This window comes from Parahaliea mediterranea (assembly GCF_003402235.1).
Taxonomy (GTDB): Bacteria; Pseudomonadota; Gammaproteobacteria; order Pseudomonadales; family Halieaceae; genus Parahaliea; species Parahaliea mediterranea.
This window is the reverse complement of sequence record NZ_QEWO01000003.1, coordinates 229084-340355: the sequence shown is the minus strand read 5'-3', so window position 1 is coordinate 340355 and position 111272 is coordinate 229084. Positions and strand designations below refer to the sequence as shown.

Annotated in this window: 117 protein-coding genes, 2 tRNA genes, 1 pseudogene and 1 riboswitch (2 of these 121 only partly in view); of the genes and pseudogenes, 87 read left to right on the top strand and 33 right to left on the bottom strand. The window is 62.3% G+C overall.

The window, feature by feature from the left end; translation table 11 throughout:
- The 5 genes from fusA to cobD form a co-directional block, all read left to right on the top strand.
- Positions 1 to 369, top strand: partial view of an elongation factor G gene (gene fusA, locus DDZ17_RS10995; protein ID WP_116366785.1) — the 3' end only. It extends 1737 nt beyond the left edge of the window; only the last 369 of its 2106 coding nucleotides appear in the window; the start codon falls outside the window, past its left edge; it ends in the stop codon at positions 367 to 369.
- Between the two features lie 39 nt (positions 370 to 408).
- Complete coding sequence (tuf, locus tag DDZ17_RS10990) at positions 409 to 1632, top strand: elongation factor Tu (protein WP_116366783.1); 1224 nt, start codon at positions 409 to 411, stop codon at positions 1630 to 1632.
- 128 nt (positions 1633 to 1760) lie between these two features.
- A riboswitch (cobalamin riboswitch) is annotated at positions 1761 to 1947 on the top strand.
- Between the two features lie 237 nt (positions 1948 to 2184).
- Positions 2185 to 4062 (top strand): TonB-dependent receptor domain-containing protein, encoded by a 1878-nt coding sequence (locus DDZ17_RS10985; protein WP_116366782.1) that lies wholly within the window; start codon positions 2185 to 2187, stop codon positions 4060 to 4062.
- Between the two features lie 20 nt (positions 4063 to 4082).
- Entirely contained in the window at positions 4083 to 5027 is a 945-nt protein-coding gene (gene cbiB, locus DDZ17_RS10980) for an adenosylcobinamide-phosphate synthase CbiB (RefSeq protein ID WP_116366781.1), read from the top strand.
- Positions 5017 to 6117 carry a threonine-phosphate decarboxylase CobD gene (gene cobD / locus DDZ17_RS10975; RefSeq protein ID WP_116366777.1) on the top strand — a complete coding sequence of 367 codons (1101 nt, stop codon included), beginning with the start codon at positions 5017 to 5019 and terminating at the stop codon, positions 6115 to 6117. The genes cbiB and cobD overlap by 11 nt, the downstream gene beginning before the upstream one ends.
- On the opposite strand, the gene DDZ17_RS10970 is transcribed toward cobD, so the two are convergent.
- Positions 6074 to 6472 carry an NINE protein gene (locus DDZ17_RS10970; protein ID WP_338322793.1) on the bottom strand — a complete coding sequence of 133 codons (399 nt, stop codon included), beginning with the start codon at positions 6470 to 6472 and terminating at the stop codon, positions 6074 to 6076. The two genes, cobD and DDZ17_RS10970, sit on opposite strands and share 44 nt — an antisense overlap.
- Before the next feature lie 323 nt (positions 6473 to 6795).
- On the opposite strand from DDZ17_RS10970, the gene rpsJ reads away from it, so the two are divergent.
- From rpsJ to rplQ, 28 genes are all read left to right on the top strand, one after another.
- A complete protein-coding gene (rpsJ, locus tag DDZ17_RS10965; RefSeq protein ID WP_116366776.1) occupies positions 6796 to 7107 on the top strand; it encodes a 30S ribosomal protein S10 in 312 nt (103 codons plus the stop codon).
- A 126-nt stretch (positions 7108 to 7233) separates the two neighbouring features.
- Positions 7234 to 7869, top strand: a complete 636-nt coding sequence (gene rplC / locus DDZ17_RS10960) for a 50S ribosomal protein L3 (protein WP_116366774.1) — start codon at positions 7234 to 7236, stop codon at positions 7867 to 7869.
- A gap of 17 nt (positions 7870 to 7886) precedes the next feature.
- The gene (gene rplD, locus DDZ17_RS10955; protein WP_116366772.1) at positions 7887 to 8504 is read left to right on the top strand and encodes a 50S ribosomal protein L4; all 618 of its coding nucleotides are present in this window, start codon (positions 7887 to 7889) and stop codon (positions 8502 to 8504) included.
- On the top strand, positions 8501 to 8797 hold the full coding sequence (rplW, locus tag DDZ17_RS10950; RefSeq protein ID WP_116366771.1) for a 50S ribosomal protein L23: 297 nt from the start codon (positions 8501 to 8503) through the stop codon (positions 8795 to 8797). The genes rplD and rplW overlap by 4 nt, the downstream gene beginning before the upstream one ends.
- A 23-nt stretch (positions 8798 to 8820) precedes the next feature.
- On the top strand, positions 8821 to 9648 hold the full coding sequence (rplB, locus tag DDZ17_RS10945; RefSeq protein WP_116366770.1) for a 50S ribosomal protein L2: 828 nt from the start codon (positions 8821 to 8823) through the stop codon (positions 9646 to 9648).
- Between the two features lie 37 nt (positions 9649 to 9685).
- Positions 9686 to 9961: a 30S ribosomal protein S19 gene (gene rpsS, locus DDZ17_RS10940; protein WP_116366768.1), complete on the top strand. Its 276-nt coding sequence runs from the start codon at positions 9686 to 9688 to the stop codon at positions 9959 to 9961.
- Positions 9962 to 9991: 30 nt separating this feature from the next.
- Positions 9992 to 10330: a 50S ribosomal protein L22 gene (gene rplV / locus DDZ17_RS10935; RefSeq protein WP_116366766.1), complete on the top strand. Its 339-nt coding sequence runs from the start codon at positions 9992 to 9994 to the stop codon at positions 10328 to 10330.
- Positions 10331 to 10345: 15 nt separating this feature from the next.
- Positions 10346 to 11017: a 30S ribosomal protein S3 gene (gene rpsC, locus DDZ17_RS10930; RefSeq protein ID WP_116366764.1), complete on the top strand. Its 672-nt coding sequence runs from the start codon at positions 10346 to 10348 to the stop codon at positions 11015 to 11017.
- Positions 11018 to 11028: 11 nt separating this feature from the next.
- Complete coding sequence (gene rplP, locus DDZ17_RS10925; RefSeq protein ID WP_116366762.1) at positions 11029 to 11442, top strand: 50S ribosomal protein L16; 414 nt, start codon at positions 11029 to 11031, stop codon at positions 11440 to 11442.
- On the top strand, positions 11442 to 11633 hold the full coding sequence (gene rpmC, locus DDZ17_RS10920; RefSeq protein ID WP_116366760.1) for a 50S ribosomal protein L29: 192 nt from the start codon (positions 11442 to 11444) through the stop codon (positions 11631 to 11633). Before rplP ends, rpmC begins: the two co-directional genes overlap by 1 nt.
- 2 nt (positions 11634 to 11635) lie before the next feature.
- Positions 11636 to 11905, top strand: a complete 270-nt coding sequence (gene rpsQ / locus DDZ17_RS10915; protein WP_116366758.1) for a 30S ribosomal protein S17 — start codon at positions 11636 to 11638, stop codon at positions 11903 to 11905.
- A gap of 42 nt (positions 11906 to 11947) precedes the next feature.
- The gene (rplN, locus tag DDZ17_RS10910; RefSeq protein ID WP_116366756.1) at positions 11948 to 12316 is read left to right on the top strand and encodes a 50S ribosomal protein L14; all 369 of its coding nucleotides are present in this window, start codon (positions 11948 to 11950) and stop codon (positions 12314 to 12316) included.
- Between the two features lie 23 nt (positions 12317 to 12339).
- Positions 12340 to 12651, top strand: a complete 312-nt coding sequence (rplX, locus tag DDZ17_RS10905) for a 50S ribosomal protein L24 (protein WP_116366754.1) — start codon at positions 12340 to 12342, stop codon at positions 12649 to 12651.
- 41 nt (positions 12652 to 12692) lie between these two features.
- Entirely contained in the window at positions 12693 to 13232 is a 540-nt protein-coding gene (rplE, locus tag DDZ17_RS10900; protein ID WP_116366752.1) for a 50S ribosomal protein L5, read from the top strand.
- Between the two features lie 12 nt (positions 13233 to 13244).
- Positions 13245 to 13550, top strand: a complete 306-nt coding sequence (rpsN, locus tag DDZ17_RS10895; RefSeq protein ID WP_116366750.1) for a 30S ribosomal protein S14 — start codon at positions 13245 to 13247, stop codon at positions 13548 to 13550.
- A 15-nt stretch (positions 13551 to 13565) separates the two neighbouring features.
- Positions 13566 to 13958, top strand: coding sequence for a 30S ribosomal protein S8 (gene rpsH, locus DDZ17_RS10890; RefSeq protein ID WP_116366748.1), 393 nt, complete (start codon positions 13566 to 13568; stop codon positions 13956 to 13958).
- A 27-nt stretch (positions 13959 to 13985) separates the two neighbouring features.
- Positions 13986 to 14513, top strand: a complete 528-nt coding sequence (gene rplF, locus DDZ17_RS10885; RefSeq protein WP_116366746.1) for a 50S ribosomal protein L6 — start codon at positions 13986 to 13988, stop codon at positions 14511 to 14513.
- A gap of 14 nt (positions 14514 to 14527) precedes the next feature.
- Positions 14528 to 14878 (top strand): 50S ribosomal protein L18, encoded by a 351-nt coding sequence (rplR, locus tag DDZ17_RS10880; protein ID WP_116366744.1) that lies wholly within the window; start codon positions 14528 to 14530, stop codon positions 14876 to 14878.
- Positions 14879 to 14887: 9 nt separating this feature from the next.
- Positions 14888 to 15403 (top strand): 30S ribosomal protein S5, encoded by a 516-nt coding sequence (gene rpsE / locus DDZ17_RS10875; protein WP_116366742.1) that lies wholly within the window; start codon positions 14888 to 14890, stop codon positions 15401 to 15403.
- Between the two features lie 18 nt (positions 15404 to 15421).
- Entirely contained in the window at positions 15422 to 15604 is a 183-nt protein-coding gene (gene rpmD / locus DDZ17_RS10870) for a 50S ribosomal protein L30 (protein ID WP_116366740.1), read from the top strand.
- Between the two features lie 15 nt (positions 15605 to 15619).
- Positions 15620 to 16054: a 50S ribosomal protein L15 gene (gene rplO / locus DDZ17_RS10865; RefSeq protein ID WP_116366738.1), complete on the top strand. Its 435-nt coding sequence runs from the start codon at positions 15620 to 15622 to the stop codon at positions 16052 to 16054.
- A complete protein-coding gene (secY, locus tag DDZ17_RS10860; protein ID WP_116366736.1) occupies positions 16055 to 17383 on the top strand; it encodes a preprotein translocase subunit SecY in 1329 nt (442 codons plus the stop codon).
- Between the two features lie 30 nt (positions 17384 to 17413).
- On the top strand, positions 17414 to 17530 hold the full coding sequence (rpmJ, locus tag DDZ17_RS10855) for a 50S ribosomal protein L36 (RefSeq protein WP_116366734.1): 117 nt from the start codon (positions 17414 to 17416) through the stop codon (positions 17528 to 17530).
- Positions 17531 to 17690: 160 nt separating this feature from the next.
- A complete protein-coding gene (gene rpsM / locus DDZ17_RS10850; RefSeq protein ID WP_116366732.1) occupies positions 17691 to 18047 on the top strand; it encodes a 30S ribosomal protein S13 in 357 nt (118 codons plus the stop codon).
- A gap of 76 nt (positions 18048 to 18123) precedes the next feature.
- Positions 18124 to 18516, top strand: coding sequence for a 30S ribosomal protein S11 (rpsK, locus tag DDZ17_RS10845; protein WP_116366730.1), 393 nt, complete (start codon positions 18124 to 18126; stop codon positions 18514 to 18516).
- 21 nt (positions 18517 to 18537) lie between these two features.
- Positions 18538 to 19158 (top strand): 30S ribosomal protein S4, encoded by a 621-nt coding sequence (rpsD, locus tag DDZ17_RS10840; RefSeq protein ID WP_116366728.1) that lies wholly within the window; start codon positions 18538 to 18540, stop codon positions 19156 to 19158.
- A gap of 37 nt (positions 19159 to 19195) precedes the next feature.
- Positions 19196 to 20200 carry a DNA-directed RNA polymerase subunit alpha gene (locus DDZ17_RS10835; RefSeq protein ID WP_116366726.1) on the top strand — a complete coding sequence of 335 codons (1005 nt, stop codon included), beginning with the start codon at positions 19196 to 19198 and terminating at the stop codon, positions 20198 to 20200.
- Positions 20201 to 20265: 65 nt separating this feature from the next.
- The gene (gene rplQ, locus DDZ17_RS10830) at positions 20266 to 20652 is read left to right on the top strand and encodes a 50S ribosomal protein L17 (RefSeq protein ID WP_116366724.1); all 387 of its coding nucleotides are present in this window, start codon (positions 20266 to 20268) and stop codon (positions 20650 to 20652) included.
- Between the two features lie 103 nt (positions 20653 to 20755).
- Here rplQ and DDZ17_RS10825 read toward each other — a convergent pair whose 3' ends face one another.
- The 3 genes from DDZ17_RS10825 to uvrA form a co-directional block, all read right to left on the bottom strand.
- Positions 20756 to 21829: an energy transducer TonB gene (locus tag DDZ17_RS10825; RefSeq protein ID WP_157976576.1), complete on the bottom strand. Its 1074-nt coding sequence runs from the start codon at positions 21827 to 21829 to the stop codon at positions 20756 to 20758.
- A 48-nt stretch (positions 21830 to 21877) separates the two neighbouring features.
- Positions 21878 to 24148, bottom strand: coding sequence for a serine/threonine-protein kinase (locus DDZ17_RS10820; protein WP_116366720.1), 2271 nt, complete (start codon positions 24146 to 24148; stop codon positions 21878 to 21880).
- A gap of 282 nt (positions 24149 to 24430) precedes the next feature.
- On the bottom strand, positions 24431 to 27289 hold the full coding sequence (gene uvrA / locus DDZ17_RS10815) for an excinuclease ABC subunit UvrA (protein ID WP_116366718.1): 2859 nt from the start codon (positions 27287 to 27289) through the stop codon (positions 24431 to 24433).
- Between the two features lie 237 nt (positions 27290 to 27526).
- Here uvrA and grxD point away from each other — a divergent pair, with 237 nt between their 5' ends.
- Positions 27527 to 27856, top strand: coding sequence for a Grx4 family monothiol glutaredoxin (gene grxD / locus DDZ17_RS10810; protein WP_116366716.1), 330 nt, complete (start codon positions 27527 to 27529; stop codon positions 27854 to 27856).
- A gap of 44 nt (positions 27857 to 27900) precedes the next feature.
- Here grxD and bfr read toward each other — a convergent pair whose 3' ends face one another.
- Together bfr and DDZ17_RS10800 are read right to left on the bottom strand one after the other, a co-directional pair.
- Entirely contained in the window at positions 27901 to 28383 is a 483-nt protein-coding gene (gene bfr / locus DDZ17_RS10805; RefSeq protein WP_116366714.1) for a bacterioferritin, read from the bottom strand.
- A 183-nt stretch (positions 28384 to 28566) separates the two neighbouring features.
- Entirely contained in the window at positions 28567 to 28773 is a 207-nt protein-coding gene (locus DDZ17_RS10800) for a bacterioferritin-associated ferredoxin (protein WP_116366712.1), read from the bottom strand.
- Between the two features lie 211 nt (positions 28774 to 28984).
- On the opposite strand from DDZ17_RS10800, the gene DDZ17_RS10795 reads away from it, so the two are divergent.
- The 12 genes from DDZ17_RS10795 to lipB all read left to right on the top strand — a co-directional run bounded on the left by DDZ17_RS10795 (position 28985) and on the right by lipB (position 40537).
- Positions 28985 to 29587 (top strand): peroxiredoxin, encoded by a 603-nt coding sequence (locus tag DDZ17_RS10795; protein WP_116366710.1) that lies wholly within the window; start codon positions 28985 to 28987, stop codon positions 29585 to 29587.
- 778 nt (positions 29588 to 30365) lie between these two features.
- On the top strand, positions 30366 to 31781 hold the full coding sequence (locus DDZ17_RS10790) for a glutamate-5-semialdehyde dehydrogenase (RefSeq protein ID WP_116366708.1): 1416 nt from the start codon (positions 30366 to 30368) through the stop codon (positions 31779 to 31781).
- A complete protein-coding gene (gene nadD, locus DDZ17_RS10785; protein WP_116366706.1) occupies positions 31778 to 32443 on the top strand; it encodes a nicotinate-nucleotide adenylyltransferase in 666 nt (221 codons plus the stop codon). The genes DDZ17_RS10790 and nadD overlap by 4 nt, the downstream gene beginning before the upstream one ends.
- A 28-nt stretch (positions 32444 to 32471) precedes the next feature.
- A complete protein-coding gene (gene rsfS, locus DDZ17_RS10780) occupies positions 32472 to 32891 on the top strand; it encodes a ribosome silencing factor (RefSeq protein WP_116366704.1) in 420 nt (139 codons plus the stop codon).
- Positions 32891 to 33361: a 23S rRNA (pseudouridine(1915)-N(3))-methyltransferase RlmH gene (gene rlmH / locus DDZ17_RS10775; RefSeq protein WP_116366702.1), complete on the top strand. Its 471-nt coding sequence runs from the start codon at positions 32891 to 32893 to the stop codon at positions 33359 to 33361. Before rsfS ends, rlmH begins: the two co-directional genes overlap by 1 nt.
- Positions 33362 to 33469: 108 nt before the next feature.
- Positions 33470 to 35353, top strand: coding sequence for a penicillin-binding protein 2 (mrdA, locus tag DDZ17_RS10770; protein WP_116366700.1), 1884 nt, complete (start codon positions 33470 to 33472; stop codon positions 35351 to 35353).
- The gene (gene rodA / locus DDZ17_RS10765) at positions 35353 to 36492 is read left to right on the top strand and encodes a rod shape-determining protein RodA (RefSeq protein ID WP_116366698.1); all 1140 of its coding nucleotides are present in this window, start codon (positions 35353 to 35355) and stop codon (positions 36490 to 36492) included. The genes mrdA and rodA overlap by 1 nt, the downstream gene beginning before the upstream one ends.
- A gap of 32 nt (positions 36493 to 36524) precedes the next feature.
- The gene (gene mltB / locus DDZ17_RS10760) at positions 36525 to 37511 is read left to right on the top strand and encodes a lytic murein transglycosylase B (protein WP_116366696.1); all 987 of its coding nucleotides are present in this window, start codon (positions 36525 to 36527) and stop codon (positions 37509 to 37511) included.
- Positions 37508 to 38326: a septal ring lytic transglycosylase RlpA family protein gene (locus DDZ17_RS10755; protein ID WP_116366693.1), complete on the top strand. Its 819-nt coding sequence runs from the start codon at positions 37508 to 37510 to the stop codon at positions 38324 to 38326. The genes mltB and DDZ17_RS10755 overlap by 4 nt, the downstream gene beginning before the upstream one ends.
- Before the next feature lie 52 nt (positions 38327 to 38378).
- Positions 38379 to 39542: a D-alanyl-D-alanine carboxypeptidase family protein gene (locus DDZ17_RS10750; protein WP_116366691.1), complete on the top strand. Its 1164-nt coding sequence runs from the start codon at positions 38379 to 38381 to the stop codon at positions 39540 to 39542.
- A gap of 101 nt (positions 39543 to 39643) precedes the next feature.
- The gene (locus DDZ17_RS22640) at positions 39644 to 39916 is read left to right on the top strand and encodes a YbeD family protein (RefSeq protein ID WP_170150203.1); all 273 of its coding nucleotides are present in this window, start codon (positions 39644 to 39646) and stop codon (positions 39914 to 39916) included.
- Positions 39917 to 39919: 3 nt separating this feature from the next.
- A complete protein-coding gene (lipB, locus tag DDZ17_RS10745) occupies positions 39920 to 40537 on the top strand; it encodes a lipoyl(octanoyl) transferase LipB (protein WP_170150202.1) in 618 nt (205 codons plus the stop codon).
- Positions 40538 to 40561: 24 nt separating this feature from the next.
- On the opposite strand, the gene DDZ17_RS10740 is transcribed toward lipB, so the two are convergent.
- The 4 genes from DDZ17_RS10740 to DDZ17_RS10725 all read right to left on the bottom strand — a co-directional run bounded on the left by DDZ17_RS10740 (position 40562) and on the right by DDZ17_RS10725 (position 45727).
- Positions 40562 to 41023, bottom strand: coding sequence for a DUF3237 domain-containing protein (locus DDZ17_RS10740; protein ID WP_116366689.1), 462 nt, complete (start codon positions 41021 to 41023; stop codon positions 40562 to 40564).
- 134 nt (positions 41024 to 41157) lie between these two features.
- Complete coding sequence (locus DDZ17_RS10735) at positions 41158 to 43500, bottom strand: TonB-dependent receptor (RefSeq protein ID WP_116366687.1); 2343 nt, start codon at positions 43498 to 43500, stop codon at positions 41158 to 41160.
- A 314-nt stretch (positions 43501 to 43814) separates the two neighbouring features.
- A complete protein-coding gene (locus DDZ17_RS10730) occupies positions 43815 to 44594 on the bottom strand; it encodes a glucose 1-dehydrogenase (protein ID WP_116366685.1) in 780 nt (259 codons plus the stop codon).
- A 107-nt stretch (positions 44595 to 44701) separates the two neighbouring features.
- Positions 44702 to 45727: an AraC family transcriptional regulator gene (locus tag DDZ17_RS10725; RefSeq protein ID WP_170150201.1), complete on the bottom strand. Its 1026-nt coding sequence runs from the start codon at positions 45725 to 45727 to the stop codon at positions 44702 to 44704.
- 228 nt (positions 45728 to 45955) lie between these two features.
- On the opposite strand from DDZ17_RS10725, the gene DDZ17_RS10720 reads away from it, so the two are divergent.
- The 5 genes from DDZ17_RS10720 (at position 45956) to DDZ17_RS10700 (ending at position 52231) form a co-directional block, all read left to right on the top strand.
- Entirely contained in the window at positions 45956 to 47269 is a 1314-nt protein-coding gene (locus DDZ17_RS10720) for an acyl-CoA dehydrogenase family protein (protein WP_206613521.1), read from the top strand.
- A gap of 16 nt (positions 47270 to 47285) precedes the next feature.
- Entirely contained in the window at positions 47286 to 48509 is a 1224-nt protein-coding gene (locus DDZ17_RS10715) for a thiolase family protein (RefSeq protein ID WP_241505857.1), read from the top strand.
- Positions 48510 to 48519: 10 nt separating this feature from the next.
- Entirely contained in the window at positions 48520 to 50148 is a 1629-nt protein-coding gene (locus DDZ17_RS10710) for a class I adenylate-forming enzyme family protein (RefSeq protein ID WP_116366677.1), read from the top strand.
- Between the two features lie 42 nt (positions 50149 to 50190).
- A complete protein-coding gene (locus tag DDZ17_RS10705; protein ID WP_116366675.1) occupies positions 50191 to 51312 on the top strand; it encodes a saccharopine dehydrogenase family protein in 1122 nt (373 codons plus the stop codon).
- Between the two features lie 100 nt (positions 51313 to 51412).
- The gene (locus tag DDZ17_RS10700; protein ID WP_116366674.1) at positions 51413 to 52231 is read left to right on the top strand and encodes an SDR family NAD(P)-dependent oxidoreductase; all 819 of its coding nucleotides are present in this window, start codon (positions 51413 to 51415) and stop codon (positions 52229 to 52231) included.
- Between the two features lie 100 nt (positions 52232 to 52331).
- Here the strand turns inward: DDZ17_RS10700 and DDZ17_RS10695 are convergent, their stop codons facing one another.
- Positions 52332 to 53276: an NmrA family NAD(P)-binding protein gene (locus DDZ17_RS10695; protein WP_116366672.1), complete on the bottom strand. Its 945-nt coding sequence runs from the start codon at positions 53274 to 53276 to the stop codon at positions 52332 to 52334.
- A 489-nt stretch (positions 53277 to 53765) separates the two neighbouring features.
- On the opposite strand from DDZ17_RS10695, the gene DDZ17_RS10690 reads away from it, so the two are divergent.
- Positions 53766 to 55967 (top strand): PQQ-dependent dehydrogenase, methanol/ethanol family, encoded by a 2202-nt coding sequence (locus tag DDZ17_RS10690; RefSeq protein ID WP_116366670.1) that lies wholly within the window; start codon positions 53766 to 53768, stop codon positions 55965 to 55967.
- 97 nt (positions 55968 to 56064) lie between these two features.
- On the opposite strand, the gene DDZ17_RS10685 is transcribed toward DDZ17_RS10690, so the two are convergent.
- A complete protein-coding gene (locus tag DDZ17_RS10685; protein ID WP_116366667.1) occupies positions 56065 to 56595 on the bottom strand; it encodes a response regulator transcription factor in 531 nt (176 codons plus the stop codon).
- Positions 56592 to 57905 carry an ATP-binding protein gene (locus DDZ17_RS10680; protein ID WP_116366665.1) on the bottom strand — a complete coding sequence of 438 codons (1314 nt, stop codon included), beginning with the start codon at positions 57903 to 57905 and terminating at the stop codon, positions 56592 to 56594. Before DDZ17_RS10680 ends, DDZ17_RS10685 begins: the two co-directional genes overlap by 4 nt.
- Before the next feature lie 147 nt (positions 57906 to 58052).
- On the opposite strand from DDZ17_RS10680, the gene DDZ17_RS10675 reads away from it, so the two are divergent.
- Positions 58053 to 59630 (top strand): peptide chain release factor 3, encoded by a 1578-nt coding sequence (locus tag DDZ17_RS10675; RefSeq protein ID WP_116367256.1) that lies wholly within the window; start codon positions 58053 to 58055, stop codon positions 59628 to 59630.
- A 27-nt stretch (positions 59631 to 59657) separates the two neighbouring features.
- Here DDZ17_RS10675 and DDZ17_RS10670 read toward each other — a convergent pair whose 3' ends face one another.
- Together DDZ17_RS10670 and DDZ17_RS10665 are read right to left on the bottom strand one after the other, a co-directional pair.
- The gene (locus DDZ17_RS10670; RefSeq protein WP_116366663.1) at positions 59658 to 60143 is read right to left on the bottom strand and encodes a glutathione peroxidase; all 486 of its coding nucleotides are present in this window, start codon (positions 60141 to 60143) and stop codon (positions 59658 to 59660) included.
- 22 nt (positions 60144 to 60165) lie between these two features.
- On the bottom strand, positions 60166 to 61338 hold the full coding sequence (locus tag DDZ17_RS10665) for a fatty acid desaturase (protein WP_116366661.1): 1173 nt from the start codon (positions 61336 to 61338) through the stop codon (positions 60166 to 60168).
- 215 nt (positions 61339 to 61553) lie between these two features.
- Between DDZ17_RS10665 and DDZ17_RS10660 the strand changes: the two genes are divergently transcribed.
- Positions 61554 to 62918 carry an MATE family efflux transporter gene (locus DDZ17_RS10660; RefSeq protein ID WP_241505856.1) on the top strand — a complete coding sequence of 455 codons (1365 nt, stop codon included), beginning with the start codon at positions 61554 to 61556 and terminating at the stop codon, positions 62916 to 62918.
- Between the two features lie 7 nt (positions 62919 to 62925).
- On the opposite strand, the gene DDZ17_RS10655 is transcribed toward DDZ17_RS10660, so the two are convergent.
- Positions 62926 to 63771, bottom strand: coding sequence for a response regulator transcription factor (locus tag DDZ17_RS10655; protein ID WP_116366659.1), 846 nt, complete (start codon positions 63769 to 63771; stop codon positions 62926 to 62928).
- A gap of 246 nt (positions 63772 to 64017) precedes the next feature.
- Here DDZ17_RS10655 and DDZ17_RS10650 point away from each other — a divergent pair, with 246 nt between their 5' ends.
- On the top strand, positions 64018 to 65058 hold the full coding sequence (locus tag DDZ17_RS10650; protein ID WP_116366657.1) for an AraC family transcriptional regulator: 1041 nt from the start codon (positions 64018 to 64020) through the stop codon (positions 65056 to 65058).
- 9 nt (positions 65059 to 65067) lie between these two features.
- Here DDZ17_RS10650 and DDZ17_RS10645 read toward each other — a convergent pair whose 3' ends face one another.
- Both DDZ17_RS10645 and DDZ17_RS10640 read right to left on the bottom strand, forming a co-directional pair.
- A complete protein-coding gene (locus DDZ17_RS10645) occupies positions 65068 to 65673 on the bottom strand; it encodes a lytic transglycosylase domain-containing protein (RefSeq protein WP_421910185.1) in 606 nt (201 codons plus the stop codon).
- A 3-nt stretch (positions 65674 to 65676) separates the two neighbouring features.
- Positions 65677 to 67389, bottom strand: a complete 1713-nt coding sequence (locus DDZ17_RS10640) for a proline--tRNA ligase (RefSeq protein WP_116366655.1) — start codon at positions 67387 to 67389, stop codon at positions 65677 to 65679.
- 298 nt (positions 67390 to 67687) lie between these two features.
- Here DDZ17_RS10640 and DDZ17_RS10635 point away from each other — a divergent pair, with 298 nt between their 5' ends.
- The 19 genes and pseudogenes from DDZ17_RS10635 to DDZ17_RS10545 all read left to right on the top strand — a co-directional run bounded on the left by DDZ17_RS10635 (position 67688) and on the right by DDZ17_RS10545 (position 81829).
- Positions 67688 to 68125 (top strand): HU family DNA-binding protein, encoded by a 438-nt coding sequence (locus DDZ17_RS10635; protein ID WP_116366653.1) that lies wholly within the window; start codon positions 67688 to 67690, stop codon positions 68123 to 68125.
- Positions 68126 to 68320: 195 nt separating this feature from the next.
- Positions 68321 to 68618, top strand: a pseudogene (locus DDZ17_RS10630) (FmdB family zinc ribbon protein).
- A 51-nt stretch (positions 68619 to 68669) separates the two neighbouring features.
- The gene (gene aspS / locus DDZ17_RS10625; protein ID WP_116366651.1) at positions 68670 to 70466 is read left to right on the top strand and encodes an aspartate--tRNA ligase; all 1797 of its coding nucleotides are present in this window, start codon (positions 68670 to 68672) and stop codon (positions 70464 to 70466) included.
- Positions 70467 to 70563: 97 nt separating this feature from the next.
- Complete coding sequence (locus DDZ17_RS10620) at positions 70564 to 71307, top strand: YebC/PmpR family DNA-binding transcriptional regulator (protein WP_116366649.1); 744 nt, start codon at positions 70564 to 70566, stop codon at positions 71305 to 71307.
- Positions 71308 to 71412: 105 nt separating this feature from the next.
- Complete coding sequence (gene ruvC / locus DDZ17_RS10615) at positions 71413 to 71931, top strand: crossover junction endodeoxyribonuclease RuvC (protein ID WP_116366647.1); 519 nt, start codon at positions 71413 to 71415, stop codon at positions 71929 to 71931.
- A 20-nt stretch (positions 71932 to 71951) separates the two neighbouring features.
- Positions 71952 to 72566, top strand: a complete 615-nt coding sequence (ruvA, locus tag DDZ17_RS10610) for a Holliday junction branch migration protein RuvA (RefSeq protein ID WP_116366645.1) — start codon at positions 71952 to 71954, stop codon at positions 72564 to 72566.
- Between the two features lie 13 nt (positions 72567 to 72579).
- Positions 72580 to 73659: a Holliday junction branch migration DNA helicase RuvB gene (ruvB, locus tag DDZ17_RS10605; protein WP_206613520.1), complete on the top strand. Its 1080-nt coding sequence runs from the start codon at positions 72580 to 72582 to the stop codon at positions 73657 to 73659.
- Entirely contained in the window at positions 73656 to 74087 is a 432-nt protein-coding gene (gene ybgC, locus DDZ17_RS10600; protein WP_116366643.1) for a tol-pal system-associated acyl-CoA thioesterase, read from the top strand. Before ruvB ends, ybgC begins: the two co-directional genes overlap by 4 nt.
- On the top strand, positions 74088 to 74798 hold the full coding sequence (gene tolQ, locus DDZ17_RS10595) for a protein TolQ (RefSeq protein WP_116366641.1): 711 nt from the start codon (positions 74088 to 74090) through the stop codon (positions 74796 to 74798). It begins immediately after the preceding gene.
- Between the two features lie 39 nt (positions 74799 to 74837).
- Positions 74838 to 75239, top strand: coding sequence for a protein TolR (tolR, locus tag DDZ17_RS10590; protein WP_116366639.1), 402 nt, complete (start codon positions 74838 to 74840; stop codon positions 75237 to 75239).
- Positions 75236 to 76018 (top strand): cell envelope integrity TolA family protein, encoded by a 783-nt coding sequence (locus DDZ17_RS10585; protein WP_116366637.1) that lies wholly within the window; start codon positions 75236 to 75238, stop codon positions 76016 to 76018. Before tolR ends, DDZ17_RS10585 begins: the two co-directional genes overlap by 4 nt.
- Positions 76018 to 77304 carry a Tol-Pal system beta propeller repeat protein TolB gene (gene tolB / locus DDZ17_RS10580; protein WP_116366635.1) on the top strand — a complete coding sequence of 429 codons (1287 nt, stop codon included), beginning with the start codon at positions 76018 to 76020 and terminating at the stop codon, positions 77302 to 77304. Before DDZ17_RS10585 ends, tolB begins: the two co-directional genes overlap by 1 nt.
- 42 nt (positions 77305 to 77346) lie before the next feature.
- Positions 77347 to 77871 (top strand): peptidoglycan-associated lipoprotein Pal, encoded by a 525-nt coding sequence (pal, locus tag DDZ17_RS10575; RefSeq protein WP_116366633.1) that lies wholly within the window; start codon positions 77347 to 77349, stop codon positions 77869 to 77871.
- Between the two features lie 30 nt (positions 77872 to 77901).
- Positions 77902 to 78858: a tol-pal system protein YbgF gene (gene ybgF / locus DDZ17_RS10570; RefSeq protein ID WP_116366631.1), complete on the top strand. Its 957-nt coding sequence runs from the start codon at positions 77902 to 77904 to the stop codon at positions 78856 to 78858.
- An 18-nt stretch (positions 78859 to 78876) separates the two neighbouring features.
- The gene (gene queE / locus DDZ17_RS10565) at positions 78877 to 79569 is read left to right on the top strand and encodes a 7-carboxy-7-deazaguanine synthase QueE (RefSeq protein ID WP_116366629.1); all 693 of its coding nucleotides are present in this window, start codon (positions 78877 to 78879) and stop codon (positions 79567 to 79569) included.
- 87 nt (positions 79570 to 79656) lie between these two features.
- On the top strand, positions 79657 to 80340 hold the full coding sequence (gene queC / locus DDZ17_RS10560; RefSeq protein WP_116366627.1) for a 7-cyano-7-deazaguanine synthase QueC: 684 nt from the start codon (positions 79657 to 79659) through the stop codon (positions 80338 to 80340).
- Between the two features lie 110 nt (positions 80341 to 80450).
- Positions 80451 to 80526 (top strand) — tRNA-Lys (locus DDZ17_RS10555).
- 263 nt (positions 80527 to 80789) lie between these two features.
- The gene (locus tag DDZ17_RS10550) at positions 80790 to 81362 is read left to right on the top strand and encodes an IPTL-CTERM sorting domain-containing protein (RefSeq protein WP_116366625.1); all 573 of its coding nucleotides are present in this window, start codon (positions 80790 to 80792) and stop codon (positions 81360 to 81362) included.
- A 77-nt stretch (positions 81363 to 81439) separates the two neighbouring features.
- On the top strand, positions 81440 to 81829 hold the full coding sequence (locus tag DDZ17_RS10545) for a DUF2784 domain-containing protein (RefSeq protein WP_116366623.1): 390 nt from the start codon (positions 81440 to 81442) through the stop codon (positions 81827 to 81829).
- Positions 81830 to 81924: 95 nt separating this feature from the next.
- Here the strand turns inward: DDZ17_RS10545 and DDZ17_RS10540 are convergent, their stop codons facing one another.
- The 7 genes from DDZ17_RS10540 to DDZ17_RS10510 form a co-directional block, all read right to left on the bottom strand.
- The gene (locus DDZ17_RS10540; RefSeq protein ID WP_116366620.1) at positions 81925 to 83211 is read right to left on the bottom strand and encodes a magnesium transporter; all 1287 of its coding nucleotides are present in this window, start codon (positions 83209 to 83211) and stop codon (positions 81925 to 81927) included.
- A complete protein-coding gene (locus DDZ17_RS10535; RefSeq protein ID WP_116366619.1) occupies positions 83208 to 84014 on the bottom strand; it encodes a magnesium transporter MgtE N-terminal domain-containing protein in 807 nt (268 codons plus the stop codon). The genes DDZ17_RS10540 and DDZ17_RS10535 overlap by 4 nt, the downstream gene beginning before the upstream one ends.
- Complete coding sequence (locus tag DDZ17_RS10530; RefSeq protein ID WP_116366617.1) at positions 84004 to 84792, bottom strand: mechanosensitive ion channel family protein; 789 nt, start codon at positions 84790 to 84792, stop codon at positions 84004 to 84006. The genes DDZ17_RS10535 and DDZ17_RS10530 overlap by 11 nt, the downstream gene beginning before the upstream one ends.
- 47 nt (positions 84793 to 84839) lie before the next feature.
- The gene (locus DDZ17_RS10525) at positions 84840 to 85427 is read right to left on the bottom strand and encodes a mechanosensitive ion channel family protein (RefSeq protein WP_116366615.1); all 588 of its coding nucleotides are present in this window, start codon (positions 85425 to 85427) and stop codon (positions 84840 to 84842) included.
- A gap of 63 nt (positions 85428 to 85490) precedes the next feature.
- A complete protein-coding gene (locus DDZ17_RS10520) occupies positions 85491 to 86372 on the bottom strand; it encodes a carbon-nitrogen hydrolase (RefSeq protein WP_116366614.1) in 882 nt (293 codons plus the stop codon).
- Positions 86369 to 87430: an agmatine deiminase family protein gene (locus DDZ17_RS10515; RefSeq protein ID WP_116366612.1), complete on the bottom strand. Its 1062-nt coding sequence runs from the start codon at positions 87428 to 87430 to the stop codon at positions 86369 to 86371. The genes DDZ17_RS10520 and DDZ17_RS10515 overlap by 4 nt, the downstream gene beginning before the upstream one ends.
- Positions 87431 to 87636: 206 nt before the next feature.
- Positions 87637 to 88296 carry a GDSL-type esterase/lipase family protein gene (locus DDZ17_RS10510; protein ID WP_206613519.1) on the bottom strand — a complete coding sequence of 220 codons (660 nt, stop codon included), beginning with the start codon at positions 88294 to 88296 and terminating at the stop codon, positions 87637 to 87639.
- A gap of 78 nt (positions 88297 to 88374) precedes the next feature.
- Here DDZ17_RS10510 and DDZ17_RS10505 point away from each other — a divergent pair, with 78 nt between their 5' ends.
- Complete coding sequence (locus tag DDZ17_RS10505; protein ID WP_157976575.1) at positions 88375 to 89046, top strand: hypothetical protein; 672 nt, start codon at positions 88375 to 88377, stop codon at positions 89044 to 89046.
- 15 nt (positions 89047 to 89061) lie between these two features.
- Here DDZ17_RS10505 and DDZ17_RS10500 read toward each other — a convergent pair whose 3' ends face one another.
- A complete protein-coding gene (locus tag DDZ17_RS10500; protein ID WP_116366606.1) occupies positions 89062 to 90519 on the bottom strand; it encodes a pectin acetylesterase-family hydrolase in 1458 nt (485 codons plus the stop codon).
- Between the two features lie 145 nt (positions 90520 to 90664).
- Complete coding sequence (locus DDZ17_RS10495) at positions 90665 to 91087, bottom strand: YqaA family protein (protein WP_116366604.1); 423 nt, start codon at positions 91085 to 91087, stop codon at positions 90665 to 90667.
- 160 nt (positions 91088 to 91247) lie between these two features.
- On the opposite strand from DDZ17_RS10495, the gene DDZ17_RS10490 reads away from it, so the two are divergent.
- A complete protein-coding gene (locus DDZ17_RS10490; RefSeq protein ID WP_116366602.1) occupies positions 91248 to 91697 on the top strand; it encodes a 2,4'-dihydroxyacetophenone dioxygenase family protein in 450 nt (149 codons plus the stop codon).
- A gap of 11 nt (positions 91698 to 91708) precedes the next feature.
- The gene (locus DDZ17_RS10485) at positions 91709 to 92911 is read left to right on the top strand and encodes a cytochrome P450 (RefSeq protein WP_116366600.1); all 1203 of its coding nucleotides are present in this window, start codon (positions 91709 to 91711) and stop codon (positions 92909 to 92911) included.
- 76 nt (positions 92912 to 92987) lie between these two features.
- Here DDZ17_RS10485 and cynS read toward each other — a convergent pair whose 3' ends face one another.
- The 4 genes from cynS to DDZ17_RS10465 form a co-directional block, all read right to left on the bottom strand.
- Positions 92988 to 93437 carry a cyanase gene (gene cynS, locus DDZ17_RS10480; protein WP_116366598.1) on the bottom strand — a complete coding sequence of 150 codons (450 nt, stop codon included), beginning with the start codon at positions 93435 to 93437 and terminating at the stop codon, positions 92988 to 92990.
- A gap of 22 nt (positions 93438 to 93459) precedes the next feature.
- The gene (locus tag DDZ17_RS10475; RefSeq protein ID WP_193940586.1) at positions 93460 to 95202 is read right to left on the bottom strand and encodes a bifunctional protein-serine/threonine kinase/phosphatase; all 1743 of its coding nucleotides are present in this window, start codon (positions 95200 to 95202) and stop codon (positions 93460 to 93462) included.
- 44 nt (positions 95203 to 95246) lie between these two features.
- Entirely contained in the window at positions 95247 to 96086 is an 840-nt protein-coding gene (locus tag DDZ17_RS10470) for a formate/nitrite transporter family protein (protein ID WP_116366596.1), read from the bottom strand.
- Between the two features lie 464 nt (positions 96087 to 96550).
- Positions 96551 to 97021, bottom strand: coding sequence for a type III secretion system chaperone family protein (locus DDZ17_RS10465; protein WP_116366594.1), 471 nt, complete (start codon positions 97019 to 97021; stop codon positions 96551 to 96553).
- A gap of 133 nt (positions 97022 to 97154) precedes the next feature.
- Here DDZ17_RS10465 and DDZ17_RS10460 point away from each other — a divergent pair, with 133 nt between their 5' ends.
- The 5 genes from DDZ17_RS10460 to DDZ17_RS10440 all read left to right on the top strand — a co-directional run bounded on the left by DDZ17_RS10460 (position 97155) and on the right by DDZ17_RS10440 (position 103347).
- On the top strand, positions 97155 to 98120 hold the full coding sequence (locus DDZ17_RS10460) for a MarR family winged helix-turn-helix transcriptional regulator (protein ID WP_157976574.1): 966 nt from the start codon (positions 97155 to 97157) through the stop codon (positions 98118 to 98120).
- 219 nt (positions 98121 to 98339) lie between these two features.
- Positions 98340 to 100721 (top strand): TonB-dependent receptor, encoded by a 2382-nt coding sequence (locus DDZ17_RS10455; protein ID WP_116366590.1) that lies wholly within the window; start codon positions 98340 to 98342, stop codon positions 100719 to 100721.
- A 21-nt stretch (positions 100722 to 100742) separates the two neighbouring features.
- The gene (locus DDZ17_RS10450; protein ID WP_116366588.1) at positions 100743 to 101996 is read left to right on the top strand and encodes a hypothetical protein; all 1254 of its coding nucleotides are present in this window, start codon (positions 100743 to 100745) and stop codon (positions 101994 to 101996) included.
- On the top strand, positions 101996 to 102853 hold the full coding sequence (locus tag DDZ17_RS10445) for an oxidoreductase (RefSeq protein WP_116366586.1): 858 nt from the start codon (positions 101996 to 101998) through the stop codon (positions 102851 to 102853). Before DDZ17_RS10450 ends, DDZ17_RS10445 begins: the two co-directional genes overlap by 1 nt.
- A 32-nt stretch (positions 102854 to 102885) precedes the next feature.
- Positions 102886 to 103347, top strand: a complete 462-nt coding sequence (locus DDZ17_RS10440; RefSeq protein ID WP_116366584.1) for a nuclear transport factor 2 family protein — start codon at positions 102886 to 102888, stop codon at positions 103345 to 103347.
- A gap of 20 nt (positions 103348 to 103367) precedes the next feature.
- On the opposite strand, the gene DDZ17_RS10435 is transcribed toward DDZ17_RS10440, so the two are convergent.
- The gene (locus DDZ17_RS10435) at positions 103368 to 103856 is read right to left on the bottom strand and encodes a thermonuclease family protein (protein ID WP_116366582.1); all 489 of its coding nucleotides are present in this window, start codon (positions 103854 to 103856) and stop codon (positions 103368 to 103370) included.
- 162 nt (positions 103857 to 104018) lie between these two features.
- Between DDZ17_RS10435 and DDZ17_RS10430 the strand changes: the two genes are divergently transcribed.
- From DDZ17_RS10430 to DDZ17_RS10420, 3 genes are all read left to right on the top strand, one after another.
- Positions 104019 to 104092 (top strand) — tRNA-Gly (locus tag DDZ17_RS10430).
- A gap of 216 nt (positions 104093 to 104308) precedes the next feature.
- Positions 104309 to 104944 carry a TetR/AcrR family transcriptional regulator gene (locus DDZ17_RS10425; RefSeq protein ID WP_116366580.1) on the top strand — a complete coding sequence of 212 codons (636 nt, stop codon included), beginning with the start codon at positions 104309 to 104311 and terminating at the stop codon, positions 104942 to 104944.
- Between the two features lie 89 nt (positions 104945 to 105033).
- A complete protein-coding gene (locus DDZ17_RS10420) occupies positions 105034 to 105855 on the top strand; it encodes a putative porin (RefSeq protein WP_116366578.1) in 822 nt (273 codons plus the stop codon).
- Between the two features lie 79 nt (positions 105856 to 105934).
- Here DDZ17_RS10420 and DDZ17_RS10415 read toward each other — a convergent pair whose 3' ends face one another.
- Complete coding sequence (locus DDZ17_RS10415) at positions 105935 to 106951, bottom strand: phospholipase A (RefSeq protein ID WP_157976573.1); 1017 nt, start codon at positions 106949 to 106951, stop codon at positions 105935 to 105937.
- Positions 106952 to 107347: 396 nt separating this feature from the next.
- On the opposite strand from DDZ17_RS10415, the gene DDZ17_RS10410 reads away from it, so the two are divergent.
- The gene (locus DDZ17_RS10410; RefSeq protein ID WP_116366573.1) at positions 107348 to 108523 is read left to right on the top strand and encodes an efflux RND transporter periplasmic adaptor subunit; all 1176 of its coding nucleotides are present in this window, start codon (positions 107348 to 107350) and stop codon (positions 108521 to 108523) included.
- Between the two features lie 29 nt (positions 108524 to 108552).
- A protein-coding gene (locus DDZ17_RS10405; RefSeq protein ID WP_116366571.1) for an efflux RND transporter permease subunit crosses the window boundary here: on the top strand, positions 108553 to 111272 show its 5' portion. It continues 436 nt past the right edge of the window; 2720 of the gene's 3156 nt are visible here — the first part of the coding sequence; its start codon is at positions 108553 to 108555; its stop codon lies beyond the right edge, outside the window.

Sequence of the window (111272 nt, the reverse complement as noted above, 5' to 3'; positions counted from 1 at the left end):
TCGTTCCACGATGTGGACTCCAACGAAATGGCGTTCAAGATTGCCGCCAGCATGGCCACCAAAAAGCTGTCCACCGAGGGCGGCGCGGTGCTGCTGGAGCCCATCATGAAGGTGGAGGTGGTCACACCCGAGGAGAACATGGGTGATGTGGTGGGCGATTTGAACCGCCGCCGCGGCATGATCTCCGGCATGGACGATGTGGTGTCCGGCAAGGTGGTCAACGCCGAGGTGCCGCTGGCCGAGATGTTCGGCTATGCGACCGACCTGCGCAGCGCCACCCAGGGCCGTGCGACCTACACCATGGAGTTCCTGAAGTACGCCGAAGCGCCGAACAACATCGCCCAGGAAATTATTTCCAAGAACGCGTAACCATTCATTTTTTTAGCAAACCCATAGAGGTGATTCAAAGTGGCAAAGGAAAAGTTTGAACGTAGTAAGCCCCACGTCAACGTGGGCACCATTGGTCACGTTGACCATGGTAAAACTACCCTGACCGCGGCCCTGACCCGCGTGTGCTCAGAGACCTGGGGCGGCTCAGCCGTTGCCTTTGACGGTATCGACAACGCACCGGAAGAGAAAGAGCGCGGCATCACCATCGCGACCTCCCACGTTGAGTACGACTCCCCGAGCCGTCACTACGCACACGTTGACTGCCCCGGGCACGCCGACTACGTGAAGAACATGATCACCGGTGCGGCGCAGATGGACGGCGCGATCCTGGTGTGTGGCGCCACCGACGGCCCCATGCCCCAGACCCGCGAGCACATCCTGCTGTCCCGTCAGGTGGGTGTTCCCTACATCGTGGTATTCCTGAACAAGGCCGACCTGCTGGCAGAAGACTGCGGCGGTGCGGACTCCGAGGAATACGAAGAGATGAAAGAACTGGTTGAAATGGAGCTGCGCGAGCTGCTGGACCAGTACGAATTTCCGGGCGACGACACCCCGATCATCTGCGGCTCTGCCCTGATGGCCCTGAACGGTGAAGACGAGAATGGCCTGGGCACCACCGCCGTGAAGACCCTGGTTGAGACCCTGGACAGCTACATTCCGGAGCCCGAGCGCGCCATCGACCAGGCCTTCCTGATGCCGGTAGAAGACGTGTTCTCCATCTCCGGCCGCGGCACCGTGGTCACCGGTCGTGTAGAGCGTGGCATCATCAAGGTGGGTGACGAGATCGAGATCGTCGGTATCAAAGACACCCAGAAGACCACCTGCACCGGTGTTGAGATGTTCCGCAAGCTGCTGGACGAAGGTCGTGCGGGCGAGAACGTGGGCATCCTGCTGCGTGGCACCAAGCGTGAAGAAGTGGAGCGCGGCCAGGTACTGGCGATTCCGGGTTCCGTGACGCCGCACACCAAGTTCGAGGCCGAGGTTTACGTACTGTCCAAGGACGAAGGTGGCCGCCACACCCCGTTCTTCAAGGGCTACCGTCCGCAGTTCTACTTCCGCACCACCGACGTGACCGGCTCCTGCGAGCTGCCCGAAGGTGTTGAGATGGTCATGCCGGGCGACAACATCCAGATGGTTGTTACCCTGATTGCCCCGATCGCCATGGAAGATGGCCTGCGCTTCGCGATCCGTGAAGGTGGCCGCACCGTTGGCGCCGGCGTTGTCGCCAAAGTCATCGAGTGATGACGGCGGTCGCGTAAGCGGCTAGCCAGCCCAAGAAGCCCGGCCCTGTGCCGGGCTTTTTCGTTTTTGCCTGTTTGCTTGATGGTGGCAGCGCATCCGCGTTTACTTCGCGTAGCTGGCGCCTGTATACTCCCGCGCCTGCAACAGGTGCCTGTTCGACCTTCCCCAGCCGGGAAGGTCTGGGACAGGGTAAACGGGAAGTAAGGTGCGTCGCGGCAATCTCATGGCCGCCGCCGACAATGCCTTCGCTGCCCCCGCAACGGTCCGGAGCGTTCTGCTCCCAAGCCCGAAACCGGCCTGGTACGGCCTGCCATTGGCAGCGCAGTGCGCGCAGCGGTATGACGACGAAGCGGCGGGCTTCTTGGAGCACTGCCACCAGCCGTTTTCCGGCCAGTTGGCTTGTATCCCGAACCTCCCTTTAGCGTCCTGCCTGACCCAACTGTCATGCAGTGAAGAAGCGGAGGGCTTCCGATGCAGGCGCGACCCGGCCAGGGTCATGTCTCGTGTTTTCCTCCCTCTTACGCACTGCCTTAAAGCGTATGAGGATTTATCATGAATACCTGTTCTATTCCCGCCCCGGCGGTATTGCGTCCGCTCGCAGGCGCCCTGTCACTGGCGCTGCTGCCAATGGCTCCCGTACTGGCTGACGATGCCCGCCAGGAAGAAATCATCGTAACCGCGACCCGCACGGCGCAGCCCCTATCAGAGGCGCTGTCGTCGGTGTCCCTGGTCAGCCGCAAGGATCTGGACGTGCTGCAGCCGCTGGATCTGGTGGATGTGTTCGACAAGGTGCCCGGCATTGATATCACCCAGAGCGGCGGCCCGGGCTCCACTGCCAGCCTGTTTATCCGCGGCAATGCCAGCGACCACACCCTGTTTTTGGTTGATGGCCAGCGGGTGGGCAGCGCGACCCTCGGCAGCACCAGTTTCCAGTACATCAACCCCGACCAGATCGAGCGCATCGAGGTGGTGCGCGGCGCCCATTCCAGCCTTTATGGCTCCGATGCCATTGGCGGTGTGGTGCAGATATTCACCCGCGATGGCAGCGGAACCCCCGGCAGCTACGTCAGCGGCTCGGGCGGCAGCCATAATGCCTACCAGTTTGCCGCCGGCACCAGTGGCAACAGTGGCGCCTGGCGCTATGGTGCCAACCTGTCCTATCTGGAAACCGACGGCATCGACAATCTGGTGGACGACAGCGGCTTTAACGCCGACGACGACGGCTACCGCAATCAGTCTATGAACGCCAGCCTGGGCTACACCTTCGACAGCGGCGCAGACCTTGCCCTGCGCTACCTGGCCATAGACACCCGCAACGAATACGACAACGCCTACGGCCCCGACGAGCAGCCCTACAGCGACGGCTGGACCCAGAACCTCAACCTGCGCGGCCGCCTGCCGGTCACCGACTTCTGGCTGAGTACCCTGTCGCTGGGCGTGTCCACCGACGACACCGATAACTACGACGATGTCACCGGGGCCAATACCGGCCATTTTCGCACCACCCGCGACCAGCTGTTCTGGCAGAACGACTTTACCGTGGCCAAGGACAGCATCCTGACGGTGGCGTACGAGTATTACGACGACGCGGTGGACGCCAGCTCGGCGTACGAGCGCGACGGCCAGGCGGTGTCCAGCCGCAGCAACGAGGCCTGGATTGGCGAAGTGCAGCTGGGCTTCTCCCTGCTGGATGTGGTGCTGGGTGCACGCGCGGACGACAACGAGGAGTTTGGCCGTGAAACGACCGGCAGCATCGCACTGGGGCTCGATGTCGGCCAGCAGCACCGGATCATTGCCAGCTGGGCCGAGGGCTTCAAGGCCCCCACCTTCAACGACCTGTACTGGCCGGCCAGTGCCTATACCGCTGGCAATCCAGACCTCGTGCCGGAGGCGTCGGACAACCGGGAGCTGGGTATTCGCGGCGACTACAGCCAGTGGCACTGGTCCCTGACCTGGTTCGATAACACGGTGGAGAACCTGATCAACTGGGCGCCCGGTGCCGATTTTGTTTATCGCCCCTACAACGTGGCGGATGCGAGCATCCAGGGGGCGGAGTTTATGTCTGGCGCCTCACTGGGCGAGTGGCAGCTGGAGGCGTCCTACACCTATGTCGAGGCGCGGGATGACAGCACCGATCACCTGCTGCCCAACCGGGCGCGCTCCAACTTTGTGCTCAATATCGATCGTCCCTTCGGGCCCTGGCAGTTCGGCCTGTCCCTGAAGGCCCAGGACAGGCGCTATACCAATGCGGATAACAGCGCCTCGCTGCCCGGCTATGCAACGCTGGGCGTGCGCGCGCAATACACGCTTTGGCAGGGGCTGGTGGCCCGTCTGCGGGTGGATAACCTGCTGGACAAAAACTACCAGCTCGATGAGGGCTACAACCAGGATGGGCTGAACGTGCAGCTTGGCCTGAGCTACACTCTGTAGGCGGCGAGGGGCTGTAGAGGATGTCGCTGATAGCGCCCACTCTGCTTGGCGGCGTGCTGTTGGATGCGCTGCTGGGCGAGCCGCGGCGCTGGCACCCGCTGGTTGGCTTTGGCCGCCTGGCCGGTCTGCTTGAGACCAGGCTGAACCGCCCCGGGGCCAGTGCGCGCCAGCGGCGCTGGCGCGGCGCCCTGGCCTGGTCTGTGCTGGTGCTGCCCCTGCCGTGCTGTTTGTGGTGGGGGTTGCAGCTGCTGGGTAACGGCGCGGCCGTGGCGCTGAACATGCTGTTGCTCTACCTCTGCCTGGGTGGGCGCAGCCTTGCCCGCCATGCGCGGGCCGTGTCAGGGCCATTGCTGGCCGGTGACATCGCCGCGGCCCGGGCCGCGGTGGCCATGATGGTGAGCCGCGATACCGCCGACATGGACGCGCCGGCGGCCACCCGGGCGGTGCTGGAATCGGTGCTGGAAAACGGCAGTGATGCGGTCATCGCCAGCCTGTTCTGGTTTGCCGTGGCCGGTGCGCCGGGGGCTGTGCTGCATCGCCTGGCCAATACCCTGGATGCCTGCTGGGGCTACCGAAACACGCGTTTTTTGCAATTTGGCGCCTGGGCGGCCCGGGCGGACGACGTGCTCAACTACCTGCCCGCCCGCTGCTGCGCGCTGGCCTATGCCCTGGCGGGTGCGGCGCGTTCCGCCCTCGGCTGCTGGCGCCGCCAGGCGCGGCGCCTGTCCAGCCCCAACGGCGGCCCGGTGATGACGGCGGGGGCGGGCGCCCTGCAAATCTGGCTCGGCGGGCCGGCCCGCTATGGCGGCCAGTGGCAGCGCCGGCCGGTATTCGGCTGTGGCCGGGAGGCCCGTCCCGGCGATATCCCCCGTGCCCTGACCCTGTTGTGGCGTGCGGTGGCGATCCTGCTGGGGGTGGCCGCGGCCCTGGAACTGCTCTGGCGCTGGGGCAGCCATGGCCTCTGAGGTTCTGGAACATGGTGGCCGCTTAAGCGCGGCCATTGCCCGCTATGGCGGCAGTGCGGCGGACTGGCTGGATCTGTCCACCGGCATCAGCCCGTTTGCCTGGCCGGTGCCGCCGGTGCCGCCGGCAGTGTGGCAGCGCCTGCCGGAAGATGCGGATGACCTGGTGCCGGCGGCGGCGCGCTACTACGGCTGCGCTGCTGAGTGCCTGTTGCCGGTGCCCGGCTCCCAGCATGCCATCAGTCACCTGCCACGCCTGTGGCCACAGGCGCAGGTGGCGCTGCCCTACTGGGGCTACCAGGAGCACCACCGGGCGTGGAGCCAGGCAGGCCACCACTGCCTGCTGTATGGCAGTCACCAAGAGCTACAAGCCATGCTGGCGAGCCCGTCTGTGCGCTATGCGGTGGTGATCAATCCCAATAATCCGGCCGCGACGCTGTTCGCTGCCGACGCATTGCTGCCGCTGGCTGCTGTGCTCCACCAGCGCGGTGGTCGCCTGCTGGTGGATGAGGCCTTTGTTGATCCAACGCCGGCCTACAGTCTGGCGTCTCGCTTTCGTGCCCATACCTATGCCAGCGCTCCCCCTGGCCTGGTGGTGCTGCGCTCGTTGGGTAAATTTTTCGGGCTGGCCGGCCTGCGGCTGGGTTTTGTGCTGGGCCCGGCGGGTGACCTCGCGGCGCTGGCGGCAGCCACGGACCCCTGGGCGGTCAGTCATCCGGCGCGCTGGGTGGGGGCAGCCGCCCTGTGCGACGGCGCATGGCAGGCCGGCCAGCGGCGCCGGCTGCAGGTGGCCTCGCGCGCCTGGCGGCAGGGGTTGGCGGCGGTGCTGCCGGCGCTGGCATGGACGGGAACGGATCTGTTTGCCAGTGCGCGCCTGCCTGCAGGTGTTGCGTTCGCGCTGCAGGCGGCCTGCGCGCAGCGTCGGTTGCTGCTGCGTGTGATCGACGCTCCCTCAGGCGAGGCGGTGCTGCGTCTGGGCCTGCCGGAGGCGTCCGGCGAGGCCGCTGCCCTCGGTCGCCTGCAGGCGGCGGCGCAGGCGGTGGGGTTGGCTAGCGGCCCCGGTTCTGGTCGTCAATCTGGCCGTTCAGGGTAAGGAAGTCGTACAGCACGCCAATCCCGAACAGGCCCAGGGTCACCAGATAGAGCAGGCCGGTGAAAATCTTGCCCATATAAAAGCGGTGAATACCGAAAACGCCCAGGAAGGTGAGCAGAATCCAGGCCAGGTCGTAGTCGGTCTCGCCGCTTTCGTAGCGGTGGTCTGCATCCCGCGCCATGCCGGGGATCAGCAGCAGGTCGATGATCCAGCCCACAAAGAGCAGCCCCAGGGTGAAAAACCAGATAACCCCGGTGATCTGGCGGCCGTAGTAAAAGCGATGGGCGCCGATAAAGCCGAAAATCCACAGAAGGTAACCCATGAATACGGAGTGGCTGGGCGGTTGGTTGGACATGCTGGCGTTCCTTGCGAAGTGGTCTGGCGTTAATAGTGGGAGCGGCCCGGGGGTAGGTCAAGGCGCTTGCCGGTGAAGCTGGGGGCGAGGAGGGGGGCAGTGGGCCGTTATCGTGCAAAAATTAATCAAAAAACACTTGCATCGGCTCGCCGCGGTGCCATAATGCGCGCCGGCAGAAAGCCCATGGAAATAAGTCGGATTCCCCGAAACTATTTACCATCGCCTGGTTGACACCCCTCAGGTCGGTCTATAGTATTCGCGTTCCTTTTTCGGGGGGCTCCTTTGCGGGTTCCTGGTTTTTTTATTGATTGGAGTTTGGTCAGGTGCAGAATCAACGCATTCGTATCCGTCTTAAGGCTTTCGACCATCGACTGATCGACACGTCGACTCAGGAGATTGTGGAAACTGCGCGCCGCACTGGTGCCCAGGTTCGTGGCCCGATCCCCCTTCCCACCCGGAAGGAAAAGTACACCGTGCTGATTTCCCCGCACGTCAACAAAGATGCACGTGACCAGTACGAGATTCGTACGCACAAGCGTCTGTTGGACATCGTGGAGCCCACAGAAAAAACTGTGGACGCCCTGATGAAGCTGGATCTGGCCGCAGGTGTAGAAGTACAAATCAGTCTTGGTTAACGATATCTCGTAAACAAGACCTGCCCGGCCGCCACAATGCGGCCGGGTGTGTAACGCCCAGCAGTTCAAAGCAAAAGGCGGGGCGGCCATAGAGGGTAAGCCCCGTACACTGAGAGGTTAGCAACAATGACTATTGGTTTAGTCGGCCGTAAATCCGGTATGACCCGCGTGTTTACCGAAGACGGCGCATCCATCCCAGTAACCGTAGTGGAGATCGCTCCAAACCGCGTTACTCAGATCAAAGAGCTCGAGAGCGATGGCTATCGGGCAATCCAGGTCACTGCGGGCAACCGCAAGGCCTCTAAAGTGAGTAAATCCGAAGCGGGACACTTCGCCAAGGCGGGTGTTGAAGCGGGTCGTGGTTTGTGGGAATTCCGTCTGGAAGGCTCTGAAGAGAGCTTCGAAGTCGGTTCCGAGCTGACTGTTGAGCGTTTCGAGGCTGGCCAGAAGGTCGATGTGGCCGGCCAGTCCAAGGGCAAGGGTTTCCAGGGCGCCATCAAGCGCTGGAACTTCCGCACCCAGGATGCCACCCACGGTAACTCCCTGTCGCATCGCGCGCCGGGCTCCATTGGTCAGTGCCAAACCCCGGGCCGCGTGTTCAAGGGTAAGAAAATGGCCGGCCACATGGGTGCCGAGCAAGTGACCGTGCAAGGTCTGGAAGTTGTTCGTGTGGACGCTGAGCGCGGCCTGCTGCTCATCAAGGGCGCCGTCCCCGGCGCACCCGGTGGTGACGTGGTCGTTCGTCCCACGGTCAAGGCATAAGTTAGGGGGTTTCTAACGTGGAACTGAATGTAGTCAAGCCGGGCAATGCTGAAGCGGGTAAGGTATCCGTTTCCGATGTGGCGTTTGCCCGCGAATACAACGAAGACCTGGTTCACCAGGTGGTGACCGCCTATCTGGCCGGCGCCCGCCAGGGTACTCGTGCACAGAAAACCCGCTCCGAAGTCAGCGGCGGCGGCAAGAAGCCCTGGCGTCAGAAGGGCACCGGCCGCGCTCGCGCCGGTACCATTCGCTCGCCCATCTGGCGCTCCGGTGGTGTGACCTTTGCGGCCCGCCCGCAGGATCACTCCCAGAAAGTGAACCGCAAAATGTACCGCGCCGCCCTGCGCTCCATCGTTTCCGAACTGGCCCGTCAGGATCGCCTGGTAGTGGTCGAGAGCATGGAAGTGGAAGCGCCGAAAACCAAACTGCTGGCCAAGCAACTGGGTGACTACGGTGTCGACAGTGTGCTGATCGTGACCACCGAAGTGGCCGAGAACCTGTACCTGGCCGCGCGCAACCTGCACAAGGTGGATGTGCGCGACGTGGACGGCGTCGACCCGGTCAGCCTGATCGCCTACGACAAGGTGATGGTGACTGTGGACGCAGTGAAGAAGATTGAGGAGATGCTGGGATGAACCAGGAAAGAGTGTTCCAGGTACTGGTCGGTCCGCACGTATCCGAGAAAGCTGCCATTGCGGCAGACAGCAGCAACCAGTACGTATTTAAAGTGGCCGTTGACGCCACCAAGCTGGAAGTGAAGAAGTCTGTTGAGCAGCTGTTCAAGGTCAAGGTGGACAGCGTCCAGACCCTGAAAGTGAAAGGCAAGGTCAAGCGCAACCGTTTCGGTTACAGCACCAAGCCGACCTGGAAGAAGGCATACGTTCGTCTGGAGCAGGGTCAGGAAATTGACTTTGCTTCCGTAGAGTAAGGCGAATAAGGAGTAGGTTGAACATGGCAATTCTGAAGAGCAAGCCCACTTCCCCGGGTCGCCGCCACGTCGTACGCGTGGTCAACCAGGAGCTGCACAAGGGTGCGCCCTATGCGCCCCTGCTGGAAAAGCAGTCTCGCAACGGTGGTCGTAACAACAACGGTCGCATTACCACCCGTCACGTTGGCGGTGGTCACAAGCAGCACTACCGTGTGATCGATTTCAAGCGCACCAAGGACGGTATTCCGGCCAAGGTTGAGCGCCTGGAATACGATCCGAACCGCACCGCGCACATTGCGCTGCTGCTGTTCGCCGACGGTGAGCGCCGTTACATCATTGCGCCCAAGGGCGTATCTGCCGGCGACACGCTGCAGTCTGGCTCCGCCGCGCCGATCAAGGTGGGCAACTGCCTGCCGCTGCGCAACATCCCCGTGGGTTCTGTGATCCACGCGGTTGAGATGAAGCCGGGCAAAGGCGCCCAGATGGCGCGCTCCGCTGGTGCCTCTGTGCAACTGGTGGCTCGTGAAGGTCGCTACGCCACCCTGCGTCTGCGCTCCGGCGAGATGCGCAAGGTGCTGTCTGACTGTCGCGCAACGCTGGGCGAAGTGTCCAACTCCGAGCACAGCCTGCGCAAGCTGGGTAAAGCGGGCGCCGCGCGCTGGCGTGGTGTACGTCCGACCGTTCGCGGTGTCGCCATGAACCCGGTTGATCACCCCCATGGTGGTGGTGAGGGTCGTACTTCCGGTGGCCGTCACCCGGTCAGCCCCTGGGGTACGCCGACCAAGGGTTACAAGACCCGCAAGAACAAGCGTACCGACGGCCTGATTGTGCGTCGTCGTGGTAAGAAATAACGGTTGCCGTTAAACCAGATTTTAGAGGAAACAGATTGTGCCGCGTTCACTGAAGAAAGGTCCTTTTATCGACCTGCACTTGATGAAGAAGGTCGAGGCTGCGCTTGAGAGCAACGACCGTCGCCCGATCAAAACCTGGTCGCGCCGTTCCATGATTGCTCCGGATATGGTCGGTCTGACGATTGCCGTGCACAACGGCCGTCAGCACGTCCCGGTGCTGATCAACGAAGACATGGTTGGTCACAAGCTGGGTGAATTTGCGGTAACCCGCACATTCAAAGGCCATATCGTGGACAAGAAGGCCAAGCGCTAAGCGCGGGCCGGATAAGCGAGGTTTAGGAAGATGGAAGTTGCAGCAAGACTGAAAGGCGCGCGCATCTCGGCGCAGAAGGCCCGCCTGGTCGCCGACCAGGTGCGCGGCATGCCCGTTGAAAAAGCGCTTGCACTGCTGGAATTCAGCCCCAAGAAGGCTGCTCACATTGTCAAGAAGGTGCTTGATTCCGCCATTGCCAATGCTGAGAACAACGAAGGTGCCGACGTGGACGAGCTGAAAGTGTCCAGCATCTTTGTAGATGAAGGTATGACCATGAAGCGTCTGCGCCCGCGTGCCAAAGGCCGTGCGGATCGCATCCTCAAGCGCAGCTGTCATATCACAGTGAAAGTCGCAGACGGCGAAGGCTAAGGTTAGGAGAAGACCATGGGTCAGAAAGTAAATCCGGTCGGCATCCGGCTCGGCATCGTAAAGGATCACAACTCGATCTGGTACGCGGATAGCAAGAACTACTCCAAGAACCTGATCAGTGACCTGGAAGTTCGCGCTTTCATCGAGAAAGAGCTCGAAAACGCCTCTGTCAGCCGCGTCGTCATCGAGCGCCCGGCGCAGACTGCCCGCATCACCATTCACACTGCCCGCCCCGGCATTGTGATCGGCAAAAAAGGCGAGGACGTGGACAAACTGCGTCGCACCCTGACTGCCAAAATGGGTGTGCCGGTGCACATCAACATCGAGGAAATCCGCAAGCCGGACCTGGATGCCAAGCTGGTTGCCCAGAACGTGGCCCAGCAGCTGGAGCGTCGTGTGATGTTCCGCCGTGCCATGAAGCGCGTAGTGCAAAACGCCATGCGCCAGGGTGCCGAAGGCATCAAGGTGCAGGTTGGCGGCCGTCTGGGTGGTGCCGAGATTGCGCGTACCGAGTGGTATCGCGAAGGCCGTGTGCCGCTGCACACCCTGCGTGCGGACATCGATTACGCAACCTACGAGGCGTCCACCACCTACGGCATCATCGGTGTGAAGGTATGGATTTTCAAAGGCGAAGTCATCGGCACTGAAGAAGCGGCTGACGGCGCCAAGAAGACAGCAACTAATTAAGGGTTACGCAGATGCTTCAACCTAAGCGTACAAAATTTCGCAAAACTCAGAAGGGTCGTAACCGCGGCCTGGCCCATCGCGGCAGCAAAGTGAGCTTTGGCGAATACGGTTTGAAAGCGACAGGTCGCGGCCGCATCACCGCGCGCCAGATCGAAGCGGCCCGTCGTGCCATGACCCGCCACATCAAGCGTGGCGGCAAAATCTGGATCCGCGTCTTCCCGGACAAGCCCATTACCGGCAAGCCCCTGGAAGTTCGTCAGGGTAAAGGTAAGGGTAACGTGGAGTACTGGGTAGCCCAGATCCAGCCCGGCAAAGTGCTGTACGAAGTGCAGGGTGTTTCCGAGGAACTGGCGCGCGAGGCCTTTACCCTGGCCGCCGCCAAGATCCCTGTGGCTACTACATTTGTTAAACGGTCGGTGATGTGATGAAAGCAAGCGAATTGCGTGAAAAGTCCGCTGAGGACCTGAACAAGCAGCTGCTCACCCTGCGTGAAGAGCAGTTCAAGCTGCGCATGCAGAAGTCCACTGGTCAACTGGCGCAGACGCACCTGCTCCAGCAGAACCAGCGCGACATCGCACGCGTCAAGACTGTACTGAAACAGAAGGCAGGTAACTAATCATGTCAGGTGCAGAGAAGCGTATCCGTACGGCGACCGGCAAGGTTGTCAGCAACAAAATGGACAAGACGATCACTGTGCTGATCGAGCGTCGGGTCAAGCACCCGGTGTACGGCAAGTACATCACCCGCTCGTCCAAGATCCACGCTCATGACGAAAACAATGAGTGCGGTATCGGTGACACCGTGAAGGTGGTTGAGTCCCGCCCGCTTTCCAAGTCCAAGACCTGGAAGCTGCAGGAAGTTGTTGAGAGCGCCACTCAGGTCGTTTGAGTACAGGATAGTGCGGCGTGAGCCGCAGTTTGGAGTTAGAAAATGATTCAAACACAGTCGTATTTGGAAGTGGCCGACAACAGCGGTGCCCGCCGTGTGATGTGCATCAAGGTGCTCGGCGGTTCCAAGCGTCGTTACGCCCGCGTCGGTGACCTGATCAAGGTAACCGTGAAGGAAGCAATTCCCCGCGGCAAGGTCAAGAAAGGCCAGGTAATGACTGCCGTGGTTGTGCGCACCAAGAAAGGTGTTCGCCGCGCTGACGGTTCCCTCATCAAGTTTGATGACAACGCCGCCGTGCTGCTGAACAACCAGGAAGCGCCCATCGGAACCCGTATCTTTGGTCCGGTGACCCGTGAACTGCGCGGCGAGAAGTTCATGAAGATTATTTCTCTGGCCCCGGAAGTTATCTGAGCTGGCCAAGGAGAGGACGAGAGATGTTGAAGATCAAGCGCGATGACGAAGTGGTTATCCTGGCCGGTAAGGACAAGGGTAAGCGCGGCAAGGTTCGCAAGGTGCTCGCTGACAATAAAGTGATTGTTGCCGGCATCAACATGGTGAAGAAGCACACGCGCCCCAACCCGCAAATGGGTGTGGCCGGCGGCATTGTCGAGAAGGAAGCCCCGATTCAGGTTTCCAATGTGGCGATTTTCAATCCCGCCACCAGCAAGGCTGACCGTGTGGGCTTCAAGGTGGATGGGGATACCAAGGTGCGTATCTTCAAGTCCAACGGCGAAGCGATCGACTGATCCCGCTGCGGGCTGGCAAACCGAGTTTACAGGTAGAAGACATGGCAACGTTGAAAGACAAGTACAAGAGCGAGATCGCTCCCCAGCTGAAAGAAGAGCTGGGTCTGGCTAATGTGATGGAAGTACCGCGCATCACCAAGATCACCCTGAACATGGGTGTAGGTGAAGCCGTGGGCGACAAGAAAGTGCTGGAAAATGCCGTCGCCGACATGGAAAAGATCGCCGGTCAGAAAGTGGTGATCACCAAGGCGCGCAAATCCATCGCCGGGTTCAAGATCCGTGACGGCTGGCCCATTGGCTGCAAGGTGACCCTGCGTTCCGATCGCATGTACGAATTCCTGGATCGCCTGATTTCCATCGCGATTCCCCGGATTCGTGACTTCCGCGGCATCAGCCCGAAGTCTTTCGACGGCCGCGGTAACTTCGCCATGGGCGTCAGCGAACAGATCATTTTCCCGGAAATCGACTACGACCAGGTGGATGCCCTGCGCGGTATGGATATCACCATCACCACCACCGCTCGTACGGACGACGAAGGCCGCGCCCTGCTGCGCGCTTTCAACTTCCCCCTGAAAGGTTAAGAGGCTTTATACATGGCTAAAAAATCTATGATTGCGCGTGAGACCAAGCGTGCACGTATGGTAGCTAAGTACGCCGAGAAGCGTGCCGCTCTGAAAGCGATTCTGAGCGACGTCAACGCCTCTGACGACGCCAAGTGGGAAGCCCAGATCGCCCTGCAGAAGCTGCCTCGTGACGCAAGCCCGGTTCGTCGTCAGCGTCGCTGCCAGGTCACCGGTCGCCCTCACGCGGTATATCGTAAATTTGGCCTGTGCCGTAACAAGCTGCGCGAAGCTGCAATGCGCGGTGATGTACCTGGTCTGGTTAAGTCCAGCTGGTAACGGAGAGAATTCAAGATGAGTATGCAAGATCCGCTGTCAGATATGCTGACCCGCATTCGCAACGCGCAGATGGCTGGCAAGACCAAGGTGGAAATGCCTGGCTCCAAGCTGAAAGCTGCCGTGGCGAACGTACTGAAGGAAGAGGGCTACATCGCTGACTTCAATGCTTCCAGCGAAGGCAAGCCGCGCCTGGAGATTGAACTGAAGTACTTCAATGGCAAGCCCGTCATTGCAGAGATCGACCGCATCAGCCGCCCCGGCCTGCGCAGCTACAAAGGCAAGGACGAACTGCCTTCTGTACGTGGCGGCCTCGGTGTGGCCATTGTCTCCACCTCTCGTGGTGTGATGACCGATCGCGCTGCCCGCGCCGCTGGCGTTGGCGGTGAAGTGCTCTGCACCGTTTTCTAAGATTTACTGAATTGAAGAGCATTCAACATGTCTAGAGTCGCAAACAATCCGGTAGAACTGCCCAATGGGGTAGAGGTCAAGCTGAACGGCCGCGACCTGACCGTGAAGGGCGGTAAAGGCGCCCTGGAGTTCACCCTGAACGAAGGTGTGGACATCAAGCAGGAAGACAACGTAGTGACCGTTGCCTACGACGGCGACAAGTTCAAGGCGCTGGCGGGTACTACCCGTGCGCTGCTGAACAACATGGTCAAGGGCGTCAGCGAAGGCTGGGAGAAAAAACTGGTCCTCAACGGCGTGGGCTATCGTGCCAAGGCCGACGGCAAGAGCGTCAACCTGACTGTGGGCCTGTCTCACCCGGTTGACTACAAACTGCCCGAAGGCGTTAGCGCCGAGACCCCGACCCAGACCGAAATCGTGGTCAAGGGCATCGACAAGCAGGCAGTCGGCCAGGCGGCCGCGGAAATCCGCGCCTACCGCCCGCCGGAGCCTTACAAGGGTAAAGGCATTCGCTACGCGGACGAGCATGTCCGTCGTAAAGAAGCCAAGAAGAAGTAAGCAGGTACTAAGAGATGAGTGCAAAGAACGATTCCCGGCTGCGTCGCGCCCGTCGCACCCGCGCCCGTATGCGCACCCAGGGCGTAAACCGCCTGAGCGTGCACCGTACTCCGCGCCACATTTACGCCCAGGTGTTCGCACCGGCTGGCGACAAGGTACTGGCCAGTGCTTCCACCCTGGACAGCAGCCTGCGCAGTGGCGCCACCGGCAACATTGATGCGGCTGCTGCTGTTGGCAAGCTGGTGGCTGAGCGCGCCAAAGCTGCCGGCATTGACAAGGTCGCCTTCGATCGTAGCGGCTACAAGTACCACGGACGCATCAAGGCCCTGGCCGACGCTGCCCGTGAAAGTGGACTGGAATTCTAGGGTATCGATATGGCGTTCAACGACCAGAAAAAGCAACAGCAGCAGGAAGGTGACCTCCAGGAGAAGCTGGTTCAGGTCAACCGTGTTGCCAAAGTAGTAAAAGGCGGCCGTATCTTCGGTTTCACCGCGCTGACCGTGGTTGGCGACGGCAACGGCCGGGTTGGCTTTGGCCGCGGCAAGGCGCGCGAAGTGCCGGTTGCCATCCAGAAAGCGATGGAAGCTGCCCGCCGCAACATGATCAGCGTTGAGCTGAACAACGGCACCATCCAGTACCCGGTGAAGGCCGCTCACGGCGCTTCCAAGGTGTACATGCAGCCCGCTTCCGAAGGTACCGGTGTTATTGCCGGTGGCGCGATGCGCGCTGTGCTGGAAATTGCCGGCGTACACAACGTACTGGCCAAGTGCTATGGCTCCACCAACCCGGTGAACGTAGTGCGCGCGACCTTCAACGGCCTGCGCGACATGGCGGCGCCCGACGATGTGGCGGCCAAGCGCGGCAAGACTGTCGAAGAAATTCTGAACTAATTATTGGGTTGGCTTGTCATGGCTAAAGCAACTATCAAGGTCACGCAGATCAAGAGCGCTCACGGTCGCCTGAAGAACCACAAGGCCTGTGTCGCCGGTCTTGGCCTGCGCCGCATCGGCCACACCGTGGAAGTGGAAGACACTCCCTCTGTGCGTGGCATGATCAACAAAGTGAATTACCTGGTACGGGTCGAGGACTAAATCATGTCTGATGTTATGCGACTGAATACCCTGAGCCCGGCTCCCGGTGCCCGCAAGGACGCCAAGCGCGTTGGTCGCGGCATTGGTTCCGGCCTGGGCAAGACCGGTGGCCGCGGCCACAAGGGTCAGAAATCCCGCTCCGGCGGCACTGTGAAGCCCGGTTTCGAGGGTGGTCAGATGCCCCTGCAGAAACGCCTGCCGAAATACGGCTTTACTTCGCGTATTTCCCGCACCACCGCGCAGGTACGCCTGGGCGAACTCAATGCGGTAGCTGGTGACGTGGTGGATCTGGCTGCGCTGAAAGACGCCGACCTGATCCGTAACGATGTGCTGCGCGCTCGTGTGTTCCTGTCCGGTGAGCTGAACAAGGCTCTGACCGTAAAAGGTCTGGCGGTTACCAAGGGTGCCCGCGAAGCCATCGAGAAGGCCGGCGGAAAAGTAGAGGACTAAATGGCGACAGGTCAACTGCCCGGAGTCAACAAGGCAGGCATGGGCGAGCTCTTTGCTCGCCTTCGTTTTGTCTTGATGGCGATAATCGTTTATCGCATCGGCACTCATATCCCGGTCCCCGGGATCGATCCCAACCAGTTGGCGGCGCTGTTCAACCAGAACCAGGGAACCATCCTGGGGCTGGCGAACATGTTCTCCGGCGGTGCCCTGGAGCGCATGAGTATCCTGGCGCTGGGCATCATGCCCTACATCTCTGCATCCATCATCATGCAGCTGATGTCGGCAGTGACCCCGCAGCTGGAGCAGTTGAAGAAAGAAGGCGAATCCGGTCGCCGTAAAATCAGCCAGTACACCCGTTATCTGACGGTGATTCTGGCACTGGTGCAGGGCACCGGGATGACCGTGGGCATGGCCAACCAGGGCATGGCCTACAGTGTGACCCCGCTGTTCTACGTGATTGCGATTACCTCGCTGGTCACCGGCGCTGTGTTCATGATGTGGCTGGGCGAGCAGATTACCGAGAAGGGCGTGGGCAACGGCATTTCGCTGCTGATCTTCGCCGGTATCGTGGCGGGCCTGCCCTCTGCGATTGGCCAGTCGCTGGAGCAGGCGCGCCAGGGTGAGCTGAACATCCTGATCCTGCTGTTCATCCTGACGCTGGCGATTGCGGTGATCTACATGATCGTGTTCATCGAGCGCGGCCAGCGCCGCATCACGGTGAACTATGCCAAGCGGCAACAGGGTCGCAAGATGATGCAGGCGCAGAGCTCGCACCTGCCCCTGAAGGTGAACATGGCGGGTGTGATCCCGGCCATTTTTGCCAGCAGCATCCTGCTGTTCCCGGCGTCGCTGGCGCAGTGGTTCGGCTCCTCCGGTGGCGCCGACTGGCTGCAGGACCTGGCCGTTGCCATCGGCCCGGGCCAGCCGTTGAACATCCTGTTGTTCACGGCATTGATTGTATTTTTCTGCTTCTTCTATACGGCGTTGATGTTCAACCCGCAGGAAGTGGCTGACAACCTGAAGCGGTCCGGCGCCTTTGTGCCGGGTATCCGCCCGGGACAGCAAACCGCCAACTATATCGATGGCGTGCTGACCCGGCTGACGGTGTTCGGCGCCGCGTATATCGCGCTGGTCTGCCTGATGCCCCAGTTCCTGGTAGTGATGTGGAACGTGCCCTTTTACCTGGGCGGCACTTCACTGCTGATTGTGGTTGTCGTGGTGATGGACTTTATGGCCCAGGTGCAGAGCCACCTGATGTCACAGCAGTACGACTCTGTGATGAAAAAGGCCAACCTGAAAAACTATGGTGCTTCCGGGCGTGTGCGTTAAGCCGCGCCGGGTGAACGGAGAGAGTGAAAGATGAAAGTACGTGCATCGGTCAAGAAAATCTGCAGAAACTGCAAGATTGTCCGTCGCAATGGTGTTGTGCGCGTGATCTGTAACACAGACCCGCGCCACAAGCAGCGCCAGGGCTGATGTGGTTGCCGCCGGCCTTCGGGCGGGCGGTGGTTGATTTTTAGTAAACATGCCGCTAGAATGCTGCGCCTTTCGCGTCCCGCCCCTCAATCTGATGCAAATCAGGGGCCAGATGCTGCGCTGCTGTTAGCGACAAACTGAGTATTTGGAGAAGAGTTGGATGGCTCGTATTGCCGGCGTCAACATACCCGATAACAAGCATGCTGTTATCTCACTGACTTACATCTACGGTGTGGGCCGTACCCAGGCGCGTCGTCTGTGTGCAGACACCGGTGTTGCCGAAAACGCTAAGATTGCTGATCTCAGCGAAGAGCAAATGGATGCTCTGCGTAACAAGGTGGCCGAGATGACGGTAGAGGGTGACCTGCGCCGTGAAGTCTCCATGAACATCAAGCGTCTGATGGACCTGGGCTGCAACCGCGGCCTGCGTCACCGTCGCAGCCTGCCGCTGCGCGGCCAGCGCACCAAGACCAACGCCCGTACCCGTAAGGGTCCGCGCAAGCCGATTCGCAAGTAAGCATACGCCCAACAGCGAATCCTTTTAGTGTAGCTGCACCGTTGTGCAGTGTTGATATTAAAGCAGGAACTACAGCATGGCTAAGCCAGGTGCCAAAAGCACTCGTAAAAAGGTCAACAAGACCGTCGTCGATGGGATCGCGCACGTACACGCGTCCTTCAACAACACCATCATCACCATCACCGATCGCCAGGGCAACACCCTGAGCTGGGCCACCGCGGGTGGTTCCGGTTTCCGCGGTTCGCGCAAGAGCACCCCGTTCGCTGCCCAGGTAGCGGCGGAGCGTGCCGGTGAAGCCGCCAAGGAATACGGCCTGAAAAACCTGGACGTCCAGGTGAAGGGCCCCGGCCCCGGTCGTGAATCCGCGGTGCGTGCGCTGAATGCCTGCGGATACAAGATCAGCAACATTACCGACGTGACCCCGGTGCCGCACAACGGCTGCCGTCCGCCCAAGAAACGTCGCGTATAACGCTTTACAGGAAGAATTGACATGGCTCGATACATTGGTCCCAAGTGCAAGCTCTCCCGTCGTGAGGGAACCGACCTGTTCCTGAAAAGCGGTGTGCGCGCACTGGAAAGCAAGTGCAAACCCGAAACTGCCCCCGGCCAGCACGGCGCCCGTCGCGGCCGCCTGTCCGACTACGGCGTACAGCTGCGTGAAAAGCAGAAAGTCCGTCGTATCTACGGCATCCTGGAAAAGCAGTTCCGCAACTACTACAAGGAAGCTGCCCGCCTGAAAGGCGCCACCGGTGAAAACCTCCTGCAACTGCTTGAGTCTCGCCTGGACAACGTGGTTTACCGCATGGGCTTTGGCTCAACCCGCTCCGAAGCTCGCCAGCTGGTATCCCACAAGGCGATCCTGGTGAACGGCGCGGCGGTCAACATCCCGTCCTACCAGGTGAAAGCCGGCGACGTGGTTTCCGTGCGTGAAAAAGCCAAAAAGCAACTGCGTGTGCAGTCTGCCCTGGCCCTGGCCGCCCAGCGCGGTGAGCCCGAGTGGATTGAAGTCAACGCCGACAAGCTGGAAGGGACCTTCAAGTCCGCTCCCGAGCGTCAGGACCTGTCCTCCGAGATCAATGAAAACCTGATCGTGGAACTGTACTCCAAGTAATCGGATCCAGGACTAACCTACAACTACAGGTGCCAGAATGCAGACAGCAGTTAATGAATTCTTGACTCCGCGCGTTATCAACGTCGAAGAGAAGACCAGCTCGCGCGCCCAGGTAACCCTGGAGCCCCTGGAGCGTGGTTTCGGCCACACTCTGGGCAATGCATTGCGTCGCATTTTGCTGTCTTCCATGCCCGGCTGCGCCATCACCGAAGTGGAAATTGATGGTGTTCTGCACGAGTACAGCGCCATCGAAGGCGTGCAGGAAGATGTGATCGAGATCCTGCTGAACCTCAAGGGCGTTGCCCTGGTGATGAACGGCAAGGATGAAGCTGAGCTGACGCTGAGCAAGAAGGGCCCCGGAGCCGTGACCGCCGCCGATATCCAGGTGGATCACGATATCGAGATCCGCAACCCCGATCACGTGATCTGCCACCTGAACGGCAGCTCCGAGATCAACATGAAGCTGACTGTGGCCCGTGGCCGCGGCTACTCCCCGGCGGACTCTCGCGAGAACCCGGAAGAGGAAACCCGCTCCATTGGCCGTCTGCAGCTGGACGCTACCTTCTCGCCGATTCACCGTGTGTCTTACGTGGTGGAAGCTGCGCGGGTTGAGCAGCGTACCGACCTGGACAAGCTGGTGCTGGATCTGGAAACCAACGGCACCATCGACCCGGAAGAGGCGATCCGTCGCGCCGCGACCATCCTGCAGCAGCAGCTGGCCGTGTTCGTCGACCTGGAGAGCGAGTCTGAGTCTGAGTCCGTTGTGGAAGAGGATGAAGTCGATCCGATCCTGCTGCGCCCGGTTGATGATCTCGAGCTGACGGTTCGCTCTGCGAACTGCCTCAAGGCCGAGAACATTTACTACATCGGTGACCTGGTGCAGCGCACCGAGGTAGAGCTGCTCAAGACCCCGAACCTGGGCAAGAAGTCACTGACCGAGATCAAGGACGTCCTGGCGTCGCGCGGCCTGTCACTGGGCATGCGCCTGGACAACTGGCCTCCCGCCAGCCTGAAAAACGACGACCGGGTGCTGAGCGTTTAAGCGCTCCCGGTTCTGATACCAGTTATAGCGTGCTGCGATAGCACAGAACAGATAGGATTGGAAAAATGCGTCATCGTCACAGTGGACGTCAGCTCAACCGGAACAGCTCACACCGCAAGGCCATGTTCCGCAACATGACCGTGTCTCTGGTGGAGCACGAACTGATCAAAACCACCCTGCCCAAGGCCAAGGAGCTGCGCAGCTATGCTGAGCCGCTGATTACCCTGGCCAAGAACGACAGCGTGGCCAACCGCCGCCTGGCGTTCGATCGCGTGCGCAGCAAAGCGGCCGTGGGCAAGCTGTTCAGCGAACTGGGTCCGCGCTATCAGGCGCGCCCGGGTGGCTACATTCGCATCCTCAAGTGCGGCTACCGCGCCGGCGACAAGGCCCCCATGGCCTACGTCGAGCTGGTGGATCGCCCCGTTGCGGATGTGGAGGGCGACGACGAGTAAGTCGTTCGCTTATTGCACAGCCTACAAAAAAGCCGGGTTTATCCCGGCTTTTTTGTGTCTGTAGAGAGCGGCTATCCCAGTAGGTGCCTATCCCAGTAAGCGCCTATTTTAGTTGGTGCAATTCAAAGCGTGTTCCCGCGCGTCCGCTGATTTCCACCTTGCACTCCTTCCAGCCGGCGGGCACCGTCCAGGGCCGCGAGCTGGGGTAGGGCAGTTGCTGCTCGTTGCCAAGGCAAGCCAGGTAGACCCAGCTGATATCCCCGCGCACCTGCTGCAGGTTGAAGTTATCTCGCGTCAGGCGCGTTTCCCAGGCACCGGGGCCGCCGCGATAGAGGGGGGTGAGTTCGCCTCGGGTCGCCACATCGGGGTTGGCCAGAAAGCGCGCCTGGGCAGCCTGCTGGGCACTCTGGACCTTCTGGATCAGCTCGTCGCCGGAGCCGCGCATCATGATCTGGTTAAAGGTGGCCTGGGCGTCCGCCAGCTGGTTGTTGTCCAGTTGCAGGGTGTGCACCCGCGCCAGCATCAGCGCGTAGTGCTCCGGCTCCACGTAGGGATGCTTGAAGCGATTGCGGTCCGCCAGGTTCTGGAATTCCATCACCCGCTTCAGGTGCTGCATTTCCGTGGCGGGGTCGTCCCAGCGGCTGGCGATGGAGGCGGCGAGTATCTGGAACTTTACGTCTTCATAGGCATTGCGCCCGGGCATTTCTTTGAGTTGGGCGGCCAGGTCGAAGGCACCATCGTAGTCGCCGGCGCGGAATTTTTCCCAGGCCTGTTCGTAGGTGGTGTTGTAAGCGGGGCTCATCGCCCGCGGGATGTCCAGAATCCAGGTGTACACCACCGGCCCGGCGGGCACCTCCACCGGCGTGCCGTTACGGGTGGCCGGCGTAAAGCGCATGGCCTGTATCTGGTTCAGCATGTGGGTGTCGACGCTGGGAATGCCGTTGGAGCTTTGAATAGTGGCGTCTGCCACATTGCCGTTTTCGCCCACCGTGTAGGTGTAGACCAGCCAGGCCTCCTGGGTAAAGCTTGCGTCCAGAGAGGGGGAGCTGCCGCTGATGCGCTCGGGGGGCACAAAGCCGCCCTGGGCGAGGGCGGGCAGGGCGCCGATGACAAGGCTACCGGCAGCCAGCGCCCGGGCGGCGCTGCGCAGGATACGGAGAGGAAAGGTTGCGCTCATGCTGGGCATTCCTGACGGGCGGAAATCGCCTAGTCTAGCAGTATTTGGTCAGTACGCGCCGAGTCGGCGGCGGTCGTTGGCCGACAGGTATTCCACTTCTTCCTTTAATTCCTGCCACACGGCCAGTTCCGGCGCCAGCACCTGGCCCTCGGCGATGAGGCCCTGGGCGGTGTCCCAGGACTTCACTTCAATTTCTCCGCGCACCGCATCCGCGTAGGCGTCCAGCAGGCGCTTGCGCACATCGCGGGTAACGGCCATGTCAGGAAACTCCGCCATCAGGGCATCGTAACCGCGGCGGGCGGCGCCCAGGTCGCCGCTGCTGACCGCCTGCAGGGCCTCGCTGGCGCGGCGGTTGGCGGTGGCTTTGCGCGCGGCAATAGCGGCCTGCTCCTGCTGCCAGGCTTGCTCCTGCGCGGGTATGTCGGCGAGCAGGGCGGCGGCTTCCGGGTGGTCCGGCAGCCACTGCTGGACGGCCTTGAGCCGCTCCCGGGCCTCGGCATAGCGGTGCTGCTGCACGTCCTGCCGTGCGGCCTTGACCAGGCCATCGGCACTGGCGGCAAGGCCGTCCCTGGCACCGGGGGTATTGGGGTCGGCGGCCGCGAAGGCCTTGGCGGCTGCGCTGTATTGCTGCTTCGTTAGCAGCGCCTGGCCCTCGCTCACGTGCTGTTGCTGAGCCTGTGCCTCGGCCAGCGCCGGCAGATCGGCCAGGCGCTGGTTCAGTGCATCGGCGTTGGGGGCCAGTGCCAAGGCGGCTTCCAGGGCGCTTTTTGCCGGCGTGAAATCCCCTTCGGCTATGGCGGCTTCGGCGCTGTCGGCCAGTTGCTTGATGGCGGCATCCAGCCCGCGTTGGGCGTCTGCGCTGTCCGGATCAAGGCGCAGAGCGGTGCGAAACTTTTCCCCCGCCGCCGCGGCATCGCCGCTGTCTGCCAGGGAGCGACCGTCGTTCAGCAGTACCTCCAGGTTTTGCGCGGTTACCCGCTGCACCTCCTCGGCGCCACGTTGCTGCTGGGCTTCACGTGCATCCAGCCAGTTGCGCTCCACCTGGGCCACGGCGGCATGACCGGGGGCGAGGGCTGCGGCGCTATCGAGCCGCTCCCTGGCCAGCTCCAGATCGTTGGCGGCCAGGGCGGTATTCGCCTCTCCAAGTAGCTTTTCAAGCTGTGGGTCCTGCACTGTGGCCAGGGCCTCGCTGTGCGCTGCCCCCTGCTGCTGCCAGTACAGGTAGCCGCCGCCACCGGCCACCAGCGCCACCACGGTCGCCGCCAGGGCCCATTTGCCGCCGCCGGAGCGGCGCCGCGAGGCCCCCGAGCGCCGCTCGTTGCGAATGCCGCTGATCACATCGTCGCCGTGGCTTGATGTTAACTGGTAACCGCCAGACACCCGGCTGCCGATGGGGCTGCCGGTATCACTCCAGACCGCCGTACGGTCGCCGTCCAAACCCTCTACCTGGGTGCCCATGGCGGGCGTGCGCCGCTGGGGAATGTGGTCCCTGGGCGGGGTCAGAACATCGTCATCGCTGAATTGGTTGCGCACGGCGCAGAAGGCTTCGTACATTTCGTAGCCGGACTGGAAGCGCTCGTCGGGCTTTTTGGCCATGCCCTTGTCGAGGAAGGGCTGGTAGGCGGCCAGGCGCCTGGGCAGGCGGGGGATTTTCTCGGTGAGGTGTTTGACCGCCGTGCTGACGGCGGAATCCGCCTCGTAGGGCACCGTTTTGGTGAGCATTTCGTAGGCCACCACCGCCAGGCTGTACAGGTCCGAGCGCCCGTCCAGGGCAATGCCCTCGGCCTGTTCGGGGCTCATGTAGCTGGGTGTGCCCACCAGCAGGCCTGCCTGGGTCATCTGGGTGCTGGAGTCCGCCGCCTTGGCGATGCCGAAGTCGGCCAGCACAAAGTCATCGGGTCCGCGCATCATGATGTTGCTGGGCTTGATGTCCCGGTGCACGTAGCCCTTGGTGGCGGCGTAGTCGAGTGCCGCCGTCATCTGCGCCATCACCTGGTAGATGGTGCGCTGGCTCATGGCGCCGCGAATGATGTCTTCCAGGTCGCCGCCGTGCAGCAGCTCCATGGAAATGTAATTCAGGCTGCGATAGACGTTGACGTCGTAGATTTGCAGGATATGGGGGTGGGACAGGCGCGCGGAGATGCGCGCTTCGCGCACAAAACGCTCTGAGAAGGATTCGTCGGCGATCTTGTCGGTGTCGATGACCTTGATCGCGACTTCACGGTCGAGATTGATGTGCAGCGCGCGGTAGACACTGGCCATGCCGCCGCGGCCGAGCTGCTCGTAAATCTCATAACCCGGAATCTCAAACGTGGCCATGGCTGAGGCGAGTCGTCCCTGTCGAAGTCAGTCAGTAATAAGCTGCGGTGCGTCCGCTGCAACGCAGTGTAAATTACCGGAATCCACTTCGTCACACAAAAAGCGGAATCCCGCCAGTAATGTACCCATTTTGGACACATTCCGCCGGGAAAATTCACTAAGTTGTGCGCTAATTCAAGATCGGGAGCAACGGCCTGCTGTTTACAATGTGGGCAGGCCGTGTGGCGTGGGCGCCGGCAATCTGGCCGCAAAGCGGCAGATGTGGGGCGCCCTACCTGCGGTTTACGCCGCCTTGCCGCGCGTGCGCGGTTTGCGCGTTTTCTTCAGCAGTGGCGCCAGGAAGCGGCCGGTGTGGGAGCCTTTGGCGCCGGCGACCTCCTCCGGCGTGCCGGTGGCGATGATCTGGCCACCGCCGGAGCCGCCCTCGGGGCCCAGATCCACAATCCAGTCCGCGGTTTTGATCACGTCCAGGTTGTGCTCAATGATGACCACGGTGTTGCCGTGGTCGCGCAGGCGGTGCAGCACCTCCAGCAGCTGGCGGATGTCCTCGAAGTGCAGGCCGGTGGTGGGCTCGTCGAGGATGTAGAGGGTCTGGCCGGTATCGCGCTTGGACAGCTCCCGCGACAGCTTGACCCGCTGGGCTTCACCGCCGGAGAGGGTGGTGGCGGCCTGGCCGAGACGGATGTAGGACAGGCCCACGTCCATCAGGGTCTGCAGTTTGCGAGCAATGGCGGGCACGGCGTCGAAGAAGGCCAGCGCGTCCTCCACGGTCATATCCAGCACTTCGTGGATGTTCTTGCCCTTGTAGCGGATTTCCAGGGTTTCGCGGTTGTAGCGCTTGCCCTTGCAGATGTCGCAGGGCACGTAGATGTCCGGCAAAAAGTGCATTTCCACCTTGGTGACGCCGTCGCCCTGGCAGGCCTCGCAGCGCCCGCCCTTGACGTTGAAGCTGAAGCGGCCCGGTTTGTAGCCGCGGGAGCGGGCTTCCTGGGTGCCGGCGAACAGCTCCCGCACCGGGGTGAAAATGCCGGTGTAGGTGGCGGGGTTGGAGCGCGGGGTGCGGCCGATGGGGCTCTGGTCGATGTCGATGCATTTGTCCACTTGCTCCAGCCCTTCGATGCCCTGGTGCGGCGCGGCGCTGAGGGTGGTGGCGCCGTTCAGGGCGGTGGCCGCCAGGGGGTAGAGGGTGTTGTTGATCAGGGTGGACTTGCCGGAGCCGGACACGCCCGTCACGCAGGTCAGCAGGCCCAGCGGCAGCGCCAGGTCCACGCCCTGCAGGTTGTTGCCGCGGGCGCCGGTGAGTCGGATTTCACGCTTTTTATCCCGTGCAATGCGCTTGGCGGGCACCGCGATGGCCTTTTTGCCCGACAGGTAGGCGCCGGTCAGGGAGTCCTTGTGGGCGATGATGTCCTTCACGCTGCCCTGGGCGACAATACGGCCGCCGTGCACGCCGGCGCCGGGGCCGATGTCGATGACGTGGTCCGCGGTGCGGATGGCGTCTTCGTCGTGCTCCACCACCAGCACGGTGTTGCCCAGGTCGCGCAGGTGGGTGAGGGTGTTGAGCAGACGCTCGTTGTCGCGCTGGTGCAGGCCGATGGAGGGCTCGTCCAGGATGTACATCACGCCAACGAGGCCGGCGCCGATCTGCGAGGCCAGGCGAATGCGCTGGGCCTCGCCGCCGGACAGGGTTTCGGCGCTGCGGTTCAGGGTCAGGTAGTTCAGCCCCACATCCACCAGGAAGCGGTAGCGGGCGCGCAGTTCCTTGAGGATCTTGCTGGCAATCTCCCCCTGGCGGCCCTCCAACTTCAGGTTTTCAAAGTAGATTTCCGCCTCGCCTACCGGCAGGTTGGTGATGTCCGGCAGGGTACGGTTGTCCACGAATACGTGGCGGGCGTCCCGGCGCAGGCGGGTGCCCTCGCAATCCGGGCAGGGCTGGGTGGAGAGGTATTTGGCCAGTTCCTCGCGCACCGACTGGGACTCGGTGTCGCGGTAGCGGCGCTCCATGTTGGGCAGAATGCCCTCGAAGGGGTGGGTGCGCTTGAATACATCGCCGCGGTCGTTGATGTAGGAGAAGGCCACTTCCTCCTTGCCGCTGCCGCGCAGAATCACCTCCCGGTGCTGTTTTTTCAGCTTCTGGAAGGGCGTGTCGATGTCGAAGCCGTAGTGATCCGCCAGGCTGGTGAGCATGTGGAAGTAGTAAACGTTGCGCCGGTCCCAGCCGCGGATGGCCCCTTCGGACAGGCTGGCCTGGGGGTGCAGCACGATACGCTCGGCGTCGAAGTACTGCTTTACCCCCAGCCCGTCGCAGCCGGGGCAGGCGCCCGCCGGGTTGTTGAAGGAGAACAGCCGCGGCTCCAGCTCGTCGATGCTGTGGCCACACTCGGGGCAGGCGAAGCGGGCCGAAAACATAATGTCCTCGCCATCGCCGTCCATCCAGCTCACGGTGGCCAGGCCGTCGGTGAGTTCCAGCGCGGTCTCGAAGGATTCTGCCAGGCGCAGTTTGAGGTCGTCGCGCACCTTGAAACGATCCACCACCACCTCGATGCGGTGCTTACGTTTTTTGTCCAACGCCGGCACATCATCCAGGTCGGTGACAATGCCGTCGATGCGCGCGCGCACAAAGCCCGAGGCGCGCAGCTCCTCGAAGACGTGCAGGTGCTCCCCCTTGCGGTCGCGCACCACCGGCGCCAGCAGCATCAGCTTGCTGCCGTCGGGCAAGGCCAGCACCGAATCCACCATCTGGCTCACGGTCTGGGCCTGCAGGCTGATGTCGTGGTCCGGGCAGCGCGGCTCGCCGGCGCGGGCGTACAGCAGGCGCAGGTAGTCGTAGATTTCGGTAATGGTGCCCACGGTGGAGCGGGGGTTGTGGGAGGTGGACTTCTGCTCGATGGAAATGGCTGGCGAGAGGCCCTCGATATGGTCGATGTCGGGCTTCTCCATCATCGACAGGAACTGGCGCGCATAGGTAGAGAGCGACTCCACATAGCGCCGCTGACCCTCGGCGTAGAGGGTGTCAAAGGCCAGGGAGGACTTACCCGAGCCAGACAGGCCGGTGATCACCACCAGTTTGTCGCGGGGAATATCCAGGTCGATATTCTTGAGGTTGTGCGTGCGCGCCCCGCGGACGTGGATCGTTTCCATGAGTCACCTGATACAGCGGCTGGGAGTCAAACGGCGCAGTATATGCCGGGGGCCGGATAGCTGGCAAAGCCGCTGGCCCCGGGCGGAACTGCGGACGCCAAAGTGCCGTCGAAATAGGGTAAACTGCGCGGCCGGCGTCGTACTGTCAGTGGTATACGGCGGCCGCGCCGGGCCGGATGTCTCCGGTACATTTCACATCTTAGGTAGTGGGCAGTGCCCAACAGGACGAGCGATACCATGGACATAATGGAAACCATCAAGGAACAGGTCGAGAACAACCCCATCCTGCTCTACATGAAGGGTTCCCCCAACCAGCCCCAGTGCGGATTTTCCGCCCGCACCGTGCAGGCGCTGATGGCCTGCGGCGAGCGCTTTGCCTACGTTGACGTGTTGTCCAACCCGGACATCCGCGCCAACCTGCCGAAGTACGCCAACTGGCCGACCTTCCCCCAGCTGTGGGTGAATGGCGAGTTGGTTGGCGGTTGCGATATCGTGGCCGAAATGGCTGAGAGCGGGGAGCTGGAAACCCTGATCAAAGAAGCCGCGGCGGCGCAGCAGTCCGCCTGAGGCGCAGGCTGCCACCCCGCTTGCCGCGGGGTGGCGCACGGGGTTCAGTCTGGCTTGACGGTGTGCATGGCGGTCTGCAGGTAGTTCTGCAGGCCCACCTTCTCGATCAGCCCCAGCTGGGTCTCCAGCCAGTCGATGTGCTCCTCCTCGGATTCGAGGATGTCCTTGAGCAGGTCGCGGGAAATGTAGTCACCCACTGACTCGCAATACTGGATGCCGTCCTTCAGATCCTGGTGGGCGGTGTGTTCCAGCTTGAGGTCGCACTCCAGCATTTCCTTGGTGTTCTCGCCGATCAGCAGCTTGCCCAGATCCTGCAGGTTGGGCAGGCCCTCCAGGAACAGAATGCGCTCGATCAGCGCATCCGCGTGCTTCATCTCGTCGATGGACTCGTGATACTCGTGATCGGCCAGTTCCTTCAGGCCCCAGTCCTTGTACATCCTTGCGTGCAGAAAATACTGGTTGATTGCCACCAGCTCGTTGCCGAGCACTTTGTTCAGGTGCCCGATGACTTTTGCGTCGCCTTTCATAGCGTGTGCCTCCACCGTGAGTTGTAGATAGGGGAAGAGTGGGCTATACAAGCCGATATGTCAAGCTAAGTTATTGATTTTATTGAATATTTTGAATCGCAATCAGAGTGATTATCAGGTGTTTTAGGCAAAATAAAACCCCGCGCGGCGCTGGCCGGGCGGGGTTGGTGATGCGTTTTGTGTTCAGGTCACGGCATAGAAGAGCTGCTGCTCGGCGCCGGGCAGACTGTCCAGCGATTCCCGCACAATGTCCCGGGCGAGAATACCGCACTTGCCGCACTGGCTGGCCACACCCAGGGCGCTGCGCACCTCACGGATACTGCTGGCGCCATCTTGCACCGCCGCGCGAATCTGGGTATCGGTAATGCCTTTGCAAATGCAGACGTACATGGGACGCCACCTGTCAGGATCTGTTGATTCGCAAAGTAATGCTAATGAGAATGGTTGTCAACAGTATTCAATGACAGAAAGTTCAGGAATGTGTGGGCGCCTGCCCCTTGAAATGGCCGCCGCCGCCCGCACTGTGTAAACTGCAACGCGCAATCGGCCCGGCAGCGCCGGGCATCTGCCATCCCCAAGCCAAACCAATGGAGTTAAGACAATGGGCGTATTAGTCGGTAAACCCGCACCGGATTTTGATGTCGCTGCTGTACTGGGCAGTGGTGAAATCGTTGATTCCTACAAGCGTTCCGAGCAAATGGCCGGCAAATACGGCCTGGTGTTCTTCTACCCGCTGGACTTCACCTTCGTTTGCCCCTCCGAGCTGATCGCCCTTGATCACCGCATGGACAAGTTCCGCGAGCTGGGTGTGGAAGTGGTGGCCGTGTCCATCGATTCCCAGTTCACTCACAATGCCTGGCGTAACACGCCGGTCGAGAAGGGCGGCATTGGCGCGGTGTCCTACACCATGGCCGCCGACGTCAATCACGACATCGCCCGCGCTTTTGATGTGGAGTCCGCCGGTGGCGTGGCCTTCCGTGGCGCCTTCCTGATCGACAAAGAAGGCCTGGTGCGCTCGCAGCTGGTCAACGACCTGCCGCTGGGCCGCAACATCGACGAGCTGATCCGCCTGGTTGAGGCGCTGCAGTTCCACGAGGAGCACGGTGAAGTGTGCCCGGCTGGCTGGAACAAAGGCGACAAGGGCATGGATGCGTCTCCGGACGGTGTCGCTGCTTACCTGTCGGACAACGCCGACAAGCTGTAAGCCATTAAGGCAAGCAGTTGCGAGAAACGCGGGCTTCGGTTCGCGTTTTTTGTTTGTGGCTTCTTAGGGGCGGCTCGTTGGGCGGCCCCTTGGGCCGCTGCGTTGCCGGCGATCAGGTGAGCGCTTTTACTCCATTACGGGCGCATGCGGTGCGCGTTCCTTTGGTTGGTTGTACCTCGTTAGTTGCAGCCGGCTTTGGTTGTGGCACATGAGTGCACAGTATCAGAGGCACGTTGATCGTTCTGAAGTTCGGTAGTGCCCTTCGCGATGCCGCGAGACGAGGTAAGTGAAGACCGAGTTCGCATCCGACGCCCTCCAAGTCCGTAAAAGACTCACCTGTTCACCGGCAACGCGTCGGTGGCGATGCAGCGTCACATGGTTTTGACTTTTGTGGGGGTTGCGGGAGTAGGGGGTGGATTGGGTGTGAAAGCGAAGCTATGGCGCTGTCGAAGCGTAGGCAGCCCAAAGGCCACTTAACCTGCAGCGTCAACCCTCTCCACCCGCAGTGACAACCCTGCCCCTGGCACCCGCATGGACGTCGACAGGTGAAACCCTTTTGCGGACTTGGAAGGCGGCGGCTGTGGGCTCGGTCTCCACTTACTTCGTCTCCAGGCATCGCGAAGGGCACTGCCGAACTTCAGAACGATCTACGTGCCTCTGATACTGTGCACACCTAAGCCCAGACCAAAGCCGTCCGCAACTAACGAGGTAAAAACAACAATAGGAAGGCACACCGAACGCCTGGAATGTAGCAAAAGGGTTTCACCTGTCGGCGGCGATGCAGCGGCCGCGAGGCCGCCCAAATCAGAGCGAAAAGACCAGAGCACCAGCAAGTCCCCAGCCCCCAGACACAGCAACCCCAGCGCCCTCCACATCAGGTATAATCCCGCCCCTTACCAAGCCCAGCACAGTCAACCCAATGCACACCGCGGAACAGATCGACATCGCCCAGTACATGGACCGCCTCGGCCGCCAGGCCCGGCAAGCCGCCGCCAAAGTGGCCGCATCCAGTACCGCCACCCGCAACGCCGCCCTGCTCGCCGCGCGCGATGCCATCGACGGCGCCCGCGCCGCACTGGCCGAAGCCAACGCCCGCGACATGGCCCGCGGCCGCGAAAACCACCTCGACGCCGCCCTGTTGGATCGTCTCGAGCTGACCCCCGCGCGCATCGATACCATGCTCGAAGGGCTCAGCCAGGTAGCGGCCCTGCCCGACCCGGTGGGCAGCATCACCGACCTCAACACCCGCCCCAGCGGCATTCAGGTAGGCAAGATGCGCGTCCCCCTGGGGGTGATCGGCATCATTTACGAATCCCGGCCCAATGTGACAGTGGAGGCGGCCAGCCTGTGCCTTAAGTCTGGCAATGCCACCATCCTGCGCGGCGGCTCCGAGGCGCTGGCATCCAATGGCGCCATTGCCACCTGCCTGGCCGAGGGTCTGCGCAGTGCCGGCCTGCCAGAGACCGCGGTGCAGGTGCTGGACACGCCGGATCGCGCCGCTGTGGGCCACCTGATCGCCATGCCTGACTATGTGGACGTGATTGTGCCGCGGGGCGGCAAGGGGCTGATTGAGCGCATCAGCCGCGATGCGCGGGTGCCGGTAATCAAGCACCTGGACGGTATCTGCCATGTCTACATTGACGAGGGGGCAGACCTCGACATGGCTTTCAACATTGCCCTGAATGCCAAAACCCATCGCTACGGCACCTGCAATACGCTGGAAACCCTGCTGGTGGCCGCCAGCGAGGCCCCGGCGATTCTGCCGCGGCTGGCGCAGGCCTACGGCGACAAGGGTGTGGAACTGCGCGGTTGCGAGCAAACCCGCGCGGTGTTGCCCGCCATTGCCGCTGCCACCGAGCAGGACTGGCGCGAGGAGTACCTGGCGCCGGTGCTGGCCATTCGCGTGGTGGATGACCTGGACGCCGCCATTGCCCACATCAATGCCTACAGCTCCCAGCACACCGACAGCATTGTCACCCGCGACCACGGCCGCGCCATGCGCTTTTTGCGCGAGGTGGACTCCAGCTCGGTGATGATCAATGCCTCCACCCGCTTTGCCGATGGCTTTGAATACGGCCTGGGGGCCGAGATCGGCATTTCCACCGACAAGCTGCACGCCCGGGGCCCGGTGGGGCTGGAAGGCCTGACATCGCAGAAGTACGTGGTGTTCGGCGAGGGGCAGATCCGCTCTTGAGCCCGCAGGTGGCGCCAATTGGCGTGCTGGGTGGCACCTTCAACCCCATCCATCACGGCCACCTGCGCTCGGCACTGGAACTGGTGGAGCGGCTGGAGCTGGAGCACCTGCGCTTGATTCCCTGCGCCCGCCCGCCGCACCGCGAGGCGCCGGATTGCAGCGCCCGGCAGCGCGCGGCCATGGTGGAACTGGCCGTGGCCGGCGAGCCCCGCCTGCGCTGCGACCGCCGGGAGCTCGAAAGAGCCGGGCTGTCTTACACGGTGGATACGCTGGCCAGCCTGCGCGGGGAGTTGGGTGGCGAACGGCCCCTGTGCCTGGTGCTGGGCTTTGATGCGGTAGCAACGCTGGATAGCTGGCACCGTTGGCAGGCCCTGCTGGATTACGCCCACCTGGTGATTATTGCCCGCCCGGGCTGGGCATTGCCGCAGCACGGCGCGGTGGCCGAGTGGCTCGGGCGCCACCGAGTAACTGAGCCAGCGGAATTGCGCCAACGCCCCGCGGGAGCCGTGCTGACGCTGGCGCTGCGCCCGCTGGCCATCGCCTCCACCGACATTCGGGCGCTGCTGGCAGAGGGGCGTTCTCCGCGTTTCCTGCTGCCGGAGCCGGTACTGGACTATATTGAAACCCATCAACTCTATCGCGGCACAGGCAACGGAGCCTGATCGTCGTCAACAACCGCTGGAAAACTGGATGCAAGCAGAGCAGATCAAGCACATCGTCGAAACCGCACTGGATGACCTCAAGGCGGTCAACACGGTCACCCTGGACGTCACCGGCCTCACCGATGTCATGGACTATCTGGTGATTGCCAGTGGCACCTCCAATCGCCATGTGAAATCCCTGGCCAACAATGTGGTGGTGGAGGCCAAGAAACAGGGCGCCAGGCCACTGGGCGTAGAGGGTGAAGACGCCGGCGAGTGGGTACTGGTGGATTTTGGCGATGTGGTGGTGCATGTCATGCTGCCGGCAACCCGCGACTTCTACGACCTGGAGCGCCTGTGGGTGAAACCGGCGGCATCTGGCGCCGAGCAGGGGACTGAGAAGGGCGCGGAGACGGGTTCGGAAAAGGGTTCGGAGAAGGGTTCGGAGAAAAGAACCGAGCAGGACTGATGCGCCTCTGCATTGTCTGCGTGGGCGGCAAGATGCCCGCCTGGGTAGACGCCGGGGTCGGCGAGTACGAAAAGCGCCTGCCCCGTGAACTGAAGCTCCAGTGGAAGGAAATCCCCCTGGCCCGCCGCGGCCGCGATAGCAAGCCCGAGCAACTGCGCAAGGCTGAGGGCGAGCAGATACTGAAGGCCGTGCCTGACAGCGACCGGGTGATCGCCCTGGATGTCAAAGGCAAAAGCTGGTCCACCCCGGAGCTGGCGCAACAGCTGGCCGGCTGGCAGATGTCCGGCGACAACTACAGCCTGCTGATCGGCGGGCCCGACGGCCTCTCCCCGGCCTGCCTTGAGCGGGCAGAGCGGCGCTGGTCGCTAGGCCCCCTGACCCTGCCGCACCCGCTGGTGCGCATTGTTTTGGCAGAACAACTGTATCGGGCTTGGACAATTACGGTGAACCACCCGTATCATCGCGACTGACGAAACTCCTGCAAAGCTACTGCGCTCGACATCTGAACCCCTGGCGGTGCTCGTAATGCCCAAAACATTCGCCTTGCTCACCAGGCTGGCGCTGCTTATTTCCCGCTGATGCCGCAGCACATCGCCCTCAAAGACCCCAATCGGGAAGCCCGCATCTTCAGCGCACGCACCGTCACGGCGATTCTGATTGTGATGGGCCTGCTCGGGCTTATCCTGGCGCGCTACCACACCCTGCAGATCACCGAGTACGAAACCTATCGCACCCAGTCCGAGCGCAACCGGGTGCAGCTGCAACCATTGCCGCCCAAACGGGGGCTCATCTACGACCGCAACGGCATCCTGCTGGCGGACAATCGCCCCAGCCACCTGCTGTCCATTGTGGTGGAGCGGGTGCCGGACCTGGAGCAGACTCTGGCTGAGCTGCAGCAACTGGTGCCGATTTCAGAGTCCGACCTTGAGGCCTTCTATAAGAAGAAAAACCAGCGCCGGCCCTACGAGGCCGTGCCCCTGCGCTTTCGCCTGACCGAGGGCGAACGGGCGGTGCTGGCGGTCAACCGCCACCGCCTGCCGGGTGTCACCGTAGAGGCCCAGCTATTGCGCCACTACCCCCATGGTGAACTGTTCTCCCACGCCATTGGCTACGTGGGGCGCATCAACGAGCGCGAGACCTTCGAGCTGGATGCCTCTGATTACCGTGGCACCTTCCATATCGGCAAGGTGGGGGTGGAGAAGTACTACGAGGACATCCTGCACGGCGACGTGGGTTACCAGAACGTGGAAACCAACGCCCACGGCCGCGTGCTGCGTGTGCTGGAGCGCTTCGACCCCAAACCCGGGGCCGACCTGGTGCTGCACCTGGACATTGAACTGCAGCGGGTGGCCTTTGAGGCCCTGGGGGAGCAGCGCGGCGCTGTAGTGGCGATGGACCCGGCCACCGGGGGCGTGCTGGCGCTGGTGTCCACCCCGGGCTATGACAGCAACCTGTTCGTCAACGGCATCAGCTCGGCCGATTACAGCGCCCTGCGCGACTCTCCCGACGTGCCGCTGTTCAACCGCGCGGTGCAGGGCCAGTATCCGCCCGGGTCCACCATCAAGCCCATGCTGGCGATGGCGGGGCTGGAGTCGGGGCTGGTCACGCCGGAGTACACCGTGGCGGACCCAGGCTGGTACAGCCTGCCCGGTGATTCGCGCCGCTACCGCGACTGGATTCTGAAGATTCGCGGCACCGGCCACGCGCCGCGGGTGGACCTGGAGATGGCCATCGCCGAATCCTGCGATGTGTACTTCTACGACCTGGCCCGGCGCATGACCATCGATGGCATGTACGAGTACCTGCACCCCTTCGGCCTGGGGGAGCGCTCCGGCATCGACACCACCAACGAGCGCCGCGGCGTGCTGCCCTCCACGCGCTGGAAGCGCGACGCCATGAACCAGCCCTGGTACCCGGGCGAAACTATCAGCGCCGGTATCGGTCAGGGTTATATGCTGGCCACCCCGGTGCAACTGGCGGTGGCCACCACCGCCCTGGCGACCCACGGCACGCACTACTCCCCGCGGCTGGTGCAAGCCATCAACGGCGAAGCGGTGAGTGCCCCGCAACTGCCACCGGTGCCCGGCAGCGAGGCGCACTGGCAGGCGGTGCAGGCGGCCATGCGCGAGGTGGTGCACGGCCGGCGCGGTTCAGCGCGCAAAATCGCCAAGGGCATCCAGTACGAAATGGCCGGTAAGACCGGCACCGCCCAGGTGATTGGCATTGCCCAGGGCGAAATCTACCGGGAGGAAGAAGTGGCCGAGCGGCACCGGAACCACGGCCTGTTCATTGCTTTCGCGCCGCTGGAAAACCCCACCATCGCGGTGGCGGTGATTGTGGAAAACGGCGGCGGTAGCAGCGCGGCCTACCCCATTGCGCGCCAGGTGATCGATGCCTGGCTGCTTGACGAAGAAAACCCGGCGGTAGCAGCCGATGTGGCCGGGCCGGTGGAGGCCAACTGATGGGAGATTATGTGCGCCAGCTGCCGGGCAGCTCCGCGGGCCTGGCCCGCCGCCCCGGGGCCACCCAGCGCTTTCACCTGGATGTGCCGCTGCTGGGCCTGCTGCTGGCGCTGACGCTGTTTGGCCTGGTGGTGCTGTACAGCGCCTCCGGGCAGGATATGGGGGCAGTTATCCGCCAGGGCCGGTTTTTCCTGGTGGGCTTTGCGGTGATGATTACCGCCGCCCAGATCAGTCTGCAGCGTTTCCAGCGCTGGGGGCCGTGGTTTTACCTCGGGGGCGTGGCCCTGCTGGTGGCGGTGGATATCGCCGGGGTCGGCGCCAAGGGGGCACAGCGCTGGCTGTCGATTGGCGGCTTCCGTTTCCAGCCCTCGGAAATCATGAAGCTCACGGTGCCGATGACCGTGGCCTGGTACCTGGCAGATCGCACCCTGCCGCCGCGCTTCAAATACATTGTGGCCTGCCTGGGCATTATCGCCATACCCGCGGCGTTGATACTGATCCAGCCGGACCTTGGCACCGCGCTGCTGATTGCCGCCAGTGGGTTGTTTGTGGTGTTTATGGCAGGCATTGGCTGGGGCTACATTTTTGGCGCCGTGCTGCTGGCGGTGGCCTCGGCCTGGCCGGTGTGGATGTACGGCCTCAAGGAATACCAGCAGCAGCGTATCCTGACCCTGCTCAACCCCGAGAGCGACAAGCTCGGCGCGGGCTGGAATATCATCCAGTCAAAGACCGCCATCGGCTCCGGTGGCTGGGAGGGCAAGGGCTGGCTCAAGGGCACCCAGTCACAGCTGGACTTCCTGCCCGAAAGCCATACCGATTTCATCATCGCGGTGTTGGCGGAGGAGTGGGGCCTGCGCGGCGTCATCATCCTCATGGGGCTGTATCTGCTGATTCTGCTGCGCGGCTTCTGGATTGGCATCCACGCCCAAAGCAGCTACGGCCGCTTGATGGCCGGCAGCCTCACGCTGACGTTTTTCGTATACATCTTTGTTAACATGGGCATGGTTGCCGGCCTGTTGCCGGTTGTGGGTGTGCCGCTGCCGCTGGTCAGCGCCGGTGGCACCTCAGTGGTGACGCTGATGGCGGGTTTCGGCCTGCTGATGGCGGTCAGCACAGAACCGCGGCGCGTGGTGCACTGAGCCCGCCCGGCCCAACCTCTGGAGATCCGTAAATGGTAAGACCCCTCATTCTCGCCCTGGCCGCCGCCGCACTGATGCCCCTTTCGACGCTGGCGCAAAACTACGCCGACAATCCGCAGGCGCAGGCAATGATCGAGGAACTGGTCACCGAAGAAGGCTTTGAGCGCGCCGCGCTGCAAGCCCTGTTTGCCAAGACCGAACACCAGCAGAGCATTATCGACGCCATCTCCCGCCCGGCGGAAAAAACCAAGCCCTGGTACGCGTACCGGCAGATTTTCCTGACCGAGAAGCGCGAGCGCGAAGGCCGCGAGTTCTACGCCGCCCACCGCGACACCCTGGCGCGCGCCGAAGCCGAAACCGGCGTGCCGGCGGAGATTATCGTCGCCATCATCGGGGTGGAAACCTTCTACGGCCGCATCACCGGCAATTACCGGGTGATGGACGCCTTGTCCACCCTGGCCTTTGACTATCCCCGTCGCTCGGCCTTTTTCAGCAAGGAGCTGAAAAACTACCTGCTGCTGACCCGTGAACAGGGCATGGACCCGCTGGCGCAGAAGGGCTCCTACGCCGGCGCCATGGGCTACGGCCAGTTCATGCCCAGCAGCTACCGCAGCTACGCCGTCGACTTTGACGGCGACGGCAAAACCGACATCTGGAACAACCCCGTCGATGCCATCGGCAGCGTTGCCAACTACTTCAAGCGCCATGGCTGGAGCGCCGGTGAGCCGGTGGTGAGCGCGGCGACCCTGCAGGGCGAGGTGCCGGATGCGTGGTTCAACGCCAGTCTCAAGCCCGAGCGCAGCCTGGCCGACTACACGGCCACCGGCCTGCAACCGGTGACCGAGGGCCTGGACCCGGCCCAGCCCGCCACCGCCGTGCGCTTTGAAACCGAGCAGGGCTACGAGTACTGGCTGGGGCTTCAGAACTTCTACGTGATTACTCGCTACAACCACAGCAGCATGTACGCCATGAGCGTTTACCAGCTCAGCCAGCGCATTGCTGACGGGGTGGCACCGTGAGGTCATTGCGCTACGCCGCGGCCCTGGCCCTGCTGGCCGCCCTGGTTACGGCCTGTACCACCGGCCCACAACAGCCAGCACCGCCACCGCCGGCGCCGACAGGCCCTGAGGTTTCCGACGGTGCGCCCTTGCGACATATCACGCCCGACCAGGTGGCCGATGCCGTGCCGCGGCCCGACCCCATCCTGTCGCTCGGCAACAAAAGTCCCTACACCGTCAACGGGGTGACCTACGAAATCCTCGACAGCCACCACCAGTACCGCGAGCGCGGCATCGCGTCCTGGTACGGCACTAAATTTGACGGGCGTAAAACCTCCAATGGCGAGGTCTATGATCTCTATGCAGCCTCCGCCGCTCACAAAACCCTGCCCATTCCCTGTTACGCCCGGGTAACCAACCTGGACAACGGGCGCAGTGTAGTGGTGCGGGTGAACGATCGCGGCCCCTTCCACTCAGACCGCCTGATCGACCTGTCCTACGGGGCGGCGGTCAAACTCGGGTACATGGAGCAGGGCACCGCGCCGGTGGAAGTGGAAGTGCTGGCCGTGGCCGGGGTGGACGACCGCCGCGGCACGCCGCTGGGCGACTACCGCTATCTGCAGCTTGGGGCCTACAGCACCGAGGCGTCGGCCAAGCAGCTCACCCGCCAGCTGGCCACCAAAACCGACGCGCCGGTGTTTGTGGCGCCGGTGGAGTCCGCCGGCAAGCTGCTGTACCGGGTGCGTATCGGCCCGCTGAACGACAACGAGGCGCTGCTGGCCTTGCAGGAACAGCTGGAGGCAGGCGGTTACGGTAGCGGGCAACTGCTGCCCTGACCCCAGCCATTTTCATTTTTCACCTTACGCGACATACAGGGTTTTAAGCTTTATGAAGCGCTTTGCAACACTGATTTTTCTGGCTTTCACCACCACCCTGGCGCAGGCCGCCACCATTGTGCCCTCGCCGCCGCAGGTCGCCGCTGAGGCCTACATTCTGATGGATGCCAACAGCGGTGCCGTGCTGGTGGAGCACAACGCCGACGTGCCGCTACCGCCGGCCAGCCTGACCAAAATGATGACGGCCTATGTACTGGCCGGCGAAATCGAGGCCGGTCGGGTCAAGAAGGACGACATGGTGGTGGTCAGCGAGAACGCCTGGTCCCAGAACCCGCTGTTTGAAGGCTCCTCCCTGATGTGGATCGAGCCCGGCAAGGATGTGTCCGTGGAGGATCTGGAGCGCGGCATCATTATCTCCTCCGGCAACGATGCCACCGTTGCGGTGGCCGAGCATGTCGCGGGCAGTGAATCGGCCTTTGCCGACATGATGAACAGCCATGCCGAGGCCCTGGGCATGACCAGTTCCCACTTTGTGAACTCCCACGGCCTGCCCGACCCGAACCACGTGGTTACCGCGCGCGACCTGGCCATACTGGCGGTGGCGATGATCCGTAATTTCCCTGAGCATTACGCCCTCTACAAAGAGCGCGACTTCACCTACAACGGCATCAAGCAGTACAACCGCAACACCCTGCTGGCCGAAGACCCCAGCGTGGACGGATTAAAGACCGGCCACACCCAGGAGGCGGGGTACTGCCTGGTGGCCTCGGCCAAGCGCCGCGACATGCGCCTGGTGTCGGTGGTCATGGGCACCGCCAGTCCCAACTCGCGCAAGAACGAAACCCGCGGCCTGCTGAACTACGGCTTCCGCTTCTTTGAAACCGCCGAACTGTTCAGCGCCGGGCAAGAGCTGGAAAAACCCCGCATTTGGAAGGGCGTGGAAGACTACGTCTCGGTCGGCCTGCTGGACGAAGCGCGGGCCACACTGCCCCGGGGCAAGCAGGACCAGATCAGCACCGAGCTTGTGCTCAACGACCCCCTGGTTGCCCCGCTGGAGCGCGGTGACACCGTGGGCACCGTGCGCCTCACCCTGGACGGCGAGGCCGTGTTCGAAGCCCCGGTGGTGGCACTGCAGGCCATTGAGGAAGGCGGCTTCTTCTCCCGCCTCTGGGACATGATACTGATGTGGTTCGCCTCCCTGTTCAGCGCGCAGTAGTGGCAACTGGAATAGAGCCAGGAGCCTTTAGCTGAGAGCCGAGAGCCGAGAGCCGAGAGCCGAGAGCCGAGAGCCGAGAGCCGAGTACCGAGAGCAGAGCGATGAGTGAGCAGCAAGACCCTCCGAAAATAGAGTTTCCCTGTGATTACCCGATCAAGGTGCTGGGACGCGACAAGGCTGAATTCCGCCCCACCGTGCTGGCGGTGTTCGAGCGTCATGCGCCGGGTTTTGACAGCGAAACCATCGTGGTGAAGGGGTCTAGCAAGGGCACTTTCACCTCCATCACCATCACCATCACCGCCACCGGGCCAGAGCAGCTCAAGGCCCTGCACGAAGACCTCATGGCCACCGGCCTGGTGCAGATGGTGATCTGAGCGGTGGCTGAGCTACTGTGCAAGCGCCTCGGCGAAGCGGATTACCTGCCCACCTTCGAGGCCATGAAAGCCCTCACCGACGAGCGCAACGCCGACAGCCCCGACGAACTGTGGTTGCTGCAGCACCCGCGTGTATTTACCCAAGGCCGCGCCGGCAAGGCCGAACACGTGTTGGCGCCGGGCGATATCCCCGTGGTGCAGGTGGATCGCGGCGGCCAGGTGACCTATCACGGCCCCGGCCAATGGGTGCTTTACCTCATGGTGGATATCAAACGCCGGGGCCTGGGGGTGAGGGCGCTGGTGGATGTCATAGAGCAGGCCATCGTCGACCTGCTGGCTGCCTACGGTATCGCCGCGGCCCCCAAGCCCGAGGCGCCGGGAGTTTACGTAGGGGCCGACAAAATCGCCTCGCTGGGCCTGCGCCTGCGTCGCGGCTGCAGTTACCACGGGCTGTCGCTCAATGTGGATATGGACCTCGAACCCTTCAGCCGCATCAACCCCTGCGGTTACGAGGGCCTGCAGGTAACCTCCATGGCCCGCTGCCTGCCGGGGCAAGCGCTGGATATGGAGGAGGTGGGGGACAGGCTATTGTCAGCGGTGGCCCACCAACTTAAGCAGTGAGCGGTCAGAACGCCTGTCGATGTGCTACCGCAACGCATAGCCATCGTAGGAGACGATGCTATTGACGACATCGGACTCGCCAACCAGCACACATTGGATGCGATTAACCCAGAGGTAATCCGGGTGTGAACTTTGCAGTCGGGGTGCGCAACGTAGTCCCACTGTTGCCGGCAAGTCGCCGTCAAGGGCGGCCTTGTAGCCGTTTTCGCCGAAGTCGGCGACCCCCTGATAAGCAATGTAAATCAGGGCCTGATCGTGTGTTTCAATGGTGGCGCGAACATCCAGAATTCCCACACCATCTGTGCGGATGGTCAGCCAGTCTGCGCCGACTGGGCGCACTTTTCCCCTCACCCTGGGGCCGCTGACCTCACCGCCCGTCACGTAGTAATTCAGCCTCAACCCCTCGGCGACAGGGCCGATGACCTCCGGCGGCGATTGCAGTATTGCGTGGTAGGAGAATAGATGGTCCATCTCGAATTCAAACATGGTGAGAACTTCCTTGTTGGGGTAAGTGTTGTGTTACAGGCGTGCGCACAGTGCCTGTCTCGATGCGGTATGCAGGCGCACTTGTCCAGTGGCTGTATCTGCAACGAAAGACTGTGGCATGGCGCGGCCTGTCGTCAGAAGTTGTAGGAAAATTCGATACCGTAAGTGCGCGGTGCTCCAGCGAGAAAATAGTCGTAGCCAAACCCGGATTGAAGATTGATTGCGTAAGAATCGTATTCCTCATCGGCCAGGTTTTTGCCCCAGATGGCGAGTGTGTAGTTTTCCGCTTCGCCAAATAGCAGCGATAACCGGCTGTTCAGCAGCCAGTAGCCATCCTGCTGAATGTGGCCGTAGCCGATATCGTCGTTGTAGGCACTGAACCATTGGTCATCCTGATAGCTGGTATCGACATGTGCCCGCAATGACCCCCAGTCGGAAAGCCGTATGTCGTAATCGGCGGCTAGGCTAAAGTTCAGCTTGGGCGCGGAAATCAGCTCATTGCCGGACAGGTCGATGGTGCCGCCATTTACCGAATCACCCAGTTCCAGCGTGTTGAATTCTGTCTCCAGCCAACCGATGGCTGCCTGGATGGTCAGGTTTTCGCTGGGCCGGGCCCACAGTTCCAGTTCCAGCCCGTAAATCTCCGAGCTTCCGGCGTTCTGCAGGTTGGAGGAAACCCCCACTACGTTGATGAACTGCTGATCCTTGTAGTCATAGAAAAAGGCGGCCGCATTGATCCGCAGGCGCTGATCGAGTAAATCCGATTTAAATCCGGCTTCCCAGGTGTTGACGAATTCAGGCGATGCGTAGATGTCATCGACGTGCATGCGTGGGGTGTAGTAAGTACCGCTGTTGAAGCTGCCGCTTCGATAGCCTCGGCTGTAGCTTAAGTAGGTCATGAGAGAATCGGAAAATGCGTAGTCTACGCTGATCTTTCCGGTCCATTCGTTTTCTGTTTTGTCGAAAGTGGGGCCCGAGGCTGTGGTATAGGGCCCACTGATATAGAAACCAACGCCGGCGGGGTCGGATTCTGGTGGTATAAAGGGCGCATCGACCAGTGTGCCGGTGATATTACCTGGCACCCAGCTTCCCAGCGGATTTCCTTCCAGATCCAGACGAGAGCTGTTGATGTAGGTCAGCTCGTTTTCATCGCGGGTATATCGAACCCCGATATCCAAACCGAGTCGATCAGTGATATCCCAGCCGAACTGGCTATAGCCGGCGACACTTTCTTTTTCCGTATCCTGGCGCTGATCAAACGTGCCGTACTGAGCCAACAGGTCACCCGTGGCGCTACCCGCAAAGATGGTTGGGGAAGCATAGAGCGTTAGCAGGTTGTGCATATCCAGCTTTTCCTTCCCGTAGTAGATGCCCGCTATGAAGTTGAACATGCCGTCGAACTGGGAGACTAAGCGTAGATCCTGACTTATCGCTTCGGTGGATGATTGCCAGTCAATTTCCAGGTTTCGTGTAGGGCCGCCATCGGTGTCGGCAGCCTGGAAGTACTCCGCGTCATACCAGGAACTGACGGATACGACCGTGTAGGCTTCACCTTCATAGGTCATTCGCAGGGTTGTCTGGTTGATATCCACATTGGTATGGCCGACTTTGTTGATCTCGCCTTCGTACGCATCGAAGCTGCTGGGCCTCTGGTAGCCGGTGATGTCGACGTCGCCGAGCCCGGATACCGGAATGCGGCCTTCTCCCCGGGGTGGTGTGGCGATGGGGTCGGATTTTCCAGCGGTGTATTTCAGTACGGCAGAAAAGTTGTCGCTGGCCTGCCAGTTGAGCGCAATGCGGCCTGCGCGGTAGTCGGTCTGGGCCATATCATCGCCACCCAGTTTGTTGTCAAAATAACCGTCATCCTTTTTGTAGTTGAAGGCGGCGCGGGCGGCGAGACTGCCATCTATCAGTGTGCCTTCAATGGCGCCAGATGCACTCCGCTCTCCGTAGCTGCCGGTCCCCAATGCTATGTTCCCGGTCAGCGGGCCATCAATGTCAGGTGTTCGGGTAATGATATTGATGGCACCCCCTGTGGTGTTTTTGCCGTATAGGGTGCCCTGTGGCCCGCGCAGTACTTCGATACGTTCAACATCAAAGAAATTCATACCGTGCGTATAAACGGCACCCAAGTAGGCCTCGTCGACATACACCCCGACCGGGCTGGCCTGATTGGAGTTGTAGTCCGACATGCTGACACCGCGAATTGAAAATATCGGTTGAACATCGCCGTAGGGGCCGCTGGACTGCATATTGGGCACCTGCGCAGAAATGTCGCCAGCGTCTTCGAAGCCAAACTGTTCCAGCGAGTCGGCGGACATCCCGGTCACCGCGACGGGAATGTCCTGCACGCTCTCACTGCGCTTTTGTGCGGTAACTACAACCTCTTCCAGCATGGCTGCATGGATGGTCGGAGCGGAAGTGCTGGCAAGAAAAACAGCCAGGGCCATTGGGTATCTATTGTTGGTTCCGTTCATAGGATTCTCCTGTGTTTTATTGTTGATGCTTGGCGCGCCACACAGCTGACACGTTGAGCAAATTGGCAAGGTAATGTGTGATGCGTCGAGGCCGCGTGAGTCGAATCTCCGCTTTTCCATGGCCTGGAAAAGGTGGCCGAGGCATGCTGGCGTTACATAACGGAGAGCAAAAGAGTAGCGGTGTCATCGGCTAATGAAACTGATAGAAGTGGACGCTATCTTGTTTCTGGCGGCCATAACCGAATGAGTGATGTTCCCTCCCCGGGCGCTGGCCATGTGCTTAGATGCGATGAGGCGGAATAATGCGGTGGGTACTATTTAGCTGTGTAGCCGCCATCAATCACCAACTCGGAGCCAGTCATATAGCTGGCTTCGTCGCTGGCGAGGAAAAACACCGCGTTGGCAATCTCCTCGGGCAGTCCCATTCTTCCCATGGGGATTGCGTCGACGATTCGCTGCAAGAACGCGGCTCCTTCTTCCGGTGGAAGGGAAGCGAGACCATCCGATACCAGCGGTGTATTTACGAAACCGGGATGAACAGAGTTGATCCTGATGCCGTAACCTTGCTCGGCACAATGTAGCGCCGCTGACTTGGTGAAGATTCTTACCCCACCTTTGCTGGCATTGTAGGCGGCGGTGAGCGGATCGCCGATGATTCCCTCGATGGAGGAGATATTCACGATTGAACCACCGCTTGATTTCATGGCCACGATGGCCGCTTTGGTGCCGAGAAATACACCGTCGAGATTCACGGCAAGCAATGCCCGCCACTCGTCCAAACTGGTGTCTTCAACACTTTTGGGCAAGCCGACGCCGGCATTGTTCACCAGAATGTCGAGGCGGCCAAATTGGGCCAGTGCCGCGGTGATCACAGCTTCCCAGTCCGTATCACGGGTGACGTCATGCGCCAGGGCAAGCACGGCGCCGCCGCCTTTAGCGATGTCTTGTTCCAGCGCCTGCAGAGCGCTGGTGTCAATGTCTGTGATGACTACGTGGACGCCGGCGCGAGAGAACCTCAGGGCTTGTGCTCGCCCCAGGCCGGATGCGGCGCCGGTGATGAGCGCTACTTTGTTATCGTTAGAATCAACTGCCATGACACAACACTCCCGCAGAATAAGCAGGGGGATTGTTGTTCATTCCGGTAGCATTGTGACTGTTACAAATGACCAGAAATTTGCCATTTCCGGCCAATTCGCTGGAACTAGCGATAGGTGCTCGGTGGGCGGCCTGTCCATCGCTTGAAGGCGTGACAGAACGACGCAGAGTCGCTATAGCCGAGCCGTTTGGCGATCTGCTCAACGGTGAGTTTTCCGCTAAGCAGAAGTTCCTTTGCGAGATTGCTTCTAACCTGCATGAGCAGGGCCTGGTAGCTCGTGCCCTCCTGCGCGAGCTTGCGCCGCAAGGTGCGCGGCGAGGCATTGAGCTTCTCGGCAATCTTCTCCAACGATAAAAATCCGCCGCTGCTGTCAACCATCAAGTATTCGATGATGCCTGCGTAACACGATTCGTCGCGCAGGCGTTCCAACATTTCCTCGCACTGCGCAACGCATACTTGATGTATGGCTGTATTGGCTTGGGGTAGGGGCCGGTGCAGCCAGTTTGACTCGAATATCAATCGATTGTGTTCGGCGCCAAAGACAACCGGGCAACCAAAAAACTCAGCGTAGCGCCCCGCGTAACACGGCGGTGGGTAGCTCAGCTGAACCTCGCGCATGATGGTTTTGTCCAGACCCAGCATTTCCCTGCACATGATGTTCACGGCGATAAAATCACGCTCAATCATGTAATGAAGGCAGGGTGACAGGGGTTCCACCTCCCTGGCCTCAAGGATGGCGTCGGACTCATCTTCCAGCAGGCGCCAGAACAAGCGGGTCCACGTCAGAGCGTTCAGATGCGTGACGCCCTCTAGCCCCTCTATCAGATCCCGGCTGCTAATCATCGCCAGTCCGAGTACGCCATAAGCGCTCAAGTGATATCGGGAGCCAACGATCAGTCCAAGCCCTGGATCATTGCTGGCCGCTATTGCCGCCAGAATGCAGGTCTGTTCCTGCTCGAGCGACATCACAGCAGCAGGATCTTTTAATGAATTCGCACTGATGTTCGCTTGCGCCAATAGCGCCTGGCTATCAATGCCCTGTTCAGACAATTGTGATACCAGAGGGTTAAGGCCGTAGACAATGCGCTGCAGGTTGAGCTGGGATAATTCACTCGTAAAGTGCTCTTTCAACGTACTGCCTCGCGTTTTCATTATCGTTAGATAGTGCCCGTCAATACTGAGCGAAACGCTGGGAGAATGACAGATCATCGTGCCCGTCCGGCTACAGCGCGAGGCCAGTATAAAAAAATGGCCGGAACTATCAATAAACTGACCTGCTCAATCATCAAGATTCAAGCCGCCGTTTGCTAACTTGGCACTGCGAATAACGATGATAAATAGCGGAGCAGGAGAATCACGGTGTCTACTCAATATGCCAGCAAGCAATCGACCTATGGCAATCCCAGCCCAGGCTCCCGGGTGGATGGCTGGGATGAAAACCCGATCGGCAGATTACAGCTAACCGGCGCTGAAGCCCCGCTGCCTGAAGAAGAACAGTCAATACTGGATACCGTCCATCGCTTCAGCAGCGAGGTGGTGCGACCCGCTGGCATCGCACTGGACCGTATGAGCGCCGAGGCGGTTGCCGCACCTGACTCGCCCTTATGGCCTGTACTGCAGGGGTACAGGGAGTTGGGGCTTGGTCTGGATTTATTGATGGAGCTTCCCGCCGAGGCGCGTGCGCGCGTGCTCTGTTTGGTGATGGAGGAGCTGGGTTGGGGCGATGCCGGGCTTGCGATATCCCTTGGCACATCGATGAATCCACAGTTGACCGCTCATGAGTTTGGCAACCAGTACTTGCTGGATAAGTACCCGGAAACAATGCTTGGCTGCTGGGCCATTACCCAACCTGACCACGGCAGTGATTCGCTTGATGTCAGCAAGCAGGCCTTTCACCCGCAGGGCGCGTATGGGCGGCCCAACTGTGTGGTGACACTGAAGCACGACCGACTGGTGATCAATGGGCAGTTCTCAGCCTGGGTCTCCAATGGCACCATCGCTGAACTTTGCATCCTGTACGCCCCGGCTGACTGTGGCGAGGGTGCAGATCCCGAGCGGGGTTGCGCGGTTATGGTGCCGCTGGATGCCAAGGGGGTCAGCCGGGGAAAGCCCCTGGAGAAGATGGGACAGCGGGCGTTGAACCAGGGGGAAATCTTCTTCGACAACGTGGAATTGTCGTTAGACCACCTGGTGGCTGGCCCTGAGCATTTCAAGAAGGCCGTGTATGCCAAACACGTTGAAGCCAACGGCCTGATGGGGGCGATATTCACAGGCACAGCTCGTTCCGCCTTTGAGTTGGCACTGGCGTATGCGCATGAGCGCAAGCAGGGTGGTGTGCCGATTATCAGACACCAGAGCGTGTCACACCGCCTGTTCCACATGTTCCGCAAAGTGGAAATGGCGCGCGCCATCACCCGTCGCGCTGTCACCTACAACTACACCCAGGCTGTGCCTGCACTACATGTTGCGATGACGTCCAAGGTGACTGCGACCCAGGTGGCCTTTGAGGTGGCCAGTGAAGCGCTGCAGATATTTGGTGGCAACGGCCTGACCTACGAATACCCCATTGAAAAAATCCTACGCGATGCGCGCGCTTCAATGATTGAGGACGGATGTAACGAACTCCTCGCCATCAAGGGCGGGTTTCATTTGGTTGACCCTGGCTTGCTGTGAGACGACTGCCATGCGTATGAATGCGATTGTTGCCGGTGTCGGTATGACTACTTTCGGCAAGCACATGGACAGGCAGCTGAAATCTCTGGCGGTGGAGGCGATTCAATCTGCCATTGAGGATGCAGGCCTTTCGCTAGCGGATATCGAAGCAGCCTACTACGCCAATGTGGCGGCCGGCACTATGGTCGGGCAGGTCTGTATTCCCGGTCAGGTAGCACTGCGTGAGATGGGGCTTGGCGGGATCCCGGTAGTCAATGTCAAGAATGCCTGCGCGTCTGCTTCCACGGCCTTTCATCAGGGTTGCGCCATGGTCAGTGCTGGCGTCTACGATGTGGTGCTGGTTGTGGGCGCGGAAAAGCTCTATCACCAGGATAAGTCGCGCACGTTCTCTGTGTTCGATGGCTGCGTGGATTATGAAGATTTTGACCGCGTCGTCGATAGCGTGAAGACACGTATCGCCCGTGCCGGCGGCGCAGCGGACGAGGGTGCTGGGCAGCATTCATTCTTTATGGACATCTACGCTGCTATGGCACTGGACCACATGGCCGCGCACGGTACCACCCAGGCCCAGTTTGCCGCTATTTCAGCGAAGAATTCACGCCATGGAAACCTGAATCCGTATGCGCAGTATCGCGGCGTTATGAGCGTGGAGGAGGTGCTGGCTGCCCGGGGGATTGCTTATCCACTGACCCTACCCATGTGCTCGCCCATCGGTGATGGTGCTGCTGCGGCGATCCTGGTCAGCGAGCGCAAGGCGCGGCAACTGGGCGTGAACCGCAGTGTGCGGGTTCGCTCGTCAGTGCTTGCCTCTGGCCGGGATTCTGTAGCTGGTGAAGAGGCCGGCATCACGGAACTGGCGGCTAAGCAGGCGTATGACGAGGCTGGCGTTGGGCCGGACGATCTTGACGTTATTGAATTGCACGACGCGTCTGCGCCGTCTGAACTGATCTACTATGAAACCCTGGGGCTGTGCCCCCGCGGCCAGGGAGGGCAACTGGCCGAGAGTGGTGACACGGCATTGGGTGGGCGTATTCCTGTCAATCCTTCTGGCGGTCTATTGCGCAAAGGGCACCCCATTGGCGCAACGGGGTTGGCACAGATCGCCGAGTTGACCTGGCAATTGCGTGGTGTGGCTACGGGACGACAGGTGTCGGGCGCGCGGGTGGCCCTGGCGGAGAACGGCGGTGGCTACATTGGCGAAGATGCCGCCGCCATGGTGATCTCCGTGTTGAGTTGCTAGGGGCTGGTTGATGACTGACGTAGCGATAACCCAGGCGACGCAGGCAGCGGTATTGGCCGATATGATCGCTGGCCTTAGCGAGCGATTCCCGCATCAGCACGACGCCCTGACGTTTGTAAACGTGACTGCTGATGGCAGGCTTGAGGAAGCCTGCCGCAGCTATCAGCAACTATGGGAAAACGGTCAGCGATTCGCTGCCGCGCTTGACGAGGCAGACATGGAGCGAGGCGATCGGTTCGCCCTGTTGATGCAGAACCATCCGGAGTTTGTTGACGCGATGGTCGGTGCCAGCATCACCGATACGGTATTCGTGCCCATCGACCCACGCACTAAAGGCCAAAAGCTCAGTTTCATGCTCAGTTTCGCCGAGTGTCGGGGCATTATTATTGCGGACTATGCGCTGGCGAACCTGGCCGGAGTACTGGCGGAGTTACCCAATCTCCAGTGGGTCTGGCTGCTTGAGACCGGTGCGCCCACAGCAGCACACGAAACCCTGCCCAACCTGCGGACAGTGGCGGACATTCGGGCAATGCCAGTGTCTGAGATGGCGGTGCGCTCAACCGATTTAAATGCCCCGATGCAGATGCTGTACACCTCAGGTACGACGGGCGACCCCAAGGCGATAGTCGCGTCTCATGGCCGCTTTGCCAGTAATGCGCTGCTCGGTCCGGCGATGGGGCTGGAGCCTGGCGACCGACCCTATACCGGCCTGTCGTTGACACATGCCAATGCGCAACTGATTACGCTCGGCATGAGCTTGCACATGGGTTTGCGCACGGTGATCAGCCGGAAGTTCACCAAGTCCCGTCTTTGGGATATTACGCGACATTATGGCTGCACCAGCTTCAATCTGCTCGGTGGCATGGTCAATGCCATCTACAGCGAGCCTGAGTGCGCTGACGACAGGGATAATCCGGTACGGTTTGTGCTCAGCGCCGGCATGCCACCGAATGTATGGCAGCACTTCCAGCAGCGTTTTGATGTAGAGATTTTCGAATTCTACGGTGCCGCGGAAGGGGGCATGACCCTGAATCCACCCGGCGTGGGGCCAGTGGGTTCCATCGGGAAGCCGCCACCGTCGCTGGAAGGGAAAATCGTCGATGACAACGATGAACAATGCCCGCCGCACCGTCCCGGTGAAATTGTATTCCGGTCGGTTCAGGGCGAACCCGTCAGCGTTGAGTATTTCAAGAACCCCAAGGCCTCAGCAGAGAAAACCCGCAAGGGCTGGCTGCGGATGGGAGACATCGGTTACGTCGATGAAGAGGGCTGGTTTTACTTTCTTTACCGCAAGGGCGGCGGCATCCGGCACAACGGGGATTTCATCAACCCGGCTTACGTGGAAAAAGTACTGGCAGAACACAGGGTGGTGGATGACGTCTTTGTTTACGGCGTACCCGCCGCATCGGGTGCGCCCGGAGAAAAAGACGTAGTGGCCGCCATTGTTGTTCGCGATATGGGGAGCTTTGATCATCGGGGGCTTTTTGAGCACTGCCAACAGCATCTGGAGCGCAATTTCGTTCCCAGCTACCTGCAGGTAGTGCTGGAGATACCCAAAACAGCCTCGGAGAAGCCGCAAGAGCGTTTTTTGTTGCAGGCATTCATCGCGGGCTCAGACCTCATCTTCAGCAGACCTTGAAACGACACTATCTATTGACCTAGACAGCCAGAGGGCAATTTCATGAGCAACCCCAAAGTACTGATATATGGCGCTAGTGGCTACACCGGCAAACTCGTGTCGGAGTCACTGGCTCGGCGCAATATTCCCTTTTACATGGCGGGGCGCAACAAAGCGCGCCTTGAGGGCGCGCTGAAAGTTGTCGCCGAGCGACACGGTGCCGATGTTCCAGCGCAAATCGTCGTGGCCAACAATACGGAGCAGGAGTTGCTGCCGCTGTTCGAGCAGGTGGATGTTGTGATCAATGTGTCCGGCCCGTTCATGCAGATCGGCTGGCCCATTGTTGAGACTGCGCTGGCGGCTGGGTGCCATTACCTGGATACCACCGGTGAGCAGGACTGGACAAATGCCATCAACCAGAAATACGGCCAGTCGTTTGCTGATAAGGGCCTGCTGCTATCACCGGCCTGTTCCTACATGTGGGCGGCGGGTGCCATGGCAGCCGAGGCCGTGCTTGAAATCGACGAGGTGGACAGTCTGGACATCGTATACCAGATTGATCACGGCCTGCCGTCGGAGGCCTCCACCAAGTCCTTCCTGCGCATGATTTGCAACGATGTGTCGCAGTATTACCTGGAACTGGGAGAATACAAGGCCTGGCCCAATGACCAGTCGTACGATTGCGTGGTCCCCTATCGAGGTACCACATTGCGCGGTCATCCCTGGGGCGGTGCCTGCGAGCCTGTCTGGTTCAAGGATGATTCACGTGTGCGCAATTGCAAAGTACTTACCTGCATAGGCGAGCACCTGATTGACAACGTTATGGAGGCGATTCATGCCTTCAATCGTGAAGCGGCTCACCTGTCGCAGGAAGAGCGCGAAGCGTGGACCAACAGCAAGGGCGATGAGATGGACACGGGGGAGCCACCCAAGGATGACGTCGATGTCCAGCGCAGCGTTATTGTGTGTAGCGGACAGGGTCGCCAGACGACAACCCAGTTCGCCATGAACCTGTCGGCCCCCTACCAGTTCACTGGCGAGATTTGCGCCGATGCCGCCCAGCGGTTGTTGGCCGGCGAACTGAAGAATGTTGGTTTCCAGTCTGCTCCCCAGGCCTTCGGGCACAGGGAACTGTTGAGTACTTTCCACCAGCTTGGTTTCTGCAGCCTGCCGGACTGGTGGTAGTGCGGGACCAAAGACGAGCGGCCGGAGACTAAACACCTATTACCTGCCCGTCGACGCATTCGGTCTACTTGCCCCTGTTCTTGATGAGGAATGAAGCGTGATGACGCCTTTTGCACAGCTGTTTGATCTAACGGGCAAGGTTGCCCTGGTTACCGGGGCGGCCCGGGGTATCGGGTTTGCCTGCGCACAGCGCCTGGCGGAGGCAAATGCCACCGTCCTGCTGACGGACATAGATGGAGAGCGTGTTGCAGAGGCGGCACAAGCGCTGGCGTCGGCGGGTCATCAAGTCCGCGCGCTTGGCCAGGACGTGACCGATGAGCAGCAGTGGCGGAATATGGTGCGGACCTGCGTTGACGAGTTGGGCGGCCTGGACATCCTGGTGAACAACGCGGGTATCTACATAGGCCATACGTTACTGGACAACACCCTTGAAGAGATACAAATGCTCAACAAGGTGAATGTTGAGTCGGTGTTTCTGGGTCACAAACACGCAGCCCAGGCTATGCGCCCCGGGGGGGATTGTGGGCGGGGAGGCTGTATCGTCAACCTGTCTTCTGTGGCTGGCTTGCGGGGTGTGCCCGGTCACAGCGCCTATGGTGCGACAAAAGGCGCGGTGCGCCTCTACTCCAAGCATGCCGCGATAGAGTTTGCCCGACTCGGCTATAACATACGGGTGAACTCTGTGCACCCTACCGCCATTGCGACCGCGATGGGTGAGCAGGTTTATGATGATCTGGTTGAAGTCGGCATGGCGGAGAATCGCGAACTGGCCAAAGAGGTGGTCGAAGACCTGGTTCCCCTGGGCAGGGTAGGTGAGGTTGAGGATGTGGCTAACGCTGTGCTGTTTCTGGTATCCCCGGCCTCCAGTTACATCACCGGTACCGAATTGGTGGTTGACGGGGGTCAAACGGCGGGTTGATAGCCACCGGGTTCAGGGGCAAAAAATCCTTTGAATTTACAAGATGCTGCGCCCTTACTGTGCGGTGCAGCACCTTTGTCTGCCTGTGGCGTGTAAGCGCTTAGGTGCTTTCGCGACGCATATCCTCGACAAACGTTTTCATCACCTCTGAAAAGAAAGAGGGCATGGAAGTACCCTGAAAGTCTGGCAGGTGAAGCTTGTTCCAGTTGGCCCACAGCGGCATGCCTTCGGGGCATTCGGTGGCGGCAACGCCGATAGCCAAGTGCATCTTGGTGGCGCGATCCTGCTCTTGTTCGTAGGCAGCCTTCCAGGCTGCGGAATCGAGGTAGTGGCGTTCAATTCTACGCCCCAGTGCCTTTTCTCCTTCGTTTAGCAGCGCATTCCAGCTGCAGTACGCCGTTGCAGCGACCGGGCATACTGCGTTGCGTGAGTCGGGGTGGGCGAGGATGTGCGGAATGATTCGACCGACATCCTCTCCGCAGGACCAGGCGATTTTCTGCTCACCGTCCCCCATCACCTGTACTGGCTCGGCCAGGTAGAACTCAGGCCAAAGGCCCGCAGGTATGATGGTGTAGTCTAGCCCGGCAAGTTCGATAACGCGGCGAACAAAGACTTTTTGCCTTGCGATGGTTCTGTGAATGGTATCGGTTGGCCAGAACTGCTCCCATTCGTAGATAAAACCGTATTCCGAAGGCACAAAGCGCTCCACACCGGCCTCCTTGGCTGCCCAGATCAGCGCGTACTGAGCCTCTGTGGCCAACATGGGGGCGCAGGACACCAGATAATCGGTACCCCGTAGTGCTGGAATAAGATCGGCATGATCGGTGACATCGGCGGGCACGATCTCCACCCCCTGCTTGTGCCAGGCATCCAGCAACAGCTGTTTTTCCTTGTCGCCTCGCGTTGGGCGAAATGAGGATTTCTCCTGTTGGCCCTGCTTTCGCGACAGTACTTTGATACGGAAATGACCCTGTCGAATGAGCTCATCGACGCAGGCTTTTCCGGCGACACCTGTCGCAGAGAATACTGTGACTGTCTTTTTCATGGTGGTTCTCTCCTGGCGATCAAATCGGCGTTGTAATCAGGCGCGGACAAGGCTATTACGCTGCTTGGTGGCTATGAATGTTCGCTGAGGACGGCTTTTTGTTTGAAGAGGACAGTGGGCAGGGGGCAGCTCACCGGTCTAGGCCTCGCCAGCCGACCTGCTGCACCCTACGCCACTCCCTTGGACAACCGCTTTGTGGATGACCAGGCGGTCCCGCCCTGGCCGGTCGCTATCTCTATTCTGATTTTCGCTCCGGCAATGTGTGGGCCCTGCGAGTGGAGGGCCGCCAGGGCCGGCTGCATGGCTTCACCCAGAGCGCCGGTGGGCAGTCACGTGGTGGATGCGGCCGGTATAGAGTTGTTGAGCCGCTGGGTCGAATCGCTTTAAATCCCCACCGGTTTAATTGACCGTGCCCAATACATTGCACTGGCAATGTACAATTTCCGCCCTCTGATACACGCCCCAGCCATAACGACATAAGAGGACAGGATGGCTTTGTACTTTCCTCCGGCGCGCGCCGGGTTGCCCGTGTTTTTTTTGCTGGCCGCTGCGCTTGCGAGCGTTGCCCTGGTTGGTACGGCCCCTGCGGTTGCCGCGCCGGTCTCGCTGCCGGTCACCGGCGAGCGCCTGGTGGCCGCCGATGCCGAGCCGCAGAACTGGCTGAGCTACGGCCGGGACTACGCCGAGCAGCGCTTCTCGCCCCTGGCCCAGGTGGACCGGCAGTCGGTACAGGATCTGGGCCTTGCCTGGTACTTCGAGAGCGACAACCACCTGGGGCTGGAGACCACTCCGCTGGTGATTGACGGCGTGATGTATTTCACCGGCGCCTGGAGCAAGGCCTTTGCAGTGAATGCCCGCACTGGCGAGCTGCTGTGGCGCTTTGACCCGCAGGTGCCGCGCAGCAAGAGCATCACCGCCTGCTGCGGGGCCATCAACCGCGGCCTGGCGGCCTGGGGGGAGCGGCTGTTTCTTGGCACCCTCGACGGCCGGCTGATCGCCATTGACCGGGTCAGCGGCGAGGCGGTGTGGTCCACCCAGACCACCGACCCCGACAAGGCCTACTCGATCACCGGCGCACCGCGGGTGGCCAAGGGTTTGGTGTTCATCGGCAATGGCGGCAGCGAATTTGGCACCCGCGGCTATGTCAGCGCCTACAGCGCGGAGACGGGCGAGCTGCGCTGGCGCTTCTACACGATTCCCGGCAACCCGGAAGACGGCTTCGAGAACGAGGTGATGGCGCGGGCGGCTGCCACCTGGAATGGCCAGTGGTGGCAGTACGGCGGCGGCGGCACGGTGTGGGATTCCATCGTCTACGACGCGGAGCTGGACCAACTGTACATCGGGGTGGGCAATGGCGCGCCGCACAACCGCCGCATTCGCAGCCCCGGCGGCGGGGATAACCTGTTTCTCAGCTCGGTGGTGGCGCTGGACCCAGACACCGGCGACTACCTGTGGCACTACCAAGAGGTGCCCGCGGAGACCTGGGACTACACCGCCACCCAGCAGATGACGCTGGCGGATATCGAGTGGCAGGGCCAGCAACGCAAGGTGATTATCCATGCGCCCAAGTCGGGTTTTGTCTACCTGATTGACCGCCACACCGGCAAGCTGCTGTCGGCGGAGCCCTACACCACCGTGACCTGGGCCAGCCACTACGACATGGATACCGGCCGCCCGGTGGAGGTGGAGGGCCAGGATTACGACGGCGAGGCGGCGGTGGTGTTTCCCTCGGCTTCGGGCGGGCACAACTGGCACCCCATGGCCTACAGCCCGCGCACCGGCTACCTCTACATACCCGAGTTGGACATGGGCATGCCCTTTGACGAGGTAAAGGCGCCGGATTACCGCCACCTCAAGCGGCATTTCAACACCGGCTATGAAATTGGCAGTGGCACCGTGTCCCAGCGCTTCGGGCAGGCGATGATGGACCACCTGCCCAAGGCCCACCTGCTGGCCTGGGATGTAGAGAATGCCCGCATTGCCTGGAAAATCCCCCACCCGAACATCCATAACGGCGGCGTGCTGGCGACCGCCGGTGATCTGGTGTTTCAGGGCACCTCGGACGGGCGCCTGCTGGCCGTCGACGCTCACAGTGGCGAGGTGCTGTGGCAGTTTGATACCCAGAACAGCGTGCTGCCGGGGCCGGTGAGCTATCAGGTCGATGGCGAGCAGTACGTGGCGGTGGCCGTGGGCCGTGGCGGCGTGCTTACCAGCAATACCGGCAAGGACTACGGCACCTACAACCCCAACAACCGAATTATGGCCTTCAAACTGGGGGGTAGCGCCAGCCTGCCGCCAGTTGAGAAGCCCGAGCGCCCACTGCCGCCGGCGCGAATGGCTGCCACCGAGGCCGAGATACTGGACGGCCGGGCCCTGTTCGACCGCTTCTGCGCCCGCTGCCATGGCGCCAATGCCGTTGGTGATGGTTCGGTGCCGGACATGCGCTACCTGGAGCCGGTGTGGCACGAGAACTTTGAAGCCATTGTGCTGGAAGGGCTGATGGAAGGTGCCGGTATGCCGCGTTTTGACGACGTGCTGGACAAAGACGACGTGCGCAACATCCACGCCTACGTTATCGACCGCGCCCACGAGGACTACGCACTGCGCCAGGAGAGCGGCTGGTGGGCAAGCCTGAAAAACGCCGCGGCGCATGCCGGCGCGCGGGTGGTGAGCTGGTTCCTGCGGCCCTGAACAACAGGCCCTGATCAACCAGGCCCTGGTTACCAAGCCCTGGTCACAAAGCCTCTGGTCAACAAGCCTCTGGTCAACAAGCCAAGCCGGCCTGCCTCTAGCGCCGGACGGGCCGCTTCTGCAGCTTGCGCTGCAGGGTGCGTCGGTGCATGCCGAGCGCGCGGGCAGTGGCCGACACGTTGCCCTCGTTTTCATTCAGCACGCGCTGGATGTGCTCCCATTCCAGCCGATCCAGCGAGGTGGGCTGCTCCACCGCCGGCTGCACCGGCGCGGCGCCGTCAAAAGCGCGCAGCACCTCGTCCACGGTGGCGGGCTTGCACAGGTACTGGGTGGCACCGGCCTTGATGGCATCCACCGCGGTGGCGATGCTCGAATAGCCAGTGAGCACCACCAGCCTGGCCTGCGGCGCCGCCTCTAGCAGCGCCGGCAGGGCCGCCAGCCCCGACAGCTCCGGCATATTCAGGTCCAGCAGGATATGGGTGGGGGCAAAGTCGGGGCAGGCGGCCATCGCTGCGTGGCCATTGTGGCAACTCAGGGTGCGAAAGCCGCGGCGCTCAAAACCCCGGGCCATGACTGTGGTGAACACCTCGTCGTCATCCACCAGCAGAATGCGTTGCGCGGCGCTCACTGGGCGCCCCCAGGCAGCAGGGGCAGGGTCAGGGTGGCGAGGGTGCCGCCGCCCGCAGCGTCCGCCAGTTGCAAAGTGCCGCCGTGGCGCTCGGCAGTGGCCCGGCTCAGGATCAGGCCAATACCCAGGCCGCCTTCGCTGCCTGCGCCTGCGTTGTGGCTGTCGCCGGGCAGGGCGCGCAGGGTGGCGCGCACCGCGGCGGGAGTGCCCGGCCCCCAGTCGCGCACTGTAATGCGCGCCTGGCTGGCGTTCCAGTCGATGCGCACGCCCAATTGCTGGCAGCCAGTGTCGGCGGCATTGTTCAGTAGGTTTTCCAGCGCCTGGGGCAGGGTCTGGTCGTAGGCGATGCAGGGCTGCGGCCCGCGGCCGGTAATTTCCGTGCTGCAGGATACCCGGGGTCGGCGGGCGGCCCAGTGTTGCACGGTGGCCTCTGCAAATTCGCCCACCTTGCGCCGCTGGCGCTTGCCGGCGGCGCTGGCTTCCGCCGTCTGGCTGAGGTCGGCCAGAATGTCGCGGCACTGCAGCAATTGCCCCTGCAGCAGGTGGCAATCCTTGCGGGCGCTGTCTGGCAGCTGTGGGTCGCTGAGCATTTCGTCCACCACCACGGTCATGGTGGACAGTGGGGTGCCCAGTTCGTGGGCGGTGCCGGCGGCCAGGCTGGCGAGGGCCAGGATCTGGTCGTCCCGCAGGTGGTTCTCCCGCAGGGTGGCCTCTCGGGCCTCCTGGCGGCGCAGCACTGCCGCCATGCGCACCACAAAGTAGGTGATCAGGCCCACGCTGAACAGGAAGTTGAACCACATGCCAAGGCGGTGCACACCGCCGCTGTCGCCGTGGGTGGTTGCAGTGTGTGGGCCGGCGTAGGGGGCAAACAGCGGAAAGGGCTGGCGGTAGTACAGCAGCAGGCTGTAGGCCAGCACCGAGGCGCCGGCAATCAGCCAGGTGTAGCGCCAGGGCAGCACCGCCGCCGCTACCACCACCGGCACAATAAAGTACGACACAAAGGGATTGTCGGCGCCGCCGGAGCAGTACATCAGCACCGTCCAGCCCAGAACATCCACCAGCAACTGGGCCAGAAACTCACCCTGGCGCACCGGCCAGGGGCGGGTGGTGCGCCACAGGCTGGCGGTGGTCACCAGGGCCAGCAACAGCAGGGCGCTGGCCAGCCCTGCCATGCTCTGGGTGGAGCGGCTGGCCAGCAGCACCCAGGCCAGCACCCCGGCCTGGCCCAGCAGGGCGATGGCGCGAATGGCCAACAGGCTGCGCAGGTTGGACAGGGAGGGGTGGTAGGGGCTGGCGGGGTCGAAAGTCACGGCGCCATTATAGTGGCGGTGCTGGCCAGCGTCTTGCGGCAAAGCGTCGCAGGCTGGCAGCTGCGCTCCTTTCGCTCCTCGCTCTTCGCCCTGCGCGGGGGCGGGAAAGTGCGTATAATCCGCGGGTTTTTCATCCCGGTCAGACTCATGGCAGAACTCAGCAAAGACATCGCCGCGCGGCGCACCTTCGCGATTATTTCGCACCCCGACGCCGGTAAAACCACCATTACCGAAAAGCTTCTGCTGCTGGGGCAGGCCATTCAGGTGGCGGGCAGCGTGAAAGGTAAAAAAGGGCCCCATGCCACCTCCGACTGGATGAGCATGGAGCAGGAGCGGGGCATTTCGGTGACGTCCTCGGTCATGCAGTTTCCCTACCGCGCGCGCACGGTGAACCTGCTGGACACCCCCGGGCACGAGGACTTCTCCGAGGATACCTACCGCACCCTTACCGCCGTGGATTCGGCGCTGATGGTGATCGACGGCGCCAAGGGTGTGGAGGACCGCACCATCAAGCTGATGAACGTGTGTCGGCTGCGTGACACGCCAATTTTCAGCTTCGTCAACAAGATGGACCGCGACATCCGCGACCCCATCGAACTGCTGGATGAGATCGAGGAGGTGCTTGCCATCCAGGGCGCGCCGATCAACTGGCCCATTGGCATGGGCAGCCTGTTCAAGGGCGTGTACAACCTCTACACCGACACCATTCACGTCTATACCCCCGGCCAGGGCAGCGTACTGCCCGACGACACCCGCATCGATGGCCTGGATTCCGAGGCCGCTCGCACCCTGCTGGGCGAGGATTACGAGGCCTTCGTGGACGAGATTGAACTGGTGCGCGGCGCCAGCCACGCCTTCGACCTGGAGCAGTTTCTGGCGGGCAAACTCAGCCCGGTCTTTTTCGGCACCGCCCTGTCCAACTTCGGCGTGCGTGAAATGCTGGACGACTTTGTGCAGTGGGCGCCGCCGCCCCAGGACCGCGACGCCACCTCTCGCAGCGTCAGCGCTGGCGAGGAAAAATTCAGCGGCTTCGTGTTCAAAATCCAGGCGAATATGGACCCTCGCCACCGGGATCGCATCGCCTTCTTGCGGGTGTGTTCCGGCCGCTATACCAAGGGCATGAAGATGCGCCACACCCGCATCGGCAAGGACGTGAAAATCGCCGATGCCGTTACCTTCAAGGCCGGCGAGCGGGTGCTGGTGGAGTCTGCCGTGTCCGGCGACATCATCGGCCTGCACAACCACGGCACCATCCAGATTGGCGACACCTTCACCGAAGGCGAGGAACTGCAGTTCACCGGTATTCCCCACTTTGCCCCGGAGCTGTTCCGCCGCATCCGCCTGAAGGACCCGATGAAGTCCAAGCAGTTGCAGAAGGGCCTGCAGCAGCTGTCGGAAGAGGGCTCCACCCAGGTGTTCGCGCCCATCAGCAACACCGACCTGATTGTGGGCGCGGTGGGGCAACTGCAGTTCGAGGTGGTGTCCTACCGCCTGAAGGACGAGTACAAAGTCGAGGCGATGTACGAGCCGATCAGCGTGTACACCGCCCGCTGGGTGCACTGCGACAACGCGCGCAAGCTGGAGGAGTTCCGCAAAAAAGCCGCCGACCAGCTCTCCATCGACGGCGGCGGCCACCTGACTTACCTGGCGCCGACGCGGGTGAACCTGTCACTCATGGAAGAGCGCTGGCCGGATATCGAATTCCGGGCAACGCGGGAGCACTGATCAAGCGCTGGTTTCGCGGCAGGGGGATTACCCCAGCAGGCCCTCGATATCCCCGGCAATTTCCTCTGGCTTGGTCTTGGGCGCATAGCGCTTGACCACATTGCCCGAGGCATCCACCAGGAACTTGGTGAAGTTCCACTTGATCTTCTCGGTCCCGAACACGCCGGGCGCTGCGTGCTTGAGGTGCTTGAACAGCGGGTCGGCATTGTCGCCGTTCACCTCAATCTTGCCGAACATGGGGAAGCTCACGCCGTAGTTGAGCTGGCAGAACTCCATGATCTCGCCATTGCTGCCTGGGTCCTGCTTGCCAAACTGGTTGCAGGGAAAGCCCAGAATGACGAAGTTGCGCTCCTTGAATTGCTGGTAGAGCTTTTCCAGCCCTTCAAACTGGGGGGTGAAGCCACATTTTGAGGCGGTGTTAACCACCAGCAGTACCTTGCCCTGGTAATCGGCCAGGGCTTTCGGCTCGCCGCCGGGTGAGGCGCAGGTGAAGTCGTAGACAGTGTCGCTCATGGTGTTCCCCTTCTGTGACGATTCAGGCGGCCTGCAGTTGCACCTGCTGCACCAGCATGGCCACGCGCTTGCGCTGCATTTTCAGGGAGTATTCGAGTTCCTTGAACTTGGTGCGCAGAGCGGCGTGTTCCCACTTCTTGAGCAGGGCGGCCTTGCGCTCCTCAATGGCGCCTTCCAGCTCGGCGACCTTGCGCTCGTAGCGCTCGGCTTGCAATACCTTCCACTGGTTCACCGACTCGGTAAACAGTTGGTATTCGCGCTCTAGCGAGGCCAGCAGGGGCTCGCTGTTGTCGGCCCGCTCCAGTTTGCGGCGGGCGCGCTCGAACTGGGTGTCGAGAATGGCGCGCTGGATCTTGAAGTTGGGCACCCGGCTCAGGTTGCTGGCCAGGCCCAGGCGGGCGCACAGGGCGATCATCCACTTGGTTGGGTCCCACTGGTACCAGCGAATGCCGTTGCGGTAGTCGTTCTGGAAGATGTGGTGGTAGTTGTGATAACCCTCGCCGTAGGTCAGGAAGGCCAGAAAGCCGTTGTCCCGGGCGCTGTTGGTTTCGGTGTAGGGCCGGCTGCCCCAGTAGTGGGCCAGCGAATTGATGAAGAAGGTGACGTGGTGGTTTACCACCAGGCGCAGCAGGCCCACCAGCAGCACCGTGCCGATTATGTCGCCGTGCCAGATGCCCAGTGCCAAAGGCAGGCCCACATTCATCAGCAGGGTCAGGGCCACGTAGTGATTGTGCTGGAACATCACCACCGGGTCGCGCTGCAGGTCGCGGGCGTTGCTGAAATCGGGCTCGTTGCTCTTGTACTGGCGCAGCATCCAGCCCATGTGGCTGAACCACAGGCCGCGGCTGGCGGAGTAGGGGTCCAGGTCGTCGTGATCCACATGGCGGTGGTGGCGGCGGTGGTCGGACGACCAGATGAGGATGCTGTTCTGCAGGGCGCCGGCGCCCCACAGGGCAAAAAACCATTTCAGGGCCGGGTGGGCATCGTAGGCCTTGTGGGCCCACAGGCGGTGGTAGCCGCCGGTGATGGACAGGCCGTTCAGGTACAGAAAGGCCAGGGCCCACAGCCACTGGAAGCTGTCGTAACCGTGGTAGATGCCCCAGAAAGGCACCAGGATCAGAGCTGCCAGGGGCAAGCCCACGAAAATGGCCGTATTGACCGGATTCAGGGGCGGTTTGGGGCGAACTGTGCTCATTGCGGAGGCAAACCTCGGCTGTTTAAAGATAGCGAATAGTAACCAAAGGGGCCGGCAAAGTCTCCCGGGCCGCCTTGCCAGTGTGGCAGCTCACCCGCGCCAGCGCCATGACTTTGCGCGCCACCGCCGGGCCCCGCGGCGGGGGCAATTTGCAGTATCATGCCAGCTTTCGCGTGGCTGTGGCCGCGCCGTCGCTGTCTCCACTGAGGATGTCCATGATCCAGGCCAAATTCACCCGGGGCTCCACCATGCGCCACGTGCTGGCCATGACGGGCGCCTCGGCGACCGGTTTGATCGCCATGTTTGGTGTGGACCTGGTGGACATGTACTTCCTTACCCTGCTGGACGACCACGCCCTGGTGGCGGCGGTGGGCTATGCCGGCACCCTCATTTATTTTCTGGTGTCAGTCAGCATCGGCCTGCAGATTGCCCTCGGCGCCCTGGTGGCGCGGGCGGAAGGCAGCCACCAGCGCTATCTTGCCGGCCGCTATTGCAGCAACGGGCTGTGGTTCAGCGTGGCGGTGTCATCGGTGATCAGCCTGGTGGCCTGGTTCTGGCTGCGCGATCTGCTGGTGATCCTGGGAGCACATGGCCCGGCGCTGGATTACGCCGTCAGTTACGGCGGTATCCTGCTGCCCAATATCCCGGTGATGGTGCTGGGCATGAGCGCCGCCGCTGGCGTGCGCGCCATTGGCGATGCCCGCCGCTCAATGTGGGCGACCCTGATTGGCTCCATGGTCAACGCAGTGCTGGATCCTATCTTTATTTTTGGTTTTGGCTGGGGCCTGGAAGGCGCGGCCCTGGCGTCGGTGGTCAGCCGGTTTGCCCTGCTATTCGTGGCCTGGCGGGCGCTGGTGCATGTTCACGACCTGCCCCGGCGCAGCACACTGGCGGAGTTCCGCGCCGATTTGCGGCCGCTGCTGGCGATTGCCGGGCCGGCCATTCTGACCAACCTGGCCACGCCCATCGGCAACAGCTTTGTTCTGCGCACCATGTCCCAATTCGGCGATGGCGCCGTCGCTGGCGCGGCGATTCTCGGGCGCATCACCCCGGTGGCCTTTGCCGCTGTTTTCGCCCTGTCCGGGGCGGTCGGCCCCATTATCGGGCAGAACGCCGGGGCGGGGCTGTACCACCGGGTGCGCAGCACCTTGAAGGACGCGCTGGTGTTCAATGCGGTGTACGTGCTGCTGGTGTGGGGCCTGCTGTGGCTGGGCAGCGGCCTGATTGTGTCTGCCTTTTCCGCCGAGCCGGCGGCCGCCGAGCTGATCCTCTTCTACTGCCACCTGCTGGTGTGGGCCTTCTTCTTTAATGGCAGCCTGTTTGTCGCCAACGCCTGCTTCAACAACCTGCACCATCCCCATTGGGCCACCGCCTTCAATTTTGGCAAGGTGCTGCTGGGCATTGTGCCGGCGGTGTATTTCGGCGCCCGCTGGTGCGGCGCGCCCGGGGTGCTGGCCGGCGAGGCGCTGGGCATGGTGCTGTTTGGGGTACTGGGTGTGTGGGCGGCCTTTGCCCTGGTGAATCGCCTGGAGCGCGACTATGTGCCGCTGGCGGTGGCGCCGGGCCCGGTCACACCCTGAACTGCGCCTAGCGCGGCGCCATGTAGACGCTGAGCGGATCCGCGCCGGCCGCCTCGCCCAGGCAACTCATGGCGTTGATGAACAGCGAGAACAGGTCGGTCTGTGAATTGACATCCAGCTTGCGGTAAATGCTCTTGCGGTGGCGGCGCACGGTTTCCACGGCAATGTCCAGCTTCTGTGCAGAGATGTCGGTGCCGTAGCCGCGCAGCATCATCTCCAGCACGTCTTTTTCCCGCGGCGACAGCATGGAAGCGCCAAAGGTGCGAAAGGCGAGGTCGATCTGGTGGTTGATGCCAGGCTGGATCAGGTTGGTGATGGCAAAGTCGTTGTGCTCGGAATGGCGCTTGAGCAGTTCAGACACCGGTTCTGCCAGCAGGTAGAGGCTTTCGTATTCCTTATCGCTGAACTCGCCGTGCTGGGGCAGTCGCATCATGCTCAGGTTGATCACGTTGCCGGCATGCAGGCGGGCCAGGTACACCGCTTCGTCCACCGCGCCGGTTTCGCGGTAGTAGTCGTTGTAGTAGGCGGACTCCTGCAGCTTGTTGTGGGTAATGCGCGACAGACGATAGATTTTTGAGCGCGGCTGGTTGATGGAGGCCTGGTAGAAGGGGTCTTCCCGGAAGGGGCCCTCTAGGTAGCGGTCGATCTGGGTGGGCACGGCGTGGGCCGGAATTTCGTGGTACAGCACCCGCGGCGGCAGGTCGCGGTGGTAGAGCCAGATCTGGGGGTAATCGATGGCCACCTGGCCGCGAACAGCCGCAATCAGGGCGGGAAAGAACTCTTCACTGCCCAGTGACCCGATCGCGATGGAGATGTCCCTGTTCCACTTGCTCAGCTGGCTTATGGTTGTCATCGAATTGTTGTTGTCCGCGCCCCGTGGCCACAGTGTGGGGAGGGCGTCTAGTGATGTCAATTGCAAGCCATCGGGCTCGCCAGGCAGTCGTCGCGGCCTTGTCCGGCCAGTTGTGGAGCGGGTCCAAGACTGGGCCTTCAAGCCCGGCGCGAAAGCCCAGCGCGGTTTAACTCCTTGGGCAGGGTGCCTTTCGGCCAGCGTGGGCCTCGCTATACTGGCCTGCAGGCAGCGGTGACAGGTACGGGAATGAAAACGGGCACCACAGTACAGCAGCGGGACTGGATTGCGCCGGGCTTTATCGAAGCCCTGCTGGTGCAGGGTGAGCGCGCCGGTCGTGAGCGCGAATCGCTGCTGTGCGATGCGGCCTTTCCCTTCGACCCCCTGCGCGGTTGCAGTGCCACGCAAACCGCCTCTTCCGCCGCCTTCTCGCGCCTGGCCCAGGCCCTGTTCAGAACCCTGGACGACGAGGCCGGTGGCAGCATGCCCGATGCACCGACGCCCGTGGGCACCGCCCGCTTGCTGGCCTTCAGCCTGCTGGGCAGCCCCAGCCTTGGCGCCGCCCTGCGCCGGGCGATGGAGTTCAATCGCTGCTGCCGCCTGAATCGCGGCCAGACGGCCGTCAATACCCTGACGGTGGACGAGGACCTGCGCGAAGCCACCCTGAGTTATTACCTGGCGGGCTCCGACCGCGCCCAGCAGCGCCTGCTGTGCGGCCTTGCAATCTGGATGCGCTTTTGCGGCTGGCTGATCGGCCAGCATATCGATGTGGTCAGCGCCCGCTGCGCCGCCGCGGCCCCGGCCAATGTCCGCGAGTTGCGGCATTTCTTTCCCTGCCCGGTGACCTTCGGCGCGGCCGATAACGCCGTGGTGTTTTCGGTGCGCCACCTGGAGGCGGAACTGCTGCGCAGCGAGGCAGACCTGTCCCGCTACTTGCGCGAGGCACCCTACTGCCTGGTGGTGGCGCCCAAACCCAGCTCGCTGAGCATTACCCGCCGCATCCGCGAGTTGCTGGGGGATGACTTCCGCTGCGAAATGCCGAGCTTTGAAGCGCTTACCGGCATGCTCAACATGTCGGCCCGCACCCTGCGCCGGCGCCTGGAGCGGGAGGGCACGTCCTACCAGCGCATCAAGGACAACGCCCGGCGCGACCTTGCCATTGCCCTATTGCAGCGCGACGGGGCCACGGTGAGTGAGGTGGCCGAGCGCGTTGGCTTTTCCGACCCAAGCGCCTTTCACCGCTCCTTCAAGAAATGGACGGGGGAATCCCCCGGTGCCTTTCGCGCCTGAGCGCCCGCTTCAGGGGGCCCAGTACAGAGGCTCTGTGCGCCAGCGGGACTTCCAGGCCACTTTCACCTTGTTGCTGTAGCGCTTGCTGCCGCTGCTGCCATTGTAGGCGGCCAGGGCGCGGTGCAGGTGGCCGTCTTCGCGCTGTAAATAGAACTGCAGAATGCGGCAGCCGTACTCGAAGTTGGTGCGGTTGAGGGTGAGGTTGTCGTCCGGGCGGCCGATTTCGTTTTTCCAGAACGGCATGACCTGCATCATGCCCTGGGCGCCCGCGCTGGAGACGGCAAAACGGTCGAAGTGGCTCTCCACTTCAATCACCGCCAGCACCAACTCCGGGGGCAGTTCGGCGCGCACTGCCGCCGCGTGTACCTGGCGTAGCAGCTCCAGGCGCGCCCCCGGGTCTTTTACAAAGCGTTCCAGCCGCGCCGACATATCCACCAGCCAGACCTCCGCGTCGTAGCGGTCCTCAAAACTGTCGGCGCTGGAAATGGTGCGCTCAAGGAACTGGCGCAGTTCCGCCCGCTCCTTGGGGTCCGCCGGTTGCGCCTGCGCGGCCGTGGCCAGTGCGCCTGCCAGCAGCAGGGCCAGGCCGGCGCGGCCGAGCAGGCGCCGCAACACCCCTTAGCGCCCCAGCTTGTCCATCACCCAGGCAAAAATGGCGTCGCGATCAATCAGAGTGGGCTCGGCGTCGCGCCGGCCCTTGTACTCCAGTTGGCCATCGGCCAGCGCGCGGTCGCCAATCACAATGCGGTGGGGAATGCCGATCAGCTCCATGTCGGCAAACTTCACCCCGGGGCGCTCATTGCGATCATCCATCAGTACATCAACGCCGGCGGTACGGAACTGCTGGTACAGGGCTTGTGCGCACTGCGCCACCGCCTCCGACTTCTGCATGTTCAGCGGCACAATCACCAGCTCAAAGGGTGCCATGGCGGCGGGCCAGATGATGCCGCTGTCGTCGTGGTTCTGCTCGATGGCAGAGGCGACGATACGGCTCACGCCGATGCCGTAGCAACCCATGGTCATGGTGACCTGCTTGCCGTTTTCATCCAGCACCGTGGCGTTCATGGCTTCGCTGTATTTGGTGCCGAGCTGGAAGATATGCCCGACCTCAATGCCGCGCTTGATCTGCAGTTGCCCCTGGCCGTCGGGGCTGGGGTCGCCTTCCACCACGTCGCGCAGGTCTTCCACGCGGTTCAGGGGGCAATCACGCTCCCAGTTCACGCCGCGCAGGTGGAAGTCGTCGCGATTCGCCCCGCAGATAAAATCAGCCAGGTGGGCGGCGCTGCGATCAACAATCACCGGGATAGACAGGCCGACAGGGCCGAGTGAGCCAAAGCCGGCGCCAAGGGCCTTGCGAACAACCGCTTCCTCGGCCATTTGCAGCGGGTTGGCAATGCCTTCGAGTTTCTCTGCCTTGATCTCGTTCAGGCTGTGGTCGCCGCGCAGCACCAGGGCCACCAGCTCGCCTTCGTTCTCGCCGGCCACCACCAGGGTCTTGACGGTGCTGGCGGCATCCACACCGAGGAAACTGGCGAGGTCGTCGATGGTTTTCACCCCGGGGGTGGCGACATCGCTCATGGTCTCAAGGGCGGCCGGGCGCTCACCGGCCGGCGCCATTGCCTCGGCCATTTCCACGTTGGCGGCGTAATCGCTGCTGTCGCTGAAGGCAATGTCATCTTCGCCGGAGTTGGCCAGCACATGGAATTCGTGGGAGGCGCTGCCGCCAATGCTGCCGGTGTCGGCAATCACCGGGCGAAACTCCAGGCCGAGCCGGGTGAAGATAGTGCTGTAGGCGCGGTGCATCACCTGGTAGGTGGCTTCCAGCGAGGGGTGATCCTTGTGGAAGGAGTAGGCGTCTTTCATCAGAAATTCGCGCGAGCGCATCAGGCCAAAGCGCGGGCGAATTTCATCGCGCACCTTGGTCTGGATCTGGAACAGGTTCAGGGGCAGCTGCTTGTAGCTCTTGATTTCATTGCGCACCAGTTCGGTCACCACTTCCTCGTGGGTGGGGCCAAGGCAGAAGTCGCGCTCGTGACGGTCCTGTATGCGCAGCAGTTCGGGGCCGTACAGTTCCCAGCGGCCGGATTCCTGCCACAGCTCCGCCGGCTGCACCACCGGCATGCTTACTTCCAGCGCACCGGCGGCCACCATTTCCTCGCGCACGACGTTTTCCACCTTGCGCAGCACCTTCAGCCCCAGGGGCAGCCAGGTGTACAGGCCAGAGGCGAGCTTGCGGATCAGGCCTGCCCGCAGCATCAGTTGATGGCTGATGACTTCGGCGTCTGCAGGGGTCTCCTTGAGGGTGGCGATCAGGTACTCGGAGGTGCGCATGGTGGTTCCATCGGGCGGTAAAAAAGAGGCCGTGTAGTTTACGTCTGAACGGCAGTGGGGTACAGGGAGTGCGCCGGAGCCAGGCGCCCCCGCCGGCTGTGCACGGCAGGAGCCAGGTGATATGGCTCACACACCTGAAAAAATAGGGTTTAATTGCGCAGAATGGGCTCAAAACGCTTGTATTGCAGCGTTTCATGATTTATACCTTTGTGCGTGCCTGACGTCGGCACTTGTTTCTGCAGTTCGGGGGGCGGGTCGGCACACTACTCACTCATAACGAAGGAAGGTTGCAAACAACATGGCTACCAGAAAAGCAGCAGCTAAGAAGAAAGCTCCGGCCAAGAAGGCAGCAGCGAAAAAGGCTCCGGCCAAGAAGGCTCCAGCCAAAAAAGCCGCACCGGCCAAGAAGCCTGTGACGACTGCGCTCAAGGACAAAATGACCAAGAGCCAGATTGTCACCAGCATTGCTGAGAGCACTGGCCTGTCCAAGAAGCAGGTGGGCGATGTGTTTGGTGAGCTCGAAACCCTGATTGAGCGCAGCATCAAAAAGCGCGCTGTCGGCGAGTTCACCCTGCCGGGCCTGATGAAGATCACCACGGTGAAGAAGCCCGCCCGCAAGGCGCGCAAGGGCATCAACCCCTTCACTGGCGAAGAGACCACCTTCAAGGCCAAGCCGGCGAGCGTTGCGGTTAAAGTGCGCCCGCTGAAGAAAATGAAGGAATTCGCAGCCTCCTGAGGCCGCCGATTCCCTGTTTCCCGCGGGCCTGACCGGCGGGAAACGCCCCCCTCTCGCGCCGCTTCCGGTGGCGCGAAAGCTTGATTCCCCCTGAATTTCTGTCGCTGTTCACTTCTTGGCCTGTTTCCCTGCTTGGGGTAAAATCCGCGCCTCGTTTTTTTCCTTGTTGTTTTCGTTTAAGCGGCGAGCAAACCCATGCCCATCTATGAGTATCAGTGCCAGTCCTGTGGTGAGCCTCACGAGGCTCTGCAAAAGATCAGTGATGCCCCCCCTGCAGGACTGTCCTGCCTGTGGCAAACCCGAGCTGAAGAAGAAGATCTCAGCCGCGGGCTTTCGTCTCAAGGGCGGCGGCTGGTACGAGACCGACTTCAAGACCGGCAACAAGAAGAACCTGGCTGGTGGCGCGGATGGCGCCTCGGCCGGCACCGACAAGGCAGGCGGCGACAAGAAAAGCAGCGGCTCCAGCGAGAGCAAGAGCAGCGCCTCCGCCTGACACCCGGCCCGCCGCTGCGGGCCCCACCGACAAGCAATGGATACCTGAGTTATGCGCAGTCATTATTGTGGCGCCCTTGGCACCGGCAACATCGACGAAACCATCACCCTGTGCGGGTGGGTGGACCGTCGCCGCGACCACGGGGGCGTTATCTTTCTCGATCTGCGCGACCGCGAGGGCATTGTCCAGGTGGTGTTCGACCCGGATACCCAGGAGCACTTCCAGCGCGCCGACCGGGTGCGCAGTGAATACGTGCTGAAGGTCACCGGCCGGGTGCGCGCCCGCAGCGAGGCCACCGTCAACCCCAACATGGCCACCGGCGCCATTGAGGTGCTGGGCAAAGAGCTGGAAATCCTCAACAGCGCCGCCACCCCGCCCTTCCAGCTGGATGAGCACACCGCCGTGGGCGAGGACGTGCGCCTGAAGCACCGCTACATGGACCTGCGCCGCCCGGAAATGCAGAGCAAGCTGATGCTGCGCGCTCGCATCACCTCCGCCGTGCGCCAGTTCCTGGACAGCGAGGGCTTTTTGGATATCGAAACGCCCATCCTCACCCGCGCCACCCCGGAGGGCGCCCGCGACTACCTAGTGCCGAGCCGCACCCACCCGGGGCACTTCTTTGCCCTGCCGCAGTCGCCCCAGCTGTTCAAGCAGCTGCTGATGGTGTCCGGCTTCGACCGTTACTACCAGGTGGCCAAGTGCTTCCGCGACGAAGACCTGCGCGCCGACCGCCAGCCGGAATTTACCCAGATCGACATCGAGACCTCCTTCCTCGACGAGGCGGCGATCATGGGCATCACCGAGCGCATGATCCGCGAGCTGTTCAAGAGCGTGATGGATGTGGAACTGGGCGAATTCCCCCACATGACCTACGCCGAGGCCATGGACCGCTTTGGCTCCGACAAGCCCGACCTGCGCATTGACCTGGAACTGGTGAGCGTGGACGACCTGATGCAACAGGTGGACTTCAAAGTCTTCCGCGGCCCGGCGGATGACCCCAATGGCCGCGTGGCGGCATTGAAGGTACCCGGTGGCGCCAGCATCAGCCGCAAGGAGATCGACGACTACACCAAGTACGTGTCCATCTTCGGTGCCCGTGGCCTGGCCTGGATCAAGGTCAACGACCTGGCCGCCGGCGTGGAAGGCCTGCAGTCCCCCATCCTCAAATTCATGCCGGAAGACGTCGTGCAACAGATGATGACGCGGCTGGAGGCCAAAGACGGCGACATTATCTTCTTCGGCGCCGACCGGACAGCGGTGGTGAACGAATCCCTCGGCGCCCTGCGCCTGAAAGTGGCCGAAGACCAGGGCCTGGTGGCCGACGGTTGGGCGCCCCTGTGGGTGGTGGACTTCCCCATGTTCGAGGACGATGGCAACGGCGGCTGGACGCCCCTGCACCACCCCTTCACCGCGCCGTCCTGCAGCCCGGAAGAACTCAAGGCCAACCCCGGCACCGCGCTGTCGCGGGCCTACGACATGGTGCTCAACGGCACCGAGCTGGGTGGCGGCAGTGTGCGTATCCACCAGCGCGACATGCAGGAGACCGTGTTCGGCATTCTGGGCATCGGCGAAGAAGAGGCCGAAGAGAAGTTTGGCTTCCTGCTCAACGCCCTAAAATACGGCGCCCCGCCCCACGGCGGCCTGGCCTTCGGGCTGGACCGCCTGGTGATGCTGATGACTGGCGCCACCTCGATTCGCGAAGTGATTGCCTTCCCGAAAACCCAGACTGCGGCCTGTGTAATGACCGACGCCCCCGGCGAGGTGGCCGCCCAGCAATTGCGCGAACTGAATATCCGCCTGCGCCAGAAGCAGCAGGAGCTGGCGCCCGAAGGCGAGAAGGGCGAGTAGGCCACAGCGAGGCAGGGTGACGGCCGGTGCGCCGTGAGGCAGTTAAAAGCAGTTAGTTAGTCAGGTAGTCAGTAGGTAGAAAAGAAGGGAGGTAAAGATGGCCGGCCATAGCAAGTGGGCCAACATCAAGCACCGCAAGGCGGCCCAGGATGCCAAGCGGGGCAAGATTTTTACCAAACTGATTCGCGAACTGGTGGTGGCTGCCAAGCAGGGCGGCCCGTTGCCGGAAGACAATCCGCGCTTGCGCGCGGCGGTGGACAAGGCCCTTGGGGCCAATATGACCCGGGACACCATCGACCGCGCCATCGCCCGTGGCGCCGGCAACAACGATGCCGACAACATGGACGAGCTCACCTACGAAGGCTACGCCGCCGGTGGCGTGGCGGTGCTGGTGGAGGTGATGACCGACAACCGCAACCGCACCGTGGCGGAAGTGCGCCACGCCTTCTCCAAGCGCGGCGGCAACCTGGGCACCGACGGCTCGGTGGCCTACCTGTTCAGCAAAGTGGGCCAGATCAGCTTTGCGCCCGGGGCAGACGAAGAGGCCATTCTGGAGGTGGCGCTGGAAGCTGGCGCCGAGGATGTAGCGGCCAACGACGACGGGTCTGTTGATGTCACCACGCCCTGGGAGCAGTTCGGGGCCGTCAAGGAGGCCCTGCACAGTGCCGGCCTTGAGGCCGAGGGTGGCGAGGTAACGATGGTGGCCGCCACCACCGTAGCGCTGGATGAGGAAGGCGCCCGTTCGGTGCTGGGACTGGTGGACGCGCTGGAAGACCTCGACGACGTGCAGAACGTCTATACCAATGCCGATATCCCCGAGGACGTCTACAGCAGCCTTTGAGGCGCTATTTTCTGCGGTTGGCGCTGCCTGCGGGTAGTGCGTCACGCGGGCTGATGCTGTATATATGTACAGAATAACCAGACAGGGCAGCGGGCAGCGCATTCTATGGCGGTCATCCTGGGGATAGACCCCGGCTCACGAAAAACCGGCTTTGGCATCATTCACTTCGAAGGCGGGCGCTCCGAGTACATCACCAGCGGTGTTATCCGCCTGCCGGTGGCCGAACTGCCCGAGCGCCTTGGCGTGATCCACGCCAGTGTGACCGAACTGATCGAGACCCACTGCCCACAGCAACTGGCCATTGAACAGGTGTTCATGGCCAAGAGCGCCGGCTCTGCCCTAAAGCTCGGGCAGGCCCGGGGCGCCGCCATCGTGGCCTGTGTGGCACAGCAACTGGCCGTGTCGGAGTATTCCGCCCGGCAGATCAAGCAGTCGGTGGTGGGCACCGGCGCCGCTGACAAGGCCCAGGTGCAGCATATGGTAAAGGTGCTGCTGAAGCTGCCCGCCGAGCCTCAGGAGGACGCCGCCGATGCCCTGGCGGCAGCCCTGTGTCACGCCCACACCCAACAAAGTATGATCAACATGGCTGGCGCCACCTCGGTGCGCCGGCGTCGTATTCGCTAGTAAAGGCAGAACAGCAGGCAATGATTGGCAGGATTCGCGGCACCCTCGTACACAAGCAGCCCCCGGAGATTCTGGTGGATGTGGCCGGCGTGGGTTACGAGCTACAGGTGCCCATGACCACCCTGTTCCAACTGCCGGCCCTGGGCAAGGAGGTGGCGCTGGTCACCCACTTTGTTGTGCGCGAAGACGCCCAGCAGCTCTTCGGTTTTATCGACGAGCGCGACCGCAGCCTGTTCCGCCAGCTGATCAAGGTCAGCGGCGTGGGCCCCAAGCTGGCCCTGACCATTCTCTCGGGCATGGATGCCACCAGCTTTGCCCGCTGCGTGCAGCAGGGTGATATTTCCTCGCTGGTGGCCCTGCCCGGGGTGGGCAAGAAAACCGCCGAGCGCCTGCTGGTGGAAATGCGCGACAAGCTCAAGGGCTGGCTGGAAACCATGGGCGGCAGTGCGGACGGCGTGGCGATCGCCCCGGTGGCGCGCCCCGCCGACAAGGTGGCCGATGCCGAGGGCGCCCTGGTGGCGCTGGGCTACAAGCCCACCGAGGCGGCCCGGGCTGTAGCGGCGGTGAACGATGACAGCGTCGACAACAGCGAGGAGCTGATTCGCCGCGCCCTGAAATCCATGGTCAGCGGCTGAGTGAGGCGCGGGTATGATTGAAACCGACCGCCTGATTGCCCCCGAGGCCCGCGAGCGCGAAGACGCCCAGGATCGCGCCATCCGGCCCAAGAGCCTGGCCGAGTACGTGGGCCAGCCCGCAGTGCGCGAGCAGATGTCCATCTTCCTGGAAGCGGCGCGCGGCCGCGGCGAGCCGCTGGACCACACCCTGATTTTCGGCCCGCCCGGCCTGGGCAAAACCACCCTGGCCAGCATTATCGCCAACGAAATGGGCGTATCCCTGAAGACCACCTCCGGCCCGGTTTTGGAAAAGGCCGGCGACATCGCCGCCCTGATGACCAACCTGGAGCCGGGGGATGTGCTGTTCATCGACGAGATTCACCGCCTTAGCCCCTTTGTGGAAGAGGTACTGTACCCGGCCATGGAGGATTACCAGCTCGACATCATGATTGGCGAGGGCCCGGCGGCCCGCTCCATCAAGCTGGATTTGCCGCCCTTTACCCTGGTGGGCGCGACGACCCGCGCCGGCCTGCTGACCTCGCCCCTGCGGGATCGCTTCGGCATTGTGCAGCGGCTGGAGTTCTACCAGGTGGCGGACCTTGCCCATATCGTCGAACGCTCCGCCAATATTCTCGGCATTGGCATCGAGGCGGCCGGCGCGGCGGAGATCGCCCGCCGCGCCCGGGGCACCCCGCGCATTGCCAACCGCCTGCTGCGGCGGGTGCGGGACTACGCCGAAGTGCGTGCCGATGGCACCATCACCGCCGCGGTGGCGGACAAAGCCCTGGACCTTTTGAGCGTGGACAATCGCGGCTTTGACCACCAGGACCGGCGCCTGTTGCTGGCCCTGATCGAGAAGTTCGACGGCGGCCCGGTGGGGGTGGACAGCCTGGCCGCGGCCATCTCCGAAGAGCGCGGCACCATTGAGGATGTGCTGGAGCCCTACCTCATCCAGCAGGGCTACATGGTGCGCACCCCGCGCGGGCGCATGGTGACCCGCAACGCCTACCTTCACTTTGGCCTGCCGGCGCCCCGGGCCGCCCAGGCGGAGCCCAACCTGCCCCTCGACCTGGAGCCCGCCGTGGGGCGTGGCAATGAGAGCCCTGAGTCGTGAGCGCGGCGGAATTTTCCTTTAAGCTGCGAGTCTACATAGAGGACACTGATGCCGGTGGCATCGTGTATTACGTGAACTACCTGAAATTCATGGAGCGCGCTCGCACCGAGATGATGCGCACCCTGGGTTTTGGCAAGGATTATATTTTTAACCACGACCTGATGTTTGTGGTGCGCGACGTGGCGGTGCAGTACCGGCTGCCGGCGCAACTGGACGACGAACTGGAGGCCACCGCCACAATCGTGGAATTACGCGGTGCCACCATGCGTCTACACCAAACGGTAAAGCGTGACGGCCGGCCACTGGCCGAGGGCGAAGTGACCATCGCCTGTGTCGATCGCGCCGGAGTGAAGCCGCGGCGCCTGCCGCGGGAGATGCTGGAGCGGCTGCGGAAGGCGCAGGCCGCCGGGACTGAAGGGGAGCCCTGAGTGGAAGAACAACTGAGTTTGATTGACCTGGTGCTGCATGCCAGCCTCACCGTGCAACTGGTGATGGGCATTCTCCTGGCGGCCTCCATGGTGTCCTGGTACATGATCGTCCAGCGCATCATTTATTTCCGCAACTCCCAGGACGACATGATCCGCTTTGAGGAGCAGTTCTGGTCCGGCATCGATTTGTCCCAGCTGTACCGCGAAGGCAATGAGCGCGCCGCCGACGGCCAGACCATCGTCGGTATAGAGAGCATCTTCCGCGCTGGCTTCAAGGAGTTTTCCCGCCTGGCACAGCAGCAGGGCATGGATTCCGAGGCGGTAATTGAAGGCTCCCGCCGGGTAATGCGGGTGGCCATGCTGCGCGAAGAAGAGCGCCTGGAGCGGCACCTGCCCTTCCTGGCCTCGGTGGGCTCCACCAGCCCCTACATCGGCCTGTTCGGTACGGTGTGGGGCATCATGCACTCCTTCCGCGGGCTGGCCAACGCCACCCAGGCCACCCTGGCCACCGTGGCGCCGGGGATCTCCGAGGCGCTGGTGGCCACCGCCATGGGCCTGTTTGCCGCGATTCCGGCGGTAATGGCCTACAACCGCTTCGCCGCCAAGGTGGATATGTTCACCAATCGCTACGACACCTTCGTCGACGAATTTTCCAGCATCCTCTATCGCCAGGCCTATGCCCTGCGGTCCCGCGAGAAAAAGGCGGGCTAGGAGCGCGACGTGTCGAGATCCGGTAAAAAACACCGGCCGATGGCCGAAATCAACGTGGTGCCCTACATCGACGTGATGCTGGTGCTGCTGATCATCTTCATGGTCACCGCGCCAATGCTGATGCAGGGGGTCAAGGTCGAACTGCCCGAGGCCAATGCGGCCCCGGTGGAAGATCAGGACAGCGAACCGTTGATTGTTTCGGTGGATGCCAGCGGCCAGTTTTTCCTGAACATCGGCGGCGACGAAAAGCAGGCGATCAGCCTGGCCACGGTGCGCGAGCGGGTGTCCACCGTGATGCGCCGCAGCCCCGAAAAACCCGTGCTGGTGTGGGGTGACCAGGCGGTGGCCTACGGCACCGTGGTCACCGTGATGGCCGCGCTGCAAGAGGCCGGCGCCCCCAGCGTTGGCCTGGTGACCGAGAGCCCCGAGAAGCCGCAGTGAACACCTCTGTTTACGCCCGGCCCGTGCAGCCGCGCATCGTGCTGCGGCCGACCTTGGCAACCCTTGCCCTGCACGGCCTGGTGATCTACCTGCTCACCGCCAACTGGCACGCCTTTGAGGACAAGACCATCACCGCCAAAGTGGTGCCCAAGGTGATTGATGCCAAACTGGTGGAGCTGAGTGAGGTGATGCCCAAAAAGCCGGAGCCACCGAAGCCCGCGCCAAAACCCAAGCCGCAGCCCAAACCGCAACCGAAGCCGGTGGAAAAAAAGCCTGAGCCGAAGCCGGAACCCAAGCCCGAACCAAAGCCACAGCCAAAACCGGCGCCCAAAAAGCCCGAGCCCAAGCCGCAGCCCAAGCCGGAGGAAAAAAAGCCCGACCCCGGCCCCAGCCGCGAGGAGCTGCTGCGCCAGCAGCGCGACGACATGGCCCGCATGATGGCACAGGAAGAGGCCGCCCAGGCCGCCGCCACTGCCGACGAAATGGCGGCCAGCTTCGCCGCCCTGATCCAGCGCACCGTGATCGGCTACTGGAGTCGGCCACCCAGTGCCCGCAATGGCATGGAAGTGCTGCTACAGTTGCAGTTGATTCCCACCGGAGAGATTGTCAGCGTGACGGTGCTAAAAAGCAGTGGCAACACCGCATTTGACCGCTCCGCCATCAATGCGGTGGAAAAGGCCGGCCGCTTCCCCGAGTTGCAGAAGCTGCCACAGCGTAAATTTGAAGAAACCTTCAGGCGATTCCGCCTGCTGTTCCGACCAGAGGACTTGCGATACTAATGACACGCCTACTACTGAGCCTCGTACTGACCCTCGTCGCCTTCGGCGCGCGCGCCGAACTGGTGATCGAGATTACCCAGGGGGTGGACAACCCCACGGCCATTGCCGTGTCGCCCTTCGACTGGCAGAACGGCGGTGCCGCGCCGGAGGATGTCGCCATGGTGATCCAGGGTGACCTGGCCCGCAGTGGCCAGTTTGCCCCGGTGGACCGCAAGGACATGCTGGGTCGCCCCAGCACCGAGAAAGAGGTGTTCTACCGCGACTGGCGCGCCATCAGTGCCGAATACCTGCTGATTGGCCGGGTGTCTGGCACCGAGCAGATGAAAATCGAATACGAACTGTTCGACGTCAACCGCCAGACCAAGGTGTTCAACGGCACCGAGACCGGCCCGGCCAGCGAGGCGCGCATGCTGGCCCACCGGGTGTCCGACGCCATCTACGAGAAGCTCACCGGCATTCCCGGCGCCTTTGCTACCCGCCTGCTTTATGTGTCGGTGACCCGCAACCCCGCCGGCAAGGACTACTACCGCCTGACCCTGGCGGACTCCGACGGTGCCCGGCCCATCGTGCTGTTGGAATCCCGCGAGCCGATCCTGGCGCCGGCCTGGTCGCCGGATGGCAAGGAGATCGCCTACGTGTCCTTCGAGACCAGCCGACCCGCCATCTTCCGCCAGAACCTGGCCACCGGCGCCCGCGAGCAGCTCACCAATTTCCAGGGCCTGAACAGCTCCCCGGCCTGGTCGCCGGACGGCGGCACCATGGCCATGGTGCTGTCCAAGGACGGCAGCCCGGACATCTACCTGATGGACCTCGCCAGCAAGCGGCTGACCCGGGTTACCCGGCACTATGCCATCGATACCGAACCCACCTGGATGCCGGATGGAAAGTCGTTACTTTTCACATCTGACCGTGGTGGACGGCCACAAATTTACAGATATGATTTGCGCAGCGGCACGACCGAGCGGGTAACCTACGAGGGCGCCTATAACGCCCGCGCCCGGGTAGCCCAGGACGGTCGCAACGTAGTGGTTGTGCACCAGAGCAACGGACGGTTCCATATCGCAATTCACGATCTGGTGACCAACCGTCTGCAGGTGCTGACCTCTACGGAACTGGACGAAAGTCCGAGTATCGCACCCAATGGCTCTATGGTACTGTACGCAACGAAGTCGGGAGACCGCGGCATTCTGGCCGCAGTTTCCGTGGACGGGGGCGTGAAGTTCCGGCTACCGGCACGCGAAGGCGATGTCAGGGAACCGGCGTGGTCACCTTATATGAGCCGCTAAAGGCGGTATAAACAAAGACTACACACTTGTAAGGATGGGAATATGAAACAATTCACTGTTGCCGGTAAGGCTCTTACGCTGCTGTTCACAGCTGCATTCCTTGTGGCCTGTAGCAGCAGCGACACCAAGGAAGACGAAGACGCGGCTGCCCGCGCAGCGGCTGCAGCTGCCGCCGCTGAGGAAGCCCAGCGCGCTGCCGCTGCCCAGGCGGAAGCCGAGCAGCGTCGCCTGCAGGACGCCGTTGCCTCCGTGGGTAACGTCTTCTACTTCGAGTTCGACAGCTCCAACCTGACGCCGGACGCCCAGCGCTCTGTAGACGCGCACATCGCCCTGCTGAAGACCAACGACAAGACCATCCGCCTGGAAGGTCACACCGACGAGCGTGGCACCCGCGATTACAACATGGCGCTGGGTGAGCGTCGCGCCAACTCCGTTCGCGACTACATGGTTGCCAACGGTGTTGCCAGCTACCGCATCGAAACCGTGAGTTACGGCGAAGAGCAGCCGGTAGCCTACGGCTCTGGTGAGTCCAACTGGTCCCAGAACCGTCGTGTGGAGCTGAAGTAACTTTCCATAGGAAGTGAATCGGAAGACACAATGCGTCAAAGCGTAAGCAAACTGCTTGCCGTGAGCGGGCTGGCCCTGGTGGCCAGCCCGTTCTGCTTTACGGCCCAGGCACAGGATTACATCGATGTTGAGGCGGAACGCCGCGCCCAGGAGCAATCCGGCGGCAGCGCGCGGGCCCCCGACAATGCCCGCAACAGCTATGGCTCGCAGCCCTCCGGCGCCTATCCGGCCACCAGTTACGGGGTCAACTCCGCCCCCGCGGGGCAGGGTGTTGGCCAGGGGCCGGCGCCAGCGGCGGCCGCACCGGATGTGGCCTCTGGCGGTGGCAACATTGGCCAGCTGGTGCTCAAGGTGCAGCAGCTGCAACAGGAAGTCATGCGCCTGAATGGCAAAGTGGAAGAGCAGGCTCATGAGCTGCGCACCCTGAAATCACAAAGCCTGGAGCGCTACGTTGACCTGGATCGCCGGGTCAGTGAACTGGCGACAGGCGGTGCTGGAGGTGCAGCCGCCGGTGGCGCTGCGGCAGCGGGTGCTGGTGCGGCAATGGCCGACGAGGGCACCCCGACCGTCAGTACCGGCGCCGCCCGCGTGAAAGAGCAGCCGGGTGAGGCCGACGCCTATCGCGCCGCCTACGCCCTGGTGCGCGGCCAGCAGTTCGACCAGGCCGTCAGCGCCTTCCGCGACTTTCTGCGCCAGTATCCGGCAGGCCGCTATGCCCCCAACGCCTACTACTGGCTGGGCGAGCTCTATCTGGTGGTACAGCCGGCGGATCTGGAGTCATCGCGCCAGAACTTTACCCTGTTGCTGGAAGAGTACCCCGACAACGCCAAGGTGCCGGACGCCCTGTACAAGCTGGGCCGCGTACACTATATGAAAGGTAACCGGGAGAAAGCCCGGGAATACCTTGATCGGGTAGTGCGGGATTACGGCGACAGCAACAATGCCGCCGCCCGTCTGGCCCAGGACTTTATCGACGAAAACTACTGAACACTCAGTAGTCCCACTATGAACAAGCCGTTGCCGCACCGCGACGGCGCCCCCTCCGCCAGCGCGGATGGGGCGCTGCGTATTACCGAGATTTTCTATTCCCTGCAGGGTGAAGCCCGCACGGTGGGCCTGCCCACCGTGTTTGTGCGCCTCACCGGCTGCCCTTTGCGCTGTGTGTACTGTGACACCGCCTATGCCTTCAGTGGCGGTGAAATGATGGCGCTGTCGGACATCACCGCCCAGGTGGCCGCTTATGCGCCGCGCTATGTCACCGTAACCGGGGGGGAGCCCCTGGCCCAGCCCAATTGCCTGGTGCTGCTGCGCCAGTTATGCGATGCGGGCTACGAGGTCTCCCTGGAGACCAGCGGCGCCCTGTCGGTAGCGGGGGTGGACCCGCGCGTGGTCAAAGTGCTGGATTTGAAAACCCCGGCCTCGGAAGAGGCCCACCGCAACGACTACGGTAACATCGCCCACCTGGTGCCGCATGACCAGGTCAAATTTGTTATCTGCGACCGCGCCGACTACGAGTGGGCGCGCTTCAAGCTGGATGAATACCAACTGGCCGATAAAGTGTCGGATGTGCTGTTCTCCCCCAGCCACGGCAGTTTGCCGGGGCGGGAGCTGGCAGAGTGGATTCTGGCGGACAACCTGCCGGTGCGCATGCAACTGCAGCTGCACAAATACCTCTGGAACGATGAGCCGGGGCATTGAGCCCGCAGCAGCGCGCGTGCGCCCCGGCACTGCACCACCTGCCTTCGATCGCTGCGTGTAACCGCGGCTTCAGTCATTGGAAATACCATGGAAAGTGAAAAACGTGCCGTAATCCTCGTCTCCGGCGGGCTGGACTCCGCCACCGTGTTGGCCATGGCGCGCAGCCTGGGCTACCAGTGCTATACCCTCAGCTTTGACTACGGCCAGCGCCACCGGGCCGAACTGCTGGCGGCGCAGCGGGTATCCGCCGCGTTGGGGGATGTCGAACACAAGGTGGTCAGGCTTAACCTGGACAGCATCGGCGGCTCCGCCCTGACCGACACCCGCCTTGCGGTGCCACAGGAGCAGACCAGCGGCATCCCCATCACCTACGTACCGGCGCGCAACACGGTGTTCTTGTCCATCGCTCTCGGGTGGGCGGAGGTGCTGGGTGCCAGCGATATTTTCATTGGCGTCAACGCGGTGGATTACTCCGGTTATCCCGATTGCCGCCCCGAGTATGTAGCGGCCTTTGAAACCATGGCCAACCTGGCCACCCGGGCCGGGGTGGAGGGGAGCAAGCTCACCATCCATGCCCCCCTCATGGACATGGGCAAGGATGAGATCATTGCCACCGGCCTGGCACTGGGGGTGGATTACGCGCTGACCGTGTCCTGCTACCAGGCCACCGAAGGCGGCCTGGCCTGTGGCAAATGCGACAGTTGCCGCCTGCGCAGGGAGGGCTTTGCCGGTGCCGGCGTGGCGGACCCGACCCGCTACATCGAAACCTGAAAAATCTACACACCGGGCCGAAAAATGGCTTGAGTTTTGGTGCTGAATCAGTAGTATACGCACCTCATTCGCGGCGACGTATTACCGTTGCCCGAATCGACCCGTTTTAGGGGCCGTTAGCTCAGTTGGTAGAGCAGTTGGCTTTTAACCAATTGGTCGATGGTTCGAGCCCATCACGGCCCACCAACATACGCTGTTCAGGCAGCGACAAAAGAACCCTCCCAGCGAGGGTTTTTTTGTGCCTGTCATACCGCCTTGTCCTGTCGTATTGCGCCGAATCGCGCCTGGGGGCGCAGGGGCGGCCCTTCATTTTTACATTTTGTTTAGATTTGTTGCCGGTGTTGCTTGCTAGTATGCCGGCACCGCCTGGCGCGACCACTTTGCGGGCTTCCATCGCCCTGATACTTCGCGCAAGACGTTACATTCCACCGTAACAAGGATGTCGGGCTATGCCATCGAACAAACCTACCCCCCTTCTCAAACACCTCCTGCCCCTTGCCGCAGCCGTGGCTGTTGCCGCACCCTGGTCGGCGGCGCAGGCCGACGTTGTGCTGACCCCGTCGACCCATGATTTTGGCGATGTCGTGGTGGGCGAGGCTGCCACTCCCCTGCGTTTTGTGCTGGAAAACGAGCTCGATACCGGTCAGGACCCGATCCTGTTCCGCATTTCCGGCACCGAAACCGGCGCCGATGTGGATGCCAGTTACACCAGCGTGAACACCTGCCGGGTGGGCACCAATCTCATGCGTGGTGACAACTGCACCTTCGACTTCAATGTCACGCCGCGGGAACTGGGGCCCACCACGCTGACGCTGGAGTTTGGCTTTACGCCCTCAAGCTTCACCCGCACGCTCACTGTGACCATCAATGGGGTGGCCGCGCCGACGCCGACGACACCGCCCACGACGCCGTCACCCGGCGCTGTCACCCCCGCGGCCGTGCCGGTGCTGGATGCCTGGGGCCTTGGCCTGCTCTCCGCAGGGGTTGCCGGCATCGCCTGGTGGCGCCGTCGCCGGGGCTGAACACCCGCCAGCACACTGGGCTACACTGCCGGTCAGGAGTGCACGAGAGTAAGCGTGCAGAAACACCGGTTTGAACCATGCTCTATCGCGTTGCGGCAGACCTTGTTCTGCTGGCCCATGTGCTGTTCGTGGCCTTTGTTGTCATTGGCCTGGTGCTTGTTCTGTTGGGCGGCTGGCGCCGCTGGGGCTGGGTACGCAACCCCTGGTTTCGGCTGGCCCATGTTGCGGCAATTGGCTTTGTTGTGGTGCAGGCCTGGCTGGGCCGGCTCTGCCCGCTGACGCACCTGGAAGTCGCCCTGCGGGAACGGGCGGGAGATGCGGTGTACTCGGGGGCGTTTATCGCCCACTACCTGGAGCGAGCGCTTTACGTCCAGGCTCCCCAATGGGTGTTTGCGGTGGTGTATTCCCTGTTTGGCCTGTTGGTGGTGGCGGCCTGGCTTTGGGTGCGCCCGCGAGGCTTTCGTTAAGAGAGGTTTTCGTTAAGAGAGGCTCTCAATGACGCGAGGATTGCAATAACCCAGGCTTGCACGAAGCGCCCAATACTGCGTTCGCCGGGCAAGGGCTACAGCAGCGATGCCAGCCCGGTGGCGGTGCCGAGAAAGGCGAGAAAACCGGTGACGTCGGTGACGGTGGTGAGGATGATGGATGAGGCGGTCGCCGGGTCCTGACCCAGGCGCGACAGGATCATTGGCACCAGGGCACCGGCAATGCCGGCCATGATCATGGCGGTCACCATGGCGATGGCAATCACCAGCGCCAGCCCGGCGGACTGGCTCCACACCCACACCCCCAGCCCGCAGGTGAGCGCCAGGGCGCTGCCGTTGATGATGCCGATTTTCACTTCCTTGGACAGCACCGCCCGCCACTGCACGGTACTCACTTCTTTCAGAGCCAGGCCGCGCATGGTGACGGCCAGCGCCTGGGAGCCGGCGTTGCCGGACTGGCCGGCCACCACCGGCAGCAGAATGGCCAGTGCGGTGAACTGGGCAATGGTGGATTCGAACAGGCCCACCACCGCGGCCGCCAGGAAGGCGGTGAGCAGGTTGATGTGCAGCCACACCAGGCGGCGTTTGACGGCGAACAGTGCCGGCGACAGGGCGCGCTCGTCGGCGCTTGCGCCCACCATGCGTTGGATGCCGGCGGTGGCGGCCTCTTCCGCCGCCTGGAACAGGTTGGCGTAGCGGATCACACCGAGCAGCTTGCCGGCCTGGTCCACCACCGGGATGGAGTCCGAGCGCGAGTTATCGAACAGCTTGACCAGGTCTTCCTCGGTGGAGCTCAGGTAGGCCACGGCCTCCACCGGGTGCAGCAGGTCCGACATGGGCGTTTCCGGCTCCGCCAGTGCCATGTCCTGCAGGTCGACCCGGCCCTCCAACTCATCCTGTTCGGACACCACATACAGCGAGCGCACACGCTTGATTTTGGACTGGCGCAATTCCGCCAGGGCCTCGCCCACGGTCTGGTCCGGCAGGTAGCGCGCCCGCAGGCGATCCATATAGCGGCCGGCGGTGCGCTCGGGAAATTCCAGCAGTTCGCGGTATTCGCTGCGAATGCCGCCGGGCAGGTCGGCCAAGGCAGTTTCGCGCTCGCCCTCGGTGAGGGAGCGCAAAATCAGCAGGGCGGTGCGAATGCTCGCCAGCTGCAGCACGCGGCTGCGCTGGCCGGGCTCCAGCGCCAGGAACAGGGCGTTGAGCTGGCCCGGGTCGGCGTACTCCAGCAGGCGGGTGTAGCTTTCCGCAGACAGCTGTTCCAGCCCCGCGGGCAATTCGCCGCCGCGCTCCACCACCCGGGCGGCCTCGGCGGGAAACTCGCGCACATAGTATTCGCGCAGCTGGTCGGCGAGGTTCATGGGCGACCGATCAGTGATTCCATCACCCGGCCGCAGGTGTTGAGGTAGCCGCTGGCCAGTTCGGTGAGGACTTTGTCAATGCTGAATTCGCCGGGGCGGGCCTCGCCGGCGACCCGCTCCAGGGCGGCGCGGCTGATAACACCCAGCAGGCGCTGCTGGTGATCCACCACCGGCAGGTCGGCGTGGTCTGCCCACTGGCGGGAACTGAGGGCGGTGGCGGCGTCGGTGAGGCCGCTGAGCGGCTCCACGTTATCGACCACCTGGCCGACGGTGCGGTTGCGATTTTTGCGGGCGAAGGCGGCGCGCAGGTTGAGCAGGCCGCGGTAATGGCCCTGGGGGCCCACCACCAGCACCGGCTGGGCGCGGGTATCGGCGGCGCCGGCCAGGTCGTCGCAAAACTCGTGGCAATGGGTGTCTTCGGCCACCCGGATGAAGTCGCTGCTGACCAGGGCGGCCAGGGTGTGGGAGGGAAACTGCAGCAACTGGTAGAGGGTGCCGCGTTCGTCCGCAGGGGCGGCCTGTAGCACGGCCTGGTAGCGGCTCTCGTGTAGGTGGGCGGCCAGGGCCACGGCCTCGTCGGCACCGGCATCGGCCAGCAGCCCCGCCACCTGGGCCGGCGGCAGGGTTTCCATCAGCCCGGTGAGCTGCCAGCTCGGCAGATTGGCGGCCAGGGTGGCCGCCGTGGCGCGCGGCAGTTGTGCAAAAAAGGCCTCCAGCGCCGCCAGTTCACAATCAGCCAGCTGTACCGCCAACTCCCGGGGGCGGGAGGTGGCAAAAGCGAGCACCAGCGGGTCAAGGCTCATGGCCAGGCTCCGCCGGCGCCTGCGGCGCCTCCCGCAACAGCAATACCTCCGCCGCTACAAACTGGGCCGTGGGCACGGTAAGGATGCCCTGTTCAGCCTCCAGCACCACGGCGGTACTCAGCATTTCGATAATGCGCCCCTGGCTGCCGTTAATGCGCACCTCATCGCCAATGCGGTAGCGGTCCAGGGCGCGCCGGGCCAGCAGGTTTTCCACCAACTGGCGGCTGCCCAGGGCAAAAGCGAGCGACAGGCCGCCAAAGAAGAAGCCCAGCAGAATCACAATCACGTTGGACAGGAAGCTGATGTCCACCGCGGTCTGGGCGAGGCCAGTGAGCACCGCCGCCAGCAGTACCAGCAACTGGGCGAAGCGTGGCACCAGGTGGTCCGACGACATCCCCATCAGCCCGGCCACAATACTGCGCACGATAACCCCGAGCAGGTAGCCCGAGAGAATGATAAAGCCGCCGAGAATAAGCTGGGGGATGTACTGCAGTAGGCGGTCCAGCCAGTCGCGTACCACCGAGATACTCAGTGCCTGCAGGGCCATCAGCAGGAAGATGACCAGCGTGCCGTAGTACACGCCGGCCCGCAGGGAGCGGCGCAGCATGCGCAGGTCCACGTCTTCGAGGCGGTTGCGGGCGCGGCGCCGCAGGTAGGCCTCCAGGTGGATCAGCCAGCGCTCGGTGAGGCGGGCCAGCAGGCCGGCGAGGACAAAGCCGGCGATGGCGATCAGAATCGCCAGGATTTCCGGGTTTTGGTTAAACAGCTCCGAGGTCATAACAAGACCCTTGCCCGCCAGCGTTATTCACTGTGTCAGCCCGTACTTTAACCGGCTCGCTGCTCCAGCGCCACTGCTTCGGATTTGGCGTCGGGTTTGGGCTCGGGGGCCGGCTCCGGCAGGCGGGCGGCAATTTTCTGCGGGAATTCGGTGTTGCCGCGGTCCAGTTTGATCACCGGTTTTTGCAGAATCAGGCTGTTGGGGTAGGTGATCAGGTTGCCATCCGCGGTGCGAATCAGCACGTGGAACAGGCCGATTTCCTCCACTGTGCCAGACAGGTCGAAGTCGGCGTCGGTGACCTTGATCTGGTCGCCCACCCGGTAGGGAAAGCCGAAAAAGATCACCATGCTGGCGGTGATGTTGGCGAGGATGGACCACTGGGCGAACAGGGCCACGCCAATCACCGCAAAGGCTGATGACAAGAACAGCGACACCTGTCCGTAGCCGAAGCCGAGGATCAGGCAGAGCACAATCACAAAAGCTACGAACAGCAGGATGTTGGAGGTTTTCTCCAGGTACTTGATACGGACCTCGGCCACGTCTTTGTGGCGGCCAAGGCGGCGAATGGTGGCGTTGACGGCGCGGGTGGCGAGCAGGTACGCCAGGATGCAGATCGCCACGGAAAGCCATTTCATCGAACAAATATCCTACGTTGTCGGTCGGGTTGCGAGCAGGGTGGTATCGGGTGCTGCGGGCAATCAGCGGCGATACAGTTTGGTCAGGTCGCCGTAGTGATCCACCCGGCGGTCGCGCAGGTAGGGCCAGATACGGCGTACGGATTCGCTGCGCGCCAGGTCGATGTCCACCAGTGCCACGGTCTCCTCGTGCTCGGCGGCCTGCCAGAGGATTTCCCCCTGGGGGCCGGCGACAAAGCTGGAGCCCCAGAACTGGGCGCCGGCGCCGCCGGCCGGGTCGGGTTCGTGGCCGGTGCGGTTCACGCTGATCACCGGCAGGCCGTTGGCCACCGCGTGGGAGCGCTGGATGGTGATCCAGGCGTCACGCTGGCGCTTCTGCTCGGCCTCGTCGTCGTTCGGGTCCCAGCCGATGGCGGTGGGGTAAATCAGCATCTGGGCCCCGGCCATGGCCATCAGGCGGGCACCCTCGGGGAACCACTGGTCCCAGCACACCAGCACGCCCAGGCAGCCCACGGAGGTCTGGATGGGCTCGAAACCGAGGTCACCCGGGGTGAAGTAGAACTTCTCGTAGTAGCCCGGATCGTCGGGAATGTGCATTTTGCGGTACAGGCCGGCGATGCTGCCGTCGGCTTCCAGCACCACGGCGGTGTTGTGGTATAGGCCGGGGGCCCGGCGCTCGAACAGGGAGCTGACAATCACCACGCCGAGCTCTTTGGCCAGCGCGCCCAGGGCATCGGTGGAGGGGCCGGGAATGGCCTCTGCCAGGTCGAACAGGTCGGTGTCCTCCTGCTGGCAGAAGTAGCGGCTGCGGTGCAGCTCCTGCAGCACCACCAGTTTGGCGCCTTCGGCCGCGGCGGCGCGGATGCCGTCAATGCTGTGCTGCAGGTTGGCGCCGGTATCGTCGCCGCAGGTCTGCTGGACAACGCCAACTACCAAAGTACTCATGCTTGCGGCCCTCCTTCGGCGGCCTGTTCGCGCTGCAGCACCCCGGCGGGCAGCTGCATGGTAATGCAGTGGAGACTGCCATGCTGACGGATCAGGGTGCGGCAATCCAGCCCCTCCACCCGGTAGCCCGGGAAGGCCCGGCGCACCTGGGCCAGCGCGGCGGCGTCGTTGGGGTCGGCGTAGGTGGGCACCAGCACCAGGCCGTTGCAGATTAGGAAGTTGGCATAGGTCGCCGGCAGGCGGTGGCCGTCTTCCGGGTCGTACTGGGCGCCGGGCCAGGGCAGGGGCAGCAGGCGGTAGGGCTTGCCGCTGGCGTCGGTAAGCGCGGCCAGTTCCCGGGCCATGCTCGCCAGGTCTTCGAAATGCGCGTCTTCGGGGTCGTCGCAGGCCTGGTAAAGCAGGGTGTTGTCCGGGCACAGGCGGGCCAGGGTGTCGATGTGGCTGTCGGTATCATCCCCTGCCAGGGCGCCGTGCTGCAGCCAGTTCACCTTCTGTATGCCCAGCTGCTGCGCCAGCACCGCTTCAATGGCCGCGCGATCCAGATGGGGGTTGCGGTTGGGGTTTAGCAGGCATTCGGCGGTGGTGAGCAGGGTGCCGCAGCCGTCACTCTCGATGGCGCCGCCCTCCAGCACCATGTCCACCGCCTGCAGTGTGGCATGGGGGTAGGCGCCCAGGCGCTTCAGTTCGCCGGTCAGGGCGTTGTCCAGCGCGGCCTCGAACTTGCCGCCCCAGCCGTTGAAGCGAAAGTCCAGCAGGCGCAGGCCCGCATTGGTGGCCACGGTAATGGGGCCGTGGTCGCGGGCCCAGGTGTCGTTGCTGGGGGCGGCAAAGCACCGCACCCGCCCGGGGGCGGTGGCGTCGAACTGCTGCTGCAACTCGGCGGCTCTGCCGGCCGGGGCGGCAATCAGTACGCGGGCGGCGGTGCTGATGTGCTGCACCAGCGCGGTGTACAGGGCCTCCACCTGCGGCAGCAGGTAGAGCCAGTCGCTGTCGGCGTGGGGCCAGGTCAATTGTATGGCGTCCTGGGGCTCCCATTCCGCTGGCAATCGTACCGTCATGGTTGTGGGTCCGGTGGTGGCAATCAAAGGTGCGCGGAATGTAGCACAGGCGGGGCTTGCCGCAATGCCACTGACCGCTGCACAGTAGTTTTCCACACGATTCGGGCGCGGGATTGGCGCGCTGTTGTTGCGCCGCACGGCCTAAGTGCCGGCCGCAATGCTACCTTCATTTGCCAAGCCGCCTTCATTCACCAAGCCGCCTTCATTCACAAAGCTCCCTCATTCATAAAGCCTGCCTCGGCCAGTGCGGCGTGCAGCTGTCGGGCCAGTTGCCGGTAGCCGGCGGCATTGGGGTGGATGGGGTCGGCCCGCAAGGTTTCATCAGAGAGGATGCGCGCCAGTATGTTCTGTACCAGAAACACCTGCTCTTCTTCCGCCAGTTCCCGGTAGAGGGCGGCGTCATCCAGGGTGCCCACACTGGCCCGCAGCACGGAAAAGCGCGGCACGGCCACCAGGGCCAGTGGGATGCCCTGGGCCTTCACCTGGCGGATCAGCCCCCGCAGGTCCTCCTTCACGGCGGATGCGGGTCGCCGGCGCAGGAAGTCGTTGCCGCCCAGCTCCAGAATCACCAGCGCCGGTTGATGCTGCGTAAGTGCATCGCCCAGGCGCTCACCAGCCCCCTGGGCGGTATCTCCCGGCACACCGGCGTTGACCATGCGCCAGCCGTTCAGTGCGGCGAGGCGGTCGGGGTAGGATTCACCGGCAGCAGCGCCCGTGCCAAAAGTAATGCTGTCGCCGAAGGCCATTACGGTCGCGCCCGGGGGAATTGGGTTGACGGTGGGGTCTGGAGCGCAGGCGGAAAGGAGCAGGCACAGCAGAATCCCGGAGAATCGCTGCATAAGGCGGAACGGCGTGTGGGTTTGCATGGAATCCCCTGGTGCGGTGAGAACTGCGATGCTGGTCTAAGCTGCCCAGTAGATCAAGGTGGATGAGGGGGCAGGTTCATGAAAGTGACGATGGCGCTGTTGGTGGTGGCGATACTGCTGGCTGTGCTTCTGCTGTCGCGCGGCGCCAGTCGATTGGCGCTGGTGAGCAGTGAACCTGCCGCCCGTTCGCCGGCAACGCGGGTGATGCAAGAGGCGCTCCCAGCAGAGACTCCCGCTGCTGTTCGGGGAAAGATAACGGGTGAAGCAGATGGCGAGGTGGTGCCAGCGGTCGACCTCGCCGATCCCCGTGTGGTCGCCTATCTCTCCCGCGAGCGGGACAAGTCCACACTGCGCGGCTATTTCGATGACCCGGGCGCAAGCGAACTGTCGGCTGACGAGGCCTGGGCGCTGATCGAGCAGGTGGAGGCGGAGGGCCGGGTGATGGGCTTTGAAGCCCTGCACCTGAAGCTGGCCTGGCTGGAGCGCAACAGCGCCAGCGAAGAGGAATTCCAGCAGCGCGCCAGTCAGTTACTGGCGCAGTATCGCCAGCGCGCCGAGCAGGCCGCGCAGGCCGGGTCACCGGAGCGCAACCCCGCCTTTGTGGATTACAAGCAGCGTGAGCGGCAGATCATGGACGAGGTGGCCGCCATGGATGACATTCCAAACGGCATGACTCGCCAGGCCTACCTGCGCCAGCGCCTGTTGGAGGCGCGCATGGCGGCCTACGGCGAGTCGCCCCCGTCTTACTGACTCGGCGACGGCCGGCTATAGCAGGCTGCCCACCAGATCGTAGAACCAGTCGTGGTTGTCGGCGTAGTCGCTGCTGGACAGTGATTCCACCGCTCGCAGGGGCGGCCCGCCGCGGTAGTTCACCACGTTGTTCATGAAGTCGTAGGTGTCCAGCCCCAGTTCCTCGATTTCGCCATAGCGGAAGTCCAGCACCGACACGCAGTGGCTTTCGTTGAAGTCGCGGTACAGCGGGAAATAGTAGCTCCAGTTGCCGGTGGCGTTGAGCAGGGGGATGAGGTTGTCCGCCGTATCCTGCTGCCACCGGGCGCGCAGCTTGTTCAGTTTAGAGTCGGGGTCGGGATCGTTGCCGATGTCGGGGTAGAAGCGCTCGTAGGAATACGAACTGAAATTGCCGTCCGCCAGGAAGTGGGTAATGCCCAGGCGGTCGCCCGGGAACTTGCCGGAAAGGCCGCCGTACAGACTGGCCAGGCGGTTGCTGTCGAAGCCGGGGGTTAGGGCGCTGAGCATGTTCAGCGGGTGCTCGGCGGTGGGGTTGCCTATCACGCTGGTATCGGTCCAGGACGACAGCACCTCCTGGTGCAGGGGCACCGAGGGGTAGGCGCTGGTATCGCTGGTGTTCAGCGGCGCTTCAAAAACCGGGCCGGAATCGTCGATCAGGTAGCCGTAGGTCGAGCCGAAGTGGCCGCGCAGCTTGGAGTAGTTGAGCAGGGCGCCGATGCTGCCGGCGCTGCAGCCGGCCACCGTGAGCTGCTTGGGCTCCTGCAGGTTGTTGCGCACCCAGGACACCACCGACTGTACATTGCGCAGGCCGTTGTGGTGCCACACCAGCGTCTCATTACTGTTGTCGGGGTTGACGTATTCCGTGGTGCGATCGCCCACGTAGATATCGCCGGTGCAGTAGGGCACATAAACAATGTTCCACTCGCCGGTTTTGAACTGGTTGTAGGGGTGGTGGGTGTAGATCAGTGGCGAGGCTGCCGCCGTGCCGAGGTTGGCGGTGTTCTGGAAGTCCAGCAGGTTGATGTTCTGCACGTAACCATCGGCGATGCCATTGGGGTTGCGGGCGCCGCGAATGCCGGTCTGGCCGGTGCAGCTGGCGTAGTCCCAGCAGGCGCCGCCGCCCTCAAAGTAGAGGATGGTATTGCTGGTGTCCGGCACACGGTACACAAAGAACTTGTAGGGCGAGCCGTTGCCGCACATGGCGCCGCTGCTCACCGGCACATCCACCTGCTGCCAGTTGTCGTACTTGCCGGGTGAAAAGCCGTCGTTAAACCCGCTCTGGCGCTGCTGCAGGGGGTACATGCCCTGGGTTTCGCCGTGGCTCACCGGGCGATTGGCCTGGGGTGGGCTGATCAGGTTGCGCAGTGTTTTGAAAAACCCGTAGTCGCCAGGCTCGGCCAGGCTGGTGGCCGCGGGCAGGGCCAGGGCCGCGCCGAGGGCGGCGGCGAGGATGAATGAGGTGCGTGTGGCCATGATTGCCTCCTGCTGTGGCTGTTCTTATTGGCCGGGGCACTCCCCGCGCCGGCTCAGACTTCAGGTTAGTCAGCGCTCGGCGGTGCTTTAGACTGTTTTGTTATTTCATTGCCGGCTGGTTATCCCATCGCGGCCGGCGCGCATCCTAGAACAGGCTCAGCAGCCCGGCCAGCAGGGCATAGCGCACGCTTTTGCCGATGAAGGTCAGCGCAATAAACAGATCGAAGCGCACTTTCATCATGCCGGCGATAAAGGTGAGGGCATCGCCGCCAATGGGCAGCCAGGCGAACAGCAGGCTCCACACGCCGTAGCGCTGGAACCAGCGCTGGGACGCGCCCAGCCGTTCCGCCCGGAAGGGAAACCAGCGCCGATCCTGGTAGGCCAGCAGGTAGCGCCCCAGCACCCAGTTCACCGCCGAGCCCAGGGTGTTGCCTACGCTGGCCCACAACCACAGGGCCCAGGGGTTGTAACCCTCGCGCAGCAAACCGAGGAACAAAAGTTCCGAATAGGCCGGCAGGATGGTGGCGGCCAGGAAGGCGGCGCCGAACAGGGTCAGGTAGGCGGTCATGGGCTGCTATTCTGCCTGCTTGGCCGGCGGCTGAGAACCGCGTGGCGGCAGGCGCGGATATGGCCGCTGGCTCAATCTTTTAGGCCGGTGGTTTCGTCATCGGCCGGTGTCGGCGGTAGTCTGTGTGCTGTCGTTCAGGTACAACATAAGGAGAATACGGATGACGACCCCCGAGGCCGTGCACTTTGGCGCGGACGAGCTGCCTTTTGTGGATATTGGCGATGGCAGCAAACTCAAGGTGCTGCAGGTGCGCACAGGCGAGGGCCTGTGGATCATCGAGAATATCTTCCAGGCGGGATACGAAGTGGAAACCCACCGCCATACCGGGCCGGTGTATGGCTACACCACCTCCGGCGCCTGGAAGTACAAGGAGTATGACTACGTCAATCGCGCCGGCTCCTTCCTGTATGAACCCGCGGGCTCGGAGCACACCCTGCAGTGCATCGAGAACGACACCCGGGTGTGGTTCCAGATGTACGGGTCCAACATCAACCTTGATGCCGCCGGCGCTATCACCTCGGTGGTGGATGGCGCGCTGACCCTGGCCTTCTACTACGCCATGTGCGAAGAACAGGGCCTGCCGCGCCCCAACGTGCTGGTGACGGACTGACGGTGATGACGATGGATATCGATATCTACAGCCCGGACAGCTACACCGCAGGCATCCCCCACGCACAGTTTGCCTGGCTGCGGGCCAACGCGCCCGTCTACTGGCACCGCCACCCGGACGGGGGAGGCTACTGGGTGCTGAGCCGCCACGCCGATGTAACCGCCGTATCGCGCGATTTCAAAACCTTCTCCGCCCAGCGCGGCTTTGTGATGGTGGATGACATGCCGCCGGATATTCTCACCATGACCCAGTCCCAGCTGCTGGGCATGGACCCGCCCCAGCACGGGCCGATCCGCCGCGCGGTGATCTCCCGCTTTACTTCTCGCATGCTGGCGGCGCTGGAACCGCGAGTGCGGGACATTGCCCGGGGCGTGATGGCAGCCGCCCGCGCCGGCGAGCCGGTGAATTTTGTGGATGACCTGGCGGGCGATTTGCCCACCGCTGTGATCTGCTCCCTGCTGGATATCCCCGAGGCCATGTGGCCCCAGATTCGCCGCTGGTCGGATCTGCAGACCTCCGGCACCGATCCGGACCTTGGTGGCACCCCGGAGGAGGTCACCCAGGCCTCCATCGAGATGGGGACCTACGGCTTTGAGCTGGCCAGTGAACGCAAGGGGCGCGGCGGGGACGACCTGATCACCCTGCTGATCGACCAGGAAGTGGATGGCCACACCGTGTCGGAAATGGAGTTTGCCTCGCTGTTCGTGCAGCTCACCGTGGCCGGCAATGAAACCACGCGCAGCCTGATCAGTTCCGGCATGTACGCGCTGTTGGAACGCCCGGCCCTGTACCAGCAGCTGCTGGACGACCCCACCGGCCTGCCGCTGGCAGTGGAGGAAATGCTGCGCTGGACCTGCCCGCTCCATTACTTCCGGCGCACCGCCACCTGCGATACCGAGGTGGCCGGCCAGAAAATCGCCGAGGGTGACCGGGTGGTGATGCTCTACAGCTCCGCCAATTTCGACGAGGCGGTGTTTGCCAGCCCGCTGGACTTTGATATTCGCCGTGACCCCAACCCCCACCTGGCCTTTGGCCACGGCATTCACCTCTGCCTGGGCGCCAACCTGGCGCGCATGGAGGCGCGGGTGTTCTTCGAAGAGTTTTTCCGCAGCTTTGGCAGCGGCATCGAGCTTGCTGGCGAGCCGGTGTTCATCCGCTCCAACAACATCCACGGCTTCAAGCAGATGCCGGTGGTGCTGACGCGGGCGGCCTGAGCCGCCCGCCTGGTAAGGCCGTCAGGCGGCCATGGGCTGGCGCCTGACGGGTGTTTGGCCGGTAGATGGCAGGCCGCTAAAAGGCTTTGTAGGGCAGGAACTTGCCCGACAGCACCACATTGACCCGGTCGCCGGCCGGGTTTTGCTCGCGTTGGATGTCGAGGCTGAAGTCGATGGCGCTCATGATGCCATCGCCAAACTCCTCGTGAATCAGCTCCTTGATGGTGGTGCCGTACACGCTCACCACTTCGTACCAGCGGTAGATCAGCGGGTCGCTGGGCACGGCGCTGGGCAGGGAGCCCTTGTAGGGAACAATCTGCAGCCAGGCGACGGCCTCGTCCGGCAGGCCGAACAGCTCGCCGACGGTTTCTGCCTGGGGCTTGGTGAGGGTCATCTGCCCGAGGCAGGCGGCGGTGCTCCACTCCTTGGACTGGCCCACGGCCGCGGCCACCTGGGCCCAGGTGATGCCCTTGCTGACCTTGTTGGCAATGATGAGTTGGGTAACGTCGTCGCGATTGCGGATCATGGTGGTTCTCCGTTTGGGGTGTTTACAGCAGCCGGTAGAGCAGGGCGAGGATGATCAGCAGTTGGATCACCGCCACGCCCTGCCACACGGCCACGGGTTTGCGTTCCAGCAGGGGGGGCTTTTCCCGCGCCAGGTAGTCGTTGCCGGGGTGGCGCAGTTCATACAGAAACTCCGACAGCTCGCCCTGGCGCTTCAGCGGCTCCACCTGCACGGCCCTGCGCAGGGCGGCATCGACCCAGGCGGGAATGTCGCCATCGTCCCGCGCCAGGTTGCGATAGCGCAGCCGGCGCTGGGCCGTGAGGTTGCGGGCCCGGGCCACGCCGGTGCCGTAAGGGTAGTCGCCGCTCAATAGGTAGTAGGTGAGAATGCCCAGCGAATACAGGTCAGCGCGGGCGGTGCCCGGCTGGCCGAGGAAATACTCCGGCGCGCAGTACAGGGCGGTGCCGGGGATGGGCAGGTCCTCCTCGCGTCCCAGTTCCGCCAGGCCAGCCACATGCACCGCGCCGAAGTCGATCAGCTTGACCGTGCCGTGGCGGTCGATCATCACGTTCTCGGGGCGCAGATCCCGGTGCAGCATTTCCCGGCGGTGAAAGGCCAGCAGGCCCCGGGCCACCTGCTCGATAATGCCGCGCACGGTTTCCAGCGGCGGGTTGGGGTTGTCGCGCAGCCACTGGGCCAGGGTCTGGCCGTCGATGTACTCGGTGGCGGTGTAGAGAAACTGTCGCTCCCTGTTCACGGGTGCTGCCCGCAGCACATGGGGGCTGTTAATGCGCCGGGCGATCCACTCCTCCAGCAGAAAGCGCTCCAGGTAGGCGGGGTTGTCGCTGTGCTCGGTGGCCGGGGTTTTGATCACCACCTGCTGCCCGCTGCTGTCGTCCTGCGCCAGCCAGGTGTGGCTGCGGGCGCTGTTGTGCAGGGCGCGCAGAATGCGGTAGCCGTCAAAGCACTGCCCGGCCTGCGGGGTTGGCGGCAGGGGCAGGGCCTGGGCCCTGGCCTGCAGGTGCTCGCCGGCGCGCTCGGGCAGGTGGTCCACCCGGGCAATCTGCAGGGTGAGGTTGTCCGGGCTGCCGGCGTCGAGGGCACTTTGCAGCAGGGCGCTCGCCAGGTCGTCCAGGTCATCCGGGTTGTCTGAAGGTGCCAGCAGCGCGTCCAGCAACTGCTGCGGTTGCAGGTATTCGTAAACGCCATCGGTGGCCAGCAGGAACACATCGCCCGCTCGCAGGGGCAGGCTGCTGTAGTCCACCGCCACCCGATCCAGCATGCCCAGCGCGCGGCTCAGGTAGCTTTCGCCGGCCCTCACCCACTGGCGATGATCGTGGGTGAGCTGTTGCAGGGCGCCGTCGCGCAGCAGGTAAATGCGCGAATCGCCCACGTGCAGCAGGTGGGCGGTGTGGCCGCGCAGCACCAGGGCGCTGAAGGTACACACGTAACCGCGGTCGCGCTCAAAGCGGTGGGGGCCGCGGCGGCTCTGGGCGTACAGCCAGGCGTTGGTGGCGGCAATCACCCGCGCGGCGGCGGTCTGCACCGTCCAGGCCTCGGAGGTGCAGTAGTAGTCTTCCAGAAAGCTCTTTACCGCCGTTTCGCTGGCGATGTGGCTCACCGGCGACGGGCTGATGCCATCGGCCAGGGCCAGGGCCACGCCGTGCAGCGAACGCACCGGTTCGGCGGGCACCCGGGCGCCGTGGCAGTCCTGGTTGCGGGGCTTGCGGCCGCGCTCGCTGGCCTGGCCAATGCGAATGCCCACCCCCGGGTGGGGGGTGGGCACCGCCCCGGCCCCGTGGCCGGGGGCGCTGTGGGTCAGGGGAGTGATCAGTGTGCCACCGGCTGGCCGAAGGGGGCGGGTTGCTCACGGCTCGGCGCGGTGCGCACGTGGGTGCTGTACAGGGTCAGGCCGGTGAAGGCCAAACCGCCTACCAGGTTGCCGAGGGCGGTGGGAATTTCGTTCCACACGAAGTAATCGTAGATGGACAGGTCGCCGCCCATGATGATCGCCGAGGGGAACAGGAACATGTTCACCACCGAGTGTTCGAAGGTCATGTAGAAGAACAGCATGATCGGCATCCACATGGCGATCACCTTGCCGCTGACATGGGTGGAGATCATCGCGCCCACCACGCCCATGGACACCATCCAGTTGCACAGCATGCCGCGGAAGAAAATGGTCATCCAGCCGGCAAAGCCGTATTCCGCATAGCCCAGGGTGCGCGCGTGGCCGATGCTGGCAATCTTTTCGCCCACCTCGCCCGGCTCGGTGGAAAACCCGTAGGTGAACACAAAGGCCATCATGAAGGCCACCGTGAGCGCCCCGGCAAAGTTGCCGGCAAACACCAGCCCCCAGTTGCGCAGCACGCCGTTCACGGTCACCCCGGGGCGCTTGTCCAGCAGCGCCAGTGGCACCAGCACAAACACCCCGGTGAGCAGGTCAAAGCCCATCAGGTAGAGCATGCAAAAGCCGATGGGAAACAGCACCGCCCCCAGCAGGGCGCTGCCGGTCTGGGTGGTGATGGTGATGGCGAACACCGCGGCCAGCGCCAGAATGGCGCCGGCCATGAAGGCGCGGATCAGCGTGTCGCGGGTGGACATGAAAACCTTTGCCTCGCCGGCATCGACCATCTTGGTCGCAAATTCCGAGGGAAGTAGATAAGCCATAGGTGGTGCCCCAAACTGTGTGAAAGTGATCGGCCAGCGGCGGCGGGCGGTATCGCGGGACAAAAAAACGGCGCCCCAGTCCTGTGCCCTGGCACAGGTGCTGGTAGACGCCGTTGTCCATGGAAACCGGATTGTATGAGCCGCCGCCAACTGGCCAGTGATGCTCGCTTGCACACAGTACTTAGCAAGCACTGTGCCAGCGCTGGAATGGGCGTCGGCAAAGTGGCCGCAGGCGGCCCGGCGCTGTTATTTCAGGGGGTTGGTAGGGGAGTTGGCGCCGTGAGCGGCGCGCCGGTGCTGCTTTTGTGGCGGGGCGGTGCACCGTTGCAATGCCGCTGCACTACGGTGGTGCGCGATTAAGCGGGGCGGGGTTGGTGACTGGTATGGCGAGTAGAGTGGGGCGAGTACAGAGGGGTCAGTGCAACGCGGCTGGTACAGCTTGGCCAGCGCAGCGCCTGGTGCGTTTAGTGCAGCGCCCGGCTGGGGCCACCGCGCTGGGGGTCGCCCTCGGGGAACAGATAGTCCAGGCGCAGGCACTCTTCCGCCAGCTGCCGGGTACCCTCCATCACCATCACCACAAAGGCGGCGAACTGATCCCGCGTGAGGCCGGTGTGCACCGGTAGAAAGCCGGCAATCACCAGCTGCGGCGTGGCGTCGTCGATGATGTCGAGGAAGACCTTGAGAAAGGGGTAGTCCATATTGATGCGGCCGAGGTCCGCCGCCAGCGGCAGCAGGGCCATGGGGCGCACTTCCAGGCCGGTGCTGAACACCAGGCCGTAATGCTCAAGGATCACCCGGCTGTCCACCACGCCATCCAGCGCCTGCAGGGCGCGCACATGCAGGCCCTCGCATTCGCCGCACAGGTCAAAGGCGACCTTGGTTTCTTCCATCCAGCGCTCCAGCAGGGCGCGGTCGGGTTTGTACAGTGACGACATAGTGGGAGAGTGGAGCTGAAAATGAGCTGCGATTCTACGCCAGGGGGCGGCGGGCTGCCAGCGCGGGGCCGGGCGCGGTAGACTGGCGCCGAGACAGGGAGCGTCGGGGCAGGGGCGTTTGGCAGGCAGCACATTGACACAGCAGGCGCTGGACAGGGCACGGGCCGACAATCTGGGGCACCGCCTGGTGGCCCTGGCCGGGGATTTTTCTGAACGGATTCTGGCCCGCTACCGGGCGCAGGGCTACGACACTATTCGCCCGGTGCATGGCGCCTTGCTGCGCAACCTGGAACTGGAGGGCACCCGCCTCACCACCCTGGCGGCGCGGGCGGGCATTACTCACCGGGCCATGGCCAAAATTGTTGATGACGTGGCTGGCCTCGGTTTTGTGGCACGCCGGCCCGACCCGGATGACCGCCGCGCCAGCCGCGTGCACTTTACCGCCCGGGGCATTCGCCTGCTGCGCGATTCCAGCGACATCATCGAGCACATTTACGCCGGCTACTCGGCGCTGGTGGGGGCCGCGCCACTGGAGCAACTGGAAAACCGCCTCTACCACTTTCTGCAGGGCCTGGATATCGAGGTGATCCACAGCGGCCAGCAGGCCCTGCACCCGGTGCGCCCGGAAAACCTGCGTGATGCCAGCGGTGCCTACCTGTCCCACAACCTGGGCCGCTACCTGCAACTGGCGGGGCAGGACTACCACCGGCGCTGCGCCCGGGCCATGGAGGCGCGCGGCCACCCTGGCATTCGCTTTGACCACCTAGCCCTGCTCACCCACCTGCGCCTCGATGGCATGAACCTGTCGGAGCTGGCGGAGGGTGCGGGCATCTCCCTGCAGGCCATGGGCAAGCAGGTGCGGGCGGTGCACCGGATGGGCTATATCAGCCTGCGCGAGGGCGCGGCGGACCGGCGCGTGCGCGAAGTGCGCTTCAGCCCCCGGGGCCATGCCTTTCTGGATGACCTGCTGGCCACCTTCGACGAGCTGGATGCCTTCTACGCTGCCCAGGCAGGCCCGCGCCGCCTGCAATGGCTGCAGGCCAGCCTGGCGCGCCTGATTGGCGCATTGGGCCTTGCGGTGCCGGCGCGCTCGTTCTGAGCGCCGCAGGCGCCTGTGTTTGCTGCGTTCATCCCTACCCCCACTTTAAGCCCTACCTTCGTCTTCATCCGCCGCCGCGCGTCAGCTGATCGCGCGGCCTGCCCCTGCGAGCGCAATCTCTGCTTGCAAACTTGGATACCTAGTTTACTATCTGCTTTGCGGTACCCAGTTTACTAATGCTCGCCCGCCGTGGCAGAGCGCTGTGAGGAGGGTGGTGATATGAACAATAACTACAGCACTATCGTTGCACTGCTGCCGGCCCTGGTGGCGGTGCCCGGCCTGGCCCAGGGCGTTGATGACGGGCGCGCCAGCGTGCTGGAAGAAGTGATCGTAACGGCGCAAAAGCGCGAATCGAGCCTGCAGGAAACCCCCATTTCCATCTCCACCTTTGACCCGGCCAACCTCGACCGGCTGCGGGTGGCCGAAGCGGGAGATGTGGCCAAATACACGCCCAACCTGGACATGCGCAAGCCCCCCGGCAGCTACGACAACTACGGTTACAGCCTGCGCGGCATGTCCTCCACCGACCCATCCCTGCTCACCGAGCCAACTGTTGGGTTGTATGCGGACGGGGTGTACATCGCGCGCATATCCGGCGCCGCCTTCGACACGGTGGAACTGGAGCGCATCGAAGTCCTGCGCGGGCCCCAGGGCACGCTGTATGGCCGCAACGCCATCGGCGGCGCCATTAACCTGGTTACCCGCAAGCCGCTGGATGACTTCGGCTTCAAGCAGAAGCTGTCGGCGGGCAACTACGACTATTTTCGCAGCGAGACCACCGTGGACACCGGCGAGTACGCCGGCTTTTCCGCCACCCTCAGCTACACCCACTGGAATCGCGAGGGCTGGCTGGACAACCTACTGGCCGACAACATGCTGGGCGAGGTGGACAAGTCCAACTCCGCCCGGGTGGCCATTCGCTGGGAACCCACTGATACCTTCACCGCGGATTTTGTGTATGACTACACCGACCGCCTGAGCAACGGCTCGCTGCCCCAGCTGGTGTGGGTGCGGCCCTACCAGGCGGGCCTTGGCGGCCCGATCTACGCCCAGGCCATGGAATTTGCCTCGCCAGACCGGCTCGATGGCCTGCCCATGGCGGTGTCCACCAAGCCGGATACCTGGTCGGAGATTGACGGCTACGCCCTGACCCTGGCCTGGAATGTGGGCGGCGTGACCCTGAAGTCGATCAGCGCCTACCGCGACTGGTACGCCGGCACCACCGGCAATGAATACGGCGCCTTTCCCTCGGATGGCGTGAACGTGCTGGACGGCACCGGCGGAGTGATTCCCGCTGGCCAGTATGTCTCACTATTCAGCGCCACTCGGGAGGATGAGCAGGATCAGTTCACCCAGGAATTTCAGCTGCTGGGCGAGGCCTTTGAAGAGCGCCTGACCTACACCCTGGGCCTTTACTACTTCGAGGAAGAAACCTACGAGGACAACCCACAGACCTTTGTATTCCCGGCCATCATGGCCTACGGGGGGCTGGATCAGGCCACCCAGTCCTTCCTCTGCCGCGACCCCACCTTTGCCGATCCGGCCGCCTGCCTCGGCAAGGATACGGTGCTGTCGACACCGATCTTCCAGTACGGGTCCGACAACGATTCCTGGGCCGTCTATGGCCAGTTCGGCTACGACCTCAGCGACAAACTGGCGATGACGCTGGGCTTGCGTTACACCCGGGATAATAAAAGCGCCTTTTTGAGAAACTCGGGCATCCAGCGCAACGAGGGCATCGAGCAGGTCGAGGCGGATGACAGCTGGAGCAACTTCACCCCGGCGTTGACCCTGGACTATGCCTTTAGCGAAGACCTCAACGGCTATGCCACGGTTTCGCAGGGCTTTCGCTCTGGCGGGTTTAATGCAAGGGCGTCCACGTCCAGCGGGTTTTCCACGCCCTTCGATGAGGAGAACGTCACCAGCTTCGAGCTGGGCCTGAAGGCCGACCTGCTGGACCAGCGCCTGCGGGTCAACAGCGCGCTGTTCTACTACGAATACAAGGACAAGCAGGTCACCCAGTTTGAAGCGGGCTCCAACGGGGCATCGTCCATTATCGCCAACTCCGGCAAGCAGGACGCGGTGGGGGTGGAGCTGGAGCTTGCCTTTATTCCCGCCGAGGGTTGGCTGCTGCAGGCGAGCTACGGCTTCATCGATATCGACATCAAGGAATTTGAAACCACGCCGTCAGACCCGGTCACCGGCCTGCCGGCGGGCAGCCAGAATGTCGATATCGCCGACTTCGCCAAGGTCATCCACACGCCGGAACACAACGGCAGCGTGATCCTTGAATACGCGGCGCCGCCTTTTTCCTTTGGCCAACTGGTGTTCCAGGTGGATGCCTCCTACAACAGCACCCGTTACTTCCACCCGGTGAATAACCTGTACGACACCGCCGGCCACCAGACCCTGGTGAACGGCAAGATCAGCCTGAACGATATTGAACTTGGCCCGGGCGCCCTGGAAGCGGTGGCCTGGGTACGCAACCTGACCGACGAGGAGTACCGCGAGTGGGGCATCGACTTTGGCGCCCTGGGTTTTGCGGTGGATTCCTTCATCGCGCCGCGCATGTACGGCGTCGATCTGGTCTACCAGTTCTGATTGCGCAGCAAGGAGGAAAGCATGCGCTGTAATAATCCTGTCGATACCGCTGAACAGCGGCAGCATGAAGCCGAGGCCCTGGCGTACTTTGCCCACCCGGACGTGGTCGCCGAAAAGGCGCTGGTGCGCGAGCGCTGGCTGGAGCTGGCCCAGCCCAGCGAGGTGATGCGTGGCTGCTTTGACTGGGCCTTTGAAGAGGTGATGTTTGGCGCCGTGGTGTGGGCCCTCAACCAGGACCCACTCTACCCCCGCGTGGTCACCATCACCCGCCTGCCCCACCGCCTGAATGGCCAGCCGGTGCCGGGCAGCCGCTGGGGCATAGACAACCCGGACAGCATTTACCGGGTGATTCCCATCAGTGGCGACGAGCGCTATGTCATTACTGGCCGCGTGGCCGAACAGCGGCTGGTGGAGAACTACTTCACCCTGTGGAGCCCCACCATGCAGACCGTGGGCCTGCTGGATGGCAAAGATCTGGTGCTGGATGAGGCGGGCAACTTCACCATCCATGTGGACAGCGACCCAAAGGGCGAGCGGGCCAATCACATCCAGACCGGGCCCGATGCCCACGAATTCTACATTCGCGATGTGATTTTTGACTGGGCCGGCGATCGCGCCAATGAACTGCGCATTGAGCGCCTCGGTGGCGAGCCGCCGCGCCCGCCGCGCAGCGAGGCGCAGAACATTGCCCTTATCAAGGAATACATGAACAAGTGGGCCACCAACACCACGCGCTGGAACGCCCAGGCCATGGACCGCCCGGCCAATGAATTCAGCTTCACCATTGACCGGGACAGCGACGGCGCCCTGCGCAACCAGATCTACATCATGGGCAACTTTGTGCTGCCCGATGCTGACACTGCACTGGTGCTGGACGTGCAACTGGGCGGCGCCGACTACTTCATCGCCCCCATCACCAACGTGTGGGGCACCACCAACGAGATTGTGACCCGCAGCGGGTGCCTCAACCGTCACCAGGCGCGGCCCAACAGCGACGGCAGCTATACCTTTGTGCTGTCGCTGCGCGACCCGGGCCTGCACAACTGGCTGGACCCCAGCGACATGGCCGAGGGCATACTCACCCTGCGCTGGGCGGAATTTGCCGGCGGCCGGGCGGGGGACGACGTGGGCGTACGCTCGCGCCTGGTGCCCCTGGCGGAGCTTGAGCAGACCCTGCCGGCCGATGCGCCGCGGGTCACCGCTGCAGAGCGCCAGGCGCAGCTGGCCGAGCGCGCCGCCAGCTATGCCTGGCGCCTGGCCGGGGAGGGCGCGTGATGGAGGCCAAAGACAGCGTATGGCTGATCACCGGCTGCTCCACCGGCTTTGGCCGTGAAATCGCGCAGGCCGCGCTACAGGCGGGGGCGCGCGTGGCGGTGACCGCGCGCCGGCTTGAGGCTATCGCCGATATCGGCCAGTGCTGGCCGGAAACGGCCCTGTGCCTGGCCCTGGATGTCACCGATGCCGGCCAGCGCGAGGCCGCCGTGGCCCAGGCTATCGCCCACTTCGGGCAGCTCGATGTGTTGGTCAACAACGCGGGTTACGGCTACGTGGCGGCGGTGGAGGAGGGCGAGGACGCGGCGGTGCGCGCCATGTTCGAAGCCAACTTCTTCGGCGCCCTGCACATGGCGCTGGCGGTGCTGCCGCATTTTCGTGCGCAGGGCAGTGGGCGCATTCTCAACAACTCATCCCAGGCGGGGCTGATGGCCAACCCCGGCACCGGCTACTACAGCGCCTCCAAGTACGCGCTGGAAGGCCTGATGGAGGCCCTCGGCAAGGAGGTCGAGCCCTTCAACATTCAGGTGGTGAGTGTGCAGCCCGGCGCGTTTCGCACCGACTGGTCGGGCCGTTCTATGCAGCGCAGCGCCCGGCGCATGCCTGAATACGCCGAGCACGTTGGCAGCCGCCTGGACATGATTGCCGCCATCGACGGCAAGCAGCCCGGCGACCCGGTGCGGGCGGCCCAACTATTTGTACAGTTGGGGACAATGGACGACCCGCCCCCCACCCTGGTGTTGGGGGCCGGCCTGCTGGCGAGCTACCGTGACAAGCTGACGCAGGCCGCTGCGCGCCTCGACGCCTGGGAGCAGGCCTCGGTGTCGGTGGATTATCCGCCGCAGGAGGGCGCCGGCTGAGCCTGCGATAACCGCAATAAAAGGAGGCCATCGTGGACGCCTATCGCGCAATAGAAAACCTCATCTACACCTATGCCGAGCGCATCGATGCCGGCGACCTTCAGGGGGTGGCGGCGCTGTTTCGCAACGCCGCCATCGTGGCCCCGGCCCACGACAGCTGCCAGCGCGGTTACGACGAAGTGCTGGCCATGTACCGCGCGTCCTGCCGCATTTACCCGGAAACCGGCACCCCCCGCACCCGCCACGTCACCACCAATGTGCTGATAGAGGTGAACGGCGACAGCGCCATAGCCCGCAGCACCTTCACCGTGTTCCAGGCCACCGAGGCACTGCCCCTGCAGCCGATTATCTGCGGCCGCTACGCCGATCAGTTCCGCTGCCGCGACGATGGCCGCTGGGAGTTCAGCGAGCGTTCCATGCAGGTGGATTTTGTCGGCGACTGCTCGGCCCACCTGCTGTATGACTACCGCAGCCCCGGCGACAAGGCCGGCTGAAAACGCTGCGCCGCCCGCGCTCAGCGGCGGATGATGTTATCCACCGGGAAGCCCCACAGGCCGAGCCCGCGCGAGCGGGCGATCTTCTCCAGCGCCTGGTAGGCGATGGACGCATCCGGCAGGGCCACCGCCCAGCCCTGTTGCAGCAGGTAGGCGGCCAGGTCGTCGCCGTCCTCGAAGGAGTTGGCCCCCACGCGGCACCAGCCATTGAAACTGCGATCCCGGTTGCGCGACAGCAATTCGCAGCGCACAAAACCGTCAATCTTGAAACGCAGCGCAACCACCGCCCGGCTGCCGCACACCGGCGGGTTGCGCCAGGTCTGGCAGGTGGTGCCGGTGTCTGGCACGTGTATGCCGGCCAGGTGAATGGTGTGGCCACTGATCCGCAGGCTCGCGTCATCGTTGACCCGGGCATAGCTGGAAATCTCCCGGGCCTGGGCCGGGAGCGAGAAGAACAGCGCCACGCCCAGCAGGCAGGCGAGGCCAACAAAAGCAACTGTGCGGATCACCCGATAAAACCTCCCGCGGTTGCCACAAGCCTAGACCATAGCGGCCGCCGCGGGCTAATTTCACACGCGCAGCTTTTGTTTGCATGGCGGCTGTGCTAGAAAGGCAACCTGCGTTGCGCCGGCCAGCCCTGTGCATAGGGTCAGGGCCAGCAGCAGGCACAGGCGGGTATCGTATAGTGGTATTACCCAAGCTTCCCAAGCTTGAGAGAGGGGTTCGATTCCCCTTACCCGCTCCACTCAATAGCATGGCGCATCCTGCGGGCTTTACCCCACTAGTCTTATACCCCGGCTCTACCCCATAAACGGGCTCTACCCCATAAACGGGAGACGGGCACCCATTCGTAGCCCATTGGACGGCGATGAGTTCATGAGTGGCGACATTTTTACGCTTGAATATACACTGCTCGGTGTAGTATATTTTTGCTGTGTCTCACAATGAGGAGTTCATAAGCATGTCGAGCCCAGCCAGCCCCAAGCGCCATTATCACGGGAAGCGTGAAGTGGTTATCTGCGCAGCCCTGGATGAGTTTCAGCAACAGGGTTTTCAGGAAACCAGTATGGATCGCATTGCCGAGGCCGCACAGGTGTCGAAGCGTACGGTGTACAACCACTTTCCTTCCAAGGAGTCGCTGTTCGAAGCGATTCGGGAAGAACTGGTGAATCGCTGCGGACACCTGCAACTGGATGCCCCCAACGACGAGCCACTTGAAGAACAGCTCTTGGTGGTGGGGCGCAAATACGCTGAGCTGATGACGAGTGATGACTTCATAAAACTGTCGCGTGTTGTTTTGTCACGCTTCATTCAGTCACCGCTTCAGGTGGGCCAGGCCATCACCGGAAGAGAGCCGCAGCTGCCCATAGAGGAGTGGATGCGAGCTGCCCAGCGGGAAGGGCTTCTTCCCCAATTTGATGTCGAGCAGGCAACCACGGAATTTGCCGGCATGATCACCTCAACCGAGTTTTGGCCGAAGCTGATTCAGGGTGAGTGTGTGCCCAATGACAAGGCGCGAGATGCCTATCTCCGATCGATCGTAGCCATGTTCCTCGGCCATTACGGCCACCCGAAGGCCCGGGGCCGACGCAGGTAAATACCGCGCCTTAACCGTTTCCCGCCAGGGAATCTCCGTCTCCATAGTACGGAACCTACCTCAATTGAGTATTTCTCAAGGAGAACGTTATGTTCAAAAAAATTGCAATCATCTCCAGTCTTAGCCTGCTCGTAGCGGGCGGTGCCAATGCTGACTACCAATGGGAGTTAGGTGGTAACTACGCCACCGGTGAAATAGATTCGGATGCGCAGGATGCCGACCAGGACATCTTTGGTTTTCAGGGGCGTTACTACATCGCTCCGGTTGACACCAGCAAGGGGCCACTCGCCGAGGCGGCATTCCTGGATCGCGCCTCCCACATTGAACTGAACTACGAAAATGGCGAGATCGATCTTGACGGTCTCGGTGATGTTGATTCGGAAGCCTATAGCCTTGGTGGCCGTTGGGTTCACAAAGAGAGTGGCTGGTTGGCAGACTTTGAGTATCGCGTCGATGAAATCGACGACCAGGATATCGACACCTACTCCGTTGGCATTGGTCGCTACCTGGGTCAGAACACCACCCTGACGGCCAGCTACGGGCATGTTGAACAGGATGACGTGGACTTTCTGGAAGCGGATATCTGGGGTCTTGATGTGGAACACCTGATGTCCTTCGACAATGGCACGTCGCTGAAAATGGCGGCTGGCTACGGTTACGTGGACACCGATGAGGGCGACAGCGGCGATCAGTACCGGTTGGAAGGTACCTATTACCCCACCGAAAAGCTGGGGATAGGCGCGGCCTACGAGCGACTGGATGTTGAGCAGGAAGTTGACAACTGGAAAGTCTATGCTGATTGGTTCGTGAATGATCAGGTGGCTCTCACCGTGTCCTACGGCGAAAGCGACTTTGACACATGGGGCCTAGACGCACAGGAGTTCCTGTTAGGCGTGCGTGTGCGCTTCTAGCCTGCGACCACCAAGGTACCCCGGGCTATGGTGTGCAGAGCGGGGTACCTTCACTTTGACCGCCTCCTGAATGGCGTGTTTACCGGTTCACGATATAGTCGTTGATGGCAAACCCGATACCAACGCGATTACTTTTTTTGTCGTAGTCCAGCAAGGTCTCGCCGTAGCCGTGGAAATAGTAGAGCATCAGCCTGACATGATTGGCGATGGGGTAGCTCCAGGTAGTTTCGACGGATACCTTTTCGGTTCCCGGTCGCGCCATCAGGGTGAAGGTGTGTTTGTTGAAGGTATAGACCGCCCTGCCATCGCCATAGCCCAGGTAACGGTACTCGCCGGCCAACTCATCCTCATCATCGTTCTCTGGTAGCCGATACCAGGTGCGCAGTGACAGCGCCAGGTTGGGCGTTAGCTGGAAAAAACCTGTCGCGAATATACGGTCCCAACTGCGGGACAGTGGCTCTTCCCGCCCGTTCGACTGGTGGTTGTAGCCCACATCGAACATTTCAGGGACGTACCACCTGTCGTCCTCATCCAGTTGATAGTGACGAAAGAACACTTCGGGCTCGTAGTTGGTTTCCCGGAAGGGTTTGGAAAACTCATCGTTAAATACCTGCCACCAGGCCCTGTTCGTATACGCGATCATCAGGTCGGTATTGCTATCCCAAAGGTCAATCGCCACAGGGAATTTGACGCTGACCTGAATCATTGCCTCGTCTTCATCCACTGTCGCGTCTGGGTCAAGCTCCCTGAATGGGCCCGGTTCGGCCTCTGAGTTATAGGTGTAGGGCAGCAGGTAATTGGGATGGTGTGGGGTCATGGTGTAGCCGCGATCCCGATTAGCCATTTCCGTGCGTATTCTTCGGCTTATGGAGTTACTTTCGTCGCTTTGCGCCTGTGCGGGAATGTTGGACGTAAACAGGGCGGTGTCGGCAGTGCACTGGTTCCTGATATCACTGAGTGTTGAGTCGGGGTCTCCGTTGGCGATCCTGTCGAGCAGGCAATCTTCGTATTCGCTGTTGGCCAGACTGTTGCCACAGCCCAGTAGCACCGCCAGGGGGAAAATACCGCGTCCACAGAAAGAAGAAGCAAAACGCATACGAACCTCCTCATTTTTCGCGGGCAATAGTACCTGCCTATTGAGTGTAGTAAGCCGTGGTTGAGTCGACAAACCTGTATTGGGGTGATGTTCGCCACCGGTGGCCTGGGGATTGAGGTGCATTGGCCATGGCTAGTGGCTGCAGATTTACAATTGAGTTTCCAGGCTTGGCTATACTGAATTGCAGCGCAGCATTTCTGCGCGCAAGTGACTCACTGAATATTCTGGATGACGAATGCGCTGAACCCGTTGATGTACACTAATCGGTGTAGTATAGTTTGGCCCTGATTGAGGCGGGGTCTGCTGTGGCGTGCCGTCAGCGACCAGATCGATGCCTTCCGCGCCCGGCAGTGCTCCGGGTCCCGTATTGACTATCAGCGATTTCCAGGACAGAACATGAGCAAACAAAAAGTGGTAAAGGGTTGGGAAAAACGGTCCATTTGGGTATCTCCCGGTTGGTGGCGGGCGCCATTGTTGCTGCTATCGGCAGTAACGCTCAGTGCATGCGAGGGAGAGTCCCCGGCGGTGGACTATCGTGCGCCGGTGCAGGTGATGAGCGTTCAACCCCAGAACATCGACCTTCTGCAGCAATTTACTGGCGAAGTGAGCAGTCAACAGGAAGTTGAACTGCGCTCGCGGGTTTCGGGTATTTTGCTGGAGAAGCACTTTGAGGATGGCTCCTACGTTCAGCAGGGCGATCTTCTGTTCACCATCGATGACAGGGACCTGCGTGCCAAACTGCTGGAGGCCGAGGCCTCCCTCGCGACGGCGCAAAGTGACTACCGTCGCGCCAAACTGGATGTAGAGCGCTATGAGCCGCTGCTGAAGACACAGGCTATTTCGCGCCAGGTGTACGACAACGCTGAAACCGGGATGCAAAGCGCCAAGTCCCGTATCGATACGGCAAAGGCGACAGTGGAGCAGGCAAGGCTGGCTGTGGAGTATGCCTCTATAGAGTCACCGGTAGCTGGTCGTATAGGCGCCGCGGAAGTGGACACGGGCGACCTGATCTCTGCCGCCAGCACGTTGCTGGCGAAAGTCTCCACCGTGGAGATGTCACGGGTGGATTTCAGTGTCAGTGAGTCCACATTGATCGATTATGAAAAGCGACATGGCAATATAGACCAGCAAGGGCACGACAAAATCGTCCCAGCGAGGCTCTACCTGAGTGACGGCAGCGCCTACCCCGAAACCGGGCACATTAATTTCTCCGATCGCGCGCTGAATTCCAATACGGGCACCATACGCATGCGCGCGGACTTTCCGAATCCCAATGGTGCCTTGCGCCCGGGAATGTTTGCCCGGGTCGAGGTGGTCATCGATCAACTGTCGGATGTGATCGCGGTGCCCGATCGCGCGGTTTCCCAGTTGCTAAATACCTATACGGTCACCCTTGTGGATGAGGACGATATTGCCCGCAAGGTGGAGGTTGAGGTAGGGCGCAGGCAGAGCGGCCTTTGGGTTATTCGTGAGGGGCTGGAAGCGGGCGACCGGGTTGTGGTCGAAGGCATTCAGAAGGCGAGAGACGGGGCCCCAGTGACCGTCACTAGCGTTGTTGCAGCGTCAGAATAAGCGCTGATTCAGCGTCAGGAGACAAAGTCATGGCAAAGTTCTTTTTGCAGCGGCCGGTTTTTGCGGTTGTGATTTCCATCTTTCTCGTGCTGTCCGGCATTCTGGTGCTGGTCGGCCTTCCTGTATCCCAGTTTCCCGAGGTTGCCCCGCCCACGGTTGAGGTAAGTACGGTGTATCCCGGGGCCGATGCCGAAGCGGTGATCGATTCTGTGATTTCGCCCATTGATTCACAAATCAATGGGGTGACAGACATGCGCTACATCCGTGCGGTGGCGGGTAACGATGGCTCTGCCAGCATACAGGTTACCTTCGCCCTGGAAAGGGATGTCGACATCGCATCGGTCGAGACCCAAAACCGGGTGAGTCAAGTGATGTCGAGATTGCCGGGTGAGGTGAATGATATCGGCGTGGCGGTGGCGAAATCTTCACCCGATGTGCTGATGTTTGCCGCAGTGTACTCGCCGGACAACAGTAAAGATCGCGCCTTTCTGGACAACTACCTCAACAATTACTGGGTAGACGAACTGAAGAGAACGCCCGGCGTGGGTGACCTGCAGGTGTTCGGCTCCGAGTTCGGTATGCGAATCTGGCTGCAGCCGGACCGGATGGCGGCACTGGGGCTGACACCAGGCGATATTGTTGCCGCCGTGCAGGAACAGAACAAGCAGGCGGCGGCCGGCCAGGTTGGCCAGCCACCAGCGGATACCGAAAGTGGTTTCCAGTATTCCCTGACTCTCAAGGGCCGCTTGGTGGATGTCGAAGATTTTGAGGATGTGATTCTGCGTGCCAATAGTGACGGATCGTTGCTGCGCCTGCGGGATGTTGCCCGGGTGGAGCTGGGAGCCAAGGATTACAATATCTATGGTCGCTACAACGAAAGTGTCAGCTCCGCATTTGCGGTGTATTTATCCCCGGGTGCCAACGCCCTGCAGACATCAGAAATGTTGCGGGAGAAAATGCAGGCGTTGAGCGCCGATCTTCCCTCGGGCGTTGCCTATTCTGTTGTCTACGACACCTCAAACTTTGTTAAAGCTTCCATCACCGAGGTTATCCACACCTTCGTCGAAGCACTGGTACTGGTTACCTTCGTTGTCTTTCTTTTCTTGCAGAATTGGCGCGCCACCATTATTCCGATGTTGGCGGTACCGATTTCTCTCATTGCGACATTTATCAGCTATCAGGTGCTCGGTTTTTCCATCAATACGCTGTCGCTCTTTGGCATGGTGCTCGCTATCGGTATTGTCGTGGACGATGCCATTGTAGTGGTCGAAGCGGTTGAGGAAAAAATGGAAAACGAGGGCCTCTCCGCGTTTGAAGCCACCAGCAAAGCCATGGAGGAAGTGTCAGGCGCTCTGGTGGCCATGGCGCTGGTATTGGCAGTTGTTTTTATTCCCATGGCTTTTGTGCCGGGCGTAACGGGGCAACTTTACAAACAATTTGCACTGACTATCGCTGTATCCACACTGTTTTCCGCGCTGGTGGCCCTGACGCTTTCGCCGGTCATGTGTGCTTCCATCCTCAAAGGCAAGCATGAGGCGGCGGAAAACCCGGGCCTGATCGACCGCTTCTTCCGCGCCTTTAACCACCGTTTCGACCAGTTTACCCAGCGTTACCTTGGCGTCACCGGCTCCTTGGTCCGTGGTCTGAAGCGTGTGGCACTGTTTTTTGCCATCGTGCTTATCGGGATCTATGCCCTGGGCAGTATCACGCCAACCGGCTTTGTTCCCGAAGAGGACCAGGGTGCATTTTTTGTTCAGGCCTTGCTTCCCGAAGCTTCCACGACAACGCGCACCGAGGCAGTGGTGGCGGATCTGTCCGCCCAGCTGCAGGACATGCCCGGTGTTGAGGCGGTGCTGGGTATTACCGGCTTTGACCTGATTACGGGTGTCGCCGCCTCCAACGGGGGGCTGCTGGTAGTGCAGCTGGAAGACTGGGGCGAGCGTCAGGAGGAGCAAGAGCGCCTTACCGCCTTGCTGGGGCAGGCACAACATATCGGCAATCAGACTGAGGAAGCACTGGTATTCGCATTCAATCCACCTGCTCTGCCCGGTTACGGCGCGGTGTCAGGCGTATCCATGATGTTACAGGCGGAGCGGGGGCAGTCGCCGGAGGAGTTGTCGCAGGTGACACAGCAGTTCATTGCCGCCGCTGCATCGCGTCCGGAAATCGCCCAGCTCAGTACCACCTATGCAGCGGCAACCCCAAACTATCGCCTTGAGGTGGACCGCGAAAAAATAAAGAAGCTTGGTATTCCCATCAGCGAAGTGTTTGGCACATTGCAGGTTTTTCTGGGTAGCTATCAGGTCAATGACTTTACATTGTTCGGTGAAAACTACCGTGTCAGCCTGCAGGCTGAGCCGGAGTTTCGCCGTGACATTTCCACGCTGTCACAGTTGCATGTGCGCAATGCGATGGGCGATATGGTTCCGCTGGATACTCTGGTTACCTACGAACAGAGTACCGCGCCGCGCTTTATCATGCGCTACAACCTCTTTCCCACTGCTGAGCTGACCGGCACCCCCGCCGCGGGCTACAGCACCGGGCAGGCGCTGCAGGCGCTGCGGGAGGTGGCTGCGGCGGAGCTTCCGGACGGGTTTGGTTATGCCTGGTCTGGGCAAACGCTGGAAGAAGTCGAGACCGGGAATACCGGTACCTACGTTCTCGCGTTATCCATTGTTGCGGTATTTCTGTTTCTGGCGGCGCTCTATGAAAGCTGGAGTGTGCCCTTTGCGGTGTTGTTGGCCGTCCC

Coding starts and splice junctions, on each gene's coding strand:
- rpmD (WP_116366740.1), top strand. CDS start 15,422: ATGGCTAAAGCAACTATCAAGGTCACGCAGATCAAGAGCGCTCACGGT.
- DDZ17_RS10795 (WP_116366710.1), top strand. CDS start 28,985: ATGGGCGTATTAGTCGGTAAACCCGCACCGGATTTTGATGTCGCTGCT.
- DDZ17_RS10695 (WP_116366672.1), bottom strand. CDS start 53,276: ATGAAAAAGACAGTCACAGTATTCTCTGCGACAGGTGTCGCCGGAAAA.
- DDZ17_RS10650 (WP_116366657.1), top strand. CDS start 64,018: ATGAAAACGGGCACCACAGTACAGCAGCGGGACTGGATTGCGCCGGGC.
- DDZ17_RS10500 (WP_116366606.1), bottom strand. CDS start 90,519: ATGGCCACACGCACCTCATTCATCCTCGCCGCCGCCCTCGGCGCGGCC.
- rplR (WP_116366744.1), top strand. CDS start 14,528: ATGAGTGCAAAGAACGATTCCCGGCTGCGTCGCGCCCGTCGCACCCGC.
- ruvC (WP_116366647.1), top strand. CDS start 71,413: ATGGCGGTCATCCTGGGGATAGACCCCGGCTCACGAAAAACCGGCTTT.
- rplE (WP_116366752.1), top strand. CDS start 12,693: ATGGCAACGTTGAAAGACAAGTACAAGAGCGAGATCGCTCCCCAGCTG.
- DDZ17_RS10635 (WP_116366653.1), top strand. CDS start 67,688: ATGGCTACCAGAAAAGCAGCAGCTAAGAAGAAAGCTCCGGCCAAGAAG.
- DDZ17_RS10985 (WP_116366782.1), top strand. CDS start 2,185: ATGAATACCTGTTCTATTCCCGCCCCGGCGGTATTGCGTCCGCTCGCA.
- rpsC (WP_116366764.1), top strand. CDS start 10,346: ATGGGTCAGAAAGTAAATCCGGTCGGCATCCGGCTCGGCATCGTAAAG.
- DDZ17_RS22640 (WP_170150203.1), top strand. CDS start 39,644: ATGAGTGAGCAGCAAGACCCTCCGAAAATAGAGTTTCCCTGTGATTAC.
- pal (WP_116366633.1), top strand. CDS start 77,347: ATGAAACAATTCACTGTTGCCGGTAAGGCTCTTACGCTGCTGTTCACA.
- rpmC (WP_116366760.1), top strand. CDS start 11,442: ATGAAAGCAAGCGAATTGCGTGAAAAGTCCGCTGAGGACCTGAACAAG.
- cynS (WP_116366598.1), bottom strand. CDS start 93,437: ATGATCCGCAATCGCGACGACGTTACCCAACTCATCATTGCCAACAAG.
- ruvB (WP_206613520.1), top strand. CDS start 72,580: ATGATTGAAACCGACCGCCTGATTGCCCCCGAGGCCCGCGAGCGCGAA.
- DDZ17_RS10835 (WP_116366726.1), top strand. CDS start 19,196: ATGCAGACAGCAGTTAATGAATTCTTGACTCCGCGCGTTATCAACGTC.
- DDZ17_RS10455 (WP_116366590.1), top strand. CDS start 98,340: ATGAACAATAACTACAGCACTATCGTTGCACTGCTGCCGGCCCTGGTG.
- cobD (WP_116366777.1), top strand. CDS start 5,017: ATGGCCTCTGAGGTTCTGGAACATGGTGGCCGCTTAAGCGCGGCCATT.
- DDZ17_RS10510 (WP_206613519.1), bottom strand. CDS start 88,296: ATGCAAACCCACACGCCGTTCCGCCTTATGCAGCGATTCTCCGGGATT.
- DDZ17_RS10490 (WP_116366602.1), top strand. CDS start 91,248: ATGACGACCCCCGAGGCCGTGCACTTTGGCGCGGACGAGCTGCCTTTT.
- DDZ17_RS10740 (WP_116366689.1), bottom strand. CDS start 41,023: ATGTTTGAATTCGAGATGGACCATCTATTCTCCTACCACGCAATACTG.
- DDZ17_RS10820 (WP_116366720.1), bottom strand. CDS start 24,148: ATGGCCACGTTTGAGATTCCGGGTTATGAGATTTACGAGCAGCTCGGC.
- rplV (WP_116366766.1), top strand. CDS start 9,992: ATGGAAGTTGCAGCAAGACTGAAAGGCGCGCGCATCTCGGCGCAGAAG.
- rlmH (WP_116366702.1), top strand. CDS start 32,891: ATGCGCCTCTGCATTGTCTGCGTGGGCGGCAAGATGCCCGCCTGGGTA.
- rplB (WP_116366770.1), top strand. CDS start 8,821: ATGGCAATTCTGAAGAGCAAGCCCACTTCCCCGGGTCGCCGCCACGTC.
- grxD (WP_116366716.1), top strand. CDS start 27,527: ATGGACATAATGGAAACCATCAAGGAACAGGTCGAGAACAACCCCATC.
- DDZ17_RS10735 (WP_116366687.1), bottom strand. CDS start 43,500: ATGAACGGAACCAACAATAGATACCCAATGGCCCTGGCTGTTTTTCTT.
- tolB (WP_116366635.1), top strand. CDS start 76,018: ATGACACGCCTACTACTGAGCCTCGTACTGACCCTCGTCGCCTTCGGC.
- DDZ17_RS10640 (WP_116366655.1), bottom strand. CDS start 67,389: ATGCGCACCTCCGAGTACCTGATCGCCACCCTCAAGGAGACCCCTGCA.
- DDZ17_RS10425 (WP_116366580.1), top strand. CDS start 104,309: ATGTCGAGCCCAGCCAGCCCCAAGCGCCATTATCACGGGAAGCGTGAA.
- ruvA (WP_116366645.1), top strand. CDS start 71,952: ATGATTGGCAGGATTCGCGGCACCCTCGTACACAAGCAGCCCCCGGAG.
- DDZ17_RS10485 (WP_116366600.1), top strand. CDS start 91,709: ATGGATATCGATATCTACAGCCCGGACAGCTACACCGCAGGCATCCCC.
- DDZ17_RS10750 (WP_116366691.1), top strand. CDS start 38,379: ATGAAGCGCTTTGCAACACTGATTTTTCTGGCTTTCACCACCACCCTG.
- rplQ (WP_116366724.1), top strand. CDS start 20,266: ATGCGTCATCGTCACAGTGGACGTCAGCTCAACCGGAACAGCTCACAC.
- rplO (WP_116366738.1), top strand. CDS start 15,620: ATGCGACTGAATACCCTGAGCCCGGCTCCCGGTGCCCGCAAGGACGCC.
- rpsH (WP_116366748.1), top strand. CDS start 13,566: ATGAGTATGCAAGATCCGCTGTCAGATATGCTGACCCGCATTCGCAAC.
- DDZ17_RS10550 (WP_116366625.1), top strand. CDS start 80,790: ATGCCATCGAACAAACCTACCCCCCTTCTCAAACACCTCCTGCCCCTT.
- DDZ17_RS10620 (WP_116366649.1), top strand. CDS start 70,564: ATGGCCGGCCATAGCAAGTGGGCCAACATCAAGCACCGCAAGGCGGCC.
- rpsE (WP_116366742.1), top strand. CDS start 14,888: ATGGCGTTCAACGACCAGAAAAAGCAACAGCAGCAGGAAGGTGACCTC.
- rpsQ (WP_116366758.1), top strand. CDS start 11,636: ATGTCAGGTGCAGAGAAGCGTATCCGTACGGCGACCGGCAAGGTTGTC.
- DDZ17_RS10665 (WP_116366661.1), bottom strand. CDS start 61,338: ATGAGCACAGTTCGCCCCAAACCGCCCCTGAATCCGGTCAATACGGCC.
- rpsD (WP_116366728.1), top strand. CDS start 18,538: ATGGCTCGATACATTGGTCCCAAGTGCAAGCTCTCCCGTCGTGAGGGA.
- rodA (WP_116366698.1), top strand. CDS start 35,353: ATGGGAGATTATGTGCGCCAGCTGCCGGGCAGCTCCGCGGGCCTGGCC.
- DDZ17_RS10715 (WP_241505857.1), top strand. CDS start 47,286: ATGAATGCGATTGTTGCCGGTGTCGGTATGACTACTTTCGGCAAGCAC.
- rpsK (WP_116366730.1), top strand. CDS start 18,124: ATGGCTAAGCCAGGTGCCAAAAGCACTCGTAAAAAGGTCAACAAGACC.
- queC (WP_116366627.1), top strand. CDS start 79,657: ATGGAAAGTGAAAAACGTGCCGTAATCCTCGTCTCCGGCGGGCTGGAC.
- uvrA (WP_116366718.1), bottom strand. CDS start 27,289: ATGGAAACGATCCACGTCCGCGGGGCGCGCACGCACAACCTCAAGAAT.
- DDZ17_RS10470 (WP_116366596.1), bottom strand. CDS start 96,086: ATGGCTTATCTACTTCCCTCGGAATTTGCGACCAAGATGGTCGATGCC.
- DDZ17_RS10690 (WP_116366670.1), top strand. CDS start 53,766: ATGGCTTTGTACTTTCCTCCGGCGCGCGCCGGGTTGCCCGTGTTTTTT.
- DDZ17_RS10800 (WP_116366712.1), bottom strand. CDS start 28,773: ATGTACGTCTGCATTTGCAAAGGCATTACCGATACCCAGATTCGCGCG.
- DDZ17_RS10420 (WP_116366578.1), top strand. CDS start 105,034: ATGTTCAAAAAAATTGCAATCATCTCCAGTCTTAGCCTGCTCGTAGCG.
- mrdA (WP_116366700.1), top strand. CDS start 33,470: ATGCCGCAGCACATCGCCCTCAAAGACCCCAATCGGGAAGCCCGCATC.
- aspS (WP_116366651.1), top strand. CDS start 68,670: ATGCGCAGTCATTATTGTGGCGCCCTTGGCACCGGCAACATCGACGAA.
- DDZ17_RS10670 (WP_116366663.1), bottom strand. CDS start 60,143: ATGAGCGACACTGTCTACGACTTCACCTGCGCCTCACCCGGCGGCGAG.
- rpmJ (WP_116366734.1), top strand. CDS start 17,414: ATGAAAGTACGTGCATCGGTCAAGAAAATCTGCAGAAACTGCAAGATT.
- DDZ17_RS10700 (WP_116366674.1), top strand. CDS start 51,413: ATGACGCCTTTTGCACAGCTGTTTGATCTAACGGGCAAGGTTGCCCTG.
- DDZ17_RS10710 (WP_116366677.1), top strand. CDS start 48,520: ATGACTGACGTAGCGATAACCCAGGCGACGCAGGCAGCGGTATTGGCC.
- DDZ17_RS10415 (WP_157976573.1), bottom strand. CDS start 106,951: ATGCGTTTTGCTTCTTCTTTCTGTGGACGCGGTATTTTCCCCCTGGCG.
- cbiB (WP_116366781.1), top strand. CDS start 4,083: ATGTCGCTGATAGCGCCCACTCTGCTTGGCGGCGTGCTGTTGGATGCG.
- bfr (WP_116366714.1), bottom strand. CDS start 28,383: ATGAAAGGCGACGCAAAAGTCATCGGGCACCTGAACAAAGTGCTCGGC.
- DDZ17_RS10825 (WP_157976576.1), bottom strand. CDS start 21,829: ATGAGCGCAACCTTTCCTCTCCGTATCCTGCGCAGCGCCGCCCGGGCG.
- DDZ17_RS10465 (WP_116366594.1), bottom strand. CDS start 97,021: ATGTCGTCACTGTACAAACCCGACCGCGCCCTGCTGGAGCGCTGGATG.
- DDZ17_RS10970 (WP_338322793.1), bottom strand. CDS start 6,472: ATGTCCAACCAACCGCCCAGCCACTCCGTATTCATGGGTTACCTTCTG.
- rplW (WP_116366771.1), top strand. CDS start 8,501: ATGAACCAGGAAAGAGTGTTCCAGGTACTGGTCGGTCCGCACGTATCC.
- DDZ17_RS10655 (WP_116366659.1), bottom strand. CDS start 63,771: ATGACAACCATAAGCCAGCTGAGCAAGTGGAACAGGGACATCTCCATC.
- DDZ17_RS10515 (WP_116366612.1), bottom strand. CDS start 87,430: ATGACGGTACGATTGCCAGCGGAATGGGAGCCCCAGGACGCCATACAA.
- rplF (WP_116366746.1), top strand. CDS start 13,986: ATGTCTAGAGTCGCAAACAATCCGGTAGAACTGCCCAATGGGGTAGAG.
- DDZ17_RS10790 (WP_116366708.1), top strand. CDS start 30,366: ATGCAGCGGCCGCGAGGCCGCCCAAATCAGAGCGAAAAGACCAGAGCA.
- rplP (WP_116366762.1), top strand. CDS start 11,029: ATGCTTCAACCTAAGCGTACAAAATTTCGCAAAACTCAGAAGGGTCGT.
- rpsN (WP_116366750.1), top strand. CDS start 13,245: ATGGCTAAAAAATCTATGATTGCGCGTGAGACCAAGCGTGCACGTATG.
- DDZ17_RS10410 (WP_116366573.1), top strand. CDS start 107,348: ATGAGCAAACAAAAAGTGGTAAAGGGTTGGGAAAAACGGTCCATTTGG.
- DDZ17_RS10730 (WP_116366685.1), bottom strand. CDS start 44,594: ATGGCAGTTGATTCTAACGATAACAAAGTAGCGCTCATCACCGGCGCC.
- mltB (WP_116366696.1), top strand. CDS start 36,525: ATGGTAAGACCCCTCATTCTCGCCCTGGCCGCCGCCGCACTGATGCCC.
- DDZ17_RS10520 (WP_116366614.1), bottom strand. CDS start 86,372: ATGAGTACTTTGGTAGTTGGCGTTGTCCAGCAGACCTGCGGCGACGAT.
- queE (WP_116366629.1), top strand. CDS start 78,877: ATGAACAAGCCGTTGCCGCACCGCGACGGCGCCCCCTCCGCCAGCGCG.
- DDZ17_RS10525 (WP_116366615.1), bottom strand. CDS start 85,427: ATGAAATGGCTTTCCGTGGCGATCTGCATCCTGGCGTACCTGCTCGCC.
- rplN (WP_116366756.1), top strand. CDS start 11,948: ATGATTCAAACACAGTCGTATTTGGAAGTGGCCGACAACAGCGGTGCC.
- DDZ17_RS10505 (WP_157976575.1), top strand. CDS start 88,375: ATGAAAGTGACGATGGCGCTGTTGGTGGTGGCGATACTGCTGGCTGTG.
- DDZ17_RS10495 (WP_116366604.1), bottom strand. CDS start 91,087: ATGACCGCCTACCTGACCCTGTTCGGCGCCGCCTTCCTGGCCGCCACC.
- DDZ17_RS10530 (WP_116366617.1), bottom strand. CDS start 84,792: ATGACCTCGGAGCTGTTTAACCAAAACCCGGAAATCCTGGCGATTCTG.
- rplC (WP_116366774.1), top strand. CDS start 7,234: ATGACTATTGGTTTAGTCGGCCGTAAATCCGGTATGACCCGCGTGTTT.
- ybgF (WP_116366631.1), top strand. CDS start 77,902: ATGCGTCAAAGCGTAAGCAAACTGCTTGCCGTGAGCGGGCTGGCCCTG.
- DDZ17_RS10545 (WP_116366623.1), top strand. CDS start 81,440: ATGCTCTATCGCGTTGCGGCAGACCTTGTTCTGCTGGCCCATGTGCTG.
- secY (WP_116366736.1), top strand. CDS start 16,055: ATGGCGACAGGTCAACTGCCCGGAGTCAACAAGGCAGGCATGGGCGAG.
- DDZ17_RS10450 (WP_116366588.1), top strand. CDS start 100,743: ATGCGCTGTAATAATCCTGTCGATACCGCTGAACAGCGGCAGCATGAA.
- tolR (WP_116366639.1), top strand. CDS start 74,838: ATGGCCGAAATCAACGTGGTGCCCTACATCGACGTGATGCTGGTGCTG.
- rplX (WP_116366754.1), top strand. CDS start 12,340: ATGTTGAAGATCAAGCGCGATGACGAAGTGGTTATCCTGGCCGGTAAG.
- DDZ17_RS10705 (WP_116366675.1), top strand. CDS start 50,191: ATGAGCAACCCCAAAGTACTGATATATGGCGCTAGTGGCTACACCGGC.
- DDZ17_RS10535 (WP_116366619.1), bottom strand. CDS start 84,014: ATGAGCCTTGACCCGCTGGTGCTCGCTTTTGCCACCTCCCGCCCCCGG.
- DDZ17_RS10540 (WP_116366620.1), bottom strand. CDS start 83,211: ATGAACCTCGCCGACCAGCTGCGCGAATACTATGTGCGCGAGTTTCCC.
- DDZ17_RS10660 (WP_241505856.1), top strand. CDS start 61,554: ATGATCCAGGCCAAATTCACCCGGGGCTCCACCATGCGCCACGTGCTG.
- rsfS (WP_116366704.1), top strand. CDS start 32,472: ATGCAAGCAGAGCAGATCAAGCACATCGTCGAAACCGCACTGGATGAC.
- DDZ17_RS10675 (WP_116367256.1), top strand. CDS start 58,053: ATGGCAGAACTCAGCAAAGACATCGCCGCGCGGCGCACCTTCGCGATT.
- DDZ17_RS10445 (WP_116366586.1), top strand. CDS start 101,996: ATGGAGGCCAAAGACAGCGTATGGCTGATCACCGGCTGCTCCACCGGC.
- rpsM (WP_116366732.1), top strand. CDS start 17,691: ATGGCTCGTATTGCCGGCGTCAACATACCCGATAACAAGCATGCTGTT.